Raw genomic sequence first — 85,873 nt, 5'->3', positions numbered from 1 at the left:
AAGGCCTACCGCGTCAGCGCGGAAGACTCGTACCGCGATGAGCTGGTCTTCGGCGCCGACATCAAGGAAAGCGACATCCAGGCGCTGCGCAGCGGCAACGACATGGTGTTCCGCCACGTCAACGGCCGGGACAGCGTGACGGTGCAGAACTGGTTCGCCAACCAGCTGTACTGGATCGAGCAGATCACCTTCGCCAGCGGCGTGAAGTGGACGGCCGACCAGCTGATGAAGCAAGGGGTGCCGCTGGTGGGCACCGAGCTGGGCGACACCCTGCGCGGCGGCGACGTCGACGACTGGATCCAGGGCAACGGCGGCAATGACTCGCTGTACGGCGGGGTCGGCAACGACCTGATCGAAGGCGGAGCGGGCGACGACGGCTTGTTCGGAGAGGAAGGCAACGACACCCTGCGCGGCGGCATTGGCAACGACACCCTGAATGGCGGTAACGGCAACGATACCTACCGTTTTGGCCGCGGCGACGGCGCGGATCTGGTGCAGGATTCCGGCGGGCAGGACGCGCTGGAGTTCGACAAGGGTGTCAACGCCGACCAGCTGTGGTTCCGCAAGCAGAACAATAGTCTGGAAGTCAGCGTGATCGGCGGCGGCGACAAGGTGGTGGTGGACAACTGGTTCGGTAATGCCGCCAACCAGCTGGAGACCATCCGCTCCGGCGACGGCAAGGCGCTGGCGGCTTCGCAGGTGCAGGCGCTGGTGACGGCGATGGCGTCGTTCAACCCGCCGGCGGCGGGCCAGATGACGCTGCCGGCCGATTACCAGGCGGCGTTGCAGCCGGTGATCGCGTCCAGCTGGAAGTAAGCGTCTAGTCTCTGCCGCGTTTTGCGCGCGGTGGGGACCGCAAAAACGACAGCCCCGTCGGCTCAGGCCGCGGGGCTGTTTTCATGGCGCAGCGACGGCGCGCTATTCGCGATGATAAGGGTGGTTGTTGAGTATCGAGTAGGCGCGGTAGATCTGCTCGGCCAGCATCACCCGCACCATGCCGTGAGGCAAGGTCATCGCCGACAGCTGCAGCAGCACGTCGGCGCGTTGCTTCAGCTCTTGCGACAGACCGTCGGCGCCGCCGATGACGAAGACCACGTCGTCGCCGCCGGCCATCCACTCCTTCAGGCCTTCGGCCAGCTTGACCGAGGTCCAGTTCTTGCCGCGCTCGTCCATCACCACCAGCCGCGCGCGCGGCGGGATGGCGGCGATCAGCCGTTCGTGCTCGGCGGCGATGCCTTTCTCGGCGGTGACGCCGCCGCCGCGCTTCTCCGGCTTGATCTCTTTCAGTTCAAGCGTGATGTCGCGGCCGAAGCGCTTGGCGTAATCGGTATAGGCCTCGTCGACCCAGCGCGGCATCTTGGTGCCGACGGCGAGTATGGTGATTTTCATCGGGAAGGGCTTGTGCGGAGGGAGAAAAACGAAAGGGCGGGAAGAACCCGCCCTTGTTCGGTCAGCTTATACCGCCGACCACGGTTTGGCGGCGCCCAGCGCGAAGCTGGGCTTCTGGCCGCCCCACAGCGCCTCGATGTCGTAGTAGTCGCGCACGGCGGGCAGCATCACGTGCACCACCACGTCGCCGGCGTCCACCAGCACCCATTCGCCGCTTTCGTGGCCTTCGCTGCCGACGATGTCCACGCCGGCTTCCTTCAGTTTCACCTGCACGCTGTTGGCCAGCGCCTTCACCTGGCGATTGGAGTCGCCGGTGGCGACGATCATGCGTTGGAACAGCGAGGTGAGCTCGCTGGTATCCAGTTCGATGATGTCCTTGCCCTTGACGTCTTCCAGAGCCTCTACGGCCAGTTTGCTGATTTCTTGAATTTCCATGATTCCTTTTCCTGTGCCGGTACATAGCAGGCACAGGCGCCGGCAAGAGGTACCAAAAAGAGCGGGTAGGGCGGTGCCCTACCGGTATAGCCGCTGCCGGCGGATGTAGGCCAGCACGGCGGGATCGATCAGACCTTCCACCGGCTCGTCGGCGGCCAGCTGGGCCCTCAGGCGGGTGGCGGACAGATCGAGCGGCGGGAGGGCCAGGGGGCGGATTGTACCGGAAGCCGTTCGATTTGAAAAATCAGATACTTGGCGGGCCTGCCACTCTTGGCGGACTTGGGGGGGGAGGGCGGCCGGATCGAAGCCGGGCCGCATCGCGACGGCGAGGTTGGCGAGGCGGAACAGCTCGCGCCAATTCTTCCAGGAGGACAGCGCCGCCAGCGAGTCGCCGCCGACCAGAAACCATAGTTCGGCGGCTGCGCCCAGCTCGGCGCGCAGTTCGCGCAGCGTGTCCACGGTGTAGGCGGGACGATGGCGGCGGATCTCGCGCTCATCCACCGTCAGCCTGGCGTCGCCGGTGATGGCTAGCTTCACCATGTCCAGGCGTTGCGCGGCGCTGGCGCGCGGCCCTTCCACCCGGTGGTAGGGCTGGCCGGCGGGAATCAGCCTGACTTCGTCGAGCGCCAGTTCGTCGGCGAAGGCGCGCGCCATGCGCAGGTGGGCGTGGTGGACGGGATCGAAGGTGCCGCCGAACACGCCGACGCGGGCGCTCATTCGGCTGGCGCTTCCTCGTCGCCGTAGCCGTTGATCACCATTTCCAGTCGGCCGGTGGACGGGTGGATCACCATGCCGTGCACCGGAACGTCCTTGGGCATCAAGGGATGGTTGCGGATGGTCTGCACGGTGTGGCGCACGCTGTCGGACACGTTGTCGAAGCCCTTCAGCCAGCCGTCCAGGTCGATGCCGGCCGCGCGCAGGGTGGCGATGGTGTCTTCGGATACGCCGCGCTCCATCGCGTGGTTCAGCACGCGCTGCGGATCGACCGCGCGCATGCCACAATCGCGGTGGGCGACCACGCAGATCTCGTCGGCGCGCAATTCGTACACCGCCATGATCAGGCTGCGCATCACCGAGCCCCAGGGGTGGGTGATCAGCGCGCCGGCGTTCTTGATCAGCTTGGCGTCGCCGTTCTTCAGGCCCATCGCCTTGGGCAGCAGCTCCACCATGCGGGCATCCATGCAGGCGAGGATGGCCAGGCCCTTGCCGGGAAACTTGTCGGTCTTGTATTGCTCGTATTCGCGGTTTTCCACGAAGGCGCGGTTGTGCTCGAGCAGGGTATTCAGTCGGTCCATGGGTGCGGTTTCCTATGCGGATATCGGGACGGATTCACCTGTGCGTCCGGCGGGCGCATAGGTGAATTCGCTCTGGAGGCTTTGCTCTATTCCGGGCGGCATGCTACCACCAGTCGGCGGAATCCGGACAGAAATTCGCGGCTGAATCGGTCTGTACAGATGGGGGCGAAGGCGGCGATTGCAAGCAGAGTTGGTCCTCATGCTAATTATACAGAGTTTGACGAATCTCCTTGCCGCGCCGGACCGCCTTGCCTAGAATCGCGCCTCCTTAAATATTACTGCTTGCTTATTCTGGAGCGTTTCGTGAACGAAAAACTGGCCAACCCGGCCCCGCTGGGCCTGATGGGCTTCGGCATGACCACCATTCTTCTCAATATCCACAACGCCGGCTTTTATCCGATCAGCGCGATGATCCTGGCGATGGGCCTGTGCTACGGCGGCCTGGCGCAGATCGTCGCCGGCATCATGGAGTTCCGCCGCGGCAACACTTTCGGCGTTACCGCCTTTCTGTCCTACGGCCTGTTCTGGCTGAGCCTGGTGCTGCTGATCGTGCTGCCCAAGACCGGCCTGGCCGACCCGACGCCGGAAGGCTATATGGGCTGGTACCTGCTGATGTGGGGCGTGTTCACGCTGTTCATGCTGGTGGGCACCGTCAACTATCCGCGGGTCAAGCAGTTCGTGTTCGCCTCGCTGACCGTGCTGTTCTTCCTGCTGGCGGCGCGCGATTTCACCGGCAACGCGGTGATCGGCATGATCGCCGGCTTCGAGGGCATCGTCTGCGGCGCCAGCGCCATCTATCTGGCGATGGCCACCGTGCTGAACGAGCAATACGGCCGCACCGTGTGGCCGGTGGGCGCGCGCTGAACGCGATCCGCTTCCGTATCCCAACGCCCCGCATGGGGCGTTTTTTATTGCCGGCTCAATGGCGATGCCGGCCCAGCCACATCACGGCCAGCTGCACCAGCACCGCCAGGCTCAGCGCCAGCAGGAAGGCGGAGGCCGGCCGCAGCGCGTCCAGCGCGCCGGCCAGCGCCAGGCAGAAGGCGATGAAGGCGTAGAAGCCGCGCACCATGCCGCGCAGCAGGCGGATGGCGGCGGCGGGGCCGGCGCTGGCGTGGGTGAAGACGCCCAGCACGCTGGCCAGCACCGGAAACACCGCCAGCAGGCCGCTGAGCGATGGCCCCAGTTTTTGCGACAGGCTGGTGATGATCAGCACCAGCACCGCGCCGGCCGCCATCCGGGGAGCCATGCCGGCTTCGCGGGGAAGGGCGCTCGCCGTGGCGGGCGGAGCGGGAAACAAAAAGCCGGCCAGGGGCAGGAAGGCCAGGCCCAGCATTGCCGCGGGCCATGGCGGCAGCGCCGCGGCCTGGCTGGCGACGACGGCGAGCGCGTAGCCGGCCACGCCCAGCGGCAGGCACAGCGGCCAGCGCCAGCGCAGGGCGGCCCAGCTGTAGGCGATGCCGAACACCACGTTGGCGGCGGCGCCCATCGCCGAAGCCAGCGCCGCTTGGCGGGCGAAGTCCGGCCCTTGCTCCAGGGTCAGGATCAGCAGGATCGAGCCGGTGATCACCGGGAAACCCGCCAGCGCGCCGGCCACGCCCGGCCCCCATTTTCTGGCGGCGGCGCTGATCAGCCAGATCAGCGCCGGCACCAGCAGCAATTTCAACAGCAGCATCTTAATAGCCTGTTCAAAGTCTTTGGTGAGCAGCGCGGCTTTACCAGCGCGAGACATGGTCTTCGGTGACGCCGGCCAAGGCGCGCACTGCGTGGCGCGTTCCGCTGTCGGGGTCGATCAGCTCGCCGTCGAAGCGGCCCACCGGCTGCACGTAGCGGCTGGCGGCGACGATCAGGTTCTTGTCCTCGCGCCGCGCGCCTTCCGGCGTGAAAGTCAGATCCACCATGCCGTCGTCGCTGCGGATGCGCCATGGCGCCAGCGGGTTTTCCGCCTGGTAGTCGAATGTCGCCGCGCCGACGCGCCACAGCCGGCCGTCCAGCCACACCGCGTTTTCCTCGCGGCCCATATAGCCCTGCTGCAGATTGAAGCCGATGCCGGCGCCGTGGGCGCTGGCCCAGCGCCAGCGCGTTTCGCGGGCCAGCAGGCCGTTGGAGTAGTCGAGCGAGGCGGTCGCGGCGGACAGATCGTAGCGACCGGCCGCGCAGCGCGCCTCGCCGCGCGCGGGCAGGCCGCCGCTCTTGTGGGTGCTGTGGGCCAGATAATTGGCCGGCGCCACCACCGCCAGCACCGGCGGCATCGCTGAGAGGTCAATTTCCGCGTCCAGGCTCAGTTCGCGGCTGGCCACGCTCAGCCGCAGAACGTCGCCGGCGCGCTCGAAGACGAAGCGCTTGCCGGGGAGACGGAAGCGGGCGTCGCCGAAGGCGCGGTCGGCCAGGTTCACGCCGATGCCGGGCAGGCCGTTGGCGCTGGCGGCGGCCACTACTTTTCCTTGCTTGCGATCGAACAGATAGGCGAAGGCGGTGCCGTTCCAGCCCACGTCCACCACTGCGGCGGCGATCAGGAAATCGTCGTGGGCGAGGGCCGCGTATTGCCAGCGCTTGTGGTGCAGCTTGCGCGACAGGCGCTGCAATGGCGTCAGCGCTAGCGTCCGCCAGCTCAGTTCGGGCACGATGCCCTGGTAAACGCCGAAGGCGGCGCGGCCATCCGGAGCGGTGAGGCGGAGCGGGGCGGAGGGCAGGGTGGGCATGGCGGAGCACCGGTAGGGGAATGCGGTCGAGTCTAGCGGAATCCGTTCATCATGGCAGCGCGCTACAATTGTTTAACATTGCGCACAATTGCGCGCATGCCATTTCGCATCGTTCGCGGCTATCATAAGCCCTATGATGAAAAGCCGCCTGCTGTTCGCGTTGCAGAAGCCGCCCCGCGCGGCAAGCCTGGATGAACCCTTTCGTCATGGCGAATTGGTGCAATTGTTCAACATTGCGCGCGGCTTCGCCGATGCCGGCTTGATCCGTTCGCGGCTGCCATGAGCTTCTCGAAGAAGAGTCTGCTGTGCGCGCTGCTGGCCTCCACGCTGGCCCAGCCGCTGACCGTCCGCGCCGATCTGCCTGATCTGGGCGAGATATCCGACGCCTCGCTGTCATTGTCCGACGAGGCGCGCATCGGCCGCGACGCGCTGCGCGCGATGCGCGAAGCCGGCGACGTGGTGGACGACCCCGAGGTCAATGTCTACCTGAACGGCATCGGCGGCCGTCTGGCCGCGGCGGCCGCGGTGCCGGGAGTCCACTTCACCTATTTTTGCGTCGCCGATCCCGGTATCAACGCCTTTGCCATGCCCGGCGGCTATGTCGGCATCAATATCGGCCTGATGCTGGCCTCCCAGAGCGAAGGCGAGTTGGCCGCCGTGCTCGGCCACGAAACCGCCCACGTCGCCCAGCGCCACATCGCGCGGATGCAGGCGGCCAATAGCGCCACCAGCCCCTTGTTGCTGTTGGGCACCATCGTCGCCGCCGCGCTGGCGGCCAAGGCCGGCAGCGGCGAGGGCGCGATGGGCGCGGTGTCGGCCGGCATGGGCCTGTCCATTTCCCGGCAGCTGGCGTTCTCGCGCGATTTCGAGCGCGAGGCGGACCGCGTCGGCATGCAATACATGGGCGCCGCCGGCTTCGACGTGCGCTACATGGCGTCCTTCTTCCAGCGGCTGGAGCAGGCCAGCCGCTACAGCGACAACACCGCCTACGCCTTTTTGCGCACCCACCCGGTGACGCTGGAGCGGATCAGCGAGGCGCAGAACCGCGCGTTGGACTACCCGGTGCGGATGCGCGCCGACAGCGTCGACTACTTGCTGGTGCGCGAGAAGCTGCGCGTCCTCACCCTGTCGCCGGAAGAGGCGGTTTCCCATTACGACAGCGCGCTGCAGCGGGGCTTGTTCCTCAGCGAAGGCGCAAATTGGTATGGCCTGGCGCGCGCCAAGTTGCTGCAGCATGACCGCAAGGGCGCCAGCGACGCCTTGGCCAAGGCTCGCGCCAAGCTGCCGGACAACCCCATGCTGTACGGGCTGGAGGTGGAGATCGCCCGCGATGGCCGCGACTGGGCCGCCGCCGCCCGCGCGGCCAGGGATGGCTTGTCGGCCTTCCCGCGCAGCGAGTCGCTGCAACTGGCCCAGCTGGATGCCGCGCTGGACGGCGGCGATCGCAAGGCCGCCCAGGGGCAGCTGCGCCAGTTGCTGGACAACCGGCGCGACGATCCGGCGCTGTACCGGCGCGAGGCCAAGCTGTACGCCGACAAAGACCCGCTGCGCTACCACGCCGCCTTGGGCAATGCGTTCTATTACGAACAACGCTACGGCGCGGCGCTGGAGCAGTACCAGTTGGCCGGCAAGGCCAAGGGGGACGACTTCTACTTGAGATCCATGCTGGAAGCCCGCCTGCGCGAGGTGGAGAGGCTGGCCAAGGAGGAGCGCAAGGCTGCGCGGAATTGAAACAATTGTTTCAGGATCGCGCGGCTTATCGCAAAAAAACAACATGATGCGGCGCAACATCTGTTTTTTTCGCGACTTCCAGCTGTCTTAGCCGTCGACGGCTATTCCTTTGCGAATCCATCCAGTCGTACACTGGCGGGGTTGCTTTACACCCATTCGCAAATGAACATTTTTATTTGCGAATCTGTTCGTTTATAATCGCAAATCAAATAATTGGCTCGCTTCTGAGCCAATAGCATAAAACGCGGGACCGGCCGGTTTCGAGACTCGGTCCCCGATGTCACCCGCTGTGAGGACCAGAGATGGCTGCAACTTTCCCTGACGATATCGATCCGTTGGAAACCCAGGAGTGGACTGAAGCGCTGGAATCGGTGCTGGACAACGAAGGCGCGGAACGCGCCCACTTCCTGCTGGAGACCATGGTCGAGCGCACGCGCCGCCGCGGTGCCCACCTGCCGTTCGACGCCACTACCGCTTACCAGAACACCATCCCCGTCGGCAAGGAAGCCAAGTCGCCGGGCAATCACGAGATGGAGCACCGCATCCGCTCGATCAACCGCTGGAACGCCGCCGCCATGGTGCTGCGCGCCGGCAAGAAGGATCTGGAGCTGGGCGGCCACATCGCGTCCTTCCAGTCCTCCGCCACCTTGTACGACGTCGGTTTCAACCATTTCTGGCGCGCCCAGAATGAAAACCAGGACGGCGACCTGATCTACTTCCAGGGCCACATCGCTCCGGGCGTGTATTCCCGCGCCTTCATGGAGGGCCGCCTCTCCGCCGACCAGATGGACAACTTCCGCCAGGAAGTGGATGGCAAGGGCCTGTCTTCCTATCCGCACCCGTGGCTGATGAAGGACTTCTGGCAGTTCCCGACCGTATCGATGGGCCTGGGCCCGCTGATGGCCATCTACCAAGCCCGCTTCCTGAAGTACCTGGAAAGCCGCGGCCTGGCCAAGACCATGGGCCGCAAGGTGTGGTGCTTCTGCGGCGACGGCGAGATGGACGAGCCGGAATCGCTGGGCGCGATCGCCATGGCCGCCCGCGAAGGCCTGGACAATCTGGTGTTCGTGATCAACTGCAACCTGCAGCGCCTGGACGGTCCGGTGCGCGGCAACGGCAAGATCATCCAGGAACTGGAAGGCGACTTCCGCGGTTCCGGCTGGAACGTGTTGAAAGTGATCTGGGGCTCCCGTTGGGACCCGCTCTTGGCCATGGACACCAAGGGCCTGCTGAAGAAGCGCATGGACGAGTGCGTGGACGGCGACTACCAGACCTTCAAGTCCAAGGACGGCGGCTATGTTCGCGAGCACTTCTTCGGCAAGTATCCGGAGCTGCGCGAAATGGTGGCCAACATGTCCGACGAAGAGATCTGGAATCTCAATCGCGGCGGCCATGACCCGCACAAGGTGTACGCGGCCTACCACGAGGCCAGCTACAACGCCAACGGCCGTCCGACCGTGATCCTGGCCAAGACCATCAAGGGTTACGGCATGGGCGCGTCCGGCGAAGCCAAGAACATCGCCCACCAGGCCAAGAAGATGGACCTGGACAGTCTGCGCAACTTCCGCGACCGCTTCGGCATCCCGGTGTCCGACGCCGATCTGCCGAACGTGCCGTACTACCTGCCGGCCGAAGACAGCCCGGAAATGAAGTACATGCGCGAACGCCGCGCGGCGCTGGGCGGCTATCTGCCGGCCCGCAACCCGGTCAACCACCCGCTGGCGGTGCCGGAACTGTCCGCCTTCGACGCGCAGCTGCAAGCGTCGGGCGACCGCGAGTTCTCCACCACGATGGCCTTCGTCCGCATGCTGGGCACCATCATGAAGGACAAGAACGTCGGCAAGCGCGTGGTGCCGATCGTGCCGGACGAGTCCCGCACCTTCGGCATGGAAGGCATGTTCCGCCAGTACGGCATCTGGTCCACCCAGGGTCAGAACTACGTGCCGCAGGACCATGACCAGCTGATGTTCTACAAGGAATCCAAGGACGGCCAGATCCTGCAGGAAGGCATCAACGAGCCGGGCGCGATGGCCGACTGGATCGCCGCGGCGACCAGCTACGCCAACAGCAGCCAGCCGATGATTCCGTTCTACATCTACTACTCGATGTTCGGCTTCCAGCGCATCGGCGACCTGGCCTGGGCGGCTGGCGACATGCGCGCCCGCGGCTTCCTCTTGGGCGGCACCGCCGGCCGCACCACGCTGAACGGCGAAGGCCTGCAGCACGAAGACGGCCACAGCCACATCCAGGCCGGCCTGATCCCGAACTGCATCAGCTACGATCCGACCTTCGCCTACGAGCTGGCCGTGATCGTGCAAGACGGCATGCGCCGCATGTACGCCGAGCAGGAAGACGTCTTCTACTACCTGACCCTGATGAACGAAAACTACGTTCACCCGGCGATGCCGGCAGGCGCGGAAGAGGGCATTCTGAAGGGCATGTACCTGCTGCAGGACGGCGGCGACGCCAAGGTCAAGGTGCAACTGATGGGCTCCGGCACCATCCTGCGCGAAGTGATGGCCGCGGCCGACCTGCTGAAGGCTGATTTCGGCATCGGCGCCGACATCTGGAGCGTGACCTCCTTCAACCAGCTGCGCCGCGACGGCATGGAAGCCGAGCGCCACAACCTGCTGAACCCGACCGCCGAGGCCCGTTCCTCCTACGTCGAGCAGCAGCTGGCCGGCCGCAACGGCCCGGTGATCGCCGCGACCGACTACATCCGCAACTATGCCGACCAGATCCGCGCCTACGTGCCGGGCCGCTTCGTCGTGCTGGGCACCGACGGCTTCGGCCGCTCGGACAGCCGCGCCAACCTGCGCTCCTTCTTCGAGGTGGATCGCTACCACGTGGCGCTGGCGGCTCTGTCCGCTCTGGCCCGCGACGGCAAGATCGAAGGCGCCAAGGTGGCCGAGGCCATCGCCAAGTACGGCATCAAGACCGACAAGCTGCCGAGCTGGAAGGTGTAATCGCAGGGCGGAAGCCCCGGCCTTGGCCGGGGGCTTCCGCCTTTGCACGGCAAGCGAATCTGTAGCGGATATCCGGCGGCAAGCCCCGAGAGGGGCTTCCGCCCTACGAATGGAAAGCTCATGAGCAATCTGATCGAACTGAAAGTGCCCGACATCGGCGGTCACAGCAACGTAGACATCATCGAAGTATTCATCGCCCCGGGCCAGACCGTGTCCGTGGACGATTCCCTGATCACCCTGGAAACCGACAAGGCCACCATGGAAGTGCCGGCGGAAGCCGCCGGCGTGGTCAAGGAAGTGAAGGCCGTCGTGGGCGGCAAGATTTCCGAAGGCGACGTGATCGCCATCATCGAAGTGGGTGCCGCCGCGTCGGCTCCGGCCCCGGCAGCAGCCGCGCCGGCACCCGCTGCCGCTCCGGCCGCAGCCCCGGCGCCGGTCGCCGCCGCTCCCGCAGCAGCGCCCGCCGCGTCTGGCCGCAGCGAAATCCGCGTGCCTGATATCGGCGGCCATAACGGCGTCGATGTGATCGAAGTGACGGTCAAAGTGGGCGACCAAATCGCCGTCGACGACAGCCTGATCACGCTGGAGACCGACAAGGCCACCATGGAAGTGCCGGCCACCGCCGCCGGCAAGGTGGTGGAAGTGAAGATCAAGGTGGGCGACAAGGTCAGCGAAGGCGACCTGATCGTCGTGGTGGAAGGCGCTGTCGCCGCTTCCGCCCCGGCCGCCGCTGCGCCGGCTCCGGCAGTAGCCCCGGCCGCTCCGGCCCCGGTTGCAGCCGCGCCGGTAGTGGCTCCGGTAGCCGCCGCCGTGTCCGCCGCCATCGACGAAATCGCCTTCTCCAAGGCCCACGCCGGCCCGTCCGTGCGCCGTCTGGCGCGCGAACTGGGCGTGGACCTGGGCAAGGTGAAGGGCAACGGCCGCAAGGGCCGCGTCACCGAAGACGACGTCAAGGCCTTCGTCAAGGGCGTGATGCAGAACCCGGCTGCGCTGGCCCCGGCCGCCGCGCCGGCCGGCTCCGGCGCGGGTCTGGACCTGCTGCCGTGGCCGAAGGTGGACTTCGCCAAGTTCGGCCCGATCGAAACCAAGCCGCTGTCGCGCATTCAGAAGATTTCCGGCGCCAACCTGTCGCGCAACTGGGTGATGATCCCGCACGTCACGTTCAACGACGAGTGCGACATCACCGAGCTGGAAGACTTCCGCAAGACCGTGGGCAAGGAATGGGAAAAGTCCGGCCTGAAGATCAGCCCGCTGGCCTTCATCATCAAGGCCGCCGCCGAAGCGCTGAAGGCCTTCCCGAACTTCAACAGCTCGCTGGACGGCGACAACCTAGTGCTGAAGCAGTACTACCACATCGGTTTCGCCGCCGACACGCCTAACGGCCTGGTAGTGCCGGTGATCAAGGACGCAGACAAGAAGGGCCTGCGCCAGATCGCCCAGGAACTGACCGACCTGTCCAAGCTGGCCCGCGAAGGCAAGCTGAAGCCGACCGACATGCAAGGCGCGACCTTCACCATCTCGTCCCTGGGCGGCATCGGCGGCACCAGCTTCACGCCTATCGTGAACGCGCCGGAAGTGGCCATCCTCGGCGTCTGCAAATCGCAGATCAAGCCGGTGTGGAACGGCAAGGAGTTCGCGCCGCGCCTGATGTGCCCGCTGTCCCTGTCCTTCGATCACCGCGTGATCGACGGCGCGGCCGCCGCGCGCTTCACCGTGCACCTGGGCAAGCTGCTGACCGACGTGCGCCGTCTGATCCTGTAATCGGGCGTCCGTAGGGCGGGATCGCGGCGCTGGCGCCGCATCCCGCCGTTCCATATTTCCGGTGGGTGGCCGCTAAGGCGGCGAACCCGTCCTACATGGATTGAATGGATCACCATGAGCAATCTGATCGAATTGAAAGTCCCGGACATCGGCGGCCACAGCAACGTGGACGTGATCGAAGTGTTCGTCAAACCGGGCGACGTGATTGAAAAAGAAGCCAGCCTGATCACGCTGGAAACCGACAAAGCCACCATGGAAGTGCCGGCCGAAGCCGCCGGCACCGTCAAGGAAGTGCGCGTCGCCGTGGGCGGCAAAGTGTCCGAAGGCGACGTGGTCGTCATCCTGGAAGCCGCTGGCGCAGCCGCCGCGGCTCCGGCCGCCCCGAAGCCGGTGGAAACCACCGGCGTCGCCTCCGCCACCACCCAGGCCGGCTTCGCGCCGCAGGCCGCTCCGGTCGCCGCTACTCATAGCGGCGGCGCGGACGTGGAATGCGACGTGATGGTGCTGGGCGGCGGCCCCGGCGGTTACTCCGCCGCCTTCCGCGCGGCCGACCTGGGCCTGAAAGTGGTCATCGTCGAGCGTTACGCCACCCTGGGCGGCGTGTGCCTGAACGTGGGCTGCATCCCGTCCAAGGCGCTGCTGCACAACGCCGCGGTGATCGACGAAGTGAGCCACCTGGCCGCCAACGGCATCAAGTTCGGCAAGCCGGAAGTGGACATCGACATGCTGCGCGGCTACAAGGAAAAGGTCATCGCCAAGCTGACCGGCGGCCTGGGCGGCATGGCCAAGGCGCGCAAGGTGGAGATCGTGCGCGGCAACGGCCACTTCATCGACCCGCACCACATCGAAGTCTCGGTGACCACCGGCCAGGGCCGCGAAGAGTCGGGCGAGAAGAAGATCGTCAAGTTCAAGAACGCCATCATCGCCGCCGGTTCCCGCGTGGTGAAGCTGCCGTTCATCCCGAACGACCCGCGCGTGGTGGATTCCACCGGCGCGCTGGAGCTGAAGGGCGTCGCCAACCGCATGCTGATCATCGGCGGCGGCATCATCGGCCTGGAAATGGGCACCGTCTACTCCACGCTGGGCGCGCGCCTGGACGTGGTTGAAATGCTGGACGGCCTGATGCAGGGCGCCGACCGCGACCTGGTCAAGGTATGGCAGAAGTGGAACGCCCACCGCTTCGACAACATCATGCTGAACACCAAGACCGTGGCCGTGGAGCCGAAGGAAGACGGCGTGTGGGTGACCTTCGAGGGCGAGCAGGCCCCGAAAGAACCGCAACGCTACGACCTGGTGCTGTACGCGACCGGCCGCGCGCCGAACGGCAAGCTGATCGGCGCGGAAAACGCCGGCATCGCCGTGACCGACCGCGGCTTCATCCAGGTGGACAAGCAGCAGCGCACCAACGTGCCGCACATCTACGCCATCGGCGACATCGTCGGCCAGCCGATGCTGGCGCACAAGGGCGTGCATGAAGGCCACGTGGCGGCGGAAAACTGCGCCGGCCAGAAAGCCTACTTCGACGCCCGCGTGATTCCGGGCGTGGCCTACACCGATCCGGAAGTGGCCTGGGTGGGCGTGACCGAAGACGAAGCCAAGAAGCAAGGCCTGAAGATCGAGAAGGGCGTGTTCCCGTGGGCCGCCTCCGGCCGCGCCATCGCCAACGGCCGCGACGAAGGCTTCACCAAGCTGATCTTCGACGCGGAAAGCCACCAGATCATCGGCGGCGGCATTGTGGGCCCGCACGCCGGCGACATGATCGGCGAGGTGTGCCTGGCGATCGAGATGGGTTGCGACGCGACCGACATCGGCAAGACCATTCACCCGCACCCGACGATGGGCGAGTCCATCGGCATGGCGGCGGAAGTGGCGCACGGCACCTGCACGGACCTGCCGCCGCAACGCAAGAAGTAAGGTTTGATCGGCGGTTGATTGATCGCCATCAGATGGAGAAAGGGCAAGCCTGGCGGCTTGCCCTTTTTGTTTTGGCCGGGTGATATGATAAATGTATTTCGTAGGGCGGAAGCCCGCGAAGCGGGCGTTCCGCCATTTCCAAGCCCTCTTTGCTGGAGCTTTCTGGAGGACGCCGGGCGCTGAACTTCATCAGGAGTGGGCATGCGTAATCATGTATTGGCAGCGGGGCTGGCTATCGCCATCGCGGTTGTCGGTTTGTATCTCGTCATCGTCGGGCTGGCCTATCTGCAACCCTATCTGTTCCAGGTAAAGCCGCTGTATATGGTCATTTTCTCGACTACGGTTGTCGCGGTTTCGAGCTTGCTGGTGATCCGCCGCCGATTGCGAAAGAGCGGGTAGGGTGCGTCACCCCGTAGGGGCGACGCACCGATTATGTTATTGCGGCTTTGTGTCCGCTTCGCGGACGATGGATTTTGATGGCGGGGCTGCCCGCCGAGCAGGTCAGGGAGCTGTCTCGCCAGCTCCCCGACACCCCTAGGCGACCCCAACAGCGCGGCGAAACCCCGGCTCCAAAGCCATTTCCAAGGAGCCGCCGGAACTAGCGGGGCGCTTACGTCGCCCCGCGTCGGACAGTCGGCGGCTTAAAACCTTGGAAATAGCTTCGGAGCCGGCTTGCGCTGATGGGGAGTTGGGGCGCGTCGGTCCAGCTTTCCCTGTAGTGGTAGGTCATCTCTATTTTGTATTGGAAAAATAAGTGTAATTAGCTTGTTGGCCAAGCTGAATTCACTAGCGAAGACTGTGGTTGTGAAGGAGGTCCTACCGTTACATACAGGCCCTTGCCAAGATGGTTTTCTATGACTTTCAAACACCCAGTCGTTTGAAAGGTTGCCATCGTTGCGTGGAATACAGAAAGTACAGCCTCTTGTAGTTCTTGATCTGCTTCTAACGGGGTAACAATTAACCCTTTTTCTCTGGCTAAATCAATTCCAATAGGTCTCCCATGGGTGCGATGCTGGGAAAAGTCAGCTAACCACTTGGCAACTCTCTCCGCTTTGCCTTCATTATCATTTTGGAACATATACTGCCCAAGCCATGTTTTTACTTTCTCTTCGGCCTGCTGAATTAATTGCTGGCAAAAATTAAGATAACCAGCAGGAAGAGAAGAGAATCTTGGCGCCCAGGAATTAGACAAGACAGGATTCTGCATAATTTCAATCTTGGCATTATAAAAATCTTGCAGGATAGTATGGGCAGGCATGGCAGATTGTCCCCCGTTCGGCATATTTATCATAATTTGAGGGTCAATAGGACCTATGGCCGAGTGTTTCCCCATAACAATTTCATCTGCTGCACATGCCAACATTGTTGCTGCCGACATCGCATTCTGTGGAATAATAGCTCTTATGTGATTGTATTTCGCACGAAGATACTGAACTATTTGATCAGCGGCCTCACTGGAGCCTCCGGGGCTATGAATGATTAGATCAAGTTGCGTTCCCTTTAGCTTATGCAAACTTGTCATAAATCCTTGAATATCCTCTTGGTTTACCGAAAGGGCTGCAGATGGGACCAAAAAAGATCGTTGTATGTTGTAAGCGCTAAAATATATTACTGTGTCGCGATTTGTCTTCTTATGCAGTAGAGCGAGATATTTGCGCCTAATTTTATCTTGTCCTGCTATTTTTTGTAGATTTATCTCACTAGTTATTTTTTCACGAGTTGGCATCTGAATTATCTTCCAAATTTGTGACAGTAACTACATTTGCAGTTACTGTAGATGAATCACTATAATCAATAAGCAAGCAGTCCAGCAAAGCTGGCCTTTGAATATCGGTCGCCGCCTGCATCATTTTTTTCAGGTCCATATCCAAATCGAAATTTTCATCTTCAATTTTCATCACATCAATCTCCTATATGCAGTTCGGTTGTGTGTTCAATGCTGAAAATGACTTGGTCAATGATAATTTCATGGCCGTTTGACTTGTCGATGCCTACCACCTAGTTTATATAACTATACAATTCAGCACTATCTCCGAATTTCCACATCTAACAAGATCACCTGCATCGCTATACATGTCCACAATTCCCGGCATGCAACGGCATGATGGCGCGTGTTTGGCATGCTTATCGTTGGATAATAGTTCCCATAAAAACTATTTTTTTAAGATTCTTATAGGTACAAATACTTACCATCTAGGCATAAGCTTCAGAAGCAAGATAAGCACAGGATGGAATCCTGCGAGCAGTAACGTCATTTCCCAATTCTTTAAGACATAGGTGGTTCTCCACTGCGCAGCAGCTGCGCATATTGCTGAGCAGGCCACTAGGTGCGAGGCAACGCCTCGCCTCATAACGGAATGAGAAAGTAGGTAGCTCGTCAGTTTCTTGGGAACGGTATTCGGACAGGACACAGAACTATCAAGATTAACGGGGAGAAATGCTGGCTATGCAGTCTCCTCGGCTAGCCACTGGTAGAAGGCTGGCAGAACAACATTGTTCGAAGAGCGCCCTGGCATTAGGTTTAGCTTCGTTGTTCCAACGACGCCCCACTGATAGAATTTGCTTCGGTGCTCAACACACCTGACACACTAGCGGTAGCCTCGCCCGACAGACGGGGTTTTTTGCGTCCATAGGTTTCCTAGCCGCGCCTTGCTCTTGGCGCGTCTACTGCTTATGGCCGGGTAGCGCGTCTGTCGAAAAATAGCCCGCAAGGGCTAAGGCAACGGGCCGTCTAGTGTCGGTGTTGAAGTACCTGGCCGCCCCTCTCAACAGGGGGCGCAATTCAACGAAACACTAGGAGCTTCATCATGGATGCTCGTTTTGTTGTATCTGTCTTTCTTCATGGCTCTCCGCATTCCCACTCCTTGCATTGCCGCCGAGCTTTGCGCCTGAACGCTGCGCATGGCATCCACGCAAGTCAGGAGGCCTAGCCATGAACCACCACATACCCCTCGACGTAAACGCGCCCCTCCGCCTCGACTACGCCAAAGGCTTCCCCCTGCGCGTCATCCGCCGCGAGGAGGGCTTCTGGTTTGTCGCCGCCGAAATCGCCGCCGCGATGAAGCAGGAGGTGGAAGACCTGCTGCCGCTACTGGAGCAGCCCGCCGGCCGCTTGCTGCTGTTGGCCGGTGAGGACGAGCCGGTGCTGTGCCTGTCCGAAGGCGAGCTCGATGAAGTTGTCCGGCGGGTGAAGAAGCCCGGCGCAAGACGGCTGCGGCGCTGGTGGCAGGAGGAGACGCGGCCGGCTTTGCTGCATGAGGGCGGGGTGGCTTCCACGGTGGAGAGCCTGCATCTGGCGCTGGCCCTTGCCGCCGAGGCGGCGCAGCAGGTGGGCAGGGCGGTGATGGAGGCGGTGCTGCGCGGCCCTGGACCTTGGCAGCATTCGCGTTGGGTGGTGGCGCTGGATTATGAACGCCACAACAAACAGCGCTGGCCGCATGGCAAGCTGATCGGCCTCAGCAGCTCCGTCGCCACGCTGGAGGGCTTGGCCGAGCTGATCGCCGAGCCGGGCCGGATGCCGGTCAACAATGGCGACCTGGTCAAATTGGCCGCCGCCTGCCACTTGCGTCTGGCGGAACGGATGGGGCGGATTGCAGGCTGATGGCAAAGCGGGTTTGATGGCGAGGGGCGGTCCGATGGCCGCCCCTTCTTCTTGGGCGTGCGATGATTTCCGGATGGCGGAAAGAAAGGTTGAACATGGATGAGTTGTGGCGGCAGTTCGAGGCATGGCTGGCCGAGCATTGGCCAGATGGGCTGGCGAGCTTGAATCCGCCGGCCAGTGACGCGCAAATCGCCGAGCTGGAGCGGCAATTGGGTGCGACGCTGCCGGCCGATTATGTGGCCTGCCTGAAGATTCATGACGGGCAGGGCGGCGGCGACTTCCTGTTCGACGGGATGGAATTCCTGTCTTGCGGGGAGGTGTACCGGCAGTGGCGCGTCTGGAAGGAGTTGTTGGACGACGGCGTTTTCGCTGGCGAAACATCGGAGCCGGAAGCGGGCATCAAGAACGACTGGTGGAATCCGCGCTGGATTCCCTTTACCCACAACGGCGGCGGCGATCATCTGTGTCTGGATTTGGACCCGGTGGAGTTTGGCACGCTTGGGCAGGTGATCACGATGTGGCATGAAACCGGCGACCGCGAGCGGGTGGCGGCGGGGTTTGACGCGTATTTCGCTGATTTTGTGTCCGGCGCGCTGGATGGCCGCTACGCGTATTCGGAGGAGTATGGCGGCTTGGTGGACGCGGCGGACGTGGCGTGACAGTTCTGTTGTCGCTGCCTATTTCCCATCCTACCCACGCGTCGGCGGCTCCGCGCTCTCCACCCGGTCGCGGCCGCCGTTCTTGGCCAGATACAGCGCCTTGTCCGCCCGCGCCAGCGTGCTGTGTATCCGCTCGCCTTCCATCCACAGGGTGACGCCGACGGAGAAGGTCTGGTTGTCCGGCAGATTGCCGCGCAGCGAGTCGATGCGGATGACGGCCTGGGGCAGGTCGCAGTCCATCAGCGCCAGCACGAATTCCTCGCCGCCGAAGCGGGCGAACAGGTCCGATTGCCGCATCCGCGACTTGATCAGTACCGCCACCTCGCGCAGCAGCCGGTCGCCTTCGGGGTGGCCGTAGGTGTCGTTGAATTGCTTGAAATGGTCCAGATCGAACAGCGCCACCGCGATGGGTTGGTTGTAGCGCCTGGCGGTGGCCAGCATCATTTCTATCTGGATGTCCCAGGTGCGGCGGTTGGGCAGCTGGGTCAGCTCGTCGGTGCCGGCCAGCGCTTCCAGCTTTTCCATCAGGCCGCGCATCTGTCCCAGCCATTTGTGCAGCAGCCGCACCAGCAGGATGGCCATCGCGCTGGCGACGATCCACATCACCAGCATGATCCAGCGGGCGACGATGCCGTAGGAGTTGGACTGCGCCACTTTTCTCATCAGGTCCAGCGTGATGGAGACGGCCAGCGCGTTGGTGTTCTGCGAGATGTGGTTGAAGATCTGGATTTCCTCGCCCATCACTAGCGTGGATGCTTTGTCGCGCAAGGCGGGCGTGTGGGAGCGGTACATCGCGATGATGTCTCGATCCCGCTCCATGAAGGCGTTGAAATCCCGCTGCACGCTGTCCAGCAGGCTGCGTTGATCGGCGGCCAGCGGCATGTCGCGCAGGGATTGGATGTCGCGGCGGAAATTGTCTGCCGAGCGCAGGAATTCCGACCGGGAGATGGCGTTGTCGCGGTTGGCGCCGTCCACGTTGCGCACGATGTCGAAGGCGTAGCCGGTTTGCCAGCCGTTCAGGTCGGCGGCGTCGAACTTTACTTCCATCGCCGCCTGGGCGATCGAGATGTATTCGACGATTTCCGTTCGGCCTTTTTCCTGCAGTTTTTCAATATAAAACGACAACACCGGCAGCAGGCCCATGCACAGCAGGATGGGAGCGGCCACCATGATGGCCTTCAGCATGATGCCTTTGTCGCTTCTGTCGAACATGGTCGCCTCACCAGGATTCTGAGGGTTGATCGCAAGCGCGGCGAGCGGAGCGACCCTGCTTCAAGATAGATGGTTTTTGTACGAACAAATACGTAGTCGCTGCGGAGACGGGTTGTTTTAAGCGGAAATATCAATGGCATAATGCGGTTTTGGCCGAGGCTTCCGTATCCATCCATCCATCTGCTGCCAGCCGCGGAGCGGGAGGCCGGCCGACGATCGCTACAGAAAGGCGTGCCGCATGCAGATCCGACAGATTCAATCCAGCGATTTCGCGTTCATTTCCTCGGTGATGGACGATTGGTGGGGAGGGCGCCAGGTGAGGCATCTGCTGCACCGCATGTTCTTCGACCATTTCTCCGGCACCGGTTTTGCCGCGCTTGAGAGGGAGGAGATCGTCGGCTTCCTGGTGGGCTTCCAGTCCCAGTCGCGGCCGGAGATCGCCTACATCCACTTTGTCGGCGTGTCGCCGGCGGCCCGCGGCCAGGAGATCGGGCGCAGCCTGTACCGCCGTTTCTTCGCGGCGGCGCGCGAGCGGGGATGCTTGGAGGCGCAAGCCATCACCTCGCCGGGCAATGCGGCGTCCATCGCGTTTCACCGGCGGATGGGCTTCGCGCTGTTAGAGGGCGATGGCGTGGAGGACGGCGTGCCGGTTATGCTCGATTACAGCGGCCCCGGCCAGCACCGCATGCGCTTCCGCCTGCCGCTGGCGCAGGCTGTTTTCTAAGCGGTTGGCAGCGCTTCTCCCTGCAACCGGCGGACGGGTTCCGTCCGGTGCAGATGCACCGCGTAGGTGTCCCAGGGCAGTTCGACGCCCAGCGCGTGGCGCGCGGCGGCCTGGGTCAGCAGCCGTCCGGCTTCGCCGCGGTGGTAGCCGCCGTGGGTGATGATATGAGTCAGCATTTCCTCGCGCGTCATGTAGCCGTTGTCGCCATCGGTGAAGGAGAACGGTATCGATTGCGCGAGCTCCGCCGGCGCGGCGCCGGCTGCGTAGTCCAGATACCAGCGGTCCAGCGCCGCCATTTCCCGCAGCAGCGTTTCCGGCTCCGGGGTGTCCGGCGTGTTGTCGGCGGCGAAACCATGGGGGATGCCTTGCAGATGGGCGGCGAAGATCCGGTTCACCACCAGGCAGTGATTCATCAGCCGCAGCGCCAGGCGGCGCTCCTCGGCGTGGCGCTCGGGATCGAGTCCGGCGATGGCCGTCAGCATCTCCTCGTCGGCCCATGCCTGGTAGCGGAACATCCGCGTCAATAGTCGGTTCGCGCTCATGGTGCCGGCCTCCCCATTCATGCTATCTAGACATGATTGAATTGTTTTCCGAGGAGGCAGGCGTGTCCACTCGCATTCCCGGGCCGGCGGCGGCGATGCGCAAGGCCCCGCGCCAGGCGCGTTCCCGCGCGATGGTGGACGCGATCGTCGAAGCCGGCGCTCGCGTTCTGGACGCCCGCGGCTGGGCCGGCCTCACCACCAACGAGGTGGCGGGCGTCGCCGGGGTCAGCATCGGCTCGTTGTATCAATACTTTCCCGACAAGACCGCGCTGGTCGACGCCATCCGCTGCCGCCACTTCGAGGCGGTGTTGGCGGTGCTGCGCCGCGCCGTCGATGGCCAGGCCGCGCCGGCATGTCTGGCCGAGGCGCTGGTGGACGGGATGATCGCCATCCACCGCGATTTTCCGGCCTTGCACCGGGTCTTGCTCGATCTGCCGAATCCCTATGCCGGCGAGGCGGCGCACCGGGCGTTCCAGGACGAATATCTGCGGCTGTACGGCGTCATCGTTGCCAGGCATCGCGGACCGGATGACGCGGACGGCGTCGCCGCCCACCTGCTGTCGTCGGCGATCGAGGGCGTGATCCACAACGCCGCGCGGCGCGGCCTGCTGGCCTTGCCTGGCCTGAGGCGCGAGCTGCTGGGCTTGGTCTGCGCCTACCTGAGCGCTGAGGCCATCCCCGCCGGGCGTTCTGCGACTGCTTGAGATTGGCGTCTGCCGCTCGGGCGGCGGCATGCTCAGCGAGGGGATTCGGCAAGCGGCAATCGCTCCGCCGGCAGCCAGGCGAAGCGTCCGCCGTCGTCGCGCAGGCGGCCGATGCCGGGGAAGGGAGCGTGTGCGGCGGCGATCCAGTCGTGGCCGGCGGCGATGCGGGCGAAGGCCTGCCGCCGGGTGGCCGCCGCTTGTCCGCCGTCGGTGTCGAAGCTGGCATAGATTTCTGGCTGGGCCGATTGGGCGGCCAGGTTGTGGATCATGTCGCCCACCGCCCACAAAGTTTCGCCATGGCTGCTGACCTTCACGCCCGTGTGGCCTGCGGTGTGGCCCGGCAGCGGCACGGCGGTGACGCCGGGCGCGATCTCTGCCTGGCCATCAAAGGTATGCCAGCGTCCCGCCGCGCGGTAAGTCGCGGAGACGGTTTTCACGATGCCGTGCAGTTTGCGCTTGGCCGGGTCCGTCGACCGGGCCATTTCCGCGCTGGTCCAGAGCGCGAAATCGGCCGAGTGGCTGTAGATGGCGGCGTTGGGAAAGGCCGGTTGGCCGTCTGGGCGGAGCAGGCCGCCGATATGGTCGGCATGCAGGTGGGTGAGGATGATCTTGCCGACCTGTTCGGGCTGGTAGCCGGCTGCGCGCAGATTATCCAGCAGCGAGCCATCGCCTTCGCCATAGAAGCGCCCGGCGCCGGTATCGATCAGCACCAGTTCCCGGCCGGTGTGGATCAGGAAGGCGTTGTCGGAAACCGGAAACGCGGACAGAGGGTTGCCGCCGGCATCGAGCAGCGTCTGGATCTGGCCGGGGGCGGCGCCTTGCAGCACGGATGTCGGTAGTTGCAGGCTCTTGTCGAACAGGGTGGTGACGGTGAAGTCCCCAAGCTGCATCCGGAAGAAGCCGGGGGCCTGATTGCGTAGCTGGACGGGTTCGGAGGAGGCGGGTGGTTCCGCCGCCTGGGCGAAAGAGAGTAATTGCAGGCCGGCGAACAGCGCGGCGGCAAGGGCTCGAATGGGAAGGGCGGACAACGATGGTTTCATGGCGGTCGCTTCATTCAGATTGGTGTGAAATACCAAAATACATATTCAATGTTCTGACTAATTTTTATATTTCAATGTGCTTTTATGAAAAGAGGGTGAGGGCAAGGGGGATTGGGTTGGGTGTTGATGGGGAAAATATTCGCGGATGCGGCGTTTTCCCGGTTTGATGCCTTGCGCATGGACAAGCCCGGAGTGAACTTGAGTGGGGCGAACATGGTCAGATACCCCTTGTTTGACAATCGTTTGCCGGTCGCCAGCCCCGCTGACTTCCGTTACCATGCGACATCCCCTTTTGAATCGAACCATGCCACGTTTTTCCATTCTCCCTCCGCGCTTTTTCGCCTGCCGCCCTGGCCGGCTGTTGGCGCTGGCCGCCTGTCTGGCGGTGGCGCAGGCGCAGGCCGGCATTGAATACAGCGTGGAAATCGACGCGCCGTCCGATCTGGCGCAATTGCTGCGCGACAACCTGGATCTGATGGAAAACCAGAAAGATCCGGATGTCGACCAGAGTTGGCTGGAGGCGTTGGTGAAGAGCACGCCGGACGAGGCGAAGAAGCTGCTGGAGACCGAAGGCTATTTCGGCGCCAAAGTGGATACGACGCTGGAGAGCGGCAACCGGGTGCGGGTCAAGGTCAGCCTTGGCGAGCCGGTGCTGATCGACGACGTCACCATTCGGCTGGACGGCGACATCCGCCAGCAAAGCGACTATCAGCAGCGTCTGGCCCAGGTGCTGGAAGCCTGGACGCTGCCGATGGGCGCGCCTTACCGCCAGGCGGACTGGGATGCCGGCAAGCGCGCGGTGCTGCGCCGGCTGCAGGCCGACCGCTTTCCCCGAGCGCGCATCGTGTCCAGCGAAGCCAGGATCGATCCCGCCACCCGCCGCGCCACGCTGGAGGTGAAGCTGGACAGCGGCCCGCTGATCGCTTTCGGCAAGATCACCGTCAACGGCATCAAGCGCTATCCGGAAAAAGTGGCGCTGGGCATGGCCGACTTCAATCCCGGCTCGCCGTACAGCCAGGACAAGGTGCTGGCTTACCAGTCGGCGCTGGAGCAGGATCCGCATTTCTCGTCGGTGATCGTCAGCGCCGATTTCGACCACATCGCCGACAACCGCGTGCCGGTGACGGTGGACGTGGTGGAGATGCCGCGGCAGAAGGTGGAGCTCGGCCTCACTTACGATTCGGTCGAAGGGCCCGGCGTGCGGGTCGGTTACGACCATTACAACATCTTCCGCCGCGGCTACACCGGCTCGCTGCTGCTGGACTGGAAGCGCGATCAACAGGCGGTCAGCTTCGGCCTGGGCTTCCCGCGCCAGTCCGACGGCTATTCCCATTCCATCACCAGCTCGTTCAAGTCGGAAACCGTGCAGGGCCTGAAGACCAACACGGTGGACGCCGGCGTGTGGCGCATCCGCAGCCGCGGCAATATCGAGGCGCGGATGGGGGTGGAGTTCCTGAAGGAAAGCGCCGAAGCCGGCGGCGAGCTGACCAGCGACACCCATGTCACCCAGCTGGTGTACGGCTGGACCCAGCGTTCGGTGGACGATCTGATGCGGCCGCGCAGCGGCTATCTGCTGGATGGCCGGTTGTCGGGCTCGGTGGGCCAGTTCGGCTCCACCGCCTCGATGGTGCGCGCCTACGGCCGCGCGGTCGGCTATTGGTCGCCGTTCCCCAAGTACGGCACTCTGGTTGTCCGGGCTGAGCTGGGCCAGGTGTGGGCGCGCGACGGCGCCCAGGTGCCGTCCACGCTGCTGTTCCGCGCCGGCGGCGCCAACAGCGTGCGCGGCTACGATTACCAGAGCCTGGGCCTGTCCGGCCCCAATGGCTCGGTGCTGGGCGGCCGGGTGGTGGCCACCGGCAGCCTCGAATACCAGATTCCGATCAAGCCGGACTGGTACCTGGCGCTGTTCACCGACGCCGGCAACGCCGCCGACAGCTGGAAGGGCTTCCAGCCCGAGCACGCCAACGGCGTGGGCGTGCGCTGGATGAGCCCGGTGGCGCCGCTGTCCTTCGACATCGCCAAGGCTGAGCGCGACGGCAAGATCCGTTGGAACCTCAGCCTGGGCCTGGCCTTCTGATCCCATGAGCGACAAGCAGACACCCCAAACCGAGGCGCCGGAGCAGGCGCCCACTCCTCCACGGCGGCCGCGCCGCTGGCGCGCCTTTTTCGGCGCGCTGGCGCTGATGTTCGCGCTGCTGCTGGCCTTGCTGGGTTGGATCAGCGCCAGCCCGGCCGGCTTCGCCTGGGCCTTGCAGGGCGCCAGCCGCCTCAGCGGCGGCCTGTTCAGCGTCGGCGCGGTGGACGGCGCGCTGTGGCAGGGCTTCGCGCTGCGCGACATCCGTGTGCGCAGCGCCGGCGACGATGTGGACATCGAATCGCTGAAGCTGGACTGGCATCCGCTGGAGCTGTGGCGCGGCAAGCTGGACATCGACCGGCTGGCGCTGGGCCACGTGCGGGTGCTGAGCCGGGCCAAGCCGGAAGAAAAGCCGGCGCCGCTGCAGGCGCCGCAATCGCTGGCGCTGCCGCTCAAGGTCCGCGTCGGCGAGCTGTCGCTGGCCAGCCTGACGCTGGAGCCGGCCCATGTCAGCCTGTACCGGCTGCAGGCCGGCTACGACTACGACGGCGCCCGCCATCGTCTGAAATTGAAGCGGCTGGACACGCCGTGGGGCGGCATCGACGCCGGCCTGGAGCTGGCCGCCGCTTCGCCGTTCGCCTTGTCCGGTCAGCTGGCCGCGCGCGGCGAGCTGGAGCAAGTAGCGGTGAAGGCTAGGCTGGACCTGTCCGGCGATCTGCTCAAGCCGGCCTTCTCCGGCCAGATGGACGGCAAGGGCGTCAGCGTGGAACTGTCCGGCGCGCTGCGGCCGTTCGACACGAATCCCTTTAACCGGCTGGCGCGGTTGGATGCCCGCGTCGGCAACATCAATCCGCAATCGCTGCTGCCGTCCTGGCCCAAGGGCCGGCTCAGCTTCGCGGTGTTCGCCGAGCCGGACGCCGGCCAGCGGGTCAAGGGCGGCCTGACGCTGATCAATACCGAGCCGGGCGCGTTGTCGGCGCAGAAGCTGCCGTTGTCGCTGCTGGTCGGCGAATTCCGTGCCGACGAGAAGGCGCTGGAGCTGTACAACAGCCATGTCGAGGCGGCCGGCGGCCGGGTGGACCTGTCGGGCGAATTCAAGCCGGGCGCGATCAAGCTGGCGGCCGATCTGAGCAAGGTGTCGCTGCACCAGCTGCACGAAGCCGCGCCGGACGAGACCATAGGCGGCCGCGTCACGGTGGAAGGCGCGCCGGCCGAGCCGCGCGTCGCCGCCCAGCTGAAAGGCGGCCAGCTGCGCGCCGACGCGCTGCTGGAGCTGGCCGGCGGCAAGCAGCCGGCGTTGCTGTTGAAGAAATTGGAGCTGGGTGCCGGCGGCGGCGCGATCAGCGTGAATGGCAAGCTGGGCTTGTCCGGCCGCCAGTTGTTCGAACTGAACGGCGCGCTCAGCCGCGCCGACCCGTCCAGGCTGCAGCCCAAGCTGCCCAAGGGCGATCTGAACGCGACATTGAAGATGGCCGGCCAGCTGGCTGAGCCGATGGAAGTCGGCGCCAAGCTGCAGTTCGCGCCCAGCAAGCTGTCCGGCGCGCCGTTGTCCGGCAGCGCCAACGTGCTGCTGGACCAGCGCCGCCTCAAGCAATTGCTGATGGATATCCGCCTGGCGGACAACCGGCTGCAGGCCAACGGCAGCTACGGCGTGGCCGGCGACAAGCTGAAACTGGCGATCAACGCGCCCAATCTGTCCCTGCTGGGGCCCGGCTTCGCCGGCACCATACAAGGGCAGGGCGAATTGGCCGGCGTGCCCAAGGCGCCGCTGCTCAACGCCAAGCTGCAGGCCGACCGGCTGAAGCTGCCGGGCGGCGTGGCGCTGCAATCGCTGCAGTTCGCCGGCAATATCAAGGCCGACCAGGCGAGCCCCTTCCAGCTCAGCCTGGACGTGGCGGCGCTGCAGGCCGGCACGCTGCGCGCCGAGCAGCTGCATGCCCGCGCGTCGGGCACCCGAGCCCGCCACGGCCTGCAACTGGACGGGCGCTTCCGCGAGGGCGATCTGAATTACGGCTTGCAGTTGGCGGCCAGCGGCGGCTTGACCGCGGCCGGCGGCTGGCAGGGCAGCGTGCAGAAGCTGGATCTGGCCGGCAAGCCTAGCCTCAGTCTGCTGGCGCCGGCTTCGCTCTTCGTCGGCGGCGACGGCCAGGTGAAGCTGGGCGCCGCGCGGCTGGCTTTGCTGGGTGGAAGCCTCACCCTGGCCGACTTCACCCGCCAGGCCAACGGCGCGCTCAGCAGCCACGGCAGCGCGCGCGGCATTAAATTGGCCGAGCTGGGCCCGCTGTTGAAGCTGCCGGTGGAGCAGAACCTGCAGTTCGACGCCGACTGGGGGCTGGCGCCGTCCGGACAGGGGCAGCTGGCGGTATGGCGCAGCGGCGGCGACGTGCAGCTGCCGCAAGGCAAGGGCCGGCCGGTGCCGCTGGGCCTGAAGACCGCGCGGGTGGATCTGGATCTGGACGGCCGCCGGCTGGCGTTCAAGCTCAACCTGGACAGCCGCTTCGCCCAGGCGCAGGGCCAGGGCAGCCTGCCTTGGAATGGCGGCCACATCGATGGCCGCACGCCGGTGTCCGGCACTTTGCGGGCCAGTCTGCCGGCTTTGTCGACGCTGGCCGAGTTGTCCGGCCCCGGTCTGGAGTTGGGCGGGCAGTTGCAAGCCAGCCTGGATTTGAGCGGCCCGCTGGCCGCGCCGCAGGCCTTGGGCCAGATCCGCGGCGACCAGCTGAAATTCGCCGATCGCCGCACCGGCATCGCGCTGGCCGACGGCAATCTGCTGGCCCGCATCGATGGCCGCAAGCTGACCTTGCAGCAGCTGCGCTTCGTCAGCGGCAAGGGCGACGTCACCGCCAGCGGCACGCTGGATCTCAGCGACGATCTGCCCGACGCGCGGGTCAAGGTGGCGCTGCAGCGCTTCAGCGTGTTCGACCGGCCGGGCCGCCGGCTGGTGGTGTCCGGCCAGAGCGAGCTGGCTTTCGTCGGCGGCAAGCTGTCGCTGAGCGGTCGCATCCGCGCAGACCAAGGCCGCATCGGCTTGCCCAAACTGGGCGCGCCGGACCTGAGCGGCGATGTGGTGGTGGTGGGCAGGCCGCCGGCGGAGCCGTCCGCCTTCGCCACCATGCCGCTGACGGTGGCGCTGGACCTGGATCTGGGCGACCGCTTCCGCTTCACCGGCCAGGGGCTGGACGTGGAGCTGTCCGGCATGGTCCATGTCAGCGCCAACCCAGGCGAGGCTCCGGCGGCCAAGGGCCAGGTCAAGGTGGTCAAGGGGCGCTACAAGGCCTATGGCCAGGATCTGGACATCACCTTCGGCGCCATCACCTTCAACGGTCCGCTGGACAACCCGCTGCTCAACGTCCAGGCCAAGCGCCGGCTGTCGCCGGTGGGTGCGGGCGTGGAAGTCAGCGGGTCGGTGGCGATGCCTAAGGTGAGGCTGATCAGCGACGAGCCGATGGCGGAGAAGGACAGGCTGGCCTGGCTGGTGCTGGGCCGTCCCGCCAGCGGCGACCGCGACAACAACGATCTGGCCGCGTCCGCCGGCATGATGCTGGCGGGCTCGATCAACGACCGCATCGGCCTGTTCGACGATCTGGGCGTGTCCAGCCGCAAGGAGAAGACGCTGGCCAACGGCACGGTCAGTCCGGCCGAGCAAGTGGTGACCGTGGGCCGCCAGCTGACGCGCGAGCTCTATCTGGGCTACGAGTACGGCATCAGCAGCGCCGACCAGGCGGTGAAGCTGGCCTATCAGCTGTCCAAGGGCTGGTCGGTGATTCTGCGCGCGGGTACGGCGATGTCGGCGGAGTCGCGCTATACGCTGCGATTCGATTGAGCCGCGGCGGAGATGACCGGCATGGGGTGCGGTTTGCGTTTGTGATTTTCAGCCGTCAATTGAAATGTTGAACGCATTTCCCGATGCCGCCCGTGATGGTAGGCTAGCCGCTTTGCCTATAGGGGCGGATGGGGGGAGAAATGCGAAAAGGCGTGGGGTTCTGGCTGGGTGGACTGTTGTGGCTGGCGGGGTGCAGCATTGCCCAGGCCGCCGACGCCATCCTGGTGGTGAAGGGCAATATCGGCGTCTTCAACGACGCCGCGCGGCGCGAGTACCGGTTCAGCGAGCAAGACTTGCTGAAGCTGCCGCAGCGCACCATCCAGACCAAGACGACATGGACGCCCAAATCCGCATTCTCTGGCCCGGCGATTGACGACATTCTGCGGGCGGCCGGGGCGCGCGGCGCCCAGATCGATGTCGTGACCTACGACGACTACAAGGTCACTCTGCCGGTCAGCGACCTGGCCCGCTACCGTCCGATCATGGCCCGCTTCCTCAACGGCAAGCCGCTGGAGCGGCGCGACTTTGGCCCGCTGTGGGTCATGTATCCGGTCAGCGATTTCTCTGAGTTGCAAAAAGTGAAATCGGACGCCAAGTTGGCCTGGCAGGTCAGGTATATCGTGGTGCGCTGATGAAGCTCTACGCCCATGCCCAGCGGGGACGGCCTTGGCTGATCTTTTTCTTCATGGTCGTCCTGCTGCCGATGCTGTGTTTCTTGTATGTGCAGAGCACGCTGTTCTCCAAGGATGCGCTGGAGCAGGCTGCGGGGCCGGGCGAGGGATATTACTGGGCCGCCTCGCAGTACCGCTACGCGGTGCAGCGCCTATATGGCGAGGCCAATGCTTACGCGCTGGGCGTGGAGACCTTCGACGATCTGCAGATCGCCTACGATGTGCTGGAGTCAAAATACCTGGTGCTGAACCGCTCAGTGTCGCCGCAGCTGCGCAAGAACGCCGGCTATGCGGCCTTGCTGGAGCGGATCGCGGGCTTCATGTCCCGCGCGGCGGCCCTGTTCCCGGAAACTCGGCATGACGCGGCGGCGATGCGGTCGCTGCGGACGGCGCTGGACGAGATGTCCCCAGTGATCGCCGAACTGGTGATGGCGGCGCATCTGGAGGAGGTCAGGCTGCGGGACGCGTCGATTGAACAGACGCTGCGGCTGCGCAATTTCGCGCTGGGTTGCTTGATCGCCTGGGCGGTGCTGGCGGTGTTTCTGGCGCGGGAACTGTGGAAGGCGATCCGGCGGCAGGAGATCATAGAATTGCAGCGCGGCGTCATTTCCGCCGCGCAGCAGGCGAAAGAGGAGGCGGTGCAGACCGCGTTGGCGCGCTCCACCATGTTGTCCTCGGTCAGCCATGAGATTCTGACGCCCCTGCATACGATACAGGGTGGGGTGGAGCTGTTGTCCGACCAGGTGGCCGACCCCAGGGCGCGGCGGACCATCGCCAATGTCAGAACCGCGGCGGACTATCTGTCCAAGCTGATGCAGGATCTGCTGGACATGGGCCGGCTGGATGCCGGCCGGATGACGTTGAGGCCTACGGCGTTCGCGCCAGGCCAGTTGGTGGCGGGGGTGGTCGGCGAATTCCAGTCGGCTGCCCGAGCCAAGGGCCTGCTGCTGTCGTTTTCGGCGAAGGAGGAAACCGGCTGCGAGGTTTGCGCCGACGCGACGCGGGTGCGGCAGGTTGTCGGTAATCTGATTTCCAACGCGCTGCGCTACACCGATCATGGAGAAATCCATGTCGCGCTGGGATGGGAGCCGGCTGCGCCGCGGCCTTGTCTAGTGCTGACGGTCAGCGATACCGGCATCGGCATACCGGAGCATGAGCGGGGCGCGCTGTTCGACGCGTTCAGCCAGGGCAAGGGCGTGAATCGGGGCGGCGCGGGCATGGGGCTGGCGATTGTACGGAAGATCGCGGCCTTGATGGGCGGCGAGGCGTACTTGGCGAGCAGCGAGGCGGGCAAGGGGTCGGTATTCGTCGCCCGGCTGCCGGTCGAGGCGGCGTGACTTTCTCGCTCAGCTCTGTTCCCGCAGGTCTTTCTTCAATTGCGCGATGATGGGTTTGAACAAGCCAGTCTTCTGGAAGTAACGGACGCCGTGCTGGTCTATCGCGCGTTCGATCTCCAGTTCGCTGGCCTCGCCGGTGATCAGCATGATGGGCGTGCAGGCCGCATGCAGCTGCCGGATTTCCTCCATCAGCCCCTCGGTGGTCTCGCCTCTGCCCATGGACCAATCGAGTACGAAGGCGTCGTAACGGATGCGTTGCAGCGCCTGGCTTAGGCCGACGACGTGGGTATAGATGTCCGCCGCGTAGCCGGCTTGCTCCAGAAAGCCTTGCATCACTTCCGCCGCTTCGGCGCGGTCATCCAGCACAGCCACCCGGTAGGCGCTGATTGACGCGTCCAGCCGCAATGACGCATAGACGCGGTGCAATGCCGCATGCTCGGGCGCTTCGTCCAGGCTGCCCAGCTGCCAGCAGCCATGCTCGTCGTCTTTCCATCCTACAAATTGTGCGTGTTGCGCACTGCTTTGGCGCGAGATCCAGGCGATCATCGCATCGCCGTTGTCCGCGGCATTCCGTTTTCTGGCGGAGACGACCATGGCTTCCTGTTCGGATAGCCGGTCGCAGAGCAGCGTGGCTTGAACGCCGAGACCCTGGAAGGCCAGGCCTGGAAGCGCGTCGCGCGCGCTGCCTTCCTTCAGACCGAGCAGATAATCCGTTGAGCAGCTGACGGCTTTCGCCACCTTGGCTACTTCTTCGATATTGAAGGCGATGCCGCCTTTCAGCTTGCGATTGGCGCTGGAAAGATCGATTCCGAGCAGGTCGCGCAGCCAGGTGGTGCGTTCGCGTTCGGCCATGCCTCTCGCGTCCAGCAATTGAGCGAGCCGGGCCAGGAAGAGCGGTCTGAAATCGTCTGTCACGGCGGGCTTCTCTATGGGCGAAAAAGGAGAAAATGCTAGCAGCAAACCATGTGGTTGACAAATATTGAAATGCAAACATCATTGCACATAATGCATTTTATATGTTTATATCTTGCGTAAAATGCATATTTTTTAACGCGGAGAGGCGAATCAGTGGTATGTTTGTCGATGTCAAAAGCATGAGTCTAATTTTGGGGTAAGACCAAACTAGGTCGGAATATATTGTTTTAATTTAATTTTATTGTTGGCAGAAGTGTTTGGATGTGATTGTTCTCGGTGGGTGTTATAGCGATGAGCTTGATCTGGCCGAAATCGGATGGCCGGCGCGGCCCGGGCATTGCGTCCGGATCCGCGCCGGCCAGACGGTTTTCTAAGCGAATGGGGGAGGGGATGGCATCTGCAGAGGTGGCGCGGAGGATTGGCGACGACGATTACGCAGTGGACACCATACAAGGCGGACGGGTGATCATCACGGCGCCGGTGATGTTGGGCGTCGCCGGGTCGGACTGGGAGGGCTCGCCCATTTTCGGCCGGGACTACCTGGTGGATTTGCTGGCGCTGGGCCTGGCCTATCAGGTGTTGGATATCCAGGATATCGAGCGGGCGATGGGCAAGGCGAGCCAGCACGCGGGGATGCGGGCCCGCTGACGACAGAGGTTTGATGGATTGGTCCTTGGTTCGGTTATATTGCTATGTTTTTATAGCTATGTAAAAATAGCAATATGAAAGAAACCGATTTCACGGCTACCCTCGAGGCCACTCGGCTGCGCGGGCAGCTGATGTCCATGGTGCGCAGGCTGCGCCGCCAGGGCAGCCTCGATGTCCTGCCTTTCGGGCTGCTGGCGGTGCTGGGCGCGATAGACCGCGCGGGCGGCGACATCACGCCGACCGAGCTGGCGCGCCGGGAGAACCTGCGCTCGTCCAATCTGGCCAGCGCGCTGCGCGAGCTGGACGCCTCGGGCCTGATCCGCCGCACCCAGGACCCGGACGACGGCCGCCGGGTGCGCGTCGGGTTGTCCGAGGCTGGCGAGGCCGCGCTGCGGCGCAACCGCCAATTGCGGGATGGCTGGCTGCAGCAAGCGCTGCAGGGCCTGAGCGCCGAGGAGCGCGGCATCCTGCTGCGGGCCGGCGAACTGCTGGAGCGGCTGGCCGCGTCCGAACCCACATCGACCAAGGAGCAAGCATGAAAACCGCATTGCTGACGCTGGACTACATCATCGACATCATGCACCGGAAGGGCCGGGTGGCGCGTTGCGCCGGCCATGCCGCCGAGCGCGGGGTGATCGCCGAGGCCAACCGCGCGATCGCGTTGGCGCGCGCGCGCGACTGGCTGGTCATCCACGTCAAGGTGGGCTTCTCGCCGTCCTATGTCGAAATGCCGCAGGGCTCGGCCATCTTCAGCCGCGCGGCGGAATTGCAGGCGCTGAACCTGCAGGGCGAGGGCACCGCCTTCCATCCGGAGCTGGACGTGCGGCCGGAGGACGCGGTGGTCGCCAAGCACCGGGTCAGCCCTTTCTACGCCACCGGCCTGGAGGCGGTGCTGCGCGCGCAGCGCATCGAGCGCTTGGTGGTGGCCGGCGTCAGCAGCACCTGGGCGGTGCAGGCCGCCGCGCGCGACGCGCACGACCGCGATTACCGCGTGCTGGTGTTGGAGCCCGCCTGCGCGGCGGCCAGCGAGGAAGAGCACCAGATGTCGATGCGGCAGCTGGCGGCGATCGCCGGCATCGTCACGCAGGAGCAGCTGGAGGCGTTGTGAGCGCCGCGCTGGCGCGGCACTGCGACGGCTATCTGGCGTCGCGGTCCGCCGTTCTCCTTTTGCCGGCGCTGGCCATGGCGCTCATCTCTGGCGACCCGCGCTGGTTGAGCGCAGGCATGCTGGCGGTGTGCTGCCTGATCGCGATGGAGCGGGGGAGGCTGGGCATCCGGGCCGCCGCGCTCCAAGCTGTTCTCGCCTTGGCCGGTTGCCTGCTGTTGGCCTGGCTGTGGCGCTGGCCGGTTTGGTTCGCGCTGGCCTGCGGGCTGGCCGCGGAGCTGGGGTGCCGGCTGGGCCGCCGCCGCGCCGCCTGGCGCTCGGTCGCCAATTTCACTTTCATTCCGGCGCTGTATTTGGGCTATGAGATGGCCGAACGGGGCGCGGTCTTGTCGGCCGAGCTGCCTTGGCTGGCGGGCGGCGCGCTGGCCACCTGGGCCTTGCACCTGTTGGCCGGCCGCGTTGGGGGCGCCGAGCGCAAGCCGGGCGAGTCGCCCGCATTCGGGCTGGCTTTTGTTTGCGTCGGCCTGCTGGCCTGGTGGGCGGCGGCCAGCCGTTTGCCGTACGGCCAGTGGCTGGTGTGGTCGGCCGCCAGCGTCTGCGTCGGCGGCTGGGCCGCGGTGCGGAGCAAGAGCTGGCAACGCGTCAGCGCTGCCCTGATCGGCGTGCCTTGCGGCGTGGCGCTGGGACTGGCCTTGAGCGACAGCGCGCCGCTGGCCTGGGCGATGGCCGCGGCGGGGATGTTGAGCCTGACGCTGTTCCGCGCCTACCGCCCCGCCTTCGCCGCCCGCAGCATGCTGGCCGCCGCGCACCTGACGCTGGTCGGCGGCCTGGGCCTGGCGCGCTTGCTGGATGTCGGCGCGGCCGCGGCGCTGGTGTTGCTGGTATTGGCCGTCGGCGGCTGGCTGGCGTCGCCGCGCTGAACCGCCGCGCTTAGACCCGCTAACAAAACCCCTGATCCTGCGTTGCGCCTCCTTGTCGTACGGGTGGGTACTGCCTGCGTCGGCGCGCCTTGGCTCAGGTTCTCTGCGAAGTTTTGTTAGCGGCTCTTAGGCCGGCTGCATCGGGCGCGGTTGTTGCTGTTCCAGCCGGCGCGTCATCATTTCTTCGGCCAGCGGGCTGCCCAGCAGATAGCCCTGCATCGCTTCGCAGCCCAGCGTTTGCAGGAAGCGCTGCTGGTTTTCGTTTTCCACGCCTTCGGCCAGCGTTTCCATGCTCAGCGCGCCGGCCAGGTTGACGATGGCGCTGACGATGGCGGCGTTTTCCTCGTCGCCCGGCAGATCGCTGATGAAGGAGCGGTCTATTTTCACCACGTCCGGCGCGAAGCGCTTCAGGTAGGCGAGGCTGGAGTAGCCGGTGCCGAAGTCGTCTATCGCCAGCCGCACCCCCATCGCCTTGATCACCGCCAGCTGGCGCGATGCCAGGTCGGCATCGGCCATCAGCGTGCTCTCGGTGACCTCGAGTTCCAGGCAGTGGCCGGGCAGCGCGTGCCGCTGCAGCGCTTCGCGCACGTCGTCGATGAAGTCGTGCCGCATCAGCTGGTGGGCGGAGACGTTGACCGCCATCCGCATCGGCGCCAGTCCGGCATGCAGCCACAGGCTGGCCTGGCGGCAGGCTTGGTCCAGCACCCAGCGGCCCAGCGGCACGATCAGGCCGGTGTCCTCGGCAACCGGGATGAAGCGGCCGGGCATGATCAGGCCCTCGTCCGGGTCGCGCCAGCGCAGCAGCGCCTCGCAGCCCAGCAGCCTTTGTCCGGCCATGTCGTATTGCGGCTGGTAGACCAGGTACAGCTGTTCCTGCTCCATCGCCCGCCGCAGCCGGTTTTCCATCAGCAGCCGCTCGGCCACCTGGGTGTTCATCTCGCGGGTGTAGAAGCGGAAAGTGTTCCGGCCGTGCGCCTTGGCGTGGTACATCGCCAGGTCGGCGTTCATCAGCAGGGTCTGGATGTCGCTGCCGTCGTCCGGCATCAGGCTGATGCCTATGCTGCAGCCGACCACCAGCGAATGCTCGCCGATCTGGAATGGCTGCTGGATGGTGCGCAGGATGCGCTCGGCGATCTGCGCCGCCTCGCCGGGCTGATTGATAGACGGCAGGATCAGCACGAATTCGTCGCCGCCGGTGCGGCCGACGGTGTCCAGGCCGCGCACCGCGCCCGCCAGCCGGCGCGCCACTTCTTTCAGCAGCTCGTCGCCGGCGCAGTGGCCCAGCGTGTCGTTGATGTTCTTGAAGTGGTCGAGATCGACGAACAGCACCGCCAGCTGGTTGTGTTGCAGCTCCGCCTGGCGTATCGCCTGGTGCAGGCGGTCGTTGACCAGCACGCGGTTGGGCAGATCGGTCAGCGCGTCGTATTCGGCCATGTGCTGGACCCGCGCCTCCTGTTCCTTGCGCTCGGAGATGTCGGTGAACAGCGCCACGAAGTGGCTGATCTCGCCCTGCGCGTCCAGTAGCACGCTGATGTTGACCCAGCAGGGGAAGTGCTCGCCGCTCTTGCGCCGGTTCCAGATTTCGCCCGACCACTGGCCGCGCTGCTGCAGCGTCTGCCACATCTGCTGGAAGAAGGCCGGCTCGTGGCGGTCGGAGAACAGCATCGAGGCCTTGAGGCCGCGGACCTCGGCTTCGCCGTAGCCGGTGATGTGGCCGAAGGCGCGGTTGGCGGTGAGGATGCGGTTGTCCGGATCGGAGATCAGGATGGCCTCGTTGCTGGATTCGAACACCTGGGCGGCCAGCCTGAGCTGGCGTTCGGCCTGGCGGCGGCCGCTGATGTCGCGCGCGGTGGCGCACAGGTAGGCGTCGCCCTGGTAGTTGAGCTGGTTGATGGTGACTTCCAGGCAGCGCTCGGACTCGCCCGCGCCCTCCATCGTTTCGAAGGTGATCGGGTAGCCGCCGCCGGGATGGCGGAACAGCGCGTCCGCCAGCTGCGGCGCTTGCCGCAGCGCCTGGTTGCAGTACACCACTTCGCCGCGGCTGTTGCGCAGCGCCACCAGCTCGGTGGCGTTGTCGATCATGAAATGGCTGAGCTTCAGTTCCCGCGCCTGCTCCTTCAGCGACAAATGGCTTTGCGCCAGATCCTGCTGGTAGCGCCGCACCAGCGCGCCGACCCAGCGCACGAAGTACCAGCACAGCAGGCCGGCGAACAGCATCGCCACCAGGGTCATGCCCAGCGTGGCGAGGATGCGCTCGGCCAGCCGGCCTTTCAGCCGCTGGGCGGCGCGCAGGCTGTCGTCGCGTATCGTCTGCACCTTGACGCTGGTGACCAGGGTCCAGTCCCAGCCCGGCAACTGGCGGCTGTAGGCGAGATAGCTGTCGGAGGCCAGGCCGGCGTCGTCCTGCTGGCTGTATTCGACGAAGCCGCCGTGCTTGCCCAGCTGCACCAGCTGTTCGACGCGGGCGCGCTCGGCGGCCGGCAGCTTGAGGTAGGGTTTGCCGACCAGGGCCGGCCGGGTCGGGTACAGGCGGATGATGCCGCCGCCGTCGATGATCATCAGCTCGCCGCCGGCCTGGCCGGCGCGCATCCGCGCCAAGGTGTCCAGGCCCTGCTGCTGCAGCGCGGCCTCGACGTTGCTGATGTATTCGCCGCTGCCGATCAGCCAGTTGTAGCGGGGAAAGCGGCGGGCGTAGGTGATCTTGTCATCCATGCGGCCGGCGCCGGGCAGGTACCAGCGGTAGGCGGAGAAGCCCCGGCCGGCGGCGTTGTCCACCGAATCCAGCAGGCCCTGCATGATGTGGCGGCCGCGGTCGTCGCGGTTGTCCAGCAGCGATTGGCCTTCGCGCTCGGGCGCGGTGGGCAGCAGCACGCAGCGGCCGCTCAGGGTGTCGATGAAGAAATAGCCGCGGCCGTCGAAGTAGCGCAGCGGCCGCAGCGCCTCTACGATCAGCTGCTGCACCTGCCGCGGGCTCTGCCGGGCATGCTCGCGGCGCCAGATGGCGTCGGCCAGGCTCCAGGCCTGGTCCACCTGCTCGCGCAGTTGGTGGCGCATGGTGTCGTTGGTGCGTTCGCGCAGCGCCGACAGCAGCAGCGCGGCGTGGTCGGCGTAGGCTTGCAGGCCGTCGCGCGCGCGCGCGGTGGCCTCCTGTTCGATGTTTTGCCGCCCGGATTGGAAATCGCGCCAGCTCATCATCAGGAAATAGCTGGCCAGGGTCAGCGCCAGCGCGAACACGATGGCGAGGGTGCCGGACAGCTGCAGGCGCGACAGCCGGGCGGGATTCCATTCCATCACGATCTCTGGACTTCGAAAAGGGATGGTCAGTATACGGGATTATCCTGAATGTCATGAAAAATTGTCAGGCGGCGATATCCAATTTCCGTTAAAATCGCGCTCGGGAGTTGGCCAGGCAATCGCCGCGTTCGAAAGGACGGGGAGGAAAGTCCGGGCTCCATAGAGCAGGATGCCGGTTAACGACCGGGCGCCGCGAGGCGACGGAAAGTGGAACAGAGAGCTGAACCGCCGATGGCCGGACTTGTCGACCGCAAGGTCGACAAAGTCTTTTTGGAGGGCTTGTCCCGACAAAAACCCGCAAGGGCGGATCAGGCAAGGGTGAAAAGGTGTACCGGGAGGCGCAAGCCGGCCCGGACGGGCGGGGAAACCCGCTCGCGGTAAGAGCGCACCGCGGACGTGGCGACACGGACGGCAGGCTAAACCCCATCCGGAGCAAGACCAAATAGGGGGGCGCTAACGTGGCTCGCGTTGTCCCCGGGTAGGTTGCTTGAGCCTGTCGGCAACGGCAGGCCTAGAGGAATGATTGTCCAACGACAGAACCCGGCTTATCGGCCGACTCCCACCTCATCCCTTTCGACCGCGATTATCCGCGGCTATCGAATCTGCTTAAAAAATAAGCAAAAATTTTTCCCGACCGGCGAAAATCGCTATACAATACCGACCCTTCCCAGCCATTACCCGTAATTTATTTGTCATGCAGATAGGACCGTACCAACTGAAAAACCGGCTGATCGTGGCGCCGATGGCCGGGGTGACGGACAGGCCTTTCCGCATGCTGTGCAAACGGCTGGGGGCGGGGATGGCCGTCTCCGAGATGATCACCGCCAATAAGGCCTTGTGGACCACGCCCAAGACGCTGCGCCGCGCCAACCACGAAGGCGAGGTCGAGCCCATCGTGGTGCAGATCGCCGGCGGCGATCCGCAGATGCTGGCCGACGCGGCCCGGCTGAACGTGGAGCACGGCGCGCAGATCATCGACATCAATATGGGGTGTCCGGCGAAGAAGGTGTGCAATGTGGCGGCCGGCTCGGCGCTGCTGCGCGATCTGGACAACGTGAACCGCATCCTGGAGGCGGTGGTGAAGGCGGTGGACGTGCCGGTGACGCTGAAGACCCGCACCGGCTGGAGCCGCGAGGTGAAGACGGCGCTGACGGTGGCGAAGATGGCGGAAGACGCTGGCATCGCGGCGCTGGCCTTGCACGGCCGCACCCGCGAGGACATGTACCGCGGCGATGCCGAGTACGACACGATACGCGTGGTGAAGCAGGCGGTGTCGATCCCGGTGGTGGCCAATGGCGACATCGATTCGCCCGAGAAGGCCCGCCGGGTGCTGGACGACACCGGCGCCGACGCGATCATGATAGGCCGCGCGGCGCAGGGCAGGCCGTGGATCTTCCGCGAGATCCAGCATTATCTGGACAGCGGCGAGATACTGCCGCCGCCGACGGTGGGCGAGATCCGCGCGCTGATGCTGGAGCATCTGGACGAGCTTTACGGTTTTTACGGCGAGTACTCGGGCTGCCGCATCGCCCGCAAGCACATCGCCTGGTACACCAAGGGTCTGGCCGGCGGCAACGCCTTCCGCCAGCAGATGTACAAGCTGGAGAGCACCGACGAGCAGCGGCTGGCGGTGGGTGAGTATTTCTCCAGGCTGGGCGACTCTGGCGATCGTCTAAGCTATGTAGTCGAGGATGAGGACAAGTTGGACCGCGACGGCGACGCCGTGGCGGAGGGAGAGGCCTGCGGCGCCTGACGCCGCGGCCTGCTGGGGACCCTGACTTTTGGATACCAATAACAAGATGCAAAACAACGATCACATATCGCAGTCGGTGCGGCTGGCGATGGAGCAGTACTTTCGCGACCTGGACGGCGAGGCGCCGTCGGCCATCTACGACATGGTGCTCGCCTGTGTCGAGAAGCCGCTCCTGGAGGTGGTGCTGATACACACCCAGGGCAACCAGACGCGAGCGGCGGAGTTGCTGGGATTGAACCGCAACACGCTGAGGAAGAAGATGAAGTCGTATGATTTGATTTGAAGATAACCGGCCACACCGTAACAGGGTGGCCGGTTTTTTTTGGCCCCTCCCGCGCGGAGAGGGGCCGGGACTCGATGGACAGGCTGCCGATTGCTAAAGTTGAAATCTCGACGATGCGCGTCGTCGGCGGCCTGGGCCGGTTTTTTTGTGTTCATCCATAGCCAAAGCGGTAGAGAAACATGACCAAGATCGAACGAGCGCTGATCAGCGTGTCCGACAAGAACGGTGTGCTGGAATTCGCCAGGGAGCTGTCCGCCCTGGGCGTGCACATCCTGTCCACCGGCGGTACCGCCAAGCTGCTGCTGGAAGCCGGCCTGCCGGTGACCGAGGTGTCCGATTACACCGGCTTCCCGGAAATGCTGGACGGCCGCGTCAAGACGCTGCATCCCAAGGTGCATGGCGGCATCCTGGGCCGGCGCGACCTGCCCGAGCATGTGGCGACGATGGCCGAGCACGGCATCGGCAACATCGATCTGGTGTGCGTCAACCTCTACCCGTTCGAAGCCACCATCGCCAATCCGGACTGTTCGCTGGAGGACGCGATCGAGAACATCGATATCGGCGGCCCGACCATGGTGCGCTCCGCCGCCAAGAACTGGGCCCACGTCGCCATCGTCACTGACAGCGCCGACTACCCGGCGCTGGTGGGCGAGCTGAAAGCCAACGGCGGCAAGCTGGCCAAAGCCACCCGCTTCGAGCTGGCCAAGAAGGCCTTCACCCACACCGCCGCTTACGACGGCGCCATCTCCAACTATCTGACCAGCCTGGCCGATGGCGTGGTGGCCGGCAAGCCGGAGCGCGTCGCCTTCCCGAACCGCCTGAACGCCCAGTTCATCAAGGTGCAGGACATGCGCTACGGCGAGAACCCGCACCAGGCCGCCGCCTTCTACCGCGACCTGGATCCGGCCGCCGGCAGCATCGCGCACTATAAGCAATTGCAGGGCAAAGAGCTGTCGTACAACAACATCGCCGACGCCGACGCCGCCTGGGAGGCGGTGAAGACTTTCGACGACACCGCCTGCGTCATCGTCAAGCACGCCAATCCCTGCGGCGTGGCGGTCGGCCCGGACACGCTGGCCGCTTACAAGCTGGCCTTCGCCACTGACACCACCAGCGCCTTTGGCGGCATCATCGCCTTCAACCGTCCGGTGGATGCCGCCACGGTGGAAGCCGTGACCGGCCAGTTCCTGGAAGTGCTGATCGCGCCGTCCTTCACCGAGGAAGCCAAGGCCATCATCGCCGCCAAGAAGAACGTGCGCGTGCTGGAGATTCCGCTGCAGGCCGGCGCCAACCGCTTCGAGCTGAAGCGCGTCGGCGGCGGCGTGCTGGTGCAGACGCCGGACATCCGCAACGTCGGCCTGGACGAGCTGCGCGTGGTCAGCAAGCGCCAGCCGACGGCCAAGGAAATGTCGGACCTGCTGTTCGCCTGGCGCGTGGCCAAATATGTCAAGTCCAACGCCATCGTGTTCTGCAAGGATGGCCAGACCGCCGGCATCGGCGCCGGCCAGATGAGCCGCGTAGACTCCACCCGCATCGCCGCGCGCAAGGCGCAGGACGCCGGCTTGAGCCTGGCCGGCGCGGTGGCGGCGTCTGACGCCTTCTTCCCGTTCCGCGACGGCATTGACGTGATTGCCGAGCAGGGCATCAAGGCCATCATCCAGCCGGGCGGCTCGATGCGCGACGAAGAAGTGTTCGCCGCCGCCGACGAGCACGGCATCGCGCTGGTGTTGACCGGCGTGCGCCATTTCCGCCACTGACAACGGCGGGCAAGCCGCCGCGACCCGATGGAAACGGCGGTAATGAAACCGACTTGGCGCTATGCTATTCAGGTAGGCGCCAATAGGCGGCGGCTTAGGGCCGCCGCCCCACACAATAGAATGGAAACCCGATGAAAGTTCTCGTGATCGGCTCCGGCGGCCGCGAGCACGCGCTGGCCTGGCGCATTGGCAAGTCCAAGCGCGTGTCCAAGGTCTTTGTCGCGCCGGGCAACGCCGGCACCGCGCAGGACGCGAATCTGACCAATATCCCGGCCAACGGCGTGGCCGAGTGGCTGGCCTTCGCCAAGGAAGAGAAGATCGACCTGACCGTGGTCGGCCCGGAAGCGCCGCTGGCCGCCGGCGTGGTCGACGCTTTCCGCAACGAGGGGCTGAAAGTGTTCGGCCCGACGCAGTACTGCGCGCAGCTGGAAAGCTCCAAGGATTTCGCCAAGGCCTTCATGCAGAGCCACGGCATTCCCACCGCCGGCTACCAGACCTTCACCGACGTTGCGGCCGCGCATGGCTACGTCGACGGCAAGGGCGCGCCCATCGTGATCAAGGCCGACGGCCTGGCCGCCGGCAAGGGCGTGGTGGTGGCGATGACGCTGGACGAGGCGCACGCCGCCATCGACGACATGCTGCTGGGCAACAAGATGGGCGAGGCCGGCAGCCGCGTGGTGATCGAGGATTTCCTGGTCGGGGAGGAAGCCAGCTTCATCGTGATGGTGGACGGCGAGCACGTGCTGCCGATGGCCACCAGCCAGGATCACAAGCGGTTGCTGGACCACGACCAGGGGCCCAACACCGGCGGCATGGGCGCCTACAGCCCGGCGCCGGTGGTGACGCCCGAGGTGCACAACCGCGTGATGCGCGAAATCATCCAGCCGGTGGTGCAGGGCATGAAGAAGGACGGCCATCCGTATACCGGCTTCCTTTACGCCGGGCTGATGATAGACGACGAAGGCCACCCCAGGGTGATCGAGTTCAACTGCCGCTTCGGCGACCCGGAAACCCAGCCCATCATGGCGCGGCTGAAGACCGACTTCACTGTGTTGCTGGACGCCGGCGTCAACGGCAAGTTGGACAAGGTCGAGGCCGAATGGGACCGCCGCGTCGCCTTGGGCGTGGTGCTGGCCGCCGCCGGCTACCCGGACGCGCCGCGCAAGGGCGACGCCATCCACGGCATCCCGGCTGAAAGCGAAGACGGCATCGTGTTCCACGCAGGCACCGCGCTCGACGAGCAGCATCAGCTGCGCGCCAGCGGCGGCCGCGTGCTGTGCGCGGTGGGCCTGGGCGACAGCGTCAAGATGGCGCAGGGCAGGGCTTACCAATTGGCCGACGCCATCGAGTTCGCCGGCAAGCAGTACCGCCGCGACATCGGCGCGCGGGCGATCGGGCGCAAGCACTGATCGCTCCGCTCGGCAATGAAACAGCGTCCATCCGGACGCTGTTTTGCTTTGGACAGGGCTCTTTATCTTTACCTACAATGGTGGCGCGCTCAAAAAAATAGGAAGAAATGATGATCTTGGTGACTGGCGGCGCCGGCTATATCGGCAGCCATACTTGCGTTAAATTGTTGGAGGCCGGCCATGAGCTGGTGGTGTTGGACAATCTTTGCAACAGCAAGGAAGAAGCGCTGAGGCGGGTGCAGGCATTGGCCGGCAAGCCGCTGACTTTCATCCAGGGCGATATCCGAGATGAGGCGGCGCTGAATGAAGCGTTCCGCCATCCCATCGAAGCGGTGATCCATTTCGCGGGTTTGAAGGCCGTAGGCGAATCGGTGGCCAAACCGCTGGAGTATTACGAGAACAATGTCAGCGGCACGCTGTCGCTGCTGCGCGCGATGAAGCGCCATGGCGTGAGCCGGCTGGTGTTCAGCTCCTCCGCCACCGTTTACGGTAATCCGGCCAGCGCGCCGATCACCGAGGATTTTCCGCTGTCGGCGACCAATCCCTACGGCCGCAGCAAGCTGATCGTCGAAGACATGCTGCGCGATTTCGCCAAGGCGGAGCCGGAATGGCGGATCGCGCTGCTGCGTTATTTCAATCCGATCGGCGCGCACGAGAGCGGCGATATCGGCGAAGACCCGAACGGCATCCCGAATAATCTGATGCCTTTCATCACCCAGGTCGCCAGCGGCAAGCAAGCTTGCCTGAAGGTGTTCGGCAATGATTATCCTACCCATGACGGCACCGGCGTGCGCGACTACATCCATGTGGTGGACCTTGCCATCGGCCATGTGAAGGCCGTGCAGGCATTGCACAGGCAGCCAGGATTGTTGACGGCGAACCTGGGCACCGGCAAGGGCTATTCGGTGCTCGACATGGTGAAGACTTTCGAGCGCGTCAATGAAGTGGCCGTGCCGCACGAGATCGTCGCGCGCCGCCCGGGCGACATCGCCGAGTGCTGGGCTAACCCCGCCGCCGCCGAGCGCCTGTTGGGCTGGAGGGCTGAAAAGGGTCTGGAAGAAATGTGCCGCGATAGCTGGCGCTGGCAGAGCCGGAACCCGGCGGGTTTTGATTGAGTTAAGCAGTTTTAGTCTGTTATCTCGATTGCTCAGGGCCCAAACTGTGAAGAATGAACGCAGTTTGGGCCTTGTTGTATCCGGTTTTTAATCAAGCAGACTGCAGCAAGACGGCGGTAATGGGTGGCACACTGAGGGTTAATGAGCCATTGCTAGTGCTGACAATGGGGGGCGTGCTGTTCCAACCGCCATTGAGGCTGATAACGGCCCCATTGAGCAGGATGCCAGTCTGGCTATTCAATGCCGGACTAGTGAGCGTCCATTGCTTGAGGGATTGGATGTTCGATGCGAAGTGTACGGTTGTCTGAACTGATCGGCTGGAGTCTTTATTGAGGATGAGAATATTTTGACCGCCATCTTGTCGCGAAACACCGTAAGCGGTGAAGTTGGCACTCGGGTCGGTGACAGATAGATCGACTTGGTATGCGCGGCCTTGCGCTGCCAGCGTGAATAGCATGATGCCGTAGAACAAAGGATTGACTGCGGTTATACGTGTGCCGTTGTCTATCAGCGCTGAATAGACGCTGCTACCTCCACCATGCAGGTTGACGCCTTGGCATTGATTGAGCGCGCAAGTGAATAGGTAGTCGAGTGCCCACAATGCTGAAGCATAGCTATTGCTCACGCCAGGAGCGCCGCCATCGTAGAAGGAGTTGCATTCCGCAATGCGAAAACTTATGCCAGCGCCGGCAGCGCTCTGCGCGACGGCCTGCAGCATGGCGGCTAGCTTGGGATCCGGCTGCAGCATTTTCCCTATCGTGGAGGCTGGATCTTGTCCGTTGGCGATGTAGTAATGCTGGGTCAACATGGAAATGCTGCTGCCTGCATCATGAGCAAACGGATCGGTGAACTGCTTGTATTCGTTGGATGAGGCGGGTCCTGTCAATGGAATGCCGGGCGCGACGGAGTGGATAACCTGCGCCAAGCTTCTCCACTCAGACAGAAAGTTGCTGTAGTTCCATCCTGATGGCCGGTAGCCGCGTTGACTGACATATAAATCGGGCTCATTGCCAATCTCGAAGCCAATGAGGCTGTTGCCTAATGTCGCGGCGGCGGCTTGCGCCTCTTGCCGGGCATTGTTCGCATCGGGTGTCTGGCTGCTGCCAGCCAAGTTGAGGCCATAAATGACTTTCCAACCGGTGGCTTGCAAGAAAGCCGCCAGATTGGAAAGTTGGGATTGGGTGATGGCGGTTGTGCCTGGAATCAAGCCATTCCAGCTGGTTTGATCGGTTGAGTTGCCCCCGAGGCGTAGAATATTGTTGCCAAGTAGTTGAAATAGATTAATTAGATTGGCATTGCTTGGGATAAATAGATTGGGATGGGTTTTCTCGTAGCTGAGACCGGCATAGGTGCTATTCAGCAATGCCCCGGAAGTTGCTTGCGAAAAACGAATCGTCGCCGCCAGCTGAGAGGGGGGCGACGTTGTGTTGGAACTGCCGCCGCCCCCGCATGCGGCCAGAGGCAGGGCCAAGGAACCAAGCAGGAAACCTCTGCGATGGATGGGCTTGTCAAAAACTGTACGCAGTGAGTCTATCTTCTTCATGGGCTTCTTTCTGAATTAAATAAAAAGCCACTTCTGGATACCAATGCTAATAGCCGACATGGTGAGGATAGGGTGATGCTTTTGATGCCGGATTGTAGGGAGCATGGCGCTCCTTGTATATTTTGGGCTACTAGGCTCATAGTGCCATTGTTTGCATTGGCAAGAAATTTGCTTATGTAAATGCAATGCAAATTTCATTCTGGCTCAGGCGCACGCGGGGGCTTAACCGATCATGGCAAGCCATTCCAGGCATGCTTCCAGCAGGTCAGCGGCTCCGCCATCCACCAGCAGGGTCAGACCCGTGAGCTGGCCGAATCTAAGCGTGGCATGCCAGCGATCAGACTGTGGCTTTAGTTTGGCATGACTCATCCAGGGCGAGCATCCGAAGAAAGCGCCATTGAGCTGCGTGTGCTTCAGCATGTACGAGCGCAGTTTGTTGTAGAGATTGCTATCTACGGTGTAATGCTCGTTCCAGAAGCGGGAAAGCCCATGCTGGAAGGTCAGGCCGCTGATATCGTATAAAGCCCGCCCCATGGCGATCAATGGTCGGCCATGATAGACAGCGGATAGACCCACGGTGCTGTTGATTGTCACGACTCCTCGACTGCGCTTGAGCAGTGTTGGCAGGTGGGCGTCATGAACGTAGTGAACTCGGCTGGCAATGCCAGCTTCGCCGGCGCGATGGCGGATGAATTCACCATAATTCCGGTGGCCTCTATCCATCGGATGATGTTTGAATACCAAGCGATGCTGAGAGGACGCATGCTTGGCGAAACTATCGATGACCTCAACAATGAAGTCACGTATGTCTTCATAAGAGCTGTGTTGACGGATCTGGCTATCGTTGAAAACTTGCAATGCCACCAGAAAATACTGGTTTTGCCATTGGTTGGCGATACGACGAGTCAGACTGTTTTCGGTTATGCAATATAGTAGTTTGCGCCAGCCGGCGCGCATCCAGTAGGCGAATTCCCGGAAGGGCGAAAAATCCTTGTGATGGCGATAATATGGAAAATGTTTGCGTAACAGCCAGCCTGAGCTGTAATACGCCATTGCAGTCAGCGCCATGCGCTGGAATGATGGGCGTGTGGGCTGGGGGCGTTCATGTTGAACGGGTTCGTGCAGTAGATAGCGCTCTGGATTCTGCGCCAGTTGCGAGAAGGCATTGACGCCGCCTTCTTCCAAGGTAATGTAATCGGGTCTCAAATAGCCTTCTTCAAAAGCATAGAACGCTATCCCTAGTTCTTTGGCGACTAGCGCGGCGACTTGATGTGGCCGGCGGCAATCGCCGAAACATACCAGGGCATCAATGTTTTCACGCTGAATGTAGCTGCGTAGCCAGCGGCTCAACGCGGACATGCGGCCTTGATAATGTATTGTGCCCGCACGCCGATGAAATAGCCAGTCTCCGCCGTTGAAATTGATTTTTCGCGACTCTATGCCATGCGCGCTCAGCCAGTCTGCCAACTGGTTGAAGAAACCACCCATAGGGCCTTGCAGTAACAATAACCTGCGATGTTTAAGTAAAGATTGGGCTGCCAGCATAATTGGTTTTGTTTCAACTTATATCGCATGGAAGCCTTGGTTTAGGCCCCTGATTTTAACTGTTCGCAGCATGGGGTGGTGGTGTGTGTTTTCACCTTGCCTTGCGCCCATACATTAATGCACTTGAGTGGACATCGTTTTTCTGAATTTATTTTTTTAAAGCCTGCTTGAGCAAAGCCATCATGATGGATGAGCGAACGTTTTCATCAGCCCTCTAACTTTGCGCCATAGCTGCGTGAGCCAACAGCCATGCGCGGTTGTTCGGCGATCGTTGCTAAGTTGTTCCAGAAGGTTGACCACGGCTTCTACGCGAGCAAATCCCTTGCGGCCAGGCAGAACATAGCGTGGATACGCTATCAGCGCGCCATGCACCAACTCATCAAGATTGAGCCGCTTTTGCCTTTGCGGCAGATGCAGCCGATCCTGGGTCAGGCCCCAGCCAGCGTAAAAGGGCGCTCCGTAGCAATGCACGGCCTTGCCTTGCATCAGCGCTTCAAAACCGGCTAGCGATGTCATGGTATGCACTTCATCTGCGATGGCTAGGCAGGAGGCGATATCGGCATCAATTGCAACCTGGTTGGCCAAGCCGGCCAGCATCTCCGTCGGGATGGAGCCGCGTCGATTGCCCGCCACTACGTCAGGATGGGGTTTGTAAATCAACCATGCTTCCGGGCAGGCGTGCCGCACCGATCGCAGGAGCGTCAGATTGGTCTGAATCGATGGCGATCCCATGAGGATGGAGGCATCGTCTTCAACCTGCCCAGGCACGAGCACCACGCGTTTTCCCTTTGCGGCGGGCGCTAATTGAAAGGCGTCGCCGATATTGTATTTGCTGAGGCGGCTGGTCACGAGCCGTTTTCGTAGCCGGGATGCCCGGTCGAGTTCTACCTCATCCGGCATCGAGGTATTCAGCAGATGCTGCAAGTCGCTTCCCGATTGCCAGGCGTAATACAAGCCGCCGCTGTCAACCACGAGCGAAAGCGGGGGCAGCAGGTTGGAGCCTAAGCCGACCGATCGCAGGAAACCGTCTTCCATCGCCAGCGCCGGCATGCCGGCAGCTTGTGCCGCCGCGCGCGCGGGAGAGCGCAGGCCCCAACTGACTACGCGGCTGCCAGGCTCCAGCTTGGCGGGAAGCTTGCGAACAAAGCGGATCCGGTTGCCGGGGGCGCTCAGAAAGGGCCGGACCACCGCCTGTTTCCATAGGCTCATGCCCACGCACCACAAGGTTCCCTGGTTCTGCGCCTGCAAGCCGCGGTTTAAGCGTATCCATTCGGCCGCGTCGAAGAATGTTCCGGGTTGGCCGGTTTCCGGCTGGATGTATCGGGCATAGCGCAGGTAGGCCGCATGGAATAATTGTTCCAGCGAACGCGGGCCCGCGCGACGCGGCCTGAGCTCCTCTATGCGGGGATGCCTATCATCGGTCAACGCCCAGCCTGCGTACCATGGCATGCCGAAGCACACCACGCGGCAGCCTGCCACCAATGCTTCGAATCCCATATGCGATGTCGCGGTGTAGACCACATCCATCTGGGACAGTAGAGATTGCGGACAAACATCTTCCGCCAGCAGCCGCACTCCCTTTGGCGGTTGCGGCAGATGGCCGCGTTTTTTGCCGGCCACCACGTCCGGATGCGTTTTGACCCATATCTCCGCGCCAGGATGCTCGCGGCAGGCGGTATCCAACATGGTTCGGAAGGTTTGCGCATCTGCGCCGCCGAGCCGTACCGAGACATCGCCCTCGGTTTGATCCAGCACTAGGACGCGGGTTTGGCCTTCGCGCAGAGGCAGGGAGATGTCCGGCGCGTGGTTGTATTTGGATAGCCGATGGCGGCGCATCCATTCCAAACCGCGGTTTGCCTGCCGCCATTCAACAGAGGTCAACTCGGATGCGGCGATGAGCTGTTCCAGCCGGGAGGGACGATTGGCATCGTAATAGATGCCCAGATCGTCGATTACCAGCGACAGCGGCGGCTCTCCCGCCACACCCAAGCCCAGCGAGCGCAGAAACCCATCCTCCAGCGCCAGGTAAGGCAACTCCTTCCGCATGGCGTGGGCGCGTGCTCGCGCCGCGCTGGGGCGCAGGCCCCAGCCTGCCACGGCGGAGGGCTGGGCGCCGGAATAGAGCCAGCCAAGCCCGCGCATGTCGGAAACCGGCTGGCCCAGCAGATTTTCCAGATGCGGGATGCGCAGGATGCCGCGGGAAAAAATGGCGATGGTCACAGCGAGGTTTCAGCCAGGAAAGCAGAGAATGCTTGCCGGGTTTCCGGATGCCGTAGTCCAAAGTTCACGGTTGCCTTCAGGTAACCCAGCTTGGATCCGCAATCGTAGCGGGTCCCTTCCAGCGGCAGCGCCAGCACGCTCTCATCCTTCATCAGCGCAGCAATGCCGTCAGTCAGCTGGATCTCGCCGCCGGCGCCTGGCTGCACCGTCTTCAGCTTGTCGAAAATGCGCGGTGTCAGGATATAGCGGCCGACTACGGCGAGTGTGGAGGGGGCCACATCCGGATGAGGCTTTTCCACAATGCTGCTTACCCGCTGCGCGCCATGGTCCTGCTGCATGGTTTCCACAATGCCATAAGAGCCGGTTGCCTCGCGCGGAACGTTTTCCACGCCCAGAATTGATGTGTGTCGCTGCTCATACAGTTTCACCATCTGCGCCAACGCGCCCGGCTCGCTATCCATCAGATCATCCGCCAGGATGACCGCAAACGGCTCGTCGCCCACCGCCGGCTGGGCGCATAGCACGGCATGTCCCAGTCCCAGCGCTTCAGACTGACGGATATACAGGCAGGATACGTGCGGCGGCAGGATATCCTGAGCCAGTTGCAGCAACTTATGCTTGTTGCGCATTTCCAGTTCGGTTTCCAGCTCGTAGGCCTTGTCGAAGTGGTCCTCGATGCTGCGCTTGTTGCGGCCGGTGATGAACACCAGTTCGGTGATGCCCGCAGCCACCGCTTCCTCCACGGCATACTGGATCAGCGGCTTGTCGACGATGGGCAGCATTTCCTTGGGGCTGGCCTTGGTGGCCGGCAGGAAGCGGGTGCCCATGCCGGCTACTGGAAAGATGGCTTTCTTGATTTTCTGAGTCATAAATGCTTTTCCAGCTTCTGAATTATTTGAGTGTGTCCCGCAGGCAGGCTTCCAGATGGCCTGCCGCGATGCATTGGTTTGTTTGTATCGGAAAGGGACGATTCAAAGTGGCATCCCGGATAGACGCCGGGATACGGGGCACTTGGTGCTTGGCCAGGGTGGCGATATGCCAGTGCGACCAGGCTTCCCAGTACGCCAAGCGATGCCGCGAAATGCCCGCATCCGAGTAGCCGGTGACGGCGGCGGTCATTAGGGAGCCGGGCCTGTGGCTGCCCAGCGTCAGCGGCTGCCGGATTTTCTTGATGGCCTTGGCGCCATACACCAGGGCCAATCGAGCCAGGAACTCGCTGTCGGCGCCGGTGCGCACGCAATCCCAGGCGCCGGTTTCCCGCAATATCCGCTCGCGCCGGAACAGGGGAGAAGCGGGATTGATGCGCTTGAGAGGGTATACCTGGCGAGCATGGAATGCGCCATTGTCCTGAATCCGCACCCAGTCCGAGGTGGTGGCGATCAGCCGCGCGTTGGCCAGCAGGGGAGCCACCTGCTGGGCCAGCCGCTCCGGATGCATCCAGTCATCCGAGTCATGGCAGGTGACGAACTCCCCCTTGGCTTGTGCCAGCCCGATGCGCTTGGCGACAAAGGTGCCGACATTGCGCGGCAGCCGGATCAACCGCAGCCGGGCATCCCGGCTGGCCAGCTGCGCCACCAGAGCTGGGGTATCGTCGTCGCTGGCATCATCAATCACGATCAACTCCAGGTCCTGGTAGCTCTGGGCGAGCACCGACTCAATGGCAGAAACCGCGCGCAAACCGGAGCGGAACGTGGTCATCAAGACGGTCACCAGCGGGCCGCGCGCTTGACGGTAGGGCTCCGCAGCGCCCACGTTCATTGTGGATGGCGGCAGGGATGAATCGAGCAAGCGCAAGGGAGGGAGGGCATGCGCGGACAGAAAGGCGTTTAGCCGCTGTAGCTGTTTGCTGGGCATGCCGCCGTAGGCGTTGGCGTGCAATAGATGCAGCTCCGGCTGCTGTCGGAAAGCTGCGCCAGGCAAGGCGCGCAGCCGCTCCCGGGCCTCGGCAGTGTGCCCATTGCGCAGCAAGAGGCCGATCTGCAGGGCCGCGGGTGGTCGCTGGGAGGTTTCCAGCAACTGCAGGGCCGCCTCGGGCATCAATGGAGCCAAGGCATGGGCCAGCGGGATGCGCAGCCGCGATATCGCCCGCCGCTGTCGCAACGCATTCAGGCTATCCATCGCCGCTTGGGCATGTCCGCAAGATGCCGCGGAGACCGTCCGCGCAAACTCGCTGATGGGGTCCGCATGGCAAGCGGATGGGGCATGGCCGGCCGTTTGATGCATGCCCAGCTTGTACAGCGCCCATCGTTCCAGCCTGCCTGGCTGCCGTCCTGTCAGCGGCGGCAGGCGGGCAAGCGCATGAGCAAAGCGGCCATGCAGTCCGTGCCAAAGAAAAGCAGCATTCACCATCGCCATCCGGATGCTTTATGCATCCCCTCCAAACAGATCGCGGGTGTAAACCTTGTCCGCCACATCCTCCAGTTCCGGCGTCCGGCGGTTGGCCACGATCACATCCGACAGTTGTTTGAAAGCCGCCAAGTCACGCACGACGCGGGAATGAAAGAATTCGTCCTGATGCAGAGTGGGTTCATAGACAATCACTTCAACGCCCTTGGCCTTGAGGCGCTTCATCACTCCCTGGATGCTGCTGGCGCGGAAATTGTCGCTTCCCGCTTTCATGATCAGCCGATGAATGCCCACTACCTTGGGCTGGCGGCGCAGAATATCCTCCGCCACAAAATCCTTGCGCGTGGTGTTGGCGGCCACAATGGCCTGGATCAGGTTTTGCGGCACATCCTGATAATTGGCCAGCAATTGCTTGGTGTCCTTGGGCAGGCAGTAACCGCCATAACCGAATGAGGGGTTGTTGTAGTGCGAGCCGATGCGCGGGTCCAGTCCCACGCCTTCGATGATCTGGCTCGCATCCAGTCCGTGGATGGCGGCGTAGGTATCCAGTTCGTTGAAGTAGGCCACGCGCATCGCCAGATAGGTATTGGCGAATAGCTTGATCGCTTCGGCCTCGGTGTTGTCTGTCAGCAGCACCTGAACATCCTTGCGCAGGCAACCTTGGCGCAGCAAGTCAGCGAACATCTGGCCGCGGGCTGAGCGTTCCCCCACCACAATGCGCGAAGGATGCAGATTGTCATGCAGTGCTTTGCCCTCGCGCAGGAATTCTGGCGAGAAGATCAGGTTGTCGCAGCCTAGCTCTTTCTTAAGCCGCTCGGTAAAGCCCACGGGAACGGTGGACTTGATCACCATCACCGCTTGCGGGTTGATCGCCAGCACATCCAGGGCCACTGCTTCCACTGAGCGGGTATTGAAGTAGTTTGTCTCCGGATCGTAATCAGTCGGCGTGGCGATGATGACGAAATCCGCGTCGTGGTAAGCCTTGCGCTTATCCAGGGTGGCGCGCAGATTGAGTTGCTTGTTCTGGAGGTAATCCTCGATTTCCGTATCAACAATCGGAGACAGTCGATCATTGATTAGCTGGACTTTATGTTGATCGATATCCAATGCCACCACCTGATGGTTCTGGGAGAGGAGGATGGCGTTGGAGAGGCCGACGTAGCCGGTGCCGGCGATGGTGATTTTTATCGACATATCTTTGATGAATTTATTGTGGTTAATTTAATCCAAGGGATAGTTATCAATATAGAATTTTCCATCTTGACATTTTACTTTGAAAAAATCTTTAGATGGGCTGCTTAATAACTCGCTGGGATGGTTTCCGTATTTTTCAAAATCAAAAGAAATAATTTCAATTGGCTTGTTTATTAGTGTATTAATTTGAGCATTTTTAAACTCAGAACGACAAGTTTTATTTTTGTCAGCCAGCCAGTCCCAATAATTTAATGGTCTCCCATTCTTGTTCCATTCTGACATATTTGCTCTGTATAGTATTTTTGATATTGGTTTTAACGTATTGGTATGAATCCAAAAGATGTCATTTTTTAATGTTGATGTAAGTGGGTAACAAATTTTTGAGCCTTCTTTTATTTCTGGGTAATCACTGTAACGTTCAGTGTTAACAAATTCAATGAGTCCTTTTCGGAAAATATACAGTTCAGGGCCAAATAATTCTTTACCTTTAGGTGCATGGTATATGTCGCCTGCTAGATTTGGTCCTGAGAGACGGTAGGCATCGAATTTCTCATTATTTTTCCTAATATATTCAATAAGTTCTGCAAAGTTTGGATATGCAATGAAGTCAGCATCCCATCGAATGATGAACTCGCCGGAAGATTGTGATACGGCATAATTTTTCAACTCTCCAAGCGGTAGGTTTGGCATGGAGTATATTTTAATTTTTTCAGAATTTATTTTCCGAATCTCTTCGATTGAACTATCAGTCGACCCATTGTCAACGCATATAATTTCATCAACATAGGGTAGTATTGATGAGATTGATTCTTTAACCCAGTATTGCTCATTGAAAAAAACAATATTTGCAGAAATCTTCATTTTTCTCTATCTAGAATTGATGTAATTAATCAGCGTGTACGCTGGTTGTGAATTTGTACTTCCTACATTTTGGATCCTCGGAATTGGTGGGTTCATATTTGGTTTTAGATACCCCCAATCGTTGAAATGAGCTATTCACAACACTAAAGTGATTAATTTTCTGTTGATCCAATTTTACAATGGACGTATTTCCACCATGGAGAACGCGGTTATAGCAAACTTTATTGATGTGTCTGAATTTCCCAACCTCACTTAGCTTCAGAAACATATCATAATCAACGGCATTGGTGATCTCTTCATCAAACCCACTAGTCAAATTCCACGCTCTCGCCGTAAACATCCGGAAATGATGCAAAATCATTGCTGTCATTAGCTTTTCGCGCGAGTATTCTGGCCAGTTGTAACCATTAGCAATCAATGAGCCATCTGGATTGACGTTGCGATTGGTGGTGTAAACGCAGACCAGCGAACGGTCAGAGAAGAAAGTCTTCAAGCATAGTTCAACAGCATCTGGCTCCAGATAATCATCGGAATCAAGCTGGCCGATGTAATAGCCTCTGGCCATGCGTACTGCTGCATTGGAGGCCGAGCCGATGCCGCCATTGGATTTGCTCATGACGCGCACACGAGGGTTTCCACCAAAGTGTTGGTTGATTATTTCTAATGTGCTATCGGTGGAACCATCATCACAAATGCAGACCTCCAGATCGGTGATGGTCTGATTCAGAGCGCTGTTGACGCAGCGGACGATATGCTCGGCGCAGTTGTAGGCTGGAATATAAATGGACACCAGAGGGATGCCATGTAGATTTGCCGTTTCAGGCCCTTCCAGCTTTCGATAGAAGTAGGGAACCTTTTCTTGCACCAACTTGATGGTGATAGCTTTGCCTGCTGCACGGTCGGTCTCATTTTCCTTACCAGGCGGTTCTTGATGGTAAGCTAGCGCGCCGCTTACTGCTCGGAAATAGCAGCCTGCGCGATATAGTCGATAGCCGAATTCGTTGTCTTCACCACCCCAGTGATTGAAGGCTTCATCAAAATAGCCAGCCTTTTCCAGCCATTTTTTGGCAAAAGCGACGTTGCCGCCACTGAAAAATCGGAAAGGGGTATCGCATAAGCGGAGATCATCGCTTTTATGAAAGTGATCTAGGCGCCAGTCGATGGACTTGGTCTGTTCAGTCTTGCCTGCGACATCATTATTGGTAATGATTTCTGGCAGCTTTTCAAGAAAATTGCTATCGCTTCGAAAGCTTTCCGGGTTATGGGAACTGGTATCGACATATTTACGTGGCCCAATCAGCGCGACATCGTCGTCTTGTACCAGTAGTTCCATATAGGATTGCACCCATAAAGGATTGGGCGCCATATCGCAGTCAAGAATGGCGACAAAATCATACTGGGCGGTACGCAAGCCAAGATTACGCACGGCACAAAGTTGGTAGCCGTAGTCTTTTTGCCGAGAGTATTTAATATCCAGCAAGGACTCGTATTGACGAACAATCAGATCGATCGCCTCCCTGCTGCCATCATCGGCCACAATCACCTCAAACGGAAAACGGGTTTGCTGGTTGCATAAACATGCCAGCGTGACATCCAGAATACGGCTGCGGTTGAAGGTTGGAATGATGATACTCAAGCCTGGTTTACTGGACAGGGATGGAACGACATCAAGCAGAGACTTACGTTTGCGATTCCACAGGTAGTCATTGGTGCTGTCTGGCAAAGGAGGTAATACCAGATCTTTAGGCCAGTCTGCTGGAATGGGATTGACGGCTTGAGTCTCTGCGTCTTCAGATTTTTTATGGGTAGCCAAGCGGTATTCGGCGAGCAGTCTGGTTCGCTCTGCTTCGGTGAGCTCAAGTTCTGCAGCATTGGCCAGCATGATGCGAGTGGCGGGGTCCAGCTTGGCCAATATTAGGGGTGGGCAGGCAGAGGACTGACCGGCCTCGGTGAGTGCCTGTTGACACAGCCGGATATTGGTTGCCACCAAGTTTGAGCCATACCTTTCGCCGGCTTGGTAAAATAATTGCAAAGCTGTTGAGAAATCTTTATTAAGGTAAGCAGAAATTGCCTGATCTAGAATGGTCATGTGTTGCCCAAGAATATGATTAGGTTGAAATTTTATTTTAATAGTATGATTTTTATTGTGATGAGGGTGCCGTGCTTTCATTGTGAATGGCCTTAATGCTTTCTCCATCCTGAATATCAAATACCAAGAGCGGTCGACTGATGCGGTAGCTCTCTATTTTTGCTACGGTGTAGTTTGCCAATTGCAGAGGAACAATATGGTGCTTCGCCAGAATACTTGACACCCTCATGTCTTCAAAGCCGTATACGAATTGTTCTAATTCAGCCCTGAAGTCGCTGACATGGCTGGCAATAATCTGTGCGGCTTGTTTGCTCAAGAAGTAACCATATCCCCCTTTGGCGAAAGATTGCATGGCTTGGTCGAATGCATAGGCTTTTTCAAATTTCTCATCATGGCATTTTCCAAAGTGCCATTGGTTATTGAATTTGGCACCTTTGGGGTGCACGGCGCCACCCATATAATCGTTGCTTTTCAATTGAGGCAAAATGTTGCAGGTAAATGCATCAACATTCAGATAGCAGTCGTCATCTATTTTGAAAATAAATTTGAAGACAGCGTCGTTTTCGCAGATGTATTGGTAAGCCAGGGTCAGTTTGAGCAACAAGGATTCGTAATCATCTCGGCAAGGCAGATGGAGGGTATCCCCATTCAGCTTGGGAGCCGCCAGCTCTGGATCTCCGATGAGGAAATAGCATTGGAAGCCGCTGTTCAGGGCGTCGCGTCCCCAGGTTTTGCGGATGGCTGCGGCTTTGTCTGAATTTTTTTTGCAGGAGGGAATCAGCATGACGATGTCCCGCGGCGTAATGATGGGCACGGTTTGTGTCGCGGCGACAGTTTGTCCCAGTTGGCCGATATCCGCGCCGAGTTGAACAAGTCCGTCATGAAAATGACGCTGCCGCTCATCCAGCGATTGCAGCCGGGTGACGGTATCCTGTAAAGCGGTATTCAGACTGGCAGACAGCGCCTGATATTGAAGCTGGGCTGCTTGCTTCTCGTGCCGTAACGTTTCGGTTTGTTGGCTCAGCTGCGTAATCTGGATTTGCAGTTCGTCTATCTGACTTTGGTCAGCCGCTGCTTGCCGCTTCATCGCATGATGTTCGGTTTCCTGTGTCGATTGCGAGTGCTGCAATGCGTGTTGGAGCCGGGTGATTTCCTGCTGCTGATGCTGACTTGTTTCGCGTAATGCGATAGAGCTTCTGACAAACCAGGCTGAGGCCAGATCGGGGTGCCGCTCGGGTTGACAGCAAACCTGGTGTAAACCGGCTTGCCCGAGTTGGGCCGAGAGGGCTGCCAGCGAGGCTTCGACAGGGCCGTCTGGCCGAGTCGTGACGCGTGCGATGACAACGTCGAGGACCGGCAGCAGCGTGTTGCCGCCTTGCAGCAAATCAGCGGCGGGAAGGCAGTCCAGTACTAGCCAGTTGTTTGGTTTTCCAGAGGCGGCATGCAGGCTGTCCAGCGTGGTTGCAGACGATACGGCCGTGTGTTTGACAGTCGTCAGATTCGGCCACAGGCTCTGCAAGGTTTCTGGGGCGAGTAAGCCATTCTCACTGGCATGGCTGGCCTGATAGAACACGGTTTGATGATCGGCCCCCGCGACAACGGCTTGTTGAAGCATCCAACTGGAGTTGCCAGCCTGCCGGTGTTGCAAGCAGGCAAACTGTTGTTGATCACCCTCAATCAGCGTGACCGACTCGATGCCACGATTGTGCAGCCACTGTACCCAAGGGCTGCTACCCATGCCTGCCCCGACTACCATCACGCCTTGGGGTGGAAAAATGGCACGCAGCATGTCCAGCCAGGTCTCCATCGGAAAGATGGTGTCGGGGCTCACGGTTTGAGGAATCATGCTCCGCATGCTGCTTATCCTTGCTGAGGCTTGACACGATGCGCTTTGATTACCAGCGCCAGCATGTCTTTGAGTTGTTGCGGACTCATATCCTGCGTAGCCCGTTCAATAAATTCATCCACGCGGTTGCTGCGAATGGCGATGTCCAGTTTGGGCAGGAATTTCGCCTTCATTTCGTCAAAGCTCAGGGCCGGGTGGAAGATGCCCGACTGCGTAGCGGCGGCGCTGCGCAGGATGGGCAGCAAGGTGCCGAATTTGGCGGAATAGCACAGGCTCTGCTGGTGCAGGTCTATGCAATGCAGGCCGACATTTTCCAGCGTGGTGCTGACAAAGCTCTCGTCGTTGGGCCACAGGCTGGGCGGTTTTTTGTCTTGAAACGGCTGGCTATGCGCCTTGCGGGTCTGATAAAGCACGTCCACGGCCTTGGCTGAGTAGCGTGTAATGGGGAAGGCCGAGCCATAAACCTTGTCGGAAAATTGGCGCATGCCTTTGTACCAGGCCCAGCTGGCGTCTTTTTCGGTGTGATTGAAGGCCGCGTAGTCGCAAGCGATATCGCGCATTTTGGAAAAGAACGCTTTTTCAGCGCCCTTGCCGAATGCGACATCCGGCTCGATCAACCAGTAGTAGTCGGCTTTCGCCTTCTCGCGCAGCGCGTATAGAAAGTAATCGCCGCAATGCCAGCCATATTGTTCGATGGCTAGCAGACCCATGCTGCGGATCTTCTCTGAGGAAAGGGGAATGACATCGCGTGGCGGCAGGGCATGAGAGCTGGAGACGTCCATGACGAGGTGGATGTCTGAAGCCTTAAAGCAGCCCGATTGCAGCAAGGTGTCTACGGTCTGTTTGACACTGTCGTCGTATCGGTGAAACCGGATGCCGATGGCGGTTTTGTTTGTTGTCGTCATGTGGTATGGCCTTTGATTGCTGTCTGGTATGGATGTCCTGGACGGCGCTGCTGTCAGATCAGGTTTTCTACTTGCGCAACCAGGTTTATCGAGGTCAGCTGCTGTTCCAGCTTCTGGATGGCGACATCGTTATTTCCGCTGCTGCCCGAGTTATGCGCCCGATACAGGCTGTGATCGCGGAAGCTCTGGTCATAATTGACGAGCGGAAAGCCGTGATGATCGGACAGGCAGGCTTCTGGACTGACGATCAGGGATGGGATGCCATTGCCATAGGTGTGCCACTTGATCCACAAATCATCCGCAGTCGGGGCGGTGGCTAGGGCTTGATCCTGATTCAGGAATGAAGAGGTGAAGAAGGACGTGGCATAGAGGACGCCATCCTTGCCTGTCGGGATGTTGAGCAAGGAGGGCGTGTTGGTGCCTGGAGGCCAGGCGCCATAGCGCGCGACGCGGCCGCTCTCAAAGCAGATTTTTCGGCCTCGGAAAGCGATCACGCACTGATGTTGGCGATAGTGCCGCGTCAGGGTTTCGATGAAGTTCGGCGGGTACAAAGTGTCGTCATCGACCGTAATGAACAGCTTGTCTTCGCGGTGCGGCTGGGAAAAATGCCTGTCCAGATAAGGCATGATTTTCCGGTACGGCCCGGTATTGCCGACAAAATGAACCTGCAGCTTGGCAAAGCCATTCAGCCCATTTTTTTCCAGGTCGGCGGCTTGAATGCCGTCATCCAGCAGATGCGGCTCTTGCGATACATGCAGTTGAATTGACCTGGGCGGCATGGTTTGGCGATGGAGCGATTCAATCACCTTGGCCACGGCAGGCAGGCGGGCCTTGATGGTGGTCAGGGTGATGTCGATGGCTTGAGTATCTGCCGGGTGCGCCGGGGCGGCATGGGCTCTATCGCTGTAGTACCGAATGTTCCAGTCGACTTGTTTTTGCAATGCGATGGGCAGAACGGCGCGAACTTTCCGGCATACCGACAGCGCGTTCTGGATTTGCCCGTTTCGGATGAGCTTGTTGGCGTAGGTCAACGCGTACATGGCTGGTCTTCCGCGCGTTTGGCCAGGAGCTGATGCAGGGTGGCGACATCGGACAGGTTTTTGCCAGTTTTGCCGGTTTTGATGATTTCCGTCACGATGCCGCATTCATAGGCGCTATCGCGTATGAAATCCAGCAATTGGAAAAGATCATCTTGCCTGACGCCTTGTTCTTGCAAGGAGTGCAGCAAGGGGGCAATGGCATTGAATTTGCCGAGAAAGTTCTCGTCTTTTTGGCCGTTCCGGAATTCCTGCGTTAAGGCCGCCTGCTGCACTCGACCGGCGCCATATTTCTGGAATTGCGCTACCAGAGAGTCGGCATCGGCGCGATGTCTGTGTCGCACGAAGGCGGATTCGGCATAGATGAAATCAGCCTTGCACTGGTCGGCAAAGCGCCAGCAGATTTCCGCATCGCCGCCGGTGCTCATCTGGTGATGGAAGCCGCCAACGGCCAGAAACATTTCTCGTGAATACAGAGCGTTGGCTGTTTGGGCAAAGGGGCGGTAGGCCCATCCGGTGATGGCGCTTTTCTGGTTCAGAATCTTGCGATTTTCAGCATACAGTTCGAAAAGATTGCCATTGTTGACGGCGGGGTGGATGCCGCCGGCGAATACGGTGCGATGCGGGCGGGAGGCTGTGGCAATGTATTGCTCGTATTGTTTCAACAGACTCTTGTCCGCAATGCAATCTGCATCGATGAACAGCAGGTATTCGCCGCTGGCGCAGGAGGCGCCGACGTTGCGGGCATAATAGCTGGAAGCGTATTGCGGAGCAGGTTCGACATCGAAGCCATATTTTCTTGCCACGTTGACGCTGTCATCCGTTGACTTGTTGTCGACCAAAATGACCTCGTGCGCTTGCGATGCTTTATCGAGTCTTAGTAAAGACTCGATCAGCGGGACCATTTTTTCCCCTTCATTATAGAAGGGGACGATGATGCTGAATTTCATTCCATAGCTCCTGTCGGATAATGGAGGTAGTCCGTCAGCTCCCAGCGATACTTGTTGTTTTTTTGGGTTCCGGTTTTCAGCTGTTGCTGCGTATCGGCGATTTCGCTCTCTGATGAGTCTTGGATAAAGAGATTAGGGTAGGCTACATAGCTTTGGTGAAAGTATTTTTTCTTCAGGTAATGCAATGCCCCAACATCAAATGGCAGCGACATTTTCTCTAGTTCATCCAATAGCTCGATTGCAACACATCGGTCATACACCGTGGCATGCGAAGCGATGCTGGTGCCAAAGCACTGGTATAGCGACTCTCCACAACGATTGAGGATATTGCTATTCCAGTTGTATTGGATCGCGCCTAAACTCAGGATTTTGAATCCGGCGGGAAGATCTTTGACAAGGCTGTCGATAATTTGTGCATGATTCTTATGGATGATTATGTCGTCATCGCATATGAGGATATATCTTGATTGAGTATTGGTAAGCGCCTGAATCAGCGCCTTTCTGTAGCTCAGCATATAGCCCAGAGACGCTTGGCTTAATAGTTTTCCATTTTTGCCAAGGTAATGATCTTCTCTTTGCCGAGTGCTGGCATATTTGATGTAGAAATCGACCTCGTAGTCGTACTTGAAGGCTGGCCGGCTTTGAGCATTCCGCGTGTAGCGAACATGCCTTTCCCAGTGGGGTTGAGCCGAGCGCGCGGTTTTGCCATTCACGCCATGAATGAAGTTTGGCTTAATGTTCAGTGCGGAAAACGCATATTCGGCGGCTTTGCGGCGATCTGCCCGGTGAGGCAGATTCAGCACATAGGGTGACGCAAGGCATTGGCTGGTAAAGTCTTCCGCGCATTTGAAGGCAGGTGTCCCGCCTTGCTTGGCCGGTGCAGTCTGCGGGACAAGATTGCGCTGCAGTTTTTTCTTGGTCTCGAACAGCATGGCATGCAAACGCGCATAGCCGGTTGCCGCTTGGCCAAGGTCGTGAGCCGCCGAGACCTGATACGGGGTGCGGATCTTGATGACTGTTTGTCCATCGAGATGGTCATCGTTATAGGACGCGAAGCTGATGTCGAATCCTGGCGCTTGATGACGATGGACAGCGATGGCGAGGCTCACCAGCTCCTTCAGCCAGGCCTCGCGGTTGTGCAGAGAGCCGGTCTCGATTTCGATCAGGATGCCTTGAGCCGACGAAGCATCCGCCGCATGGCTTTGCGGCGCGATGGGAAACAACGTGTCGGGCAGAGCCTCTCCGAACGCATAATTCAGTACAGAGGGAGCGCAGCGGTAAGCGTGCGCGCCAGTCTCTTCCTTGATAATTATGTGCAAGGCTGGCGCCATTTCTTTCGGCGTGTCGTCGGTGCTGCGCATGGCGACCGGCGCAGGCTTGCTTGCGCCATGCTTCAGGCAGCGGTCGCGCAATACGGCGATGGAATCCTTGAACGGGTAGCTGGCATGGGCGGCATCGTATAGCGCAAGGGCTTGCTGATAATTCCCGTTGCGATATTCCTGGTTGGCCTGTTGGAGTAGGTTCTGCATGACGGTTTCCTACTGGCGCAGGGAGGTTGCGCGGCTGTTCTTCATGAGCGTTGCGCGCGGAATACCGTGATTTGGCGGCTTAAGGCGAAGGGCAGGGTTATCCAGCGGATAGGCGAGCCGCTATGCTTGAGCAGGGTGTGGCCCAGCCGGTATGACAGGTGTCGTTTGATGCGCTCAGCCTCTTGAGCATCTCGATAGGCATGCAGAGGGTGGCGGATGCAGTCTGATTGCGATTCTTGCTCGTAGGCGCGCTTTTCAGCCGCCAGAGCCCGCGGCAAGGATAGCCATCCTCGCAGAGAGCGGGAGTGCTTGAGCATGATCGCGCCAAGGCGATAGTCCAGTTGTTGCTTCACGCGTTCTGCGGCGCCGTATAGGTTCGGGTTGGGAAGGACGCCGCCGTTTTGCAGTTTCTGGTTCTCAAGATAGTAGCGCTCCAACTCATCCTGAGCTTGCTGCAATTGATCGAGCAGCATGGCGTTTTCTTCCGCCAACTCCTGATGCGCCTGGCTGGAAGCGGGGGCGGGCTGATGCGTTTCCAGCGCCTTCTTTTCCAGATACTGCTGTTCCAATGCAAGCTGCACCTGATGCAACTGGTCAAGCAGCAGCTGGCTTTCTTCTTTGGCCGATTGCAGCTGTTGCTCGCGTTCGTTGAGTTGTTGGCTGCCAGCGCGCTGTTGATCAGCAAACTGTTTGGCCTGCTCGTGCAGACGCTGGTTTTCGTCATGCGCGGATTGCAGCAGCTGCTCGCGCTCGCTCAAGACTTGATGATGGCGGGCCTGTTCCGCGTGGCGGCGCGCTTCCTCCCCCTCCAGTCGGGACTGCCATTGAGCGTTTTGTTGAGCATGAGCGGCGGCGGTGGCGTCCAGCTGCTGGACTGTGTCCTGATAGACTCCATGCAGCCGGTTGGCCAAGTTGGCGGTCATGGCGCGTTGCTGCGTCCAGGCGTTCCAGGCGTCTACCGCCTGAGTCGGTCCGTGCATCGGTGGGTCAAGCGGCAGGGAGGCGGACGCCTGCAGTTCGGCATAACGTTGCAGACTGGCCTGATGTTCGGTTTTCAGGATGTCTGTCAGCAGATGGCGCTCGGTGGCGGAGGCCTGCAGGGTGTCTTGCAGGCAGCCTATTTCCAGCCCGGTAAGGTCGGCAATATCGCTTAGGCGTTGAGAGGGCAGCAGCGTTTGGAGTGACGAAGCGCTGCTGGGGGCCAAGGCGGACGGCCTTGCGGCATCGGCGGTTTGAGGGGCGAAGTCCGGCGCCGGCCGGCGCAGCAAGGGCGTATCCAGCAGCGGCTGCAGTTGTTGCACATAGCGATCGGCGGCGCGGCGGACTTGCTGCGCGTGCACCAACAGGCAACGGTCGCGGTGGCGCAGGTAGAAATGCAGCAGCGCGCCGTTGTAGGCGGTCCAGTTGTCCAGGATGCGCCGGGCATCGGGCAGCGTCGGCGGCTGGAGTTGGGCGCTGGCCTGCATCAGCGCGCGGTGCGGTTCGTCATAGACCAGGACAAAGGTCAGCTTCGGGTCCAGCGTTTGCCAGTAGTCGAGCGTGTAGAGCGTTTGCGGGTCCGCCCAGCCCCATAATTCCTGGTCCAGGTTGCCTAGCATCAGGTCCATCGCCATGCCGTTCCACAGCGGCCCAACCGCCAGGGGGGCAAGGTCGGCTTCTTCCGTTGGGATCTGGACGGCCGGCGCGGCATGCGCTTTGCACAGCGCGGCGGTAATGTCCTGCGGCAGCAGATTGTCTCTGCGGGAGGGGAAGGCGGATTGCATGCCGCATTGGTGCAGGGTGTGTTCTATGTCTTGATAGCCCGATGCCGGGTGCCCGACGATGGCGATTCTGTTCATTGAATGCTCCTAAGCTTGTGCGCGTGGCCGGCGTCGCGCCGGCCCTTTGTGTTCTTGTATGGATCAGAGATCCAGAATCACCTTCGCCGCTACGGCGATCTGGTACAGAATCTGGGTGATGCCGCGGGTGACCTCGATGTTTTTGCTGTCTATCTTGGGCATCACCATCACTTCATCGCCGGCGACGACTTTGGCGCGTTCGCTGACGGGCAGCGCCTCGCCGTTCTGTTTCATCAGAATCAGACGGGATTTGTCGGCGCTCTGGTTGTAACCGCCCACTTGTTCCACGTAGTCGCCCACGTTCAGCCCCGACTGCCAACTGACGGCGTTGGGGAACAGCACATCGCCATGGACCATGACCACGCTGGTTTTTTCCGGTATCCGGATCACGTCGCCATCTTCCAGCAGGGTGGTTTGCAGGGCTTTTTCGTTCAGTACGACCTGGCCTTTGGGATCGACTTTGCCGGCCTTGGCGACGAAGCGTTCGATCAGCTCGGCTTCGCGGGTGCGCAGCTCGGACTCCTCCTTGGTGGAGGAGCGGGCGGAAAAGGCGGTTTCCTGGAGTTTTTGCAGGGACAAGGCCAGCATGGCTTTCTGGCGTTCGGCCACCGACTTGCGGAATAACTGGATAGAGTCGGTTTGCGACATGCTGTTGGAGCGGACTTTGGCCAATACGTCAGCCATCGTCGCGCCATAGGGCAGCACGATGGCGTGCTCGCCGGAATGCGCCCCTTCCACGCGGACCTGGATCGTGCCTGCGTAGCGGTCGGCAGTCACGGTCAGCTGATCGCCGTCATTCAGCGTGACGCTGCCGGCGCCGGCGAGAGGATAGTATTCGCTGGTTTTTTCGCTGCCTTGCCGCCGAGTGATGCTGATATGGGTGGCGCCGGGCTTGGGGCGCGCCATGGCCAACGCGTCATTGACGCTGATCTGGTTTTTGCCGAACTCGAAGTCGTTGGCGTTGTATACCTCGCCGTTGACTGCGAAGGTGTGTTGGCGCGGGCCGACGATGATTACGTCGCCATCGGAAAATTGCACCAGGCCCAGCTTGCCGTTCAGCAGAAAGTCATAAAGATTCAGATGCTTGCGAATGGTTTCGCCGCGGCGGATCGAGATGTCGACATAGCTGCCGCGCTCGGCGTCCACGCCGCCGGCTTTGTCCAGGTAGCTCAGCACGCTGTCGGCGGCGATCCCGCCATACAGGCCGGGTTGCTTGACGAAGCCGGTGACGAAGACTTTCACCGGTTGGGCGATGTCCAGCGAGGCGTAGGCATGGACATTGGCTTTGTATACGCGGCGCACGTGATTGGAGATGACATTGTTCAATTCGCCGTTGCGCACGCCGGACACGGTAACGGGGCCGATATTGGGGACGAAGATATTGCCTTGCGGATCGACGGCCAGCTGGCCCTCGTACATGAAGGCACCCCACAGGCGCAAGGAGATGCGGTCGCCGATGCTGATCTGATAGTCCGGGTTGAAGCCGATGCCGGCGCTGTGGCGAAAGGCGCCTCCGAACAGCTGCGAGCCGAACATGCGGCTGGGCGCTTGTACCGGGACTTGCGGTTCCGCGGCCGCTTGCGGCGCGGCGGGAGGCGGCGTGGTTGACGCGTTTTTGATCGCGGCTATGGCGGCGGCATCGGGCGCGGCTGGGCTGCCCATGGGCGCGCCGGGCTGGGCGAAGACCGAGCTGGAGGCAAGCAACAGGATGAAGGATGTCAGGCGCATTGTTTTAAATTTTGTGGTCTTCAATGATGGACAGCGTCAGGCGCACGGTGCCGTACAGCAAGCCGCAAAGCAGCAACAGCGAGCCCAGCACGTAGAGCTTGCGGGGGTACTCCGCCTCTTCCGGCAGTTGGGGGGCGCTGATCACGGCCAGGCTTTTGAGTTTGTGCGCTGAGGCGACTTTGGCTTTTTCCAGCGCGGTTAGCGCCAGCTTGTACAGGTCGGTGCGGAACTCCGTATAAGCGCGGATTTCCTGGAATTGCGCGGTCTTGCGGTTCAGCTTGTCGTCGTCGGGCGAGACGAGCTTGGATTTTTCGCGGGCGACCTGGGTTGTCAGCGCATCCAGCGCGTTGCGGGCGGCGATGACTTGCGGCGAGTCGCTTTGCAGATAGCTTTGCAGATTGCGCAGCTCCGCTTCCAGTTGCGCCTGCTTGCCTTCCAGCTCCGCCACCAGTTGTCCGGTGGCCTGCGCTTGGGCGTGCGGGTCGATCAGGCCGTGGCGGTTCTGATAGCTCAATAACTGTTCGCGAGCCCGGCTGAGTTCGCGGTAGGCGTAGTCCGCTTCCTTTTGGGCGAAAGCCATGTCTTCGCGGCTGATCTTGTGCGACAGCTCATTGATGAAGCGCTCGCTTTCGGCCAGGATGGCCTGGTTGAGCTGTTGAGAAAACCGCGATGTGAATCCCTGGCTGCGGATGACCAGCAACGCGGTTTTTTCATCGAACTGCACGTCGACGCGCCCGCGATAGTAATTCAGGAACTCCTCGCGGGTAGCGTTGGCCGGCAGGCGATAAAACCAGTCCCAACCGGCGGGTTCGGCGAAGGCTTGCTTCAGGTTCAGCGCTTTGTCCAGCCGCGCCAGCATGTCCGGAGAGTGGATGTATTGCTGCAGCAGCATGGCGTCTTCGCGCAGGGTGGAGGCGTTGCCGCCCAGCAGGAAGCCCAGGTCTAGGCTGCCTCCCCGGTCGTCCGATCCGCGCTTGACGATGACGCGCGACTCGCTGACATAGCGATCATGCGCGATGGTGGCGAAGTAAAGGCCGGTCAACAGCAGCGGAAGGGCGATCAGCAGCAGCGCCAACTTGTCGCGGCTGGCGCGTCGCAGCCAGCCTTGCAGCGACAAGGATGAGGGGAGGATGGACGCGCCATCGGCCTGGGGGCCTGGATTTTCAAACCACTTGAACATCTTCTTCCTTCTTATAGGCCTCGATGGCCTCGTCGATCTGGTTGTAGTAGCGCACGCCTTCCCGGCCCAGCAGCAGGGCGGCATCGCAGAGGCGCTGGATCTCGGCCATGCTGTGCGACACCATCAAAAACTGGCTTTGCCGGCGCTTTCCCTCCATCAGCCGGGCGCTTTTGGCTTTAAAGCTGGCGTCGCCGACCGCGGTGACTTCATCGATCAGGTAGTAGTCGAAGTCGAATGCCATGGACAAGCCAAATCCCAGCCGTGACTTCATGCCGGAGGAGTAGGTTTTCATCGGCATGTCGAAATGTTTGCCGAGCTCCGCAAAGGCTTCGACAAAGGCCACTTTTTCCGGCAGCTCATGTTTGTCGGCGTAGAGCCGGGCGACGAATTTGACGTTTTCGCGGCCAGTCATGCTGCCTTGGAATCCGCTGGACAAACCGACCGGCCAGGAGACTGTCCGGTCGGTATGCACTGAACCGCAGTCTGGCCGGTCCATGCCGCCCAAGATGCGCAGCAGCGTGGACTTGCCGGCGCCGTTGCGGCCGATGAGGCCGACGCTGACGCCGGATGGGATATCCACTGTCAGGTTTTTGAATACGTAGTGCCGTCCTGCAGGGGTGCGATAGGACTTGCTGAGATTGCGGATCTGGATCATGAGCGCAGGATGGCCGGTTCGCGGGCCTTGTAAAGCAAGAGTCCAATGAATAGGGAAACCAGCGCCCACAGCCATACATAGCTCAGGCTGATGTCGTACAGCGGATAGCTGGGCGAAACGGCATGGCGCATCAGCTCGAAGGCGTGCAGCAAAGGATTCCAGTCCACCAGATAGCGAAACTCGGGCGGGAACACATGCAGTGAAAACATCACGCCGCTGGCGAAATACAGCGGGCGGAGCAGCAGCGGCAAAATCTTGTCCGCAGCCTTGAAGGCATGTCCCAGCACCATGAAGGCGAACCCCAGCCCTTGCGATAGCAGCGCCAGCGCCAGCCAGATCGAGAGCAGCATGGGGAGATTGTCGATGCGCATCGGCTCGCCCAGCAGCCACAGCCCCGCCAGCAACGCCGCGAAGCAACCGCCTTGGATCAGGCACTCCAGCAATGAGCGCGCCAATACGGCATCCACTGGATGAACCGGGCGATAGCTGAACAGCCCTCGGTTGGCCTCGATGGCGTTGAGCGAACGGGTGGCGATGTTGGAAAACAGCGAGTAAGGGACGATGCCGCATACGAAAAAGACCGGGAACGAAATGTCCGGCATCACGCGATGCATCAGGAAACCCATGATCGCCAGCATCACCATCATCTGCAGGACGGGCTCCAGCAGCGCCCACAGATAGCCCAGCCGGTATTCGCCGAAGCGGGTCTTGAGTTCTCTCAGGAACAGCGCATGCACGGAGTTGCGCATCACGCTCCAGCCATTGCGCGCCGTCACAGGTCGAAATACTTGACGATGCCGGCCGGGCGGTTGCGCTGGTCCACCGCGATCAAGGACGTGATCTTGTGTTTCAGCATCAGCTCTTCCGCATCCGCGAACATCGCATCGCAGGGAATGGTCAATGGCGTGGGCGTCATCAGCTGGCGGGCGCTCAGCGTGCCGGGCGCGTCGCTGCGTTCCATGCCGCGGCGCAGGTCGCCATCGGTGATGATGCCCAGCAGGCTGCCATCGTCGTCCAGCACCACGGTCAGGCCCAGGCAGCCCTTGGTCATGTGGTTGACCACTTGCTTGAAATCGTCGCCGGGATGATTGCTGGGAACGGTCGGCGTCATCACGTCGCGGACGCGGGTCAGCAATTTTCTGCCCAGAGAGCCGCCGGGGTGGAAGCGGGCGAAGTCAGTGGGCTGGAACTGGCGCAGTTCCATCAAGGCCACGGCCAGCGCGTCGCCCATCACCAGCGTCAGGGTGGTCGACGTGGTGGGGGCCAGATTATGGGGGCAGGCTTCGCGTTCGATCGGGACCAGCAAGGCGCAGTCCGCCTCGCGGGCCAGCGTCGAATCGCTTCCGCCGGTGATGGCCAGTACCGGCGCGCCGATGTGTTTCAGGTAGGGCAGCAGGCGCAGCACTTCCTCGGTCTCGCCGCTGTTGGACAGCAGCAGCACGCTGTCCTGCGGACTGATCATGCCCAGGTCGCCATGGAAGGCCTCGCCTGGGTGGACAAAGAAGCTGGAGGTGCCGGTGGACGCGAAAGTGGCGGCGATCTTGCGGCCGATGATGCCGGATTTGCCCATGCCGCAGACGATCAGTTTGCCTTGCGTGGCGTGAATCAGCTCCACCGCATGGTTGAAGTCGTCCGACAGTCTGTCCGCCTGAGCCTGGAGCGCTCGGGCCTGCTCCGCGAAGACCGCCGATCCTGTGTGCGCATGCTGAGTCATGGTTATGGTTTAAAGTGCGTGCTTGGTATCAAAATTGTATCGGAATGTATAATTCTGCCATGACTATGAAAGTTTGTTGCAGTTTTTTTAAAAACACGCCATTTTCATTCTGTTTACAATATGATTGTCGGGCATTTAAATCCAATAAATGACAAATGGCTGTTCTTTTTGTAACAAAATAGAATGTGTACAGACTCTAGCTTAATTTTGCGATTCCAATGGCAGGAGCGGGATGTGCCGTGTATTTATGAAAATTTGATGCGGCGCGTCGCCGTTTCTGCGGGAATTTGACACCCCGGCCGCTACAGTTCGCTTGAGAGTGCATCCATACCTCAATCCTGGAGCGAGCCATCATGTCCGCACTGACTACCGAACACGGCCTGCCGGCCGATCCGGAGCCTGGAAGTCGCAGCCGGCTATTGCGTTTCCTGACCCACGAAAAGCGCTGCTGGCGCCGCGTGGCTTACTGGCTGAAGCAGTTCAATACCGATGCCGGAGTGCCCGCGCGTTGCTATGCCTGGCGCGCCGCGCCGGAAGATCCTCCCGAAGACCACGAGCATCTGCTGCTCTGACGCGTGTCCGATGCCGACGCGCGCCGCGTCGCCGCTTCGGCATCGCCTTTCCCTTTCCTCGCATTTCCGCCTGTGTTTTTGCGCCGTTGCCGCTACAATGGCTGCTTCTGTTTCCATCTAGCTTGATCAATCATGAAGTCCGGTTCCGGTCCCTTGCCGCGCCTGCCTGGCAGCCGTTTGCAGCAACGGACCCGCAAGCAGCTGCGCGATGGCGGCGTGATCGCCTATTCCACTGAATCCTGCTACGGTTTGGGTTGCCGTCCGCTCGATACCCGCGCGATACGCCGCGTGCTGGCGATCAAGGCGCGGCCCAACCACAAGGGGCTGATCGTCATCGCCGCCGATTTCGAGCAGATCCGCCACCTGGTCAAACCGTTGTCCGCCGCGCAGCGCGCGGAACTGGCGCGCTATTGGCCCGGTCCATATACCTTTTTGCTGCCGGCGTCGCGGCGGGTGCCGCCGGCCTTGCGCGGCCGGCACCACAAGATCGCGGTGCGGGTCACCGCGCACGGCGAGGCGGCGGCCTTGTGCCGCCGGCTTGGCACGGCGCTGGTGTCCACTTCGGCCAACCGGGCCGGGCAGAAATCGCTGAAGACGGCGCGAGCCTGTCGAATGGCTTTCAAGGACAAGGTGCTGACGCTGCCGGGCCGCATCGGCAAGCGGCGCAAGCCATCGACCATCATCGATCTGGAGAGCGGCCGCGTATTGCGCTAGGCCGCGTGTGAACTGAGGAATAAAACGTGCAACAGATTTCTTTTATCAGCCTGATCCTGAACGCCAGCCTGCTGGTGCAGCTGGTGATGGCGGGCCTGGCGCTGACGTCGCTGCTGTCCTGGGCGCTGATCTTCAACAAGATCTCGGTGCTGCGTTCGGCCAAGCGCCACAGCGAGGAGTTCGAGCGCAACTTCTGGAGCGGCGCCGATCTGAACCGCCTGTATGAGGATGTGTGCCGCCGCAGCGACACCGCCGGCATGGAGCGCATCTTCCAGTCCGGCTTCGCCGAGTTCCTGAAGCAGCGCGGCCGCAGCGGCGCCGAGCTGTCCGACATCATGGATGGTTCCCGCCGCGCGATGCGGGCGGCAGCGCAGCGCGAACTGGACACGCTGGACAGCCATACCTCCTTCCTGGCCACCGTCGGCTCGGTCAGCCCCTACATCGGCCTGTTCGGCACCGTGTGGGGCATCATGCACGCCTTCATCGGGCTGGGGAACGCCGGCCAGGCCACGCTGAGCACCGTGGCCCCGGGCATCGCCGAGGCGCTGGTGGCCACCGCCATCGGCCTGTTCGCGGCGATTCCGGCGGTGGTGGCCTACAACCGCTTCGCCACCGATGTGGACCGCCTGGCCACCCGCTTCGACACCTATATGGAAGAGTTCTCCAACATCCTGCAGCGGCTGGCGACGCGTTAAGACGCTTGCCGTTTCGGTTTGCATACGGCATGGTTTCGGTTCGGAATTTACGGACTGAACCATGCCTTTTTCACGCCTCGCGCCGCTGACGCTGGCCGCCTTCCTCGCCCTCTACCTGGTCTGGGGCTCCACCTATCTGGTCATCCGCATCGGGGTCGAATCCTGGCCGCCGCTGCTGATGGCCGGCATACGCTTCTGGCTGGCCGGCAGCCTGGTGCTGGCCTATCTCGCGTGGAAGAAAACGCCGTGGCCGAATGCGCGCCAGTTGGGCGGCGCGGCTTTGCTGGGCGTGCTGATGCCGGCGATAGGCAACGGCTTGGTGACGGTGGCCGAGCGCGAGGTGTCGTCCGGCGTCGCCGCGCTGGTGATCGCGACGGTGCCGCTGTTCACGCTGCTGTTCGCCCGTTTGTTCGGCCACAAGTCGCGGCCGCTGGAGTGGGCCGGCATGGCATTGGGCGTGGCCGGCATCGCGCTGCTGAATCTGGGCTCCAGCCTCAGCGCCAGCCCGCGCGGCGCGGCCTTGCTGATTCTGGCTTCGGCCGGCTGGGCGCTGGGTTCGGCCTGGAGCAAGAAGCTGCCGCAGCCAGCCGGCGCGATGGGCAGCGCCTGGACCATGATTTTCGGCGGCCTGGCCCTGATCGCGTCCAGCTTCGCCGTCGGCGAACGTCTGGCCGCCTGGCCCGGCATCGAAGGCTGGGCCGCGCTGCTGTACTTGACGGTGTTCGGTTCGATGATCGCCTACAGCGCCTACCTGTATTTGTTGAAAACGGTGTCGGCGGCGGCGGCCACCAGCTACGCCTACGTCAATCCGGTGATCGCGGTGCTGCTGGGCGCGGTGTTCCTGGGCGAGCATGTCGGCGCGCACGAGATGCTGGCGATGGTGGTGATCGTCACCGCGGTGGTGTTGATCAGCTGGCGGCGTTCATGAGGGCGGCCGGCCTTTCCGGCATGCATGTCGGGGCGATAGGGGCGTTCCTGTAGCGGAACCGCTACCTTGCCAATCAAGCAAAAAAACGCCGCTCCCGAGAGCGGCGTTTTTCATCGCGGGCGCAGAGCTCAGATAGCCTGCCACAGCGTGGGCTGGGTGGATGGCGTCCAGCCGGCACCGGCCCAGGCGGTGTGCGACTGCAGGCAGCGGTATTGGCAGCCTTGGTAGCTGACCACCTGGCTTTGCGCGTATTTATCGCCTTCTTTCCAGGCGTTGGCCGCCGGCGGCTGGGCGCCGGCATCGCCCTTCTTCAGGTCGATCGCGAAGCCGTAGCCCTTGTAGCTGTCGTTCAGATAGACGCGATTGGCGGTGGCGTCCTTCACCGGGACGATGGAAACCGCGCGCTGCTGCGACTTCATCACGCCGATGCGGATGAGCGGCGAGGCGGCGTTCACCTTCTGCGCCAGCTCGTACGGCCAATTCGCGATCTGGCCGCTGACGGCATTCAGCGCCACCGTGTGTTTTTCGGCGTCGCGGCCCTGGCTGTCGAACACGCGCAGCGTGGCGCTGCTGCCGGCCGGCAGATTCTCGCGCGCGGCGACGTTGCCGATTTCCTTCCACGGATTGGCCGCAGGCGGCGCGGTATCGCCGCCGAAGTTGACGTCGGAGCAGGAATAGAACGCTTCCTCGCTGTCGGAGCGTTTCCAGACATTGAAGATGATGTGGGGGCCGGTCTTGCCTTGCGGCAGCTTCAGGGTCATGTGGTAACGCTTGCTGGCATCCTGCGTCGGATTGCCGTTGACGGTGCCGAACAGCTCCAGATCCGACCATTTCAATGCTTGCTTCGGATTCCAGCCGTTCCTGGTGACATAGAACTTGAAGTACTTGGTGGCGTGCGGCGCGGTGGCTTTATAGATGAATTCGAAGTTGCCGCTGGCGTCCGGCACGATGCTGGTGGCGCGCCAATCGTCGCGGGCCAGATTGAAGCCCTTGAATTCGGCCTTGCCGCCGCCGCACAGCGTGCCGTCCGGCGCCACCGCCTGGTGGTTGTCGCCCTGAGGGTTCTGGTTGACGCCGTTCCAGTCGTACATCGCCTGGGTGCCGCCCACTTGTTTGGCGGCCTGGCAGGCAGAGGACTTCGGCGCTTCCGGGCCTTCCAGAAAGCAGCTGTAGACGCGGTTGATCGGAATTTCCATCGCGCCGTGTGCCCATAGCGGGGCGCTCAGGCAGCTCAGGGTCAGCGCGGCGGGAAGATGCCAATGCAGTTTCATGCGTACTCCTTGTCTGGTAGTGGTATGTCTGCGCATCGTCATCAGCCAGGACGTCCGGCGTCCTTGAATCGGCTAAATGATTGAAAATGTGATCATCATATTAAATGTAAGTTTATTAATTGGTATTAGTGCCAATCCTCATGCGCTGAGAGCGCAAGTTCTGATTCTTGCAAAGATCGTCTGTCATTTGACCTGCCCGATTGGTCGCCAGACGGCGCGTTTTGTCCCAGCCATCCCGCTGCTCCCGCTTGCCGCGGTTCTTTCCGATTTCTCCTGATCGTCCGGTAGTGTCGTTTTGTTGCCATGCGCGATGCGCCAAGTGCTCGCGGCTTGATAATTGGTATTGACGTGGTATTAATGTGGTATTACCGTGCGAGCTGTAACAGAACGGTTACGCTGCAAGCTGTCCCGCGTTGGGATACCGGTGCGGCTTGACTGGGCTTACACTGCGGTTTTCAGACCACTTCAGACGACCATGGAAAACCGCTGGCAAGCATTGAAACCGGATGAAAACCTGAGCACGCCGCTGTATCTGCAGCTGTCGCGCAAGCTGGCCGACGCGATCAACGCCGGCTGGTGGCAAGCGGACGAGGCGCTGCCGTCGGAGCGGACGTTTTCGGAAGAGCTGGGCATTTCGCGGGTGACCGCGCGCAAGGCGATGGACGTACTGCTGGAGCAGGGCATGATCCGCCGGCGCCAGGGGTCGGGCACCTTCATCACGCCCAGGCTGGAGCAGCCGCTGTCGCGCTTGACCGGCTTCACCGAGCAGCTGCGGCTGCGTGGCTTCGTGCCCTCGTCGGTGTGGCTGGAGCGCGGCGTGTTTCCGCCCAGCAATGAGGAAGTGATCAAACTGGGGCTGTCGCCGACCTCGATGGTGGCGCGGCTCAAGCGCCAGCGCCTTGCCGACGGCGTGGTGATGGCGATTGAAATGAGCACGATGCCGGTCGCGTACCTGCCCGATCCGCAGGCAGTGGGCACTTCGCTGTACGCCCATCTGGACGCGGCCGGCCATTCGGTGGTGCGGGCTCTGCAGCATATCCGGGCGGTGAACGCCTCCGGCGACGTGGCCCAGCTTGCGGGCATCCGCCCCGGCGAGGCGATGCTGTTGATCACCCGGATCGGCTTCAACGCCGACAACGTGGCGATCGAGCTGACCGACACCTATTGCCGCAACGATTATTACGATTTCGTAGCTGAACTGAAACGATGACTGAAACGCAGACCTTGCAGGGCCGCATCCTGACCGCCTCCGGCTGGATGGACGGAACCGTGCGCCTGGCGGCCGATGGCCGCATCGCAGCGATAGACGCCCGCCTGGCGTCGGGCAGCCAGCCCGAACGCTATATCCTGCCGGGCTTCATCGATCTGCACGTGCACGGCGGCGGCGGCGTCGACATCATGGAGGGCGGCGACGCCGTCTCCCATGTCGCCCGATTGCATGCGCGCTTCGGTACCACCTCCTTGCTCGCCACCACCATGACCGCGCCGCCGGAGGAAATCTCCCGCGTGCTGGCGGACATTGGCCGCTGCAGCAAGGAGCGGGCGCCGGCGGGTAGCCGCGTGCTCGGCGTGCACCTGGAAGGTCCGTACATCAACCCCGGCAAGCTCGGCGCCCAGCCTGACGATGCCTGCCGGGCGGCGATGGCGCAGATCAACGGCTACCGCGCGCTGGCGCCGATCTCGCTGATCACCTTGGCGCCGGAAATCCCGGGCCACCTCGACATCATCCGCGAACTCAGCGCGCAGGGCGTCCGGATGCAGATGGGCCATACCCTCGGCAGCTATGAGGAGGCGGTGGCCGCGCTGGAGCAGGGCGCGTCCGGCTTCACCCATCTTTTCAACGCGATGACCGGCTTGCATCACCGCCAGCCGGGCGTGGTCGGCGCGGCGCTGGCCCATGCCGAGTACGCCGAGCTGATTCCCGATCTGCTCCACGTCCACCCTGGCGCCATCCGCACCGCGCTGCGCGCCATTCCGCGCCTGTATTGCGTCACCGATTCCACCGCCGCCGCCGGCATGCCGGACGGCGAGTACAAGCTGGGCTCCCATTCGGTCACCAAGTGCATGGGCGGCGTCAGGCTGGCCGACGGCACGCTGGCCGGCAGCACGCTGACCATGGACCAGGCGCTGCGCAATCTGGTGAAGATCGGCCTGCCGCTGGCCGACGCCTCCAATCGCCTGTCGCTGTATCCGGCCGATTACCTGGGCCTGGCCGACCGCGGCCGGCTGGCGGCCGGCGCCTGGGCCGACATCGCGGTGATGGACGCCGAACTGAATCTGCAGCAAGTCTACGTTGAGGGAGAAGAGATTGGCCTCGTTGATGCTTGAGGAAGCGCTGTATTCCGCCGAAGCGGTGGCGGCGCAACATATGTACGCCGATGAAGGGCTGGCCGCGCTGGGGCGCGAGCTGGGCCGCATCAGCCCGCGGCTGGCGCTGACCGTCGCCCGCGGCAGCTCCGACCACGCCGCCAGCTATTTCGCCTACCTGGTGATGCAGCGGCTGGGCATTCCGGTGGTGTCGCTGCCGATGTCGCTGGTCACCCTGCACCAGTCGCCGCTGGCGGTGGACGGCCAGCTGGCCGTCGCGCTGTCGCAATCCGGCCAGAGCCCGGACCTGGTGGACACCATGAAGGCCCTGTCCGCCGCCGGCGCCCACACCGTGGCGCTGGTCAACAAGCAGCAGTCGCCGCTGGCCGAGTCCTGCGACTGGGCGGTTCCGCTCTGCGCCGGCGAGGAAAAGAGCGTCGCCGCCACCAAGAGCTACATCGCTTCGCTGTCCGCCGTCGCCCGCCTGGTCGCCCACTGGCAGGCCGACGAGAAGCTGCTGTCCGCGCTGGCCAACCTGCCGCAACGGTTGCAGGACGCCGCCGGACTGGACTGGTCGGCCGCGATCGAGGTGCTGAAGCCGGCCGAACGCATCATGGTGGTCGGCCGCGGCCTGGGCTTCGCGGTAGCGCTGGAAGCGGCGCTGAAGTTCAAGGAAACCTGCGCGATCCAGGCCGAGGCTTTCTCCGGCGCCGAGATCAAGCACGGCCCGATGGCGCTGATCGACGACGGCTACCCGCTGCTGGTGTTCGCGCCGCGCGGCCCGGAGCAGCAGGGCCTGATCGATCTGGCCGAGGAAATGCGCGGCCGCGGCGCGCGCGTGCTGCTGGCCGCGCCGGACAATGTGGCCAGCCGCGACCTGACGCTGGCGGTGGCCGACGATGAGGCGCTGGACCCGCTGCTGGCGATCCAGAGCTTCTACCTGATGGCGGCCCGCCTGTCCGAGGCGCGCGGCCTGAATCCGGATCTGCCGCGCCACCTGTCCAAGGTGACCCGCACCCGTTGACCGGATGAACAGACAGGCGGCGCAGACCGCCGTGGCGGCCGCGGCGACGCGGCCCGCCGACAACAGAATCGACAGAATAAGGACGCTCGATGACCACAACGCTCGAACTGCTGGCCCCGTTCTCCGGGCCGGCGATCGCGCTCGACCGCGTGCCCGACCCGGTATTCGCCGGGCGGATGATGGGGGATGGCCTGGCCATCGACCCGCTGTCGCCGACGCTGCTGGCGCCCTGTAGCGGCGCGGTGGCCCAACTGGCCCGCACCGGCCATGCGCTGACTATCGCCGCCGACAACGGCGCCGAAGTGCTGATTCATATCGGCATCGATACCGTCAAGCTGGAAGGCCGCGGCTTCCGTCCGTTGGTCGCCGTCGGCGACCGCGTGCAAGCCGGCCAGCCGCTGATCGAAGTGGACCTGGACTCGGTGGCGCGCCAGGCGCCGTCGCTGCAGACCATGGTGGTCATCGCCAATTCCGATCAATTCCATTTCCCCCGCCGTGCCGAAGGCCTGCTTGAAGCCGGCCGTTCGCACTTCCTGACCCTGGCGGCTCGCGAGGCTGTCTCCCCTCGCGAGTCCGCCGGCGGCCCGGAACGCCGCGGCGAGGCTACGGTGCGCCATGAGGGCGGCCTGCACGCGCGGCCTTCGGCCTTGGCGCAGCAGGCGGCCAAGCGGCACGCCGCCGAGGTATTCATCGAATTGTCCGGCAAGCGGGCCAATGCCCGCAGCGTGGTGGCGCTGATGGGCCTGGGCGTGGCTGAGGGCGACCGCGTCGCGGTCATCGCCAGCGGGCATGACGCCGACGCGGCGCTGGCCGCCGTGATCGAGGCATTGCAGACCCGCAGCGAAGCCGGCCATGCCGCCGCGGCGCCGGCTGAGGCCCGCGAACCGGTCGCCGGCTATCTCGCCGGCGTGGCCGCCGCGCCGGGCCTGGCGATCGGGCGCGTGGTCAGACTGGACGCCTTCGAGATGCCGCTGCCGGAACAGGGCGCGGGCATTGCGGAAGAGCGCGCCGCGCTGGCGGCGGCGCTCGGCCGGGTGCGCGACGCGATCTCGTCCGGCATCGATGCGGCTTTGCGCCGCGGCGCCACCGCCGAGAGCGACATCTTCGCCGCCCATCTGGCGCTGCTGGACGACCCCGAGCTGCTGTCCGCCGCCGAGGCCGACATCGCCACTGGGCGTAGTGCGGGTATGGGTTTCCGCCGCGCGGTGCGCGCCCAGTGCGCGATCCTGGCCGGACTGGGCAATCAATTGCTGGCCGAGCGGGTGGCCGATCTGAAAGACATCGAGCGCCAGGTGCTGGTGGCGCTGTACGGCGAGCCGGAGCAGGGGCCGGAACTGTTCGACGCCTCCATCCTGGCGGCCGAGGACTTGGCGCCGTCGGCGCTGACCCGCCTGCCGCGCGGCAAGGTGGCCGGCATCATCACCGCCGCCGGCGGGGCCAGCGGCCATGTCGCCATCCTGGCGCGCGCGCTGGGCATTCCGGCGCTGGTGGCTTGCGGGCCGTCGGCGCTGGCGCTGGAGCAGGGCCAGATTCTGGTGCTGGACGCGCGTGCTGGCCTGGCCAATCCGCGGCCGAGCGCGGCCGATCTGGCCGCCGCCCGCGCCGAGATCGACAGGCTGGAGGCGAAGCGCCGCGCGATGCAGGCGTCGGCCAACGCGCCGGCCATCACCGTGGACGGCGTGGCGATCGAAGTGGCGGTCAACATCGCCAACGCCGACGACGCGCGCGAGGGCGTCGCCCACGGCGCCGACGCGGTGGGACTGCTGCGCACCGAATTCCTGTTCATCGACCGCCGCGACGCGCCGACCGAGGCCGAGCAGACCGAAGCCTACCAGGCGGTGCTGGACGCGCTGGACGGCCGCAACGCCATCATCCGCACGCTGGACGTGGGCGGCGACAAAGAGGTGCCTTACCTGCAACTGCCGCCGGAACCGAATCCGGCGCTGGGCCTCAGGGGCATCCGCACCGGCTTCGCCTATCCGGACATGCTGGACACCCAGCTGCGCGCGCTGCTGGCGGTGAAGCCGCTGTCGCGGCTGCGCATCCTGGTGCCGATGATCGCCGATGTCGGCGAGCTGATCCGGCTGCGCGAGCGCATCGAGCAATTGGCCGGCGAAATGAATCTGGCCGAGCGGCCGCAGCTGGGCGTGATGGTGGAGGTGCCGTCGGCGGCGCTGCTGGCCGACCAATTGGCCAAGCACGCCGATTTCCTGTCCATCGGCAGCAACGACCTGACCCAGTACACGCTGGCGATGGACCGTTGCAACGCCACGCTGGCCTCGCGCATTGATTCCATGCATCCCGGCCTGCTGCGCCTGATCGCCATCACGGTGGAGGGCGCCAAGAAGCACGGCAAATGGGTGGGCGTGTGCGGCGCGATGGCTTCGGACCCGCAGGCGGTGCCGGTGCTGATCGGCCTGGGCGTGGCCGAGCTGTCGGTCAGCCCGCGGCTGGTGCCGGAAGTGAAGAGCCTGGTGCGCGGCCTGTCGCGCCGGCATTGCGAGGAAGAGGCGCTGAGGCTGTTGGCGCTGGGGTCGCCGCAGGCGGTGCGCGGCAGGGTGACGGAACTGTGGCCCGGCGTGTGACGGCGGGCGTCGGTGCGAAGTGCTGGGGAGCCGCCATCGGACAAGACGGCACCAGAATTAACCTGGGAGATATGTTGTGAGTACTCTTAACAAGTTTGCCGGCATCCAGCAGCTGGGGCGCGCCCTGATGCTGCCGATCGCCGTGCTGCCGGTGGCCGGCCTGCTGCTGAGGCTGGGCCAGCCCGACCTCTTGGACATCAAGATCATGGCCCAGGCGGGCGACGCCATCTTCGGCAACCTGGCGCTGATCTTCGCCATCGGCGTGGCGGTGGGTTTCGCCAAGGACAACAATGGCACGTCCGGCCTGGCCGGCGCCATCGGCTTCCTGGTGCTGACCGCGGTGCTGAAGGTGATCGACGACAAGATCAATATGGGCGTGCTGTCCGGCATTTTGTCGGGCTTGATCGCCGGCTATCTGTACAACCGCTACAAGGACATCAAGCTGCCCAGCTACCTGGCCTTCTTCGGAGGCAAGCGCTTCGTCCCCATCGTCACCGGCTTCTCCATGCTGATCCTGGGCGCGGTGCTCGGCTACATCTGGCCGCCGATCCAGCATGGCATCGACAGCGTCGGCAAATGGCTGATCGGCGCGGGCGAGATCGGCGTGTTCTTCTACGGCGTGCTCAACCGCATCCTGATCGTCACCGGCCTGCACCACATCCTCAACACCATGGTCTGGTTCCAAGTGGGCGACTTCACCAATGCCGCCGGCAAGCTGGTGCACGGCGACCTGACCCGCTTCTTCGCCGGCGACAAGACCGCGGGCATGTTCATGTCCGGCTTCTTCCCGGTGATGATGTTCGGCCTGCCGGCCGCCTGCCTGGCGATGTACCGCACCGCCAAGCCGGAAAACCGCGCGGCCGTCGGCGGCCTGCTGTTCTCGATGGCGCTGACGGCGATGCTGACCGGCGTCACCGAGCCGGTGGAATTCGCCTTCATGTTCCTGGCGCCGGCGCTGTATGCGATCCATGCGGTGTTGACCGGCCTGGCGATGGCCATCATGCAGACGCTGGACGTCAAGCTGGGCTTCGGCTTCTCCGCCGGCCTGTTCGACTATCTGCTGAACTTCGGCTTGGCCACCAAGCCCTTGCTGCTGCTGCCGGTGGGCGCGGCCTACTTCATTGTTTACTACGGCCTGTTCGTGTTCTTCATCCGCAAGTTCGACCTGAAAACCCCGGGCCGCGAGGATGTGATGGTGGCCGTGGCTGAAGTCGGCGCCGGCACCGGCCGCGCGCGCGCCTTCATCGACGCGCTGGGCGGCGCCGCCAACCTGAAATCGGTGGATGCCTGCACCACCCGCCTGCGCCTGCAGGTGGCCAGCAACGACAAGGTCAACGAGGCGGCGCTGAAGGCGCTGGGTTCGCGCGGCCTGATCAAGCCGGCGGCCGGCAGCGTGCAAGTGGTGCTGGGGCCGGAGGCCGATTTGATTGCCGACGAGATTCGCGGCGCGCTGGGCAGCGCCGCCGCGGAACCGCAAGCCGCTGCGCCGGCGGTGGCCGAGTCGCTGGCTTCCGCCGCCGCGGCGGGCGGCGCGAGCATCGACAAGGCGCGCTGGCTGGCGGCGCTGGGCGGCGCCGGCAATGTGCGCAAGATCGAGGCGGTGGCCGGCAGCCGGCTGCGGGTGGAAGTGGCCGACGCCGCGCTGGTGGACCAGGCTGCGCTGCTGCAGCTGGGTGCCAGCGGCGTCACCGCGGTGTCCGCCAGCCTGCTGCACGTGGTGCTGCAGGCCGATGCCGCGCCGTACGCCGCGGTTTTGCAAGGATGAGGCCGCTAAAATCGCAAACACTTGATGTAGCGTGTTGATTACAAGCGAAAATCAGAGGAAAGTGACAGCGCGGGACTGGAAACGGCCTGCGCTGTTTTCGTTTGGCGGGACGCGCTGTCCCGCCCGGCGGCGACAGGCCCCGTCCGCGGAATTCGTATTTTTCGGTGGCGATGTTCACTCCATCGAATCGTTCATTGAGCTGCCACAAGCTGACAAGGAGACTTCATCATGGCTATCAAAGTCGGTATCAACGGTTTCGGTCGTATCGGTCGCATGGTGTTCCGCGCCATCGCCAAGGATTTTCCCGAGCTGGAAGTGGTCGGCATCAACGATCTGCTCGACCCGGAATACCTGGCCTACATGTTGAAGTACGACTCGGTGCACGGCCGCTTCCAGGGCGACGTGAAGGTCGAGGGCGGCAGCCTGGTGGTCAACGGCAAGACCATCCGCCTGACCGCGGAAAAAGATCCGGCCGACCTGAAGTGGAACGAGGTGAATGCCGAGATCGTCATCGACTGCACCGGCTTCTTCCTGACCAAGGAAGGCTGCCAGAAGCACATCGACGCCGGCACCAAGAAAGTGGTGCAGTCCGCGCCGTCCAAAGACGACACTCCGATGTTCGTCTACGGCGTCAACCATGACAAATACGCCGGCGAAACCATCGTCTCCGCCGCTTCCTGCACCACCAACTGTCTGGCCCCGGTGGCCAAGGTGCTGCATGACAACTGGGGCATCAAGCGCGGCCTGATGAGCACCGTGCACGCCGCCACCGCCACCCAGAAGACCGTGGACGGCCCGTCGTCCAAAGACTGGCGCGGCGGCCGCGGCATCCTGGAAAACATCATCCCGTCGTCCACCGGCGCCGCCAAGGCCGTGGGCAAGGTGATTCCGGAATTGAACAAGAAGCTGACCGGCATGGCCTTCCGCGTGCCGACTTCCGACGTGTCCGTGGTCGACCTGACCGTGGAACTGGAGAAGGAAGCCGACTACGCCGACATCTGCAAGGCGATGAAGGCCGCCGCCGAAGGCGAACTGAAGGGCGTGCTGGGCTACACCGATGAAAAAGTGGTGTCGACCGACTTCGTCGGCAACACCGCGCCGTCCACCTTCGACGCCGACGCCGGCATCGCGCTGGACAAGACCTTCATCAAGGTGGTGGCCTGGTACGACAACGAGTACGGCTACACCTGCAACATGCTGCGCTTCGTCAAGCACGTGGCAGGTTGAGCCGCGACGCTGTAAGGGAGAGTTGTTCTCTGTTCCGGCCGGCGCCCTAGGGGCCCCGGCCGTTTTTTCATTCGTCGTCGCTCAGCATCGGCATCCGCGGCGGCACCGGCATGTCGATGATGATCGAGGTCTTGGTGTCGCCGAACTGCATCAGCCGCGCGATCAGCGCCTGCAGCGCCGGCATGGTGTCCACCGCCACCCGTATCATCAGGCCGCTGGTGCCGGTGATGGACGCGCACTCGATCACTTCCGGCGTATTGCGGATCTGCTCGATCACCAGGTAGTACTCCAAGTGCTTGACTGTCAATTCGATCAGGCAGGCGATGGGCAGGCCGATCCGGTTGGGATCGATGCGGGCATGGTAGCCGGTGACCACGCCGGATTGCTCCAGCTTGGCCACCCGGTCGGCGACCGCCGGCGCCGACAAGTTCACTCGCCGCGCCAGTTCGGCGAAGCTGATCCTGGCATTTTCGTGCAGCGCAGCGAGGATTTTTCGATCGAATCTATCCATGTTTCGAATCAAAGGAAATATGACGAAATAAAGATAGATAATAAAGCTAAATGTAGAAAAATCCTATTGTCGAGTGGCCTGTGCAGCAGTATTGCTACGTAAAATTCAGCCCGTATCTGGAACAAGCGGCACGTCCCGCCGTTTGCTCCGCTCCAAGATTGGTTGCGGATGAGCGAGTCGCACGACCCCCTCATTTGAGACTGTCCTGGTGATCTCTTTGTCCCTGGTCTCTTGTCAGATCAATGTTTTTGACGACGACCATTCCGGGTCTGCCTGATAGGCAGGCCCGTTTTTTTTGGGGTCTGGCGCGGGAGGGCGGTTTACGGGAAAATCGCGGCGCGGGAACTTTCCAAGACATGTCATATTAGTGTCATCTGGCGTTTGTATGCTTGCCGCAAAATCAAACCCGAGGATAGCCACATGGCCGCCAACATTCTGCTTGTCGAAGACGAACCGGCGATTCAGGAGCTGATCGCCTTCAATCTGGCCCAGGCCGGCCATCATGTGCTGCGCGCGGGCACCGCCGAGGCGGCGCTGACGCTGGTGAGGAACGCCTTGCCCGACCTGGTGCTGCTGGACTGGATGCTGCCGGGCGCCAGCGGCATCGACGTCGCCAAGCGTCTGCGCGCCGACGAGCGCACCCGCCATATCCCCATCATCATGCTGACCGCCCGCTCCGACGAGCAGGACAAGGTCGCAGGCCTGGAAACCGGCGCCGACGACTACATCACCAAGCCGTTCTCGCCGCGCGAGCTCTTGGCCCGCATCAAGGCCGTGCTGCGCCGCCGCGCGCCGCAGATGACCGACGACGCGGTCGACGTGCAAGGCTTGCGGCTGGACCCGGTGACCCACCGCGTCACCGGCAACGGCAGCGTGATCGAGCTTGGCCCCACCGAATTCCGCCTGCTGCACTTCTTCATGACCCATCCGGAGCGCGTCCACTCCCGCGCCCAGCTGCTGGACCAGGTGTGGGGCGACCACGTCTTCGTCGAGGAGCGCACGGTGGACGTGCACATCCGCCGCCTGCGCAGCGCGCTGGAGGGCACCGAGCACGACAGCCTGATCCAGACCGTGCGCGGCACCGGCTACCGCTTCTCCGTCCAGCAGTAATGCGAGAACTCCTGCAACGCACCGCGCTGTGGCTGGCGGCCATCCTGATCGTCAGCGCCGGTTTCTGGGCGCTGTCGTCGGCGACCGACGCGCTGCTGGTGCTGGCCATTTCGCTGGGCGGCTGGCTGGCCTTCAACCTCTACCACATCGCGCTGCTGCTGCGCTGGCTGCGCCATCCGGTGCCCGAGCGGGTGCCGGACGGCTTCGGCGTCTGGCACTCGGTGTTCATGATCCTCTATCGCACCATGCGCAATCAGAGCCAGAGCAAGAAGAAGCTGACCCACGCGCTGGAGCGCTTCATCAACGCCGGCGAGGCGATGCCGGACGGCGTGGTGGTGCTGGACGAGCACGACCGCATCGAATGGGTGAACCCGATGGCGGTGGAGCATCTGGGCCTGGACCGCAAGCGCGACGTCGGCAACCAGATCCTCAACCTGATCCGCCAGCCAGCCTTCCACACCTATATGAAGAACGCCAGCTTCAGCCAGCCGCTGACGCTGAGCTTCAGCCAGCCGCGCGAACTGGTGATCTCGCTGCAGCTGGTGCCGTTCGACTCCACCCGCAAGCTGTTGCTGACCCGCGATATCACCCAGCTGGAGCGGGTGCAGACCGTGCACCGCGATTTCGTCGCCAACGTCTCGCATGAGCTGCGCACGCCGCTGACCGTGGTCGGCGGCTTCCTCGAAACGCTGAACGACATGCCCGAGGTGGATGAGCGCACGCTGCGCCAGTTCCTGCCGATGATGATGGAGCAGTCGCGGCGGATGCAGAGCCTGGTGGAAGACCTGCTGGCGTTGTCCCGCTTGGAGAACAGCCCCAAGGCGGTCAGCTCCGAGCACGTTGACATGCAGATGATGCTGGACACGCTGATGGTGGAGGCCGAGGGGCTGTCTCAGGGGCGGCACCAGGTCAAGCTGGCGCGCTGCTGCGACGCCGGCCTGTGGGGCAGCGGCCAGGAGCTGCATTCGGCGTTCGGCAATCTGGTGTCCAACGCGGTGCGCTACACGCCGGAGGGCGGCAGCATCACCCTGTCCTGGCAGGACGAGGGCGAGCAGCTGCGTTTTTCCGTCGCCGACACCGGCATCGGCATCCCGCGCGAGCACATCCCGCGGCTGACCGAGCGCTTCTACCGCGTCGACCGCGGCCGCTCGCGCGGCAGCGGCGGCACCGGTCTGGGCCTCGCCATCGTCAAGCACGTGCTGGCCCGCCACCACGCCCGGCTGGAAATCAAGAGCGAGCCGGACAAGGGCAGCACCTTCAGCGCGGTGTTCCCGCGCGAGCGCCGCAACGACAGCCAGGCCGCCTGAGCCAGCGCAAATCGCCGCGCCTCTCCTCTTGGCGCGGCGGCTTTGCCGGGGTAGGATGGATTCTTTATTTCAAGCAATACCCGGACGCCTCACCATGAATCGTTTGCAAGCCATCCGTCCCTTCGGCCAGCGCATCTGGCTGGACAACCTGTCCCGTGAACTGATCGCCTCCGGCGAACTGGCCCGCCTGCTGGCCGACGACGGCATCGCCGGCGTCACCTCCAATCCGGCCATCTTTTACAAGGCGATCAGCGGCGACGCCAGCTATCAGGGCGAACTGGCCGTGCTGAAGCAGAATGCCGCCCTGTCCGCCGAGGCCCGCTACGAGAAACTGGTGGTGGCCGACATCCAGGCCGCCTGCGACCTGCTGCTGCCGCAGTACGAAGCCAGCCAGGGCAACGACGGCTACGTCAGCCTGGAAGTGTCGCCCGAGCTGTCGCGCGACGAGGCCGGCACCCTGGCCGCCGCGCGCCGCCTGTGGGCCGAGATCGGCCGCGCCAACGCGATGATCAAGATTCCGGCGACCGCCGAGGGCGTCCGCGCGTTCCAGACGCTGACCCGCGAGGGCGTCAACGTCAACATCACGCTGCTGTTCTCGCTGCCGCAAGTGGAAGCGGTCTGGGATGCCTACATCGCCGGCCTGTCCGCTCGCCTGGCCGACGGCCAGCCGGTGGCCGGCGTCAAGGCCGTGGCCAGCTTCTTCCTGTCGCGCGTCGACAGCCTGCTGGATCCGCAAGTGGCCGAGCCGCATCAGGGCAAGGTGGCGATCGCGCTGTCCAAGGCTGCGTATGCCCGCTATCAGGAGCGCTTCCACGGCGAGGAATTCGCCAAGCTGCGCGCCGCCGGCGCCCGTCCGCAATTCCTGCTGTGGGCGTCCACCGGCACCAAGAACCCGGCT

Annotated in this window: 74 protein-coding genes and 1 other RNA gene (1 of these 75 running past the window's edge); 40 read left to right on the top strand and 35 right to left on the bottom strand. The window is 62.4% G+C overall.

From position 1 onward, the window contains the following. On the top strand, positions 1–816 hold an 816-nt coding region (locus VA599_RS18750; RefSeq protein ID WP_346790022.1), incomplete at its 5' end, for a calcium-binding protein. Between the two features lie 102 nt (positions 817–918). Here the strand turns inward: VA599_RS18750 and rlmH are convergent. From rlmH to VA599_RS18730, 4 genes are all read right to left on the bottom strand, one after another. Next, positions 919–1,389: a 23S rRNA (pseudouridine(1915)-N(3))-methyltransferase RlmH gene (rlmH, locus tag VA599_RS18745; RefSeq protein WP_021475653.1), complete on the bottom strand. Its 471-nt coding sequence runs from the start codon at positions 1,387–1,389 to the stop codon at positions 919–921. Between the two features lie 66 nt (positions 1,390–1,455). Beyond that, positions 1,456–1,824, bottom strand: a complete 369-nt coding sequence (gene rsfS / locus VA599_RS18740) for a ribosome silencing factor (protein ID WP_021475654.1) — start codon at positions 1,822–1,824, stop codon at positions 1,456–1,458. 78 nt (positions 1,825–1,902) lie between these two features. Then, positions 1,903–2,541 (bottom strand): nicotinate-nucleotide adenylyltransferase, encoded by a 639-nt coding sequence (nadD, locus tag VA599_RS18735; protein WP_346790019.1) that lies wholly within the window; start codon positions 2,539–2,541, stop codon positions 1,903–1,905. Next, positions 2,538–3,119: a beta-class carbonic anhydrase gene (locus VA599_RS18730; RefSeq protein ID WP_021475656.1), complete on the bottom strand. Its 582-nt coding sequence runs from the start codon at positions 3,117–3,119 to the stop codon at positions 2,538–2,540. Before VA599_RS18730 ends, nadD begins: the two co-directional genes overlap by 4 nt. 303 nt (positions 3,120–3,422) lie before the next feature. On the opposite strand from VA599_RS18730, the gene VA599_RS18725 reads away from it, so the two are divergent. Continuing rightward, positions 3,423–3,983, top strand: a complete 561-nt coding sequence (locus tag VA599_RS18725; protein WP_046159025.1) for an acetate uptake transporter — start codon at positions 3,423–3,425, stop codon at positions 3,981–3,983. A 55-nt stretch (positions 3,984–4,038) separates the two neighbouring features. On the opposite strand, the gene VA599_RS18720 is transcribed toward VA599_RS18725, so the two are convergent. Next, positions 4,039–4,794: a hypothetical protein gene (locus VA599_RS18720; RefSeq protein WP_104945577.1), complete on the bottom strand. Its 756-nt coding sequence runs from the start codon at positions 4,792–4,794 to the stop codon at positions 4,039–4,041. A gap of 40 nt (positions 4,795–4,834) precedes the next feature. Beyond that, positions 4,835–5,821 carry a DUF2804 domain-containing protein gene (locus VA599_RS18715; protein WP_346790016.1) on the bottom strand — a complete coding sequence of 329 codons (987 nt, stop codon included), beginning with the start codon at positions 5,819–5,821 and terminating at the stop codon, positions 4,835–4,837. Between the two features lie 133 nt (positions 5,822–5,954). Here VA599_RS18715 and VA599_RS18710 point away from each other — a divergent pair, with 133 nt between their 5' ends. The 6 genes from VA599_RS18710 to VA599_RS18685 all read left to right on the top strand — a co-directional run bounded on the left by VA599_RS18710 (position 5,955) and on the right by VA599_RS18685 (position 14,592). Continuing rightward, positions 5,955–6,104, top strand: a complete 150-nt coding sequence (locus tag VA599_RS18710) for a hypothetical protein (RefSeq protein ID WP_021475660.1) — start codon at positions 5,955–5,957, stop codon at positions 6,102–6,104. Then, complete coding sequence (locus VA599_RS18705) at positions 6,101–7,552, top strand: beta-barrel assembly-enhancing protease (RefSeq protein WP_346790014.1); 1,452 nt, start codon at positions 6,101–6,103, stop codon at positions 7,550–7,552. Before VA599_RS18710 ends, VA599_RS18705 begins: the two co-directional genes overlap by 4 nt. A 302-nt stretch (positions 7,553–7,854) precedes the next feature. Beyond that, positions 7,855–10,518: a pyruvate dehydrogenase (acetyl-transferring), homodimeric type gene (gene aceE, locus VA599_RS18700; protein ID WP_104945574.1), complete on the top strand. Its 2,664-nt coding sequence runs from the start codon at positions 7,855–7,857 to the stop codon at positions 10,516–10,518. A gap of 120 nt (positions 10,519–10,638) precedes the next feature. Continuing rightward, entirely contained in the window at positions 10,639–12,279 is a 1,641-nt protein-coding gene (gene aceF, locus VA599_RS18695) for a dihydrolipoyllysine-residue acetyltransferase (protein WP_346790012.1), read from the top strand. A 114-nt stretch (positions 12,280–12,393) separates the two neighbouring features. Next, positions 12,394–14,193, top strand: a complete 1,800-nt coding sequence (gene lpdA / locus VA599_RS18690; protein ID WP_346790010.1) for a dihydrolipoyl dehydrogenase — start codon at positions 12,394–12,396, stop codon at positions 14,191–14,193. A 201-nt stretch (positions 14,194–14,394) separates the two neighbouring features. Then, positions 14,395–14,592: a hypothetical protein gene (locus VA599_RS18685; RefSeq protein WP_346790008.1), complete on the top strand. Its 198-nt coding sequence runs from the start codon at positions 14,395–14,397 to the stop codon at positions 14,590–14,592. A gap of 361 nt (positions 14,593–14,953) precedes the next feature. Here the strand turns inward: VA599_RS18685 and VA599_RS18680 are convergent, their stop codons facing one another. Both VA599_RS18680 and VA599_RS18675 read right to left on the bottom strand, forming a co-directional pair. After that, positions 14,954–15,919 carry an SDH family Clp fold serine proteinase gene (locus VA599_RS18680; RefSeq protein WP_346790006.1) on the bottom strand — a complete coding sequence of 322 codons (966 nt, stop codon included), beginning with the start codon at positions 15,917–15,919 and terminating at the stop codon, positions 14,954–14,956. Beyond that, positions 15,906–16,091: a hypothetical protein gene (locus VA599_RS18675; RefSeq protein ID WP_346790004.1), complete on the bottom strand. Its 186-nt coding sequence runs from the start codon at positions 16,089–16,091 to the stop codon at positions 15,906–15,908. The genes VA599_RS18680 and VA599_RS18675 overlap by 14 nt, the downstream gene beginning before the upstream one ends. A 1,034-nt stretch (positions 16,092–17,125) precedes the next feature. Between VA599_RS18675 and VA599_RS18670 the strand changes: the two genes are divergently transcribed. After that, positions 17,126–17,794 carry a BRO-N domain-containing protein gene (locus tag VA599_RS18670; RefSeq protein ID WP_346790002.1) on the top strand — a complete coding sequence of 223 codons (669 nt, stop codon included), beginning with the start codon at positions 17,126–17,128 and terminating at the stop codon, positions 17,792–17,794. Positions 17,795–17,889: 95 nt separating this feature from the next. Continuing rightward, a complete protein-coding gene (locus VA599_RS18665; protein ID WP_346790000.1) occupies positions 17,890–18,453 on the top strand; it encodes an SMI1/KNR4 family protein in 564 nt (187 codons plus the stop codon). Between the two features lie 30 nt (positions 18,454–18,483). Here the strand turns inward: VA599_RS18665 and VA599_RS18660 are convergent, their stop codons facing one another. Continuing rightward, positions 18,484–19,665 carry a GGDEF domain-containing protein gene (locus VA599_RS18660; RefSeq protein WP_346789998.1) on the bottom strand — a complete coding sequence of 394 codons (1,182 nt, stop codon included), beginning with the start codon at positions 19,663–19,665 and terminating at the stop codon, positions 18,484–18,486. Positions 19,666–19,903: 238 nt separating this feature from the next. On the opposite strand from VA599_RS18660, the gene VA599_RS18655 reads away from it, so the two are divergent. Then, a complete protein-coding gene (locus VA599_RS18655) occupies positions 19,904–20,389 on the top strand; it encodes a GNAT family N-acetyltransferase (RefSeq protein WP_346789995.1) in 486 nt (161 codons plus the stop codon). Here the strand turns inward: VA599_RS18655 and VA599_RS18650 are convergent. Continuing rightward, positions 20,386–20,931, bottom strand: coding sequence for a DinB family protein (locus VA599_RS18650; RefSeq protein ID WP_346789993.1), 546 nt, complete (start codon positions 20,929–20,931; stop codon positions 20,386–20,388). The two genes, VA599_RS18655 and VA599_RS18650, sit on opposite strands and share 4 nt — an antisense overlap. A 62-nt stretch (positions 20,932–20,993) precedes the next feature. Between VA599_RS18650 and VA599_RS18645 the strand changes: the two genes are divergently transcribed. After that, the gene (locus tag VA599_RS18645; protein ID WP_346789990.1) at positions 20,994–21,635 is read left to right on the top strand and encodes a TetR/AcrR family transcriptional regulator; all 642 of its coding nucleotides are present in this window, start codon (positions 20,994–20,996) and stop codon (positions 21,633–21,635) included. 32 nt (positions 21,636–21,667) lie between these two features. Here the strand turns inward: VA599_RS18645 and VA599_RS18640 are convergent, their stop codons facing one another. Both VA599_RS18640 and VA599_RS18635 read right to left on the bottom strand, forming a co-directional pair. Further along, positions 21,668–22,675 carry an MBL fold metallo-hydrolase gene (locus VA599_RS18640; protein ID WP_346789988.1) on the bottom strand — a complete coding sequence of 336 codons (1,008 nt, stop codon included), beginning with the start codon at positions 22,673–22,675 and terminating at the stop codon, positions 21,668–21,670. Between the two features lie 57 nt (positions 22,676–22,732). Next, a complete protein-coding gene (locus tag VA599_RS18635; protein WP_346789986.1) occupies positions 22,733–22,996 on the bottom strand; it encodes a hypothetical protein in 264 nt (87 codons plus the stop codon). Here VA599_RS18635 and VA599_RS18630 point away from each other — a divergent pair. From VA599_RS18630 to VA599_RS18615, 4 genes are all read left to right on the top strand, one after another. Beyond that, positions 22,980–24,752, top strand: coding sequence for an autotransporter assembly complex protein TamA (locus tag VA599_RS18630; protein ID WP_346789984.1), 1,773 nt, complete (start codon positions 22,980–22,982; stop codon positions 24,750–24,752). The two genes, VA599_RS18635 and VA599_RS18630, sit on opposite strands and share 17 nt — an antisense overlap. Positions 24,753–24,756: 4 nt before the next feature. Beyond that, complete coding sequence (locus VA599_RS18625; protein ID WP_346789981.1) at positions 24,757–28,572, top strand: translocation/assembly module TamB domain-containing protein; 3,816 nt, start codon at positions 24,757–24,759, stop codon at positions 28,570–28,572. A 140-nt stretch (positions 28,573–28,712) separates the two neighbouring features. Then, the gene (locus tag VA599_RS18620; protein ID WP_346789979.1) at positions 28,713–29,204 is read left to right on the top strand and encodes a putative pterin-binding protein; all 492 of its coding nucleotides are present in this window, start codon (positions 28,713–28,715) and stop codon (positions 29,202–29,204) included. Then, on the top strand, positions 29,204–30,580 hold the full coding sequence (locus VA599_RS18615; protein WP_346789977.1) for a sensor histidine kinase: 1,377 nt from the start codon (positions 29,204–29,206) through the stop codon (positions 30,578–30,580). Before VA599_RS18620 ends, VA599_RS18615 begins: the two co-directional genes overlap by 1 nt. A gap of 9 nt (positions 30,581–30,589) precedes the next feature. Here the strand turns inward: VA599_RS18615 and VA599_RS18610 are convergent, their stop codons facing one another. Then, positions 30,590–31,495, bottom strand: a complete 906-nt coding sequence (locus VA599_RS18610; protein ID WP_346789974.1) for a helix-turn-helix domain-containing protein — start codon at positions 31,493–31,495, stop codon at positions 30,590–30,592. Between the two features lie 390 nt (positions 31,496–31,885). Between VA599_RS18610 and VA599_RS18605 the strand changes: the two genes are divergently transcribed. From VA599_RS18605 to VA599_RS18590, 4 genes are all read left to right on the top strand, one after another. Next, complete coding sequence (locus VA599_RS18605; protein WP_346789971.1) at positions 31,886–32,143, top strand: hypothetical protein; 258 nt, start codon at positions 31,886–31,888, stop codon at positions 32,141–32,143. A 74-nt stretch (positions 32,144–32,217) separates the two neighbouring features. Continuing rightward, positions 32,218–32,682 carry a MarR family winged helix-turn-helix transcriptional regulator gene (locus tag VA599_RS18600; protein ID WP_346789968.1) on the top strand — a complete coding sequence of 155 codons (465 nt, stop codon included), beginning with the start codon at positions 32,218–32,220 and terminating at the stop codon, positions 32,680–32,682. Next, a complete protein-coding gene (locus VA599_RS18595; RefSeq protein WP_346789966.1) occupies positions 32,679–33,251 on the top strand; it encodes a cysteine hydrolase family protein in 573 nt (190 codons plus the stop codon). Before VA599_RS18600 ends, VA599_RS18595 begins: the two co-directional genes overlap by 4 nt. A gap of 74 nt (positions 33,252–33,325) precedes the next feature. Then, a complete protein-coding gene (locus VA599_RS18590) occupies positions 33,326–34,168 on the top strand; it encodes an FUSC family protein (RefSeq protein ID WP_346789964.1) in 843 nt (280 codons plus the stop codon). Between the two features lie 126 nt (positions 34,169–34,294). On the opposite strand, the gene VA599_RS18585 is transcribed toward VA599_RS18590, so the two are convergent. Further along, positions 34,295–37,459: an EAL domain-containing protein gene (locus VA599_RS18585; protein WP_021475866.1), complete on the bottom strand. Its 3,165-nt coding sequence runs from the start codon at positions 37,457–37,459 to the stop codon at positions 34,295–34,297. Between the two features lie 106 nt (positions 37,460–37,565). Here VA599_RS18585 and rnpB point away from each other — a divergent pair. From rnpB to galE, 6 genes are all read left to right on the top strand, one after another. After that, an RNA gene (gene rnpB / locus VA599_RS18580) (RNase P RNA component class A) lies at positions 37,566–38,026 on the top strand. A gap of 130 nt (positions 38,027–38,156) precedes the next feature. After that, positions 38,157–39,215, top strand: a complete 1,059-nt coding sequence (gene dusB, locus VA599_RS18575) for a tRNA dihydrouridine synthase DusB (protein ID WP_021475865.1) — start codon at positions 38,157–38,159, stop codon at positions 39,213–39,215. A gap of 46 nt (positions 39,216–39,261) precedes the next feature. Then, the gene (locus tag VA599_RS18570) at positions 39,262–39,498 is read left to right on the top strand and encodes a helix-turn-helix domain-containing protein (protein WP_011134100.1); all 237 of its coding nucleotides are present in this window, start codon (positions 39,262–39,264) and stop codon (positions 39,496–39,498) included. Positions 39,499–39,677: 179 nt separating this feature from the next. Further along, complete coding sequence (purH, locus tag VA599_RS18565; protein ID WP_346789960.1) at positions 39,678–41,255, top strand: bifunctional phosphoribosylaminoimidazolecarboxamide formyltransferase/IMP cyclohydrolase; 1,578 nt, start codon at positions 39,678–39,680, stop codon at positions 41,253–41,255. Positions 41,256–41,386: 131 nt separating this feature from the next. Further along, positions 41,387–42,664, top strand: a complete 1,278-nt coding sequence (purD, locus tag VA599_RS18560; protein WP_346789958.1) for a phosphoribosylamine--glycine ligase — start codon at positions 41,387–41,389, stop codon at positions 42,662–42,664. Between the two features lie 107 nt (positions 42,665–42,771). Further along, positions 42,772–43,779 carry a UDP-glucose 4-epimerase GalE gene (gene galE / locus VA599_RS18555; RefSeq protein ID WP_031295885.1) on the top strand — a complete coding sequence of 336 codons (1,008 nt, stop codon included), beginning with the start codon at positions 42,772–42,774 and terminating at the stop codon, positions 43,777–43,779. A gap of 91 nt (positions 43,780–43,870) precedes the next feature. Here the strand turns inward: galE and VA599_RS18550 are convergent, their stop codons facing one another. From VA599_RS18550 to VA599_RS18460, 19 genes are all read right to left on the bottom strand, one after another. Further along, positions 43,871–45,322 (bottom strand): glycosyl hydrolase family 79 N-terminal domain-containing protein, encoded by a 1,452-nt coding sequence (locus VA599_RS18550; protein ID WP_346789956.1) that lies wholly within the window; start codon positions 45,320–45,322, stop codon positions 43,871–43,873. A gap of 222 nt (positions 45,323–45,544) precedes the next feature. Further along, a complete protein-coding gene (locus VA599_RS18545; RefSeq protein ID WP_346789954.1) occupies positions 45,545–46,867 on the bottom strand; it encodes a capsule polysaccharide biogenesis protein in 1,323 nt (440 codons plus the stop codon). A gap of 180 nt (positions 46,868–47,047) precedes the next feature. After that, positions 47,048–49,087, bottom strand: coding sequence for a capsule polysaccharide biogenesis protein (locus VA599_RS18540; protein WP_346789952.1), 2,040 nt, complete (start codon positions 49,085–49,087; stop codon positions 47,048–47,050). After that, entirely contained in the window at positions 49,084–49,956 is an 873-nt protein-coding gene (gene galU / locus VA599_RS18535; protein WP_346789950.1) for a UTP--glucose-1-phosphate uridylyltransferase GalU, read from the bottom strand. Before galU ends, VA599_RS18540 begins: the two co-directional genes overlap by 4 nt. A 22-nt stretch (positions 49,957–49,978) precedes the next feature. Beyond that, positions 49,979–51,442: a glycosyltransferase family 2 protein gene (locus VA599_RS18530; protein ID WP_346789948.1), complete on the bottom strand. Its 1,464-nt coding sequence runs from the start codon at positions 51,440–51,442 to the stop codon at positions 49,979–49,981. Positions 51,443–51,451: 9 nt separating this feature from the next. Next, positions 51,452–52,627 (bottom strand): nucleotide sugar dehydrogenase, encoded by a 1,176-nt coding sequence (locus VA599_RS18525; protein ID WP_346789946.1) that lies wholly within the window; start codon positions 52,625–52,627, stop codon positions 51,452–51,454. Between the two features lie 27 nt (positions 52,628–52,654). Then, on the bottom strand, positions 52,655–53,488 hold the full coding sequence (locus VA599_RS18520; RefSeq protein WP_230724025.1) for a glycosyltransferase family 2 protein: 834 nt from the start codon (positions 53,486–53,488) through the stop codon (positions 52,655–52,657). A 25-nt stretch (positions 53,489–53,513) separates the two neighbouring features. Further along, positions 53,514–55,577: a glycosyltransferase family 2 protein gene (locus tag VA599_RS18515; protein WP_346789944.1), complete on the bottom strand. Its 2,064-nt coding sequence runs from the start codon at positions 55,575–55,577 to the stop codon at positions 53,514–53,516. A 52-nt stretch (positions 55,578–55,629) separates the two neighbouring features. Continuing rightward, the gene (locus VA599_RS18510; RefSeq protein ID WP_346789942.1) at positions 55,630–57,432 is read right to left on the bottom strand and encodes a glycosyltransferase family protein; all 1,803 of its coding nucleotides are present in this window, start codon (positions 57,430–57,432) and stop codon (positions 55,630–55,632) included. Between the two features lie 5 nt (positions 57,433–57,437). Then, positions 57,438–58,328, bottom strand: a complete 891-nt coding sequence (locus VA599_RS18505) for a hypothetical protein (protein ID WP_346789940.1) — start codon at positions 58,326–58,328, stop codon at positions 57,438–57,440. 53 nt (positions 58,329–58,381) lie between these two features. After that, entirely contained in the window at positions 58,382–59,368 is a 987-nt protein-coding gene (locus VA599_RS18500) for a hypothetical protein (protein WP_021475851.1), read from the bottom strand. Beyond that, a complete protein-coding gene (locus VA599_RS18495; protein ID WP_021475850.1) occupies positions 59,356–60,315 on the bottom strand; it encodes a glycosyltransferase family 2 protein in 960 nt (319 codons plus the stop codon). The genes VA599_RS18500 and VA599_RS18495 overlap by 13 nt, the downstream gene beginning before the upstream one ends. Next, the gene (locus VA599_RS18490) at positions 60,312–61,844 is read right to left on the bottom strand and encodes a glycosyltransferase family 25 protein (RefSeq protein ID WP_346789937.1); all 1,533 of its coding nucleotides are present in this window, start codon (positions 61,842–61,844) and stop codon (positions 60,312–60,314) included. The genes VA599_RS18495 and VA599_RS18490 overlap by 4 nt, the downstream gene beginning before the upstream one ends. Before the next feature lie 41 nt (positions 61,845–61,885). After that, positions 61,886–63,682 carry a coiled-coil domain-containing protein gene (locus tag VA599_RS18485; protein WP_346789935.1) on the bottom strand — a complete coding sequence of 599 codons (1,797 nt, stop codon included), beginning with the start codon at positions 63,680–63,682 and terminating at the stop codon, positions 61,886–61,888. Positions 63,683–63,745: 63 nt separating this feature from the next. Further along, positions 63,746–65,410 (bottom strand): polysaccharide biosynthesis/export family protein, encoded by a 1,665-nt coding sequence (locus tag VA599_RS18480; protein WP_346789933.1) that lies wholly within the window; start codon positions 65,408–65,410, stop codon positions 63,746–63,748. A gap of 4 nt (positions 65,411–65,414) precedes the next feature. Next, positions 65,415–66,590, bottom strand: a complete 1,176-nt coding sequence (locus tag VA599_RS18475; RefSeq protein WP_346789931.1) for a KpsE/RkpR family capsule polysaccharide export protein — start codon at positions 66,588–66,590, stop codon at positions 65,415–65,417. After that, entirely contained in the window at positions 66,574–67,245 is a 672-nt protein-coding gene (locus tag VA599_RS18470; protein ID WP_021475845.1) for an ABC transporter ATP-binding protein, read from the bottom strand. Before VA599_RS18470 ends, VA599_RS18475 begins: the two co-directional genes overlap by 17 nt. Further along, positions 67,242–67,994, bottom strand: a complete 753-nt coding sequence (locus VA599_RS18465; RefSeq protein ID WP_346789929.1) for an ABC transporter permease — start codon at positions 67,992–67,994, stop codon at positions 67,242–67,244. Before VA599_RS18465 ends, VA599_RS18470 begins: the two co-directional genes overlap by 4 nt. A 23-nt stretch (positions 67,995–68,017) precedes the next feature. Beyond that, on the bottom strand, positions 68,018–68,959 hold the full coding sequence (locus tag VA599_RS18460; protein WP_346789927.1) for a KpsF/GutQ family sugar-phosphate isomerase: 942 nt from the start codon (positions 68,957–68,959) through the stop codon (positions 68,018–68,020). A 353-nt stretch (positions 68,960–69,312) separates the two neighbouring features. Between VA599_RS18460 and VA599_RS18455 the strand changes: the two genes are divergently transcribed. The 4 genes from VA599_RS18455 to yedA all read left to right on the top strand — a co-directional run bounded on the left by VA599_RS18455 (position 69,313) and on the right by yedA (position 71,868). Beyond that, positions 69,313–69,531, top strand: coding sequence for a hypothetical protein (locus tag VA599_RS18455; RefSeq protein WP_346789926.1), 219 nt, complete (start codon positions 69,313–69,315; stop codon positions 69,529–69,531). A 132-nt stretch (positions 69,532–69,663) separates the two neighbouring features. Next, positions 69,664–70,245 carry an L-threonylcarbamoyladenylate synthase type 1 TsaC gene (gene tsaC / locus VA599_RS18450; protein ID WP_186338496.1) on the top strand — a complete coding sequence of 194 codons (582 nt, stop codon included), beginning with the start codon at positions 69,664–69,666 and terminating at the stop codon, positions 70,243–70,245. A 26-nt stretch (positions 70,246–70,271) separates the two neighbouring features. Then, positions 70,272–70,940 carry a protein TolQ gene (gene tolQ, locus VA599_RS18445; RefSeq protein ID WP_021475840.1) on the top strand — a complete coding sequence of 223 codons (669 nt, stop codon included), beginning with the start codon at positions 70,272–70,274 and terminating at the stop codon, positions 70,938–70,940. A 61-nt stretch (positions 70,941–71,001) separates the two neighbouring features. After that, positions 71,002–71,868 (top strand): drug/metabolite exporter YedA, encoded by an 867-nt coding sequence (yedA, locus tag VA599_RS18440; RefSeq protein WP_346789924.1) that lies wholly within the window; start codon positions 71,002–71,004, stop codon positions 71,866–71,868. 128 nt (positions 71,869–71,996) lie between these two features. On the opposite strand, the gene VA599_RS18435 is transcribed toward yedA, so the two are convergent. After that, a complete protein-coding gene (locus VA599_RS18435) occupies positions 71,997–73,139 on the bottom strand; it encodes a lytic polysaccharide monooxygenase (RefSeq protein ID WP_346789923.1) in 1,143 nt (380 codons plus the stop codon). 76 nt (positions 73,140–73,215) lie between these two features. Here VA599_RS18435 and VA599_RS18430 point away from each other — a divergent pair, with 76 nt between their 5' ends. From VA599_RS18430 to gap, 7 genes are all read left to right on the top strand, one after another. Then, entirely contained in the window at positions 73,216–73,416 is a 201-nt protein-coding gene (locus VA599_RS18430) for a hypothetical protein (RefSeq protein WP_158677413.1), read from the top strand. Positions 73,417–73,614: 198 nt separating this feature from the next. After that, positions 73,615–74,349, top strand: coding sequence for a GntR family transcriptional regulator (locus tag VA599_RS18425; RefSeq protein ID WP_021475838.1), 735 nt, complete (start codon positions 73,615–73,617; stop codon positions 74,347–74,349). Continuing rightward, complete coding sequence (gene nagA, locus VA599_RS18420; protein ID WP_346789921.1) at positions 74,346–75,467, top strand: N-acetylglucosamine-6-phosphate deacetylase; 1,122 nt, start codon at positions 74,346–74,348, stop codon at positions 75,465–75,467. Before VA599_RS18425 ends, nagA begins: the two co-directional genes overlap by 4 nt. Further along, the gene (locus VA599_RS18415; protein ID WP_031295869.1) at positions 75,448–76,470 is read left to right on the top strand and encodes an SIS domain-containing protein; all 1,023 of its coding nucleotides are present in this window, start codon (positions 75,448–75,450) and stop codon (positions 76,468–76,470) included. Before nagA ends, VA599_RS18415 begins: the two co-directional genes overlap by 20 nt. Before the next feature lie 89 nt (positions 76,471–76,559). After that, positions 76,560–79,055, top strand: a complete 2,496-nt coding sequence (gene ptsP, locus VA599_RS18410) for a phosphoenolpyruvate--protein phosphotransferase (protein WP_346789920.1) — start codon at positions 76,560–76,562, stop codon at positions 79,053–79,055. 76 nt (positions 79,056–79,131) lie between these two features. Then, complete coding sequence (nagE, locus tag VA599_RS18405) at positions 79,132–80,820, top strand: N-acetylglucosamine-specific PTS transporter subunit IIBC (RefSeq protein ID WP_104945546.1); 1,689 nt, start codon at positions 79,132–79,134, stop codon at positions 80,818–80,820. A gap of 228 nt (positions 80,821–81,048) precedes the next feature. Next, the gene (gap, locus tag VA599_RS18400; protein WP_346789918.1) at positions 81,049–82,047 is read left to right on the top strand and encodes a type I glyceraldehyde-3-phosphate dehydrogenase; all 999 of its coding nucleotides are present in this window, start codon (positions 81,049–81,051) and stop codon (positions 82,045–82,047) included. A 67-nt stretch (positions 82,048–82,114) separates the two neighbouring features. Here gap and VA599_RS18395 read toward each other — a convergent pair whose 3' ends face one another. Beyond that, the gene (locus VA599_RS18395; RefSeq protein WP_021475522.1) at positions 82,115–82,558 is read right to left on the bottom strand and encodes an Lrp/AsnC family transcriptional regulator; all 444 of its coding nucleotides are present in this window, start codon (positions 82,556–82,558) and stop codon (positions 82,115–82,117) included. A 420-nt stretch (positions 82,559–82,978) separates the two neighbouring features. Between VA599_RS18395 and phoB the strand changes: the two genes are divergently transcribed. The 3 genes from phoB to tal all read left to right on the top strand — a co-directional run. Beyond that, positions 82,979–83,668: a phosphate regulon transcriptional regulator PhoB gene (gene phoB / locus VA599_RS18390; protein WP_021475523.1), complete on the top strand. Its 690-nt coding sequence runs from the start codon at positions 82,979–82,981 to the stop codon at positions 83,666–83,668. Continuing rightward, positions 83,668–84,975, top strand: a complete 1,308-nt coding sequence (phoR, locus tag VA599_RS18385; protein ID WP_021475524.1) for a phosphate regulon sensor histidine kinase PhoR — start codon at positions 83,668–83,670, stop codon at positions 84,973–84,975. Before phoB ends, phoR begins: the two co-directional genes overlap by 1 nt. Before the next feature lie 94 nt (positions 84,976–85,069). Then, on the top strand, positions 85,070–85,873 hold the 5' portion of the coding sequence (gene tal / locus VA599_RS18380; protein WP_346789917.1) for a transaldolase. Its footprint extends 258 nt past the window's final position; 804 of the gene's 1,062 nt are visible here — the first part of the coding sequence; it begins with the start codon at positions 85,070–85,072; the stop codon falls past the right edge of the window.

The sequence above is a fragment of the Chromobacterium indicum genome, assembly GCF_039708975.1.
Taxonomy (GTDB): domain Bacteria; phylum Pseudomonadota; class Gammaproteobacteria; order Burkholderiales; family Chromobacteriaceae; genus Chromobacterium; species Chromobacterium piscinae.
This window is presented reverse-complemented; position numbering and strand designations above follow the sequence as displayed.

What these genes read in the sequence shown, in the direction of transcription:
- rlmH (WP_021475653.1), bottom strand. Translation starts at nt 1,389, where the DNA reads ATGAAAATCACCATACTCGCCGTCGGCACCAAGATGCCGCGCTGGGTC.
- rsfS (WP_021475654.1), bottom strand. Translation starts at nt 1,824, where the DNA reads ATGGAAATTCAAGAAATCAGCAAACTGGCCGTAGAGGCTCTGGAAGAC.
- nadD (WP_346790019.1), bottom strand. Translation starts at nt 2,541, where the DNA reads ATGAGCGCCCGCGTCGGCGTGTTCGGCGGCACCTTCGATCCCGTCCAC.
- VA599_RS18730 (WP_021475656.1), bottom strand. Translation starts at nt 3,119, where the DNA reads ATGGACCGACTGAATACCCTGCTCGAGCACAACCGCGCCTTCGTGGAA.
- VA599_RS18720 (WP_104945577.1), bottom strand. Translation starts at nt 4,794, where the DNA reads ATGCTGCTGTTGAAATTGCTGCTGGTGCCGGCGCTGATCTGGCTGATC.
- VA599_RS18715 (WP_346790016.1), bottom strand. Translation starts at nt 5,821, where the DNA reads ATGCCCACCCTGCCCTCCGCCCCGCTCCGCCTCACCGCTCCGGATGGC.
- VA599_RS18710 (WP_021475660.1), top strand. Translation starts at nt 5,955, where the DNA reads ATGATGAAAAGCCGCCTGCTGTTCGCGTTGCAGAAGCCGCCCCGCGCG.
- VA599_RS18705 (WP_346790014.1), top strand. Translation starts at nt 6,101, where the DNA reads ATGAGCTTCTCGAAGAAGAGTCTGCTGTGCGCGCTGCTGGCCTCCACG.
- aceE (WP_104945574.1), top strand. Translation starts at nt 7,855, where the DNA reads ATGGCTGCAACTTTCCCTGACGATATCGATCCGTTGGAAACCCAGGAG.
- aceF (WP_346790012.1), top strand. Translation starts at nt 10,639, where the DNA reads ATGAGCAATCTGATCGAACTGAAAGTGCCCGACATCGGCGGTCACAGC.
- lpdA (WP_346790010.1), top strand. Translation starts at nt 12,394, where the DNA reads ATGAGCAATCTGATCGAATTGAAAGTCCCGGACATCGGCGGCCACAGC.
- VA599_RS18685 (WP_346790008.1), top strand. Translation starts at nt 14,395, where the DNA reads ATGCGTAATCATGTATTGGCAGCGGGGCTGGCTATCGCCATCGCGGTT.
- VA599_RS18680 (WP_346790006.1), bottom strand. Translation starts at nt 15,919, where the DNA reads ATGCCAACTCGTGAAAAAATAACTAGTGAGATAAATCTACAAAAAATA.
- VA599_RS18675 (WP_346790004.1), bottom strand. Translation starts at nt 16,091, where the DNA reads ATGAAAATTGAAGATGAAAATTTCGATTTGGATATGGACCTGAAAAAA.
- VA599_RS18670 (WP_346790002.1), top strand. Translation starts at nt 17,126, where the DNA reads ATGAACCACCACATACCCCTCGACGTAAACGCGCCCCTCCGCCTCGAC.
- VA599_RS18665 (WP_346790000.1), top strand. Translation starts at nt 17,890, where the DNA reads ATGGATGAGTTGTGGCGGCAGTTCGAGGCATGGCTGGCCGAGCATTGG.
- VA599_RS18660 (WP_346789998.1), bottom strand. Translation starts at nt 19,665, where the DNA reads ATGTTCGACAGAAGCGACAAAGGCATCATGCTGAAGGCCATCATGGTG.
- VA599_RS18655 (WP_346789995.1), top strand. Translation starts at nt 19,904, where the DNA reads ATGCAGATCCGACAGATTCAATCCAGCGATTTCGCGTTCATTTCCTCG.
- VA599_RS18650 (WP_346789993.1), bottom strand. Translation starts at nt 20,931, where the DNA reads ATGAGCGCGAACCGACTATTGACGCGGATGTTCCGCTACCAGGCATGG.
- VA599_RS18640 (WP_346789988.1), bottom strand. Translation starts at nt 22,675, where the DNA reads ATGAAACCATCGTTGTCCGCCCTTCCCATTCGAGCCCTTGCCGCCGCG.
- VA599_RS18630 (WP_346789984.1), top strand. Translation starts at nt 22,980, where the DNA reads ATGCCACGTTTTTCCATTCTCCCTCCGCGCTTTTTCGCCTGCCGCCCT.
- VA599_RS18635 (WP_346789986.1), bottom strand. Translation starts at nt 22,996, where the DNA reads ATGGAAAAACGTGGCATGGTTCGATTCAAAAGGGGATGTCGCATGGTA.
- VA599_RS18625 (WP_346789981.1), top strand. Translation starts at nt 24,757, where the DNA reads ATGAGCGACAAGCAGACACCCCAAACCGAGGCGCCGGAGCAGGCGCCC.
- VA599_RS18620 (WP_346789979.1), top strand. Translation starts at nt 28,713, where the DNA reads ATGCGAAAAGGCGTGGGGTTCTGGCTGGGTGGACTGTTGTGGCTGGCG.
- VA599_RS18615 (WP_346789977.1), top strand. Translation starts at nt 29,204, where the DNA reads ATGAAGCTCTACGCCCATGCCCAGCGGGGACGGCCTTGGCTGATCTTT.
- VA599_RS18605 (WP_346789971.1), top strand. Translation starts at nt 31,886, where the DNA reads ATGGCATCTGCAGAGGTGGCGCGGAGGATTGGCGACGACGATTACGCA.
- VA599_RS18600 (WP_346789968.1), top strand. Translation starts at nt 32,218, where the DNA reads ATGAAAGAAACCGATTTCACGGCTACCCTCGAGGCCACTCGGCTGCGC.
- VA599_RS18595 (WP_346789966.1), top strand. Translation starts at nt 32,679, where the DNA reads ATGAAAACCGCATTGCTGACGCTGGACTACATCATCGACATCATGCAC.
- VA599_RS18590 (WP_346789964.1), top strand. Translation starts at nt 33,326, where the DNA reads ATGGCGCTCATCTCTGGCGACCCGCGCTGGTTGAGCGCAGGCATGCTG.
- VA599_RS18585 (WP_021475866.1), bottom strand. Translation starts at nt 37,459, where the DNA reads ATGGAATGGAATCCCGCCCGGCTGTCGCGCCTGCAGCTGTCCGGCACC.
- dusB (WP_021475865.1), top strand. Translation starts at nt 38,157, where the DNA reads ATGCAGATAGGACCGTACCAACTGAAAAACCGGCTGATCGTGGCGCCG.
- VA599_RS18570 (WP_011134100.1), top strand. Translation starts at nt 39,262, where the DNA reads ATGCAAAACAACGATCACATATCGCAGTCGGTGCGGCTGGCGATGGAG.
- purH (WP_346789960.1), top strand. Translation starts at nt 39,678, where the DNA reads ATGACCAAGATCGAACGAGCGCTGATCAGCGTGTCCGACAAGAACGGT.
- purD (WP_346789958.1), top strand. Translation starts at nt 41,387, where the DNA reads ATGAAAGTTCTCGTGATCGGCTCCGGCGGCCGCGAGCACGCGCTGGCC.
- galE (WP_031295885.1), top strand. Translation starts at nt 42,772, where the DNA reads ATGATGATCTTGGTGACTGGCGGCGCCGGCTATATCGGCAGCCATACT.
- VA599_RS18550 (WP_346789956.1), bottom strand. Translation starts at nt 45,322, where the DNA reads ATGAAGAAGATAGACTCACTGCGTACAGTTTTTGACAAGCCCATCCAT.
- VA599_RS18545 (WP_346789954.1), bottom strand. Translation starts at nt 46,867, where the DNA reads ATGCTGGCAGCCCAATCTTTACTTAAACATCGCAGGTTATTGTTACTG.
- galU (WP_346789950.1), bottom strand. Translation starts at nt 49,956, where the DNA reads ATGACTCAGAAAATCAAGAAAGCCATCTTTCCAGTAGCCGGCATGGGC.
- VA599_RS18530 (WP_346789948.1), bottom strand. Translation starts at nt 51,442, where the DNA reads ATGGCGATGGTGAATGCTGCTTTTCTTTGGCACGGACTGCATGGCCGC.
- VA599_RS18525 (WP_346789946.1), bottom strand. Translation starts at nt 52,627, where the DNA reads ATGTCGATAAAAATCACCATCGCCGGCACCGGCTACGTCGGCCTCTCC.
- VA599_RS18520 (WP_230724025.1), bottom strand. Translation starts at nt 53,488, where the DNA reads ATGAAGATTTCTGCAAATATTGTTTTTTTCAATGAGCAATACTGGGTT.
- VA599_RS18515 (WP_346789944.1), bottom strand. Translation starts at nt 55,577, where the DNA reads ATGACCATTCTAGATCAGGCAATTTCTGCTTACCTTAATAAAGATTTC.
- VA599_RS18510 (WP_346789942.1), bottom strand. Translation starts at nt 57,432, where the DNA reads ATGCGGAGCATGATTCCTCAAACCGTGAGCCCCGACACCATCTTTCCG.
- VA599_RS18505 (WP_346789940.1), bottom strand. Translation starts at nt 58,328, where the DNA reads ATGACGACAACAAACAAAACCGCCATCGGCATCCGGTTTCACCGATAC.
- VA599_RS18500 (WP_021475851.1), bottom strand. Translation starts at nt 59,368, where the DNA reads ATGTACGCGTTGACCTACGCCAACAAGCTCATCCGAAACGGGCAAATC.
- VA599_RS18495 (WP_021475850.1), bottom strand. Translation starts at nt 60,315, where the DNA reads ATGAAATTCAGCATCATCGTCCCCTTCTATAATGAAGGGGAAAAAATG.
- VA599_RS18490 (WP_346789937.1), bottom strand. Translation starts at nt 61,844, where the DNA reads ATGCAGAACCTACTCCAACAGGCCAACCAGGAATATCGCAACGGGAAT.
- VA599_RS18485 (WP_346789935.1), bottom strand. Translation starts at nt 63,682, where the DNA reads ATGAACAGAATCGCCATCGTCGGGCACCCGGCATCGGGCTATCAAGAC.
- VA599_RS18480 (WP_346789933.1), bottom strand. Translation starts at nt 65,410, where the DNA reads ATGCGCCTGACATCCTTCATCCTGTTGCTTGCCTCCAGCTCGGTCTTC.
- VA599_RS18475 (WP_346789931.1), bottom strand. Translation starts at nt 66,590, where the DNA reads ATGTTCAAGTGGTTTGAAAATCCAGGCCCCCAGGCCGATGGCGCGTCC.
- VA599_RS18470 (WP_021475845.1), bottom strand. Translation starts at nt 67,245, where the DNA reads ATGATCCAGATCCGCAATCTCAGCAAGTCCTATCGCACCCCTGCAGGA.
- VA599_RS18465 (WP_346789929.1), bottom strand. Translation starts at nt 67,994, where the DNA reads ATGCGCAACTCCGTGCATGCGCTGTTCCTGAGAGAACTCAAGACCCGC.
- VA599_RS18460 (WP_346789927.1), bottom strand. Translation starts at nt 68,959, where the DNA reads ATGACTCAGCATGCGCACACAGGATCGGCGGTCTTCGCGGAGCAGGCC.
- VA599_RS18455 (WP_346789926.1), top strand. Translation starts at nt 69,313, where the DNA reads ATGTCCGCACTGACTACCGAACACGGCCTGCCGGCCGATCCGGAGCCT.
- tsaC (WP_186338496.1), top strand. Translation starts at nt 69,664, where the DNA reads ATGAAGTCCGGTTCCGGTCCCTTGCCGCGCCTGCCTGGCAGCCGTTTG.
- yedA (WP_346789924.1), top strand. Translation starts at nt 71,002, where the DNA reads ATGCCTTTTTCACGCCTCGCGCCGCTGACGCTGGCCGCCTTCCTCGCC.
- VA599_RS18435 (WP_346789923.1), bottom strand. Translation starts at nt 73,139, where the DNA reads ATGAAACTGCATTGGCATCTTCCCGCCGCGCTGACCCTGAGCTGCCTG.
- VA599_RS18430 (WP_158677413.1), top strand. Translation starts at nt 73,216, where the DNA reads ATGATTGAAAATGTGATCATCATATTAAATGTAAGTTTATTAATTGGT.
- VA599_RS18425 (WP_021475838.1), top strand. Translation starts at nt 73,615, where the DNA reads ATGGAAAACCGCTGGCAAGCATTGAAACCGGATGAAAACCTGAGCACG.
- nagA (WP_346789921.1), top strand. Translation starts at nt 74,346, where the DNA reads ATGACTGAAACGCAGACCTTGCAGGGCCGCATCCTGACCGCCTCCGGC.
- ptsP (WP_346789920.1), top strand. Translation starts at nt 76,560, where the DNA reads ATGACCACAACGCTCGAACTGCTGGCCCCGTTCTCCGGGCCGGCGATC.
- gap (WP_346789918.1), top strand. Translation starts at nt 81,049, where the DNA reads ATGGCTATCAAAGTCGGTATCAACGGTTTCGGTCGTATCGGTCGCATG.
- VA599_RS18395 (WP_021475522.1), bottom strand. Translation starts at nt 82,558, where the DNA reads ATGGATAGATTCGATCGAAAAATCCTCGCTGCGCTGCACGAAAATGCC.
- phoB (WP_021475523.1), top strand. Translation starts at nt 82,979, where the DNA reads ATGGCCGCCAACATTCTGCTTGTCGAAGACGAACCGGCGATTCAGGAG.
- phoR (WP_021475524.1), top strand. Translation starts at nt 83,668, where the DNA reads ATGCGAGAACTCCTGCAACGCACCGCGCTGTGGCTGGCGGCCATCCTG.